The sequence below is a fragment of the Corallococcus sp. AB032C genome (genome assembly GCF_003668935.1).
GTDB lineage: Bacteria > Myxococcota > Myxococcia > Myxococcales > Myxococcaceae > Corallococcus > Corallococcus exiguus.
On sequence record NZ_RAWP01000031.1, the window covers coordinates 1 to 92,009 of the forward strand.

Here is a 92,009-nt window from a genome sequence, read left to right on the forward strand (position 1 = left end):
CGGGACGGGGGGCGGCGGTGGCGTGGATACGGATGGCGGTGTTCATGGGGGGGATGTTCCTCGTGGGGTGCGAGGAAGCCCGAGCCACGGCACCGCGCATCCCGGTGCTCGGTGAGGTGGGTGGACAGGTAGCACCAGAGGGCGTGGAGGCACACGTGTGGTCGCGGACCCTGATGGTTGGGGACCCACAGGCTCCGCACGCGGTGGTGACCTCCAACGGGGACGTCCTGGTGGCGGCGACCTATCAAGAACCCATCGACCTGGGGGCGGGTCCCCTGCCCTTCAATCGCAACGTTGTGGCGCCACACCTGCTGGTGGCGCGGTATTCGCCGGACGGGACGCTGAAGTGGGCGCGGGGCTGGACGCCCGAGCACGAGGCGCGGGCCCGCGTAGGCGGCCTGGCGGTGGACGCCGCCGACAACATCTTCATCACGGGCATGTCCGCGGGCTTCACCCGCGACAGCGCCACGCTGCCGGAGGGGCCGTTCCTGGCCCGGCTGGACGGCGGAGGCGCGCTGGACTGGGTGCGCTCGTTGCCGGGTGAAGGCCCGGTGGCGGTGAACGGCGTCACGTCCGACCACCACGGGGGCGCGGTGCTGGTGGGGGACTTCGCCGGAGCGCGCGACCTGGGAGAGGGCTTGAAGCGCACGCCCCCTGGCCGGCACGCGGGCTTCGCGCTGAGCGTGGGCTCCAAGGGTGAGCAGCGCTGGAGTCGTGTGTGGATGCCCTCCGGCGAAGGCGAGGTCTCCGCGCGAGCAGTAGCGGTGGATGTCTTTGGCGACGTGCACGTGGTGGGCGGCTACGCGGGGGCGGTGTCGTTGGGAGACGCCACGTTCGTCACCGTGCGCCAGCACACGCCCTTCGTGGTGAAGCTCACCCGGGACGGAGACCACGTCTGGAGCCACGACGTGCGCGGCACGGATGGCACGGCGGTGTCCGTGGCGGTGGGGGCGGACCGCGTCTTCGTGGGCGGAGGCTTCAGCGGCCAGCTGTACTTCCAGAAGACCTTCCACCGCGCGGACTCCCGCGACGGCTTCCTCCTGGCCTACGACGCGAACGGCAGCCAGCGGTGGGCGCGAACCTTCCCCACCGGAGCACCGATGGTGGCCACCGACGACGCGGGCCAGCTGACGGTGGCGGGCGGCCATGACGGCGGCCTCGCCCTGGGCGGGGGCAGCCTGCCTCCGGGCCTGTATGTCGCGAAGCTGCTACCGGAAGAGGGCACGTCGCTCTGGGTGCGCGGCTTCGCGAGCCCCGGCACCGTGGCCCAGGCCCGCGCCGTGAGCGTGGACGCGTCCGGGGGCGTGCTGCTCGCCGGAGGCTTCAACCGGTCCATGCCGGAGGACGGACCGTCACGGCCGCTGCAGGACGGCTTCCTGCTCAAGCTCCATCCCTGACTTCAGGCCCCGATGCCCTCGGGGTCCGTGGCCAGCTCTCCGCCCAGGTGCATGCCCGTCTGGCAGCGGTAGTCCGTGATGAGCGACGCGGCCAGCACCTTCACGCCCAGCAGCACGTGCAGCGCCGCCGCCACCGGCGAGCGCTTCGCGTACCCCAGCACGAAGGGCGCCAGCACCGCGCCCAGGCCGTAGGCGTAATCCGCCAGCTCGTGCGCCTCGATGGGGATGAGCTTCGTGAGGCTCAGCCGGTAGTCCGTGAACAGCGACACGCCCACCGCGGCCCCGCCCAGCGCCCAGCCGGCCGCCTTCGCCTTGCTGTCACCGGACGCGCTCCCCACCGCCACCAGCGCCGCCCCGCCCACGTAGTCCAGCACCGAGTGCAGGTCCTGCGACACCCAACGGCGCAGCGGCAGCCGGCCGAACAGCGGACGCGACAGGATGCCCGCCGCCGCGCTGTGGTCCCTCATCCGGCGCCACTCGCGGCGCACGGCGCCCTCCGAGCGCGGAGGAACTGGGGGCAGCAGGGGCTCGGGGCCTCGGACCTCGTACATGACGTGACTCCTCTCCCGGCCTTCGTGGCCTTACCCGGAACGGTAGCCATGCCTCCAAACCCAGGCGCTGGAGCCGCCCCGGCCCCACGCCCGCCTGCCTGTGCCAACAATGGTAGGGAGGCTGACTACCCCACGAACTGTTGACTGCTCAGCAAGGGGGCTTCCACCCACCCCTCCCCGACGGGCAGACTGTTGTGCGCACTCAGGCCCTCACATTTCGAGAGGACCGACCGCTCCCGGGCGGTGGGTGCCGCGCCCCACCAACAAAGAGAAGACGATTCATGGCTACTGGTACGGTGAAGTGGTTCAACGATGCGAAGGGCTTTGGCTTCCTCACTCAGGACGGCGGTGGTGAGGACGTGTTCTGCCACCACAGCGCCATCAACATGGACGGCTTCCGCACGCTTCAGGAAGGTCAGAAGGTGGAGTTCGAGGTGACGCGCGGCCCCAAGGGCCTGCAGGCACAGAACGTCCGCTCAGTGGGTTGATGACAACCCGCTCCGGGTCAACCCCAGAGCACGGAAGCCCGGTCCCGCTCACGTGGGCCGGGCTTCTTCATTTTTACAACCCACCCAGAAGGAATAACACGCAATTCCTTTCAAACCTTACACCGTCCAAGGAATCAAGGGGGGGCTGGTGAAAGTCCGAAAGACGTCTGTTAGGCTTTGATCCTGCGAGGGAGGGCGCACCTATGTTCGAAGTCACCAACGATGTCAGCCGTCGGACCATCACTGCCCGCATGAGCGGTTTCATGCGGCCGAACGAGATGAAGGAGTACGTGGCCGTCTACAAGAAGGCCACGGACAGCTACGGCGGGGGGCGGCACCTGGTTCTGGCCGACATGCGGGGCCTGCGCCCGCTGGAGCCGGAATCCGCGAACCTGTTCTCCGAGGTCATCAACCACGGGCGCAAGAATGGCTGTGCGATGTGCGCGCACGTGTCGGACTCCACCATCGCGCGCCTGCAGACGGCCCGCGTGGCGTCGGAAGCATCCCCCAACGACGACATCACCGTGGATTGTGTGTCGCTGGAGGAAGCGCAGAACCAGCTCGCCAAGGCGCGCGTGCGCCTGCTCAACGGCGAAGGCATGTCGGCTTCGCGCTAGAGCCGCTCCTTCCGGGCAGGACGCCCGCGAACGCCCCGTCTCCGGCAAGGCCCGGAGCCGGTAGCCTCCCGCGGAAGACGCCCACCCGGAACTTGTTTCATCCCCTTTGTTTCAAATGAAAGGCGCGGGTGACGGAACCGTCACCCGCGCCTTTTGTTTCATGCCGTGAGGCCTCAGGCCGCGCGGTCGTGCGCCGCGGACGCGTCCACGGGGTGCGCGGAGTGCGGTCCCTGCGCGCGGGGCTGCTTCTTGCGGAAGGACAGCTTCTCCATCGCCGCGAACACCACCGGCACCACCAGCAGCGTGAGGAAGGTGGAGGTGATGACGCCGCCGATGACGGAGATGGCCATGGGGGCGCGGAACTCGGAGCCGATGCCCGTGCCCACGGCGGTGGGCACCATGCCAATGGCCATGGCCGCGCTCGTCATGAGGATGGGGCGCAGGCGGCGGGGGCCGGCCTTGAGCAGGGCCTCGTCCACGGAGTCGCCCTCGCGCAGGTGATGGAGCGCGCCGTCGATGAGGAGGATGGCGTTCTTCGTCACCAGGCCCATCAGCAGGATGACGCCAATCATCGCGCCCATGCTGACGTGGTAGTTCGTGACGACGAGTCCCAGGAGCGCGCCCACGAGCGCCAGCGGCAGCGACACCATGATGGTGAAGGGGTGCTTGAAGGACTCGAACTGGCTGGCGAGCACCATGTAGATGAAGACGAAGGCCAGACCGAACGCGATGCCGAACGCGTCGTTCTGCTCATCCAGGCTCTTCATCTGGCCGTCGTAGACGATGGCGTAGCCGGGCGGCAGCGGCTTCTGGGCGATGGCGGCCTTGAGCTTCGTGGCCACGTCACCCAGCGCGGCGCCCTTGGCCAACTGGGACACGACGGCCACCTGGCGCTCGCGGTTCTCGTGCTCGATGACGCTGGGGCCGTCCTTGAGCGACACCTCCGCCACGTCCGTCACCTGGTGCAGGCCCTTGGGCGTGGCGATCATCAGCTGGCGCACGCGCTCCGGCGTGGCGCGGTCCTGCTCGCGCAGGCGCACGCGGATGTCCGTCTCATCCGTGCCCTCGCGCAGCTTGGCCGTCACGTCACCGTCGATGGCCAGCCGCAGCTGCGCGGCGAGTGACCCGGCGGACAGGTCCATGTCCGCGGCGCGCGCGCGGTCGATTTGAATCTGGAGCTCCGGCTTGGCCGGGTTGGAGTCCACGCGCACGTCGGAGGTGCCCAGGGTGCGCAGGATGCTGGCGACGCGCTCGGCCTCCTCGTTGACGCGCTTCAGGTCCGGGCCCACCACGCGCACCATGATGGGGAACCAGTCACCCAGGCCTTCGATGGACGGCGGGTCCGACAGGGTGATGGCGGTGGAGACCAGGTTGGGGACCAGCAGGGCGCGGGCCTCCTCCTTGAGGGTGCCGATGCTCTTGGTGCGCTTATCCTTGCCCACCGTGAGCACGCGCATGCGCGCCTTGTAGACGTCTCCGTTGGGACCGACCGTCGTGTAGATGTCCGTGACCTCGGGGATCTTCTTGAGGAGGACCTCCGCTTCCGCGGCGCGCTCCGTGGTCTGCGCCAGGTTGACGGAGTCCGGCAGCTGCAACTCGACGATGAGCTGCGAGCGGTCCTCCGCGCTCATGAACTCCACGCCCAGGCGGCTGGCGGCGCCGAAGGACAGGAACAGCGCCAGCACGGTGAGGCCGGCGGTGGTCCACTTGTGGCGCAGCACCCAGCCCAGGATGCGGGCGTAGGTGGACTCCGTGGCCTCCAGGAAGCGGCGCAGCGCGCGGAAGACGGCGGGCTCGTGCCGCTGCTCCCCCGGCTTGTGCGCCTTGGCGAAGCGCGCGGACAGCATGGGGTCCAGCGTGAAGGAGATGAACAGCGAGATGAGCACCGCCACGGAGATGGTGATGCCGAACTGCTTGAAGAACTGACCCACGATGCCGGGCATGAAGGCCACGGGGATGAACACCGCCACCAGGGCCAGCGTCGTCGCGAGCACCGCCAGACCCACGTCCTTGGTGCCGTTGGACGCGGCGCTCATCGGGTCCTCGCCCTGCTCCAGGCGGTGGGTGATGGCCTCACGGACCACCACCGCGTCGTCGATGAGCAGACCGATGGCCAGCGACAGCGACAGCAGCGTCATCTGGTTGAGCGAGTAGCCCAGCACGTACATCACAAAGAACGTGCCGATGACGGACGTGGGCAGCGCGAGCGCGGAGATGAACGTGCCGCGCGGGTCCAACAGGAACATCAGGATGATGAGGACCGCCATCAGGCCGCCGAAGATGAGGGCGATCCACACCTCGTGGGTGTTGGCGCGGATGAGGTCCGACTGGTCGATGAGGAGCGTGGCCTGGAAGCCCTGCCCCACCACCGGCCCCATCTCCGCGAGCGTCTTCTTCACCGCGTCGCTGACGCTCACGGTGTTGGAGCCCGGCTGCTTCACGAGCTCGAGCACCACGGCGTCGCGGGCGTTGAGGCGTGCGGTGGTGCGGCGCTCGGCGACGCCGTCCGTGACGGTGGCGACTTCCTCCAGGCGCACCTGCGCGCCGGTGCTGCTGCGGGCGATGGGCAGCTTGCGCAGGTCCTCCACGCTGATGAACTCGCCCATGGCGCGCACGGTCAGCTCGTTGGGCCCCAATTGCAGACGGCCCGCGGGCAGGTTGAGGTTCTCCATGGCGATGCGCTGGGACACCTGCGACGGCGCGATGCCCACCGCGCGGGCCTTGTCCAGGTCGATGTCGACCTGGATTTCACGCGTGTCACCGCCGGTGATGCGCACCTCCGCCACGCCGGCCAGCTGCGCGAGCGCGGGCTTGATGCGGTCATCCAGGAGCTTGCGCAGCGCCTGGGACTGCATGTCCGCGGAGATGGCGTAGGTGAGGATGGGCGCGGCGGACAGGTCCACGCGGCTGACGATGGGCGCGTCCGCGTCCGTGGGCAGCTTGTTGACGGCCTGGCCCACCTTGTCGCGCACGTCCTGGACGGCGGTGTCCAGGGCGGTGCCCAGCGTGAAGGACACCACCACGGTGCCTACGTTCTCACGGCTGAAGGAGTGGATTTTATCCACGCCGCTGATGCCGGCGACCGCGTCCTCCAGGGGCTTGATGACCTGGGTCTCGATTTCGCCCGGGCCCGCGCCTTTGTAGAGGGTGTTGACCACCACCACGGGGAAGCTGACGTCCGGGTAGAGGTCGGTGCCCAGGCGCTTGAGGCCCATCACGCCCAGCACGATGAGCAGCAGGGACACCATGGCCGTGAACACCGGCCGTCGAATGGAAACGTCACTGAGAATCATGGAAGAGCTCACGCACGCCGCGCGCGAAGAAAGGCCGCGGCGAAAAGGGGCGGCTTGCGGCTACTTCACGGAGACGCGGGTGCCGGGGGTCAGGGAGGGCGTGGGGAAGTCCACCACCTGCTGGAGGGCGGCCGCGGCGCGCACCACCACCTCGCGCTCGCGGCGCTCCAGCACCTGCACGTCCACGCGCTGGAGCGAGCCGTCACTGACGACCAGGACGTGGTCCCCGTTGGAGGAGGACAGCGCCGTCGTGGGGAGCAGCTGCGCGTCCTGCGTCTCCCCCAGCTTCAGCATGGCGCGCGCCAGGGTGTGGGCCACGAAGCGGCCGTCCGCGTTGGGCACGGAGATCTCCACCGGGATGCGGCGGGTGGTGGGGTCCGCGGAGGGCAGGATGGTGCGCACCACGGCCTCGTCGGTGGACGCGCCGTTGCCCAGCGCCGCCACGCGCACCTTCGTGCCGGGCTTGAGCAGCGCGCGCGCCCCTTCCGCCACGGTGGTGCGGAAGATGAGCGTGTCCAGCTGCTCCAGCGTGAAGAGGGCCGAGCCCGGCCCCACCGTGGCGCCCGTCTGGTCCGGGGATTCAATCAGCGTGCCCGCGAAGGGCGCCTTCAGGTCATGCCGGCGCCGCGCCGCGCGGGCCTGCGCGAGCTGCGCCTTCGCGGCCATCACCTGCGCCTGGGCCTGCGCGGCGGCGGCCACGGCGTTCTTGTGCTGCTGGTCGCTGACGCCACCGCCGGTGCTGAGCTTCTCCGTGCGCTCGGCGGCGTCCTTCGCGATGGAGGCGCCGGCCTCCGCGGCGGCGACGGCGGCCTCCGCGCCAGCCACCTGCGCGTCCACGATTTCGGAGTTGAGCTGGGCGAGCGTGTCGCCCTTCTTCACGGCCTGGCCCTTCTGGGCGCGCACCGACTCCAGGCGGCCGCCCACCTCGAAGCCGACCTGGAGGCCCTGGGCGGGGTACAGCGTGCCCGTCACCTCCTCCGACTGCGAGGCCTGCACGCCGCGCGCGGAGACGACCTTCACGGCCGGCGCCGGCTTGTCCTGGCCGGGGGCCGCGGTGGCGGGCGGCGCGGACGCGGCATCCGCCTTGTCACAACCGGAGAGCGCGAGCGCGGCGGCCATCCCCAGGGCGGTGAAGGCGCGGGAGGCGGAGGGCTTCGTGGATGGTTTCACGGGCGTTTCCTTGGCGGGCGGTGCGGGTGGTCCGCGCGGGCTTGGCGCCGGCGCGTGGAAGGCGGTGAAGAAGGACGGGCGAGGGCGGCGGGCGTCGCGGGCACGGCCTCGCGGGGCAGCGAGCCTTCGTGCATGAGACGTTGGAGGCCCACGGCCCAGGTGGCCAGGTCCGGCTTCTGCGTCAGCCGCCCCATGCGCCGGGCCAGCAGCAGATAGGTGCCCACGATGAAGGAGCCGAAGAGGCTGGGGTCCACGTCCGGGGTGTCCGGATGCTGGCCGCGCAGGTGGTGGAACTCCCCGGCGATGCGCTCCACCTCGCGGTCCACCACGTCCCACATGACGGACTCGAAGGCGGTGCCCTGGCTGCCCACGATGAGCGCCGTGACGAGCTCACGCTGCTCCCACATGAGCTCCAGCATCTCCACGTCGAGCTCGGCCTCCATCCGCAGGAAGTCGCGGTAGCGCTCCGAGCGCGTGGCGACGTCCCCGGGGCCCGGCAGGCCGCTGTGGTCGGCGCGGAAGCGGTCCATGCAGGACATGCGCTTCGTGGCCAGGACCTCCAGCGCCTCCAGGAAGCCCTGCACCAGCGCCGCGAAGAGGGCCTCCTTCGAGGGGAAGTGCAGGTAGAAGGCGCCCTTGGACAGGCCGCTGGCGGCGGTGATGTCGCTGATGCGCGCGCCCTTCACACCCCGCTTCGCGAACTCCGCCCGCGCGGACGCGATGAGCGCGCTGCGGGCTTTGGGGTCAGCGGGGCGGGGCATGGCGGACGCATTCCTAACCCGCTGGTCAGAAATAAAACAGTCGTTGCTGAACGGCGGGTCAGGAATCCGAGGGGCGTGTCGGCGGGGGGCGCATGAGGGCGGAGCAGAGCGGACACGCGGGCGGGGCGTGGGGGGCGTCCCGGCGGTGCAGGTCCAGGATGGCGCGGGACACCTCCGCCAGCTCGCGGCGCACCTCGCGGCGGGCGCCCTTCACGCGCTGGATGCGCATGTCGTCGTAGCCGGTGGTCTGGTGGCGCATCCAGGCGATGACGGCGGCCTCCGCGCGCCTCTCAATGGGGATGCGCTCCGTGCGGGCGACGGTGCCGCTGCCCACGGGGGTGGCGTGGCCGGCGACCATCACGGCCAGACGCTTGGCGTGGGGGAGCCACGCGGGGCTGAAGGCGAGGAAGCGCAGGACGGCGTTGGCGAAGTCGACCTCGTACTCGGCCTGCTCCTTGGCGCGGCGCTCGCGGCCCTGGGCCAGCTTCTTGGCGTAGGCGGGGGTGGCGCGCTCATCGTCCAGGGCGGCGCGGGCGTGGACGATGTGGGCCTCCGGCGCCCACACGCCCCGGGAGAAGAGCTTGCGGCCCACCTTCTCCACCACGGTCCAGGAGGGGCCGGCGGCCTTCACGCGGCGGGTGAGGCCGGCATCGCCGGGGGGGAGGAGGGCCCAGCCGTCAGGAACGGCGAGCAGGCGGCCGTCCTGGGCTTTCACTCGGCGGGGGTCGGCCGTGGGGCCGACCGTCAGGGAATCAGGCATGGGGGAGGGTCCGAAAGGGCCGGCTGCATAGCACGCCCCCTCGCACCCTGGTAAATGCCCCCGGAACGCTCGCGCGCAGGCAGATTCCGCGCGTGCGAGGAGGCCACTCTCGACGTGGGAAGCGCTGGCATGTCCCTACTGAGGCTCACCTTCCTCGGCACCTCCGCCGCACAGCCCACGCTGCATCGCGGCCTCTCCGGTCTGGCGGTGAAGGCGGACGCGGATCTGCTGTTGTTCGACTGCGGCGAGGGCACCCAGCGGCAGATGGTGCGCTTCGGCACGGGCTTCACCGTGGACGCGGCGTTCTTCACGCACTTCCACGCCGACCACTACCTGGGAATCATCGGCTTCCTGCGCACGCTGGGGATGATGGGCCGCACCGAGCCCATGCACCTGTACGGGCCTCCCCCCGCGCGCCGGCTGCTGCACCAGGCCGTGCACCTGGGGCTGGAGTCGCTGGCCTTCCCGGTGGAGATCCACGAACTGAAGGACGGGGACTCGGTGCGCCGCAATGGCTACACCGTGCAAGCGGTGGGCGTGGACCACCGCATCCACGCGCTGGGCTACGTGCTGGCGGAGGACGGCCGTCCGGGGCGCTTCCACCTGGAGAAGGCGCGGGAGCTGGGCGTGCCGGAGGGGCCGTCCTTCGGCAAGCTGCAAAAGGGCGAGTCCATCACGCTGCCGGACGGGCGCGTGGTGAAGCCGGAGGACGTGCTGGGCGAGTCGCGGTCCGGGCGGCGGCTGGTGATTTCCGGAGACACGCGGCCGTGCCCGTCGCTGGTGCAGGCGGCGAAGGACGCGGACCTGCTGGTGCACGAGTCCACCTTCTCCGACGACGAGCAGGCGCGCGCGCTGGAGACGCGGCACTCCACCGCGCGGGAGGCGGCCCAGGTGGCCAAGGACGCGGGGGCGAGGCGGCTCATCCTCACCCACCTGTCCAGCCGCCATGACACCGACCCCGGACGGCTGCTCACGCAGGCGCGTGAGGCGTTCAAGGGGCCGGTGGAGGTGGCCTTCGACGGCCTCACCGTGGAGCTGCCGCTGCGCGACTGACGTCCGGTGTCGCTCGGGCGGCGGGCCTTCCCACGGTGCGGAGGACTACTCGACCTTCTTCGCCTCGGCCTTGAGCGCGGAGGCGGCGTCGGGGTCCACCTTCTGGAGCAGCTCCCACTCCAGCTCGGAGTCGCGCCGCATCTGGGAGTTGCCGGCGCCCACCGAGGACTCACCCGTTTCCTTGGCGCGGCCGTCGGTGCTGTCGGCGGCGCGGGACTCGGAGCGGTCCTGGCGGCGGAACTCCACCGCGGACTGGCCGGGCCCCCGCTCGAAGCCGCGCACCAGGTAGCGCGCGTAGGAGGTGCCCAGCGAGGAGGGAGCGCTGGTCATCAGCCACTCCGTCGTGGTCTCGAAGCCGGTCTGCGTGTTCGTCACGGAGAAGCCCTTCTCCTTGACCAGGGCCAGGGCCGCCGGCCACACCTCCGCGATGGGCTTGCGGTAGACGTGCCCCATGGCCTTGTCCTCCAGGTACGCCTGCTGACGGCGCGCGGCGCAGCCGCTGAAGGCGAGGGCGAGGGCGGACACCACGAGCAGCGCCGAGGCGCGGGACGATTTCGAGGGATTCATTGCTCCGGACTCCATGAAAGAGAAGGCGGTTGCGGAATTTCGCCCGGTGCGGGCCTGGAAGCCAAGTCCAGGCGCGTCCGGAAGAGGGTTACCTCCAGCAGGCAACCTTCATTTGGCTAGAGCCCGGCCGCCTTCCGGTGATGCGTCCGGCGTCGCACATCCGTGCGCACGAAGCCGTCCGGGGGGCTGGTGGCGAGGCCATGCTGGCGGGCGGACATGATTCCCATCAGCGACGACAACCCGACCCTGCGCACCCCGGTGATGACGTACCTGCTGCTCGCGGCCCTGGGGCTCACCTGGGTGTTCTTCCAGGGCGCGGGCTTCAACGTGGTGGCGCTGGCCACCAGCATCTGCGAGCTGGGCATGGTGCCCGGAGAGCTCACCGGCCGCGCGCCGCTGGGTCAGGCGGTGCCGCTGGGGGACGGGCTCGCGTGCGTGGTGGACAACGAGGCCATCAACCGCCTCACGCCGCTCACATCCATGTTCCTGCACGGCGGCTGGGGTCACCTGCTGGGCAACGTGCTGTTCTTCTGGGTCTTCGGAAACAACATCGAGGACAGCATGGGGCGCTTGCGCTTCCTCGTCTTCTACCTGGTGTGCGGGCTGGTGGCGGCGGCCGCGCACGTGGCGGTGGACCCCACTTCGCCGGTGCCCACGGTGGGCGCGTCCGGCGCCATCGCGGGAGTGCTGGGCGCGTACCTGGTGCTCTACCCGCGCGTGCGCGTGAACATGCTGTTCATCATCTTCATCCTCATCCGCGTCTTCCCCATCCCCGCGTGGGCCGTGCTGGTGTGGTGGTTCGTGCTCCAGGTCATCACCGGCCTGCCGCAGTTGATGACGCTGAGGCCGGAGGTATCCGGTGGAGTCGCCGTCTGGGCGCACATCGGCGGGTTCGTGGCGGGCATGGTGCTGATCAAACTCTTCGAGAACCCCCGCTACACCTCACAGCGCACGACGTGGCGGCACCGGATGCACCCGAACCACCCCTAGGGCAAGCGGACGGACAGGCCCCCGTCGGCCCGGGATGCGGATGCGAACGAGCGCCCCGACATTGGGGGTGGGTGTTCTTCGCGCCGTGAGGAGGCGGGCATGGGGGCGGACGGAAAGAAGGAAGGGCTCTGCGTGGACGCGCCGCCGCGCAAGCGGGTGCTCATCCTGGGGGGCGGCTTCGCGGGGATGTACGCGGCGCTGCACCTGGAGCGGCAGTTGGGGAAGCGGGACGACGTGGAGGTGACGCTCGTCAGCCGCGACAACTACTTCCTCTTCACGCCCATGCTCCATGAGGTGGCGGCGAGCGACCTGACCGCGACCGCCATCGTCATTTCGCTGCGCAAGCTGCTGCCGCGCCTGACGTTCGTGGAGGGTGACGTCAGCGGGCTGGACCTGGAGACGAAGCGGGTCACGGTGGCGCACGGCGGGCTGGACGGCCACAGCCACACGCTGGAGTACGACTCCGTGGTGCTGGCCATGGGCTCGGAGACGAACTTCTTCGGCAAGCCGGGCCCGCGCGACTACACGCTGACCATGAAGACACTGGGCGACGCGATGCTCCTGCGCAACTGCCTGGTCGACCGGCTGGAGGAGGCGGACGCGGACTGCATCGCGACGGGCGCGCGCAACGCCATCGTCACCTTCGTGGTGGTGGGCGGCGGCTTCGCGGGCGTGGAGACAGCCGGCGCCATCAACGACTTCATCCACGGCGCCCTGCCCTACTATCCCAACATCCAGCACGCCAACGTGCGCGTGATGCTGGTGCACGGTGGCAAGGAGGTGCTGCCGGAGCTGGGCGAGGACCTGGGCGCGTACACGCGCAAGAAGCTCATCGAGCACGGCATCGAGGTGCGCACCGGCGTCCGGGTGAGGGACGTGACGGCGGCGGGCGTGGAGCTGCCGGACGGCACGGTGGTGCCCACCAAGACGGTGGTGTGGGCCGCGGGTGTCACGCCGCCGTCCCTGCTGTCGACGCTGCCGTGCGAGAAGGAGCGCGGGCGGCTCAAGGTGAACGAGCGCATGGAGGTGCCCGGCTTCCCGGGCGTGTGGGCGCTGGGAGACTGCGCGTCGGTGCCGGACGTCACCAACGGAGGCAAGCCCTGCCCGCCCACCGCGCAGCACGCGCTCCGCCAGGGCGTGACGGTGGCGCGCAACGTGTGCGCGGCGCTGAAGGGCAAGCCGGGGAAGCCGTTCCGCTACCGGATGCTGGGGCAACTGGCCACGATTGGCCAACGCTCGGGCGTGGCGCGCATCCTGGGGCTGAAGTTCTCCGGCACCTTCGCGTGGGTGCTCTGGCGCACCGTCTACCTGTTCAAGCTGCCGAAGCTGGAGACAAAGGTGCGCGTGGCCATGGGTTGGACGCTGGACCTGTTCTTCCGCAAGGACGTGGTGCAGCTCATCGGCCCGCGTGAGTTGGATCAGCTCACGCTGCCGGCGCTGCCGCTCAACAGCCGCCAGCAGGTGCGCCAGGTGCAGGCGCTCCAGCCGCGCTCGCAGCACTGAGTGCTGTCTGGCTCAAGCTCGACGGCGGGAAAGAAGAGCCCCGCTGCGCGAGCGCCCGCCCGGGCCGCCTTCGTGCTCGTCACCGACCCGGCCGAAGTGGACGCGCGAATCGACGTGCAGCGTCCGGCACCACCGAACGAGACCTGCCAACCCACCGCTCACGCTCCGGCGCTGAAGCCGGAAGACCCGGTGGCCAGTGCGTTCGGGTCAAGGCGCTGCGCGTCCGCCGATCTCCGGAAAGCGCTCGTAGGTCCGCTTGAGCGTGTCCAGGTGGGCGGGCTTGTCCAGGTCGAGCGGAGCATCGGTGAGCTGCACGACCCAGCCGCCCGATGCCGTGCGCCGAGCCCGTGAAAGCAGCTCGGCGTCACGGGTCGGATCCGGGAACCCGATGGCCCGCGCGGCAGCGGCAGACCAGTAGTTCAGCCACCCGAGGAACCAGGGAATCTCAGGCGCGGGGAGCTTTTCTGGCAGGTTGATCATGGGCAGCCCACGGGGTGAACACTCTGGTCCATGAGACGATCGGCGAAACTGCGGCGCGACTTCCGAACCGTAACCATACGGCGACGCATGTCCCCAGAACGAGCACGCACCCTCAGCAACGCCCTCAAGCAAAGCCGCCGCTGCCGCGAGCACGGGCTCGTCCAGTGGCAGTTCTGCATGCACTTCAGACAGGGACTGACTGCCTGGGCTGAGGAGTCCAGGTCTTCCCCTCCCGTTAACCGTCACGGGGTAACGCTCGTCCCCGTTGCACAGAAGAGGGAATCTCCCGTCCTGCGTCCTTTCCGCGAGCCACGCGTCGCGCTGCGGCAATGCGATGGGGCGCACTCCGTTGCCTACTTCCCACTCCAGGCGCAGGCCGGGAAGCGCCTTCTCCATCCCACGGACGATGGCGAGCGTGCGGCCGTCCTGGCCTACAAGCGGAGGCGCATAAACAATGAGGGAGAGGGCTTTACGCTTGGTCATCGTTTGCACCCCGTGACGACGACATCCAGTGAGAAGTCCACTTCGATAAGCGCGTCTTTGTGCTCCTGGGTGCTCACCCCAATGACGAAGTCATATCCACATGCCGCGGCAGCAGTTCGCTCCTTTTGTATTTGCTCCAACTCCCTCTCAATCTCCCGCCGCTGGATGAAGCCAGGGTACGTGTCGAATCGATGGGTCTTGATCTCCCACAGCTTGCGCACGCCCACTTGCAGCGCATCGAAGCGCACTCCGCCAACGAGCACGTCCATCCCGGGGTAACGGTTGGGTGGGAACTTGTCGGCACATTCATTATGTGGGTCGTCCTCGCCCGCGTGGGGCACCGGAACAGGTTCGCAACTGGCGCGTCCCGTCCGGTCCACGGGCACAGGCGGCACTGGTGGCTGCCAGTCCTGCCCCGCTGGCTCGGGCTTCAGCTTGGGCTTGCGTTGCGCTTCGGTTTCCCGGGATGCCACCTTCGTTCCTCGTGAGGTTCCTGCCTCTTCGGGGTAGGCGTGGCGGAGCTCATAGGCATCCATCGCTTCCTCGATGGCGACGCCGACCACCACCACACCCAGCACGATGACGGCGCCCACGGCAATCTCAGGAGCCGCCAGCACGCAGAACCCGATTCCAACGGCAGCGGCGTCAGCGGAGGCGACCGTGCATCTTCCCGTGGTGTCGTGGAACTCGATCCGGTCACGGTCGAGGGTCCGATAGCACTTCTCCACCAACACGGGCCAAGGCTGTGCAGCCTCACGGACGACGCACCGTCCACCGTCAGTCCATGTCAGCTCCGCTGCTCGCTGGAGGTTGGCGAGCCTCGGGTTACGCACCGTCAGCTCATTCCGGCTCGGCGCCGACGTGGCACAGGCCGAGAGAAAGAGCAGAAGTGCGGCGCAAGCGCGGAGACGCCTCATGGTCACGACCTTTCAATCAAGCGCAATGCTGGGGGTCCAAGGGTCGCCTGACTCCAGCCACGCTGTCAGACGAGCGGCGGCAGGTGGTGCAGCAGCCGCTCCAGGTCCGGCTGGAGCTCGTCCGGTGTGGCGGTGGCCAGCTCCTCCTGCGCGTGCGTGCCCCAGGTAACGGCATACGTCTTGAGGCCCGCGGCCTGGCCCGCGCGCAGGTCCAGCGTGGTATCGCCCACCATCCACAGGCCACCGGTGCCCAGCGCCTTCAGCGCGTGGTGGATGACGTCCGGCGCGGGCTTGTGTGGGAAGCCGTCCGTGCCCTGCACGTGGTGCAGCAGGCCGCCCAGCCCCATCGCGTCCACGAAGCGCCGCGCCATGTCGCCGCGCTTGGTGGTGGCGACGGCGAGCAGGTAGCCCCGTTCGCGCAGCGTGTGCAGGACGCGCTCTACGCCGGGGAAGGGCTTGGAGCGCCGGTGGAAGTTCAGCGGGTAGTGCTCGCGGTAGGCCACGCAGAGCGTGGTCGCGTGCTCCGGAGCGAAGCGCGTGTACATGGCCTCCAGCGGCTGGCCGATGAGCGCTCGCACCTCCGCGACGGAGGGCGCGGGCAGGCCGTGGTGCGTGAAGCCGTGGAGGAAGCTGTCGATGATGTCCGGCAGCGAATCCACCAGCGTGCCGTCCAGGTCGAAACAGATGCCGCGAGGGGTCACAGTGCTCACGCGCTGTTCCATACGCCCTTTCGCGCGGGGCGTGCACGGATTGTGCGTCGCGGCGCGGCCTGGTCCACGCCCGCCGTGCAGGCATCCCAGGCTGGCCGTCGCGCGGAGCGTGCGTCAGAGTGCCGCGCGCGATGTCCCGGGACCTTCCTGCCCGGGCGAACGAACGGTCATGGCGGGTGCGCGGATGATGCGAGGACGTCTCGGTTGGATGCTGGGGGCGCTGGTCCTGTGTGCGGGCGCGGGTTGCTCGCGGCGCGTGCCGGAGGGAACGCCCGCCGAGCAGGCGGTCGCGGACGCGCCCACGGTGTACGTGGCCAAGCGCATCCGCACGCTGGATGCCGCGAAGCCAGAAGCCCAGGCGCTCGCCGTGCGCGATGGCAAGGTGCTGGCCGTGGGCACGCGCGAGGAGGTGCTCGCCGCGGCGGGCGCCACCGCGCGCGTGGTGGAGCTGGGTGACGCGACGGTGGTCCCGGGCCTCACGGATTCGCACGGACACCTGGCGGGGCTGGGACAGGCGCTCGCGGGCGTGCGGCTGGAGGGCACCGCGTCGCTGGCGGAGGTGCGCCAACGGCTGGAGAAGGCCCCGGCCACCGCGTACCAGGGTGACTGGCTGGTGGGTCAGGGCTGGGACCAGAACGACTGGGACACGCCACGCTTCCCCACCCTCGTCGACATGGGCGAGCACCTGAAGGACACGCCCGTGGTGCTGTGGCGCATCGACGGGCACGCGCTGTGGCTCAACGGCGCGGCGCTCAAGCGCGCGAACATCACCCGCGACACGAAGGATCCGCAGGGCGGCAGCATCCTGCGGCTGCCAGAGGGCGACCCCAGCGGCGTGCTCATCGACAACGCCATGGACCTGGCGCTGAAGGCGCTGCCCCTTCCCACGAAGGAACAGCACGAGGCACGCATGAAGGCCGCGCTGGAGCACTGCGCGCGTGTGGGCCTCACCGGCGTGCACGACGCGGGCATGGACCTGCGCACGTTCCGCCTGTTCCAGGCCTGGGACCAGGCGGGCACCCTGCCCCTGCGCGTCTACGCCATGGCGGATGGCCAGACGGATGACCGCGTGCAGTACCTGAAGGACGGCCCCTTCCAGGGCAAGCTCCTGACGATGCGCGCGGTGAAGCTCACCCTGGACGGCGCGCTGGGCAGCCGGGGCGCGGCGCTGGGCGCGGCCTACAGCGACGAGCCCGGCCACCGCGGCCTGCTGCTGCTGTCCCCGGAGGAGTACGCGTCACGCGTGCACGCCTTCGTGGGCCGAGGCTTCCAGGTGGCGACGCATGCGATTGGCGACCGCGCCAACACGCTGCTCCTGGACACGCTGTCGCGCGAGCTGGCTGCCACGGGGACGAAGGCCGCGCGTCCGCGCGTGGAGCACGCGCAGATCATGACGGCCGAGGACATCACCCGGCTGGGCGCGGACGGCTTCGTGGCGAGCGTGCAGCCCACGCACGCCACCAGCGACATGCCGTGGGCGGAGAAGCGCGTGGGCCCGGAGCGCATCCAGAACGCCTACGCGTGGCAGAAGCTGAAGGCCGCGGGCGCCGTGCTGGCGCTGGGCAGCGACTTCCCGGTGGAGCGGCCGGACGTGCTCGCGGGGCTGTACGCGGCGCGCACGCGGCAGGACCCGAGCGGCCAGCCCCCGGGCGGGTGGCACCCGGACCAGCGCCTGAGCGGTGAAGAGGCGCTGGAGGGCTTCACGGTGGGCGCGGCCTACGCGTCCTTCGCGGAGGGCCAGCGTGGCCGGCTGAAGCCGGGCATGGACGCGGACTTCGTGGCGCTGTCGGTGGACCCCGTGGACGCGCCCCCGGCGGACCTGCTCACCGGGCAGGTCCGGCTGACGGTGGTCGCGGGCCGCGAGGTGTTCCGCGCGGACGCGAAGTAGCTACAGGTCCGCCTCGTAGGAGAGCGACTCGATGCGCTGGTTCACCTCCGCCTGCAGGCGGGTGCGCTCCACCTCGAGTCGCTCCAGCTCGCGGCCGATGCTCTCCAGCCGGTCCTCCTGCGCGTTGAGCTTGGTGACGAAGCGCTCCACCAGCTCGCGCTGGGACGCGCCGCTCTTGAGCGAGTCGATGTTGGAGCGGATCCGCTCCTGGTCCTTGAAGAGCTGGGTGCGCTCCTCGTTGAGGCGCTGGATGTCGCGGGCGACGGCCGACTGCTTCTCGCGCATGGCCACCACGTCGCGCAGGGCCTGGGCGACGCGCGGGTCGATGTAGCGCGAGTCGAGGAAGAACGTGACCTCCTCCAGTCCCAGGTTGCCGAGGTAGTACTGGCGGTGGCCCTTGGTGCGCTCGGTGATGACGAGCGTGTCAGAGGTGCTCGGGGCCAGCTCGCGCTTGAAGCGCCAGAAGCCGTCCGTGGTCTCCGCGGGGGTGGCCGTGTCCTTCAACTCCCAGCCGGTGCGCGGGTGCTCCACGAAGAGCACCTGGGGGCGCTTCGCCTTGTTGCGCGCGAGGACCTTGGTGCGGCGCTGGTGGAAGAACTCCACCACCAGGGTGCCCCGGTTGAGCCGCGCGCGGAACACCGGGCCGTCCTCCTGCTCCTCCTCCACGGACATGGCGCAGGACAGCTCCACGGCGTAGGGGACGAAGCGCACGTCGTCGGGCTTGAGGGTGTTGAGCATCGCCTCGCCCACGTAGGTCTCTTCCTCGGTGATGGTGACGGGGCCGCCCTCCAGCGTGAGGCCGGTGGTGTTCTTGAACTCGATGCAGGACATCGGGTTCTTCTCACGCGTGGAGCGGTTGTAGAGCAGCACGCGGCGGCCCTCGAAGGGGCGGTGCACGATGGGGACGAGCGCGCTCTGGTTGCGGTGCACGGTGACGGGGCGGTCCACGCCGTACTCGAAGAGGTCGCCCACCTCCTTGGTCAGAGTCGTCACCGCGGTGCTCTGCTCCAGCGCCTCGCGCATGCCGCCGCGTCCGCTGCCGCCAATCATCGGGCCGCCCTTGGCGCGCATCCTGCGGGGGGCCGGCGGGGGCGCGGCCATGGCGGGCATGACGGTGGACGCCATGTCCGCGGAGCCGAAGGAGCCGTCGTCCGCGGACTCCATCATGGGCTCGGCGGGGGCGCTCTCGTAGGCCTCTTGGGGGATGACGGGCGCGACGCCGGTCTCCGAGCGCACCTCCACGACGGGGCGGCGCATGTAGCGGGGGTTGTAGAGGTCGTGGACGAAGGACACGGGCAGGCCGGCGATGAGGGACAGCTCCACGTCCACCCAGTCCTCGTCACCGGTGTTGTCCACCATGGCCCAGCCCTGGAGGAGGGGCGGTTGTCCCTCGTCCAGGAGGATGCGGTAGCTGGTCTTCCACACGGGGGACTCCAGCACGTAGCTGACGAACAGCTCGCGCGAGCCCTCTCCGGCGGTGAGGATGGACAGCCGCTTGGAGTCCTTCTTGTACGAGGACATGACGGTGGCCAGGTAGAACTCCAGGTCCTTGCGCACGGCCTCGTCGAGGAACTCCAGCTCGCCCAGCTCCAGCACGTCGAAGGTGCGCAGCGACGCGCCGACGAGCAGCGTGAGGAAGGGGCGCACGACGCTGGTCTCCCCCTGGACGACGGGCAGCGACTCCAGACCGACGATGGCGCCCTCCACCTGCGCGCCGCCGACGCGGGCACGGACGCGGGCGCCCTTCACCTGGCCGAGCAGCGCGGTGAGGCTGCCGTGTTCGGGGATGCGGATGGTGGCTTCGGAGAGGAGCTGCTCCAGGGGCTTGGTGGAGTCGTAGCTCACGGCGGACACGGAGCCACCGTTCAGGTCCAGCACGGTCATGGACTTGAGCACGTCGTTCATGTCGCGCGCCTTGAAGTCCAGGTGCGCGGTCTCGCTGCCGGTCACCTTCCCCCGGCGCTCGAAGTAGCCGACGCCGTGCTTGTAGAGGACGACACGGCGGATGGACAGAGGCGAAGGCATGCGTGGGGCTCCGGGTGCGGTGTGACGGCGGACCATGGTCTAGCAGCGCAAGGGGATGGGGTTCCACTCCGGGTGGGGGTGGTGACCTGGCATGCTCCACGGAGTGTCATTCCGGGGGATGCATGCGCGGACTGTGCTGGCTGCTCATTGGGCTGCTCTGGAGCTGTGCGTCGACGTCATCCGCTCCGGCGTTCTCGCCGGAGGCCTTGTGGGCGGAGGCGGAGACTGGAAGTGAATGCGCGGATGGGGACGAGGACCAGTGCCTCGCGCCCTGGTGCGTGGATGGGACCTGCGCGCTGTTCCGGTGCGAGGACCTGGAGCCGGGTCGCGTGGTGCGCACGCGGAGCGCACTCGCGCCGCCGGTGTTCGTGGCACCCGGGAGTGGGCCACAGCGGACGTGGGGCAGTGCGCAGGGCCTTCCGGGCGATGCGATGCCCGTCATGGTGTTCCACTGGTATCCGCGTGAACAGCTGCCCAGCGAGGTGAAGCGGCAGAAGGCAATGGAGGAGTGGGCGAAACGGCCCAAGGAGCGGCACCACATCTTCCCGCAGGCGTTCAAGAACCACTTCGATGCCAAGCTGATCGACATCCATCAGTACGTCATCGCCATCGATGCGGACTTGCATAGGCGCATCCACCGTGGAGCAGGCGGCGGTCCCTGGAACCAGGACTGGCAAATCTTCATTGACGACCAGGGACAAAGGGGAAGCCGAGAGCAGCACTTCGACTACGCCTCCCTGATGATTCAGAAGTACGGTCTCTTTGGTTTGACCATGACCTATTGGCAGCAGGTGGACCTCGCGCCCATCCCGGTAGGGGACTGACAGATGCGCTACTTCGAAGTGTCCACACCGAGGGACCTCGACTCCTTCCATTGGAGTGGGTCCTACCGCGCCGAGCGCCAATGGTTCCTGCCAAGCGTCCTCTGCCAACGCTGTGAGACCTGGGGAGTCATGACGGCATACCCGTCAGTGGACCTGTCCACCCTGCCCGAAAAGGATGAACTGAAGAGCATCTGGCCGCAGACGCGTGCGGAGTATGAGCGACGCAAGGCCCTGGTCCTCCCCTTCGTTCCCCCGGAGATTCAGCTTGAGCCGGGATGCAGGTTGGGACCGCTCGTGGGAACGGCGATGGGCCGGTTCGGCCCCGTCACCGCGATGCCTTCGTGGCAGGTCCTCGTGCGTGAGGACACGCTCGCAGCGCTTCAAGAGGCAGGGCTGGAAGGCATCATCCCGGTCCGGGCGGAGCTGCGGAACCGCCGCACGAAGGAGCTGCCGCAATACGAACTGGAAGCGCGTCCCCTGGTGAAGCTGCATCCTGCGTGCATCCAGGACCGCGACCGGGTGCCCACCTGCGCTGACTGCGGGAGCCACGGATTCCGACTCCCACCGGAGCGCTGGCTGCTGGGTGAATCCATTCCCGCAGGCCTCGACCTCTTCGGCGTGGAGGACACCACCCGCATCGTCGTCTCCGAGCGCTTCGTCGACACCGTGAACCGGCTGGGCCCCAGTGACGTGGTCTACCGGGAGATCTCCGTGGAGTAGCGCCATTGCTGTCAGGCCCCTGGCGCCGGAAGCCGGTCCGTGCGTCAATGGCAGACAGGGGGTTCCGCCAGATGCAACGACAGTCTTTTCGCCAGGGATTCATCGCGTGGGCCATGGGGGCCCTGGTCCTGCTCATGGGCTGCGGGACATCCAGGCCGCGGGGCGTCAGTACCGTGACGGAGGCTCCTCCGGGGAGCACCTCGGGCCAAGCGCCCACGTCCTGGCAGGACGCGCGCGTGGGCGACCGCGTGGAATATGCCTTCCACGCGGACCGGGTCGGTTCGCGCCGGGGGACCAGCGCTTCGGCGGGCCAGCTCTTCGTGGAGGTCATCGCTGTCCGGTCCCCCTGGGTCTGGCTCTTCATCCGGGTGACCCGGAATGACCGCCAACCCCATCCGCATCCGTTCCTGAGCCACGGCTTCGTGCTGCCCATGCGCATGGGGCAGGCTCCGGCGAATCCCCCCGACCCCATCGAAAGCGGTAGCACCAGCACCACCCGCCTCTGGGCCTTCGCTGCCGGTCAGCACTGGAGCGTCCAACGGATTGCCCGCGACGACTCTCCGGGGGACGGCCCCACGCAGCACCGGCTCTACGCCACGACTCCCGGGCCGCTCTATCTCACCAACGGGTTGCTCGAGGTCTCCTTCTCCTCGATGGGTTACAGCATGTCCGCAGGCCATCAACTCGCGCTCGTGTCGTTCCAGCGAGGCTCGGGCACGGTCCAGGGAACCCCTCCTGTCATGGGCAACCCCTGGGGCCCGGGCACCTGGTACGAGACACTGGAGCGCGCCAGTTGGGGTGACGTCAGGAAGCGTGTCTGTCTTGGCGCGGAACAGGGCTACCTGCTGCGCAAGGTCTGGGAAAAACCGCAGGACGAAGTCCGGTGTGATGACTTCCAGGGCGCGGAGGTCGTTGCGCTGGAGGATGCGTTGATCAGCCTCGTCAACAAGTCCGTCTACATTCCCACCTGGCCGCCTCGTGACTACGGAGCCCCCCTCCCCAGGAAGGTGCGGGTCCAACTGGGACAAGCGTCCGTGGTGGCATACCTCGAAGAAGCCCCTGCTCATCAAAACGGTGGCGCCTCCTGGATGCGGTCCAGGAGCTATCCCACGGACCTGTGGAGTCCCGTGCTCCAGGGGCTTCCCATGGAGGTGCGCTTCGACCGGCTCTCGGAAGGGGTGTACCGACAGTCCGAAGGAGGAGCGCGCGAATACCGTTCCGACAGTCGGCTCATCCGCTGGGGCACATGGCTGGAGGAATCCCAGGTCAAGGCCCCGGAAGGTCGCTGACGGTGAACTCACCCACTGCCCACACCTCGACCAGCTTGTTGGTGAGATCCAGTTGCTGCTGGAGCACGTGGTCCACGACAGGCTCCAGTTGCCTCCATTGCTCCTCGGAACTGAGCCCGGCCACGCGGAAGGCGATGATGCCCGCGTGGAGTTCGCAATCCCGCGCGAGCACGATGAAGTCTCCCACGTTCGTGGTGACGACCACCTCGCTGCGCTCGAATGCCAGACGCCAGAGTTCGGGGTCCGTCAGGCCGGCCTTTCCCAGGTGGACGATATGCGCGGCTTCCAAGCCCTTGGCATGGAGACGCACCGCGAGCCTGGGAGAGAGGTTTTCATCGACCAGCAACTTCATCGAAAAGGCAGACTAGGCGCCCTCTCGACGAGACACGAGTGCTTTGCGCGGGCGCCCCTGCGGGCGGGGAAGTTGCGCGAAGAGCACCGCGAAGGCGAGGTCTTCGTCATCCAGCCGGGGGAAGTCCTCCCTGACCTCGGTTCGCGGCACGCCCTTCAACAGCAGGTCTCCCACGTGCCGGACCGCGATGCGCGTGCCCTTGAAGACAGGCTCGCCGCCCAGGATGTCCGGACGTGACTCGATGCGCCGCTTGCCGTGGATGAACAGGCGCACCTGTTTCACCGATTCAGCGAATGGCTGCCGGGCGTCAAAGCTCGCCTGGACGGAGGTGAACTCCCAGCCCGTGTCGGTCTTGCGCCACGGCGACGCATGCGACTCGCGGTCGTCATGCACGCGGGCAATCGCTTCATGGAGCTCTCGGCGCACACTCGGGCTCAGCGTCAGCGCTGTCTCCAAGTGCCGCACCAGGCGGAAGTAGAAGACGTCCCGAGGCCCGAAGCAGTGCCTGGAACGGCCTTTCGCACGGCCGGGCAGGATGCCCTCCTCCAGTTCCTGCCAGATGCGCCGGCTCGGAACCTCCGCGAGCGCCGCGAGTTCCTCGACGCTCAACCTGCGCCAGGGACGCAGTTCTAGATGCGTGCCAGAAATCATCACCATCTCCTGGTGATAATATCGGCGCAGCGTCTGACAGTGTCAATCCAGCCCGGCCATCCGAAGGGACCGGGCCGTCGGGCGTTCGGTCCTAGGGATGACTTGCTGGGGCGGACCCGACACGGCCGGTCCTGTCGAGAAGGACACGCTCCTCCCACACGCAACCCCACCGCCCGCGCGGCTCCACACGGCGCACCGTGTATCTAGCGACCGCATGCGACGCCCCCTCTTCCGCGCTCCCTTCCTGCTGTGCTCCGCGCTCCTGCTGACCACGGGCTGCGAGAGCATGAAGCCCCGTGCCGTCTCCCCTTCCGACGGCACCACCGCCACCGAACAGCCCGACGCCTCCGCTCCGACCGAGGCCTCCATACTGGACGCCGGAGTTCCCAACACGGACACCACGCCGTCGCCGTGGCAGCGTGCCCGCGTGGGCGACCGCGTGGAGTACGCCTTCTCCGCCCACCGAGGCCGCCCGGGCGCGGACACCGGCGTGGGCGTGGCCGGCCATGTCACGCTGGAGGTCATCGCCGTCCAGGCGCCGTGGGCGTGGCTCACCGTCACCTTCACGGATGATCAGGGCAAGCCCCTGGCCCACCCGCGCCTCTCCCAGTCCCGCGTGCTGCCCATGCGCATGGAGGAGACACAGCCCTGGAAGGAAGAGCACCGCGGCCAGCGCTCCGCCGAACAGACCACCGCCGCCGGACGCACCTGGGATGCCCGCCGCTTCCTGGACGACCGCCGCCCCAGCGATGGCCCCCTCCAGAACCGCCTCTACGCCAATGAGCCCGGCCCGCTGTACCTCACCCATGGCCTGCTCGACGCCAGCACCACGCTCTCCGGCTTCGGCGCCAGCGGCAGCCAGCAGCTCACGCTCGTGTCCTTCCGCCAGGGCTCCGACGCCGCGGGCAACGTGCCCGTGCTCGACCGGCCCTGGGGCCCGGGCACCTGGTACGACGTGCGCCAGGACCTCTCCGGCACGTCCTCCGTGCGCCGCGTCTGCCTGGGCGCCGAGCGCGGCTTCGTCCTTCGCAAGGAGCTGACCGGCCCCACCGGCGACGCCCCCTGCGCCGACTTCCGCGACGCGGAAGCCAATCCCCTGGAAGAGGCCCTGCTCAACGCCGTCAGCGAGGCCATCAGCCAGCCGCAGCAGTGGCCTCCCGTCGCCGCCGGCACCGCGCCGCCGCGCCGCGAGACCTTCACCGTCGCCCAGCACCCCATCCCCGCCTTCGTCGTCGAAGCGCCCGCGGGCGAAGGCGCCGAGCGCCGCGTGCAGGTCACCACCTACGCCGCCGACCCCTGGGGCGCCGCGCTCAACGGACTCGCGGACGAGGCCCGCTTCACCCCGCTCGCCGACGCCGTCTACCGCGCCCCGCCGAAGGGCAAGCGCGTGCCCGAGGACGGCACCGCGCTCGCCGGCTGGGGCAAGTGGATCACCGACGGCGGCAGGTAGCGCGCGTCAGTCACACGTGCGGCGCTCCGGCTTGTCCGCGCGGCACTGCGCCACGGACGGGAGCGCCTCGCGCGCCTCGTCCGCCACCTCCACCAGCTGGCGCGCGCACTCCTTCGCCGCCAGCGTGCCCTGGATGTCGAACAGGGACAGCACCTCCTTGCAGCGCTTCTGCATGGACTCCACGCCCGCCACGAAGAGCGGCTGCATCACCTCCGGCGTGAACGAGTAGCCGCTCGCCGTCGCCAACCCCGACTCCGGCTTGAACATCCACGTGCTGCGCCAGCTGCTCGCCACCTGGTCGAAGCGCGCCGAGCCCATCCACACCGCCTGCCCCGCCCCCGGCCCCACCATCCGCGGCTGGAAACCCGTGCCCTTGCGGCGGCAGAAGTCCTCCGTCGCGCCGCGCAGCGTGCAGACGTTGTACTCGCCCAGCCGGCGCGTCACCGCGAGCAACTCCGCCTGCTGAACCTCGGCCACGCGCGGCTGCGCCACGAACAAATCAATGGTGCGCAACAGCACGCTCACCGCGTTCTTCGGATCCATCGCCGGTGACGGGTTCATCCCTCCCGTCGAAATCACCAGCACGCGCTCCGCCCCACGCTCCACCGCCTGGAGCAGTGGAAGCCCGGAGCGCACCCCGCCGTCGTAGTACGTCCCCGTGCGGTCACCCGCCGCCGACGGCAGCTTGCCCGCCGGGTTCGACAGCACCGGCTCCGCGATGGACGCCACGATGGCGTGAATCATCCCGCCCTTGCGCAGATGGTCCGACGCGCCCGGCTTGAAGTCCGCCGGGTCCTGGTCGCTCACGCTGAACACGTCGCCCGTCTGGAAATCCACCGACACCGACACCAGCTCCGTGCCGTTGTGCAACATCTCCGGCTGGATGAATTGATCCAGCTTCGTATAGATGCCGTCGAACTTCACCAGGCCCCGCGTGTCCTCCGCCAGCTTCCACAGCCACGTGGAGTTCACGCAGTACAGGTCCGACTCCACCGTGCACGTGTAGTTGCCCAGCAAGAGCCGCCGCGCGTTCGCCTCCTGGCCCGGAGTGTGGAACAGGTCCACCAGCGTGCTGATGAGCGCGCCCGTGCTCGTCCCCGCCGCCAGGTCGATTCGCGCGTCTCCGCACCCCTCCGGCGCGGGCTTGCCCCGGCACTGCTCCAGGATGCCCAGCAGCCGCCACATGGCCCCCGCGCTGAACGCCCCGTTGGCCCCGCCGCCGCTCAGCACCACCGCGTTGCTGGGCCGCTGCAGGTCGCGGCGCCACGAGCGCGCCCGCACGTACGCCGCCGCGGACGCAGCGCCCCGCTGGATGCCCTGCGCGAGCACCTCGCGCGTCAGCGGCACCTCCAGCGACTGCTGCAGCGCCGCGAGCGACGGACCAATCCCCATCGCGTTCGCGAGGAAGCGCTCCGCGTCCACCTCCTCCGCCGCCGCTGCTTCCACGGGGAGGGACTGCGCGGGCATCGGCACGCCCCACGCCGACGCCTTCACGGTCCGGTCGACGTAGCCCGTGCGCGCGTCGTTCTCATAGCAGGACGCGGAGTCGTTGCCCGCGTGCTGGACCAGGCACGCCGACATGTCCAGCACGGCCTCCGGAGACGCGCCCAGCGCCTCCATCCACGCGCCCACGCGCGCCGGATCCACATAGGAGTCCGTCAACTGTGCGCGCGTCAGCCCCGCCACGCGCTCCACCGCCGGCACCCGGACCGGCACGTCCTTCGGATTCGACGAGTCCGGGGTGTTGAGCGTGTCCAGCAGGACGTCCGTGCGCAGGAAGCTGCAACCGCTCGCCGTGGCGGCGAGGAACATCAGCAGGGGCGTGAGGTGACGGCGCATGGAAGACGCCTCCTTGACGAGGGAGTGGACGGACCGTCTTCCTCCTTAGCTGAAGCCCCCGACGCCCGGCCATCACCCGAAACGTCTGGCATCCGCAATCTCGCAAAGCACTGCTCGCGACGCGTCGCGGTGCGGTTAGCATGCGCCTCCCGTTCCGGAGGGTATCCCCTACATGGTTGAGTATGACCCGCATCGCTGGTGGAGCTACTTCCACTACCTGCGCGGTTCGATGGTGAAGGAGATCGTCGGCCGAGTGTTGCTGTGCGTTGTCTGGGCCGCGGCCGTGGTGGGCTTCTCGAAGCACGTGCGCGACGTGGGCGTGCCCCCGACAGTGCACACGCTGGCGGGCATCTCGCTGAGCCTCCTGCTCGTGTTCCGAACCAACGCTTCCTATGACCGCTTCTGGGAGGGCCGGAAGCTCTGGGGCGGCATCGTCAACGAGACGCGCAACCTGGTCCGCGCGTCAGAGCCCTTCCTGGGCCGCACGGAGCTGTTCGTCACGCTGGTGCGCTGGACGGCCATGTTCCCCTTCGCCACCGCCGCGTGGCTGCGCGGCCAGCAGCGGCACCTGGGCCCACACACGGACACCCTGCCCTCCGGGGAGGTGGCGGACGCGCTCAAGGCCCAGCACGTGCCCCTCAACGTGGCCCGCCGGATGACCGCCGTGCTGGACGAGGGCCGCCGCCAGGGGCTCTATCCCGAGTACGTCCAGATGCAGCTGGACCAGAACGTCCACCAGCTCATCGACTACCTGGGGGGTTGTGAGCGCATCCACCGTACGCCCATGCCCTTCGCGTACATGGTGCACGTGCGCCGCGCGCTCATCCTCTACTGCTTCACCCTGCCCTTCGCGCTGGTGGACACCTTTGGCTGGGTGACAGTCCTGGCCACGTTCCTCGTCGCGTATGTCTTCTTTGGTATCGAAGAGATTGGCGTCGAGATTGAAGACCCCTTCGGCACGGACGACAACGACCTGCCGCTCGACACCATCTGTCAGAGCATCCAGAACAACCTGCTGGCGCTCCTGCCCACCTCCACCGCGAGCACCCATGCAGACTCCGCCACCTGAGCCCGCGAGCTCCGTCCTCTTCCAGCGCAAATGGAAGGCAGAGCTGCGCGCCAGCGGCGCGATGACGCCTCGGGTGCCGGTGCAGTTCGTCGCCGAGCAAGGCCGGCCACACGCTCAAGAGCCTGGCCAAAGGGCTGCCCATCTTCGAGGCGCGCTTCGACGGCGCGCGTCGTGGAGGCAGGCAAGGTCTAGCCCTGCCTCCGCCAGCCGTGAAGGACTACTCCGCGACGGAGACCTTCACCTCGATGTTGCCGCGCGTGGCGTTGGAGTACGGGCACACCTGGTGGGCCGCCTCCATCAGCTGCTGCGCCTCCTCGCGGGGGACGCCCGGGAGGATGCCCGTGAGCTCCACCGCCAGGCCGAAACCGCCCTCCGGCGTCTTGCCGATGGTGACGGTGGCCTTCACGCCGGCCTTCTCATCCAGCTTCTTGCCGGCCTTGCCCGCGACCAGGCGCAGCGCGCTCTCGAAGCAGGAGGAGAAGCCCGCGGCGAAGAGCTGCTCGGGGTTGGTGGCCGTCTCCTTGCCGGAGCCGCCCAGTTGCTTCGGCATGGCCAGTTCCAGGCCGTCCAGCGGGCTGTTCTCCAGGAGCAGCTTGCCGTTGCGGCCGCCGTGCGTGATGGCGGTGGTGGAGTAGAGCGGCGAGATCTGGACCGGGGCCATGGTGTTGCTCCTTCGTGACGTCGTGGTTGGAAACCGCGTGTGTCTCAAGCGCTGCGTGAGGAAACCTTTTCGAACAGCCGCTGGATGTCCCGGCGCAGCCGCGACAGCTCCTCCAGCGTCAAACCGGTGCGGCAGACGATGGCCTCCGGGATGGACGCGGCCTTGCGGCGCAGGGCCTTTCCCTGCGCGGTGAGCGACACCGTCACCGACCGCGCGTCCTCCGTGGAACGCTCGCGGCGCACGAAGCCCTGCGTCTCCAGCCGCTTGAGCAGCGGCGTGAGCGTCCCCGAGTCCAGGTACAGCTTCTCCCCCAGCTCCTTCACCGTCACCCCGTCCGTCTCCCAGAGCACCAGCATCACCAGGTACTGCGGATAGGTGAGCCCCAGCTTCGCCAGCAGCGGCGTGTAGGCCTGCACCATCGCGCGCGACGCCGCGTAGAGCGGGAAGCACAGCTGCAGGTCCAGCCGGAGGAAGTCGTCCGTCGACATGGGGAATATGTAGTGCACAATTTAATTGCGCGCAACTGAATTGGAGGCGCGCTGGGAAGGTGGGCAGGGGTGTGGTACAGCCGCCACCCCCGGAGTGCCCGGGAACTGTCGAGGACGAGTGATGCTCAGGACGGTCACCGCCACGCGCTACGTGACGCCCTTGCGCGAAGGGGGCTCGCTGCCCGCCATCGTGGAGGCGAACGACGCGGGGCTCTATGTCGTGAAGTTCCGTGGGGCGGGCCAGGGGGCCAAGGCGCTCATCGCGGAGCTGTTGGCGGGAGAGATTGCTCGCGTGCTGGGCCTGCGGGTGCCGGAGCTGGTGTTCGTGGAGCTGGACGTGTCACTGGGGCGCAACGAGCCGGACAGTGAAATCCGCGAGCTGCTCAAGTCGAGCGCGGGGTTGAACCTGGCGCTGGACTACCTGCCGCGCTCGGTGACGTTCGACCCGCTGGCGGTGCCGGTACCGGAGGCGCAGGTGGCGTCCGCCATCGTGGCCTTCGACGCGTTCGTGACGAACGTGGACCGCACGCCGAAGAACCCCAACCTCCTGGTGTGGCACCGCAACCTCTGGCTCATCGACCACGGGGCGGCGATGTACTTCCACCACTCGTGGGACGGATGGGAGGAGCGCAGCCAGACGCGGTTCGCGCCCATCAAGGACCACGTGCTGCTGCCGTGGGCGCACGGGCTGGCGGAGGCCGGGGACCTGCTCCAGGCGCGGGTGACGCGGGAGGTGGTGGAGCGCATCGTGGGGTCCATTCCGGAGGCGTGGCTGGGCCAGGAGCCCGCGTTCGCGTCCACGTCGGAGCACCGCGCGGCGTACGTAACGTGGCTGATGCGCAGGCTGGAAGCGGCGCCGGGGTTCATCGAGGAGGCGACGCGTGCCCACGCCCAGCTCGTTTGATTACGCCATCATCCGGCTGGTGCCTCGCGTGGAGCGCGAGGAGTTCATCAACGTGGGCGTCGTCCTCTTCTGCGTGCAGCACCGCTTCCTGGGCGCGCGCGTGGAGCTGGACGTGGCGCGGCTGAAGGCGCTGTCACCGGACGCGGACGTGGAGCTGCTCGCGGGCCACCTGGAGAGCTTCCGTCGCGTGTGCGTGGGCGGGAAGGACGCGGGGCCCATTGGACGGCTGCCGCAGAAGGAGCGCTGGCACTGGCTGGTGGCGCCGCGGAGCACGATGCTCCAGACGGGACCGGTGCACGCGGGCCTGTGTGACGACCCGGACCGCGCGCTGGAGCACCTGCTGGACACGATGGTGCGGGTGAAGCCCGCCTCGTGAGCAGGCAGGCGGACGGGCCCTGCGTCCGCTTGTGAGCACATCGCGGATGGCGCCTGCACATCCCATCGTGAAGAGAGTGGGGAGCCCTGGACGTTCGTCCCGGGGCTTCCCATTTTTCGCCGCGAGGCATGGGGAGGTGGCGTCCGTACATGGAGCCGTCAGCGCTGCGCATCGTCACGTACAACGTCCGCTACTTCGGCCACATGCTGAGGGGGCTCGCGAGCACCCTGGGCCCCAAGCGCCGGGTGGCGGCCGCCCTGGCCACCCTGGACCCGCTGCCGGACGTCGTCTGCCTCCAGGAGGTGGAGACCTCCTCGCTGCGCAGCAACATCGTCCACCGGCCCACCCGCCCGGGTGAGACGCAGCTGGAAGCCTTCATGGAGCGCGTGGAGGAGACGTTCGCCCTCCAGGGGAGGGAGATGCCCTACGAGGCGTTCTACTTCCGCGCGCACCACTACAAGGTGGGTGAGCTGTCGCTGTACACGACGGGGCTGGCGATGCTCGTCAACACGCGCACGCTCCAGGTGGACCGGCACAACGTGGAGGCGCCGGAGCACATCACGCACCACCACGTGCAGGGCCTGAAGGAGCGCAAGCAGAGCCGCATCTGCGCGCACATGCGCGTCTTGCGCCGCTCGGATCAGCGCGCGTTCCACATCTTCAACACGCACCTGAGCCTGCCCACGCCGTTCGCCCGCGAGTTCTGGGCCACGCGCGACAAGATGGGCTGCGGCGTCAACCAGCTCCACGAGGCGAAGAAGCTCACGGGCTTCATCGGGCTGCACGCGAAGGAGGAGCCGTTCGTGGTGTGCGGGGACTTCAACTCGCCGCCGTCGTCGCCGGTGTTCCGCTATCTCACGGGGGATGCGCACCTGACGTGCGCGCAGGCGTCGGTGGGGCAGATCAACCCGACCCTGTCCCGCGCCTTCCCCACCGCGGGCTTCATGCACATGCGCATGCACCTGGACCACCTGTTCTCCGGTGGCGGCGTGAGCTGGCTGGACACGGCGGAGACGCGGCCCTTCGGAGACCTGACCAGCCGCTTCCACGGCCTGTCAGACCACGTGCCGCTCATCGCGCGCTTCCGGCTGGATGCTCCGGCTCCCGCGCTGGTGACCTGAGAAGCGGGCCGCCGCGTCCCCGCCGGGTGCTCCCCGCGCGCGCCTCGCGTGGGCAGCGTGTCCATTCGGAGGCTCGCGACGATGATTCGACTCCAGCGTGTTTACGACGAGCACGGCCCGGACCCTCGGGCGGAGACCCGCTTCCTGGTGGACCGGCTGTGGCCACGGGGGCGCAAGAAGGCGGACCTTCACCTGGACGGCTGGCCCCGCGAGGTGGGACCCAGCACGGAGCTGCGGCGGTGGTTCGCCCACGACGTGGCGCGCTGGGACGAGTTCCGGCGCCGGTACACCCGCGAGTTGGATGCGCACCACGACGCGTGGGAGCCGCTGCTCGAGGCCGCGCGCCAGGGCCGCGTCACCCTGCTCTACGGTGCTCGCGACACCGAGCACAACAACGCCGTGGTGCTGAAGGACTACCTGGAGGCCCGACTGAAGCGCGCCTCGCGAACGAAGCCGCGCCGCACGGTGCACTAACCCGCGTCGCGCTCCAGCGCCTCCCACGCGTCCAGGATTTCGCGCGTCTTGCGCTCGGCGAGCGCGTGGAACTCCGGCGCCAGGTGGGCCACCTTGTCCGGGTGGTATTGCGCAATGAGCGTGCGGAACGCCTTGCGCGCCTCGTCCCTGGGGGTGCCCCGCTCGATGCCCAGCACCGTCCAGGGGTCCTTCGTCTCGGGCTCGGGCGCGACGGCACGGCTGCCGCGCGGGGGCGTGGGTTCGCCGGATTGCCACTCGCGGGCCCTGCCGGAACCCGGGCGGGCGCCAGTGCTTCCCCGCGAGGACTCATCGTCGCGGGGCTCGGAGGAGGCGTAGCGCGGCGGAGCCCTGGGCGCGGGCTCCGGGCGGCGGTGGCCGGGGCGCTTCTCCGGGTCGGGCGCGGGGATGCTGTGAGACAGGCGGCTCAGGGCCTCCTGGAGGAACCACAGGTCTTCAGCGGGACTGGCGTGCTTGCGCACCACCGCGCGCGGCTTGCCCCCCTCCAGCAGCACGTAGCCCGTGGCCGCCGCGTAGGCGCGCTTCTTGTCCTCCGGGTAGAGCCGGTCGCCCAGGTCCCCCAGCGGATCCCTCCACATGCCTTCCGTGGTGCCTTCGTCCGCCACGATGACCTGAGACAGCACGTGCCCGAACAGATCCTCCAGCGCCGCGAAGGGCTCGCGAGCCTGCGGGGGACGCGTCATCACCGCGCCGTGGCGCACCCCTGCCACGAGCAGCAGCCCCTGCGCCGCGTCCACGAACGAGAAGAGCTTCTCTCGTACCTGCTTGTCGGAAAAGTAGAGAACGGCCTGCACGGTCCCCAGGAGCCTACCTGCTTGCGGCCGTTCTTTGGACAGGGTCGCGTGCCCGGGCGACAACATGGAAACAGTGCTTCTGATGGCTGTCGGCATGCCCCTGCCGCCATGTGCCTTGGAGGAAATCTCTTGAGCACCGTTCCCACCAACTACGCGGAACTGACCCGACGCGCTGTGGCCTCCTATTGGAGCACCTTGCAAGAGCAAGGGACACGGCAACGTGACGGCGATGCGGACCGAGGCAAACGGTCCGCGGTCACGGGTGGCAAGCAGATGAACGGGTTCTGCCACCTTATCAGTGAACTCCTGCGCGCCAACGGATTCACCGACGAGCACATCCACATCGAGCAGAAGCTGGAACTCCCTGGCTATTTCCGGCCCACCAAGCGATGGGACATGGTCGTGGTCTTCGAAGGGAAGCTCGTCGCTGCATTGGAGTTCAAGTCCATGGCGGGTTCCTTCGGGAACAACTTCAACAACCGGGCCGAGGAGGCCATCGGAACCGGTGCCGACATGCGACTCGCGCTCAAGAAGGGCGCTATGGGGAAAGGCGCAAAGCCCTGGATCGGGTGGTTGATGCTGCTGGAAGACAGCGTGGAATCCACCCGTACCGCCTCGGTCAAAGAACCGCACTTTCCTGTCCTGCGGGACTTCCAACAGCAGTCCATCGCAGGCCGGTTCGCCGTGCTCTTCCGCAAGCTGGTAGAGGAGCGCTATTTCGACTCGACGGCGCTACTCATGTGCACTCGGACCACAGGTCAGACCGGGCTTTACACTGAGCCGCATCAGGACCTGGCCATGAAGCCATTCCTGACCTCCCTGGCAAATCACCTTCAGCAGTTCCGCCGCTATTGACGAAAGAGTGCCATGCAACTCCAGATGGATCTACCAACGCATTTCGGTCCGGACGCGTACCAGTATGGGAAGCGCACTTCGGGCGAAACGCATGGGGTCGTGCTGACGAAGCCCCACATCGTAGACCTCATCCTGGATCTCGCCGGCTACACAAGCGACCGCCACCTGCATGAGCTTCGCCTCCTTGACCCAGCGGTCGGAACAGGGGCGTTCCTGGTCCCCGCGGTTCACCGGCTGATGTACGCCGCGAAGCGAGACGGTCTCCGTCCTTCCGAGCTGGGAGCGGCGCTCACGTCCTTTGATATCGACCCGTCGCATGTCGATGCCGCACGTGCCCACGTGCGTGAAGCGCTGAAAGGACATGGCGTCGCCGTGAAGGTCGCAGCGCGGCTCGCGGAGCAGTGGGTTCGTACTGGAGATTTCCTGCTGACCCCACTCACACCTTTCGATGTCGTGGTGGGAAACCCACCGTATGTTCGCATCGAACAACTCTCCCAGCGACTCCAGGCCGAGTACCGGCGCCGCTACGTCTCCCTCTTCGACAGGGCAGACCTCTATGTCGCGTTCATTGAGCGCGGCCTTGACCTGCTCAAGCCCGAAGGCAGGCTGTCGTTCATCTGCGCGGATCGCTGGATCCTGAACCGCTATGGCGCCCCCCTGCGCAGGAAATTGACGGAGCAGTTTCGAGTCCACTCCTATGTGGATCTCCACCGCGCGTCGCCGTTCGAGTCCGAAGTCATCGCGTATCCGTCCATCTTCTCCATCAGCCCGGGACGCTCGGAACGGGTGGCTGTCGCAGCCATGGCACGGGCGACACCGGATGAGTGCGAATCCCTGCGCGACCAGCTTCTCCGTGCGCTTCCCGTCACGCACCCCGGGGTTTCCGTCAGCACCTATGACAGCTGGTTCCAGGGCGACGAACCCTGGGTCCTCAGCACACCCGAGCACCTGGAGGCCCTCCGCGCGCTGGAGGCGCGATTCCAGCCCATTGAAGCAAGCGAGGCGACGCGGGTTCGCATTGGTGTCGCCACGGGGAGCGACAAGGTCTTCATTGTCCCCGCCGATGCGGACATTGAAGCCGACCGCCTGGTACCGCTGGTGAAGCGCGAGGACATCCAGGACGGGCAGATCGCGGACGCGCGACGCTGCGTCATCAACACCTTCACCCAGGAGGGGCGTCTCGTTGACCTGAAGCGCTACCCGCGACTGGCGCGCTACCTCAAGTCGCACGAAGAGGTCCTCCGGCGGCGGCACGTGGCCCAGAACAACAAAGCAGGCTGGTACCGGACCATTGACCGCGTCTATCCGGAGCTGGTCCAGCGTCCCAAGCTGTTGATTCCCGATATCGCCGGTTCGAACGAGGTCGTCTTCGAGGCGGGGCATTATCACCCGCACCACAACCTCTATTTCATCACCTCCGAGGACTGGGACCTGGAGGTCCTCGGTGGGTTGCTGGGTTCGAAGGTGGCTCTGTTCTTCATCTGGGCCTATGCGGTGAAGATGCGCGGAGGGTACCTGCGGTTCCAGGCGCAATACCTCCGCCGCATCCGCCTCCCCTCCCCTACGGCGTTGCCCAGGAAGTTGTCGGATGCGCTCCGGAAGGCATTCCGTCAGAGGGACTTCACCCGGATGGATGAGTTGGCGCTCGTTGCCTACGGGCTGAAGTCCCTGCCCGCCTTTGATTTTGTCGATACCCGACGTTAGGCGCAGGGGGCTCTTCCACAAGGAATTCCGACAAGACACGGTTCAAAGCGGCTCGACCCGGGGGCGGGCTTGCGAAAGAGTCACCCTCCCCTATGCGCTGCTGCCACCGCCACGCCCCCGTCGCCGCCGCCGGGTCCTCCGACCCGCATCCGTTCAGCCTGCCCGGCGCCACCGAGCACTACGCCGCGCCCCGGCCCGTGCGCGCCGAGCACGTGCGCATCGAGCTGGACCTGGACTTCGCCCAGCGCGCCCTGGCCGGCACCTGCACCACCCGCGTGTCCGCCGTCCGCACCGTGTCCACCGTCACCTTCGACGCCGTGGACCTGGACGTCACCGAGGCTCGCGTCGACGGCCGCTCCGTCACCTTCTCCAACTCCGGCGCGCACGTGCGCGTGGATTTGCCTCGCGCGCTCGACGCGGGCCAGGCGTGCGACATCGCGCTCACCTACCGCGCCCGCCCCCGCCGCGGCCTCTACTTCTGGGGCCCCGACGCGGGCTACCCCGACCGTCCACTCCAGGCGTGGACGCAGGGCCAGGACATCGACGCGCGCTGCTGGTTCCCCTGCCTGGACACGCCCGCGCAGAAGGCCACGTCGGAGGTCATCGCCACCTTCCCGGCGCACATGACGTCGCTGTCCAACGGCGTGCTCGTCAGCGACGTCACCACCGGCGAGCGGCGCACCCAGCACCACCGCATGGCGCAGCCGCACGCGCCCTACCTCGTCACGCTGGTGGTGGGCGAGTTCGACGAGGCCACCGACACCGCCGGCACCACGCCGCTGCGCTACCTGTTCCCCAAGGGGCGCCGCGAAGACGCGCTCCGGTGCGTGGCACGCACGCCGAAGATGATTTCCGCGTACGAGTCCATCACCGGTGAGCCATTCCCGTGGAGCGGCTACGCGCAGGTGTTCGTCACGGAGTTCATCCTGGGCGGCATGGAGCACACCACCGCCACCACGCTGGTGGACACCGTGCTGCACGACGCGCGGGCGCATCTGGACTACAACGCCGAGCCGCTCATCTCCCACGAGCTGGCGCACCAGTGGTTCGGCAACCTGCTCACCTGCCGCGACTGGCCCCACGGCTGGCTCAACGAGGGCTTCGCCACCTACTTCGAGGTGCTCTGGAAGGAGCGCGGCGACAACCGGGACGAGGCCGACCATCACCGGGCGCTCGACCTGGAGGCCTACCTCTCCGAGACGCGCGAGCGCTACGCGCGCCCCATCGTCGCCCGGAAGTTCCAGGCGCCCATGGACCTGTTCGACCGCCACCTCTACGAGAAGGGCGGGCTGGTGCTCCACGAGCTGCGCCGCCGCGTGGGGGATGACCTCTTCATGCGCGCCCTGCGCCACTACGTCGCGTCCCACCGCCACGGCGTGGTGGAGACGGTGGACCTGGCGCGCGCCTTCGAGGCGGCCACCGGCCACAACCTGGACCCCGTCTTCGACCAGTACGTCTTCTCCCCCGGCCACCCGGAGCTGAAGGTGGAGGTCCGCTACGAGGCGGACGACGCGCGCCTGCGCATCACCGTGCGCCAGACGCAGCGCACGGAGTCGGGCACGCCTGTCTTCCGCCTCCCGCTGGAGGTGGCCGTCACGGTGAACGGCGAGGACACGCGCCACCGGTTGGAGCTCACGGACGCGGAGCACCGCTTCCACCTGCCCTGCCCCGCCGCGCCCACGCAGGTGCGCGTGGATCCGCGCCGCGACGTGCTGGGCACGCTGGATGTGGACAAGGCCGTGGGGCTGTGGCGCGAGGAGCTGGCCAATGCCCCGGAGGCCCGCGCACGCACGGAGGCCGCGCACGCGCTGGGGAAGGACGGAGGCCTGCGGTCGGTGGAGGCGCTGGGCCGCGCGCTGAAGGACGCGAAGCGGTTCTGGGCCACTCGCGCCGCATGCGCGAAGGCGCTGGGCCGCATCCGCACGCCGGAGGCTCGCGCGCTGCTGCTGGACGCGGTCGCCACCGAGCACCCGCGCGTGCGCCGCGCCGTCGTCGCCGCGCTGGGCGAGTTCCGCCACGACGTGGAGGCGGCCGGGAGCCTGCGCTCGGTGCTGGAGGCCGGTGACGCCAGCTACTTCGTGGAGGCGGAGGCCGCACGGGCACTGGGACGCGTGCGCGCGCCGGATGCGCTGCCCCTGCTGGAGGCCGCCACCGCCAGGCCGTCATTCCAGGACGTCATTGGCGCGAGCGCGATGGACGGGCTCGCGGAGACGCAGGACCCCGCCGCGTTCCCGGTGGCCGTGGCACGCACCGCGTATGGCCAGCCCGCGTTCCTGCGCCGCGCGGCCGTGAGCACCGTGGCGAAGCTGGCGGAGGTGGCGAACCGCAAGCGCGAAGCGGTGGACCTGTTCGCGCAGCTCTTGCGCGACCCGCAGTTCCGCGTGCAACTGGCGGTCTGCGACGCGGCCTCCACGCTGGGCGACCGTCGCCTGCTGCCCGCGCTGGAGGGCACGACCTTCAGCGACCCGCGCACCCGCCGCTACGCCCGCGAGGCCGTGCGCACCCTGCGCGAAGGCGCGCCCCAGGCCCGTGAAGTCGCGTCGCTGCGCGAGGAACTGGACGCGCTCAAGCAGGAGACGCGCACCCTGCGCGAGAAGCTGGAGACGTTCACGCTGAACGCGCAGCCATCCGCCCCCGTGCGGAAGCCTGTGCGCAAGCAAGCGGCGAAGCGCGGCCGCACGCCGCCCCCCAAGCGCCGACGCTAGGCCGCTCGCCCGGCCTCCAGGGGCGCTGTCAGCGTCCTGCCCTCCAGCTTCGCCGGGCCGCTCCGGCCCACAGTGTGTACCTGTAGGCAAAGGGAACGCGCACGGGCGCCAAGACGCGCGCCCGCCAACGCCGGGGAGACCCCACCTCCCGGCAGGGCCGGCCACGCGGAGGAAGAGACGCGTGCCGGGTCCCACCAGGAGCGAGGCATGGCCGGAGGAGCCGCACGGGAGCTGGAAGCCATCTTGGACGCCGCGGTGGACCCCATCCTCGCGTGCGGCCCGGAGGAGCTCATCCTGTACGTCAACGCGGCGACGGAGCGGCTGCTGGGCTGGGACCGCGAGCAACTCGTGGGCAGGCCCATCACCGACCTCTTCCCGCCTCGCCTGCACCACTTCCACGGCCTCAGCCTGCCGCGCTACCTGCTGTCGCGCCGCAAGGCGCTCGGCGGGCGGCCCACGCGCGTCTTCGCCCGGCGTCGCGACGGCGTGGAGTTGCAAGTGGAAGTCACCGTGGGCGCCACCGGCCTGGACGGAGATGAGCGCATCGTCTTCACGCTGCGCCGGATGCACGAGGTCATCGACTCGCTGGAGGAGCCGGTGGAGCACATCCCCGGCGGCCCCGACGCGGCCTCGCATCAGGAGACGGCGGACCGGCTCTACCGGCTCCTCGTGGAGAACGCGCCCCTGGGCATCTTCCACTTCGACCGCGCGCCCGTCGTCACCGCGTGCAACGAGCGCTTCGCGGGCCTCATCGGCACGTCGAAGCGCAACCTGGTGGGCCTGCACCTCCTCACGCTGCACGACGAGCGCATCATGGCCTGCGTGCGCGAGTCACTGGCCGGCCACTCCTGCGACTTCGAAGGCGACTACCGCGCACTCACCACCGGCAAGGTGACGCCCGTGCGCGTGCGCTTCGCCCCCTGCTACTCCGAGGACGGAACCGTGGTGGAGGGCGGCGTCGGCATCGTGGAGGACATCACCGAGCGCCGCCGCGTGGAGGCCGAGCGCGAGGAGAACCTGGCCCAGCTGGACCTGCTCGTGCGCAGCGCGCCAGTGGGCATCGGCTTCCTGGACACGAACCTGCGCTACGTGCGCGTCAACGAAACGCTCGCGCGCATCAACGGCATCCCGGCGGAGGACCACACGGGCCACACGCTGCCGGAGCTGCTCGGAGAGCCGGGCACCATCGCGGAGCAGGGGCCCCGCTCCGTGCTGCGCACCGGCGAGCCCATGGTGGGCCAGGAGTCCGTCTCCGACGAGGACCTGGGCGCCCCCGGCCCCCGGCGCTGCTTCCGGGGCAGCTTCTATCCCGTGCGCACTCCCGACGGCCGCGTGCTGGGCGTGGGCGTCCTCATCGAGGACATCACCGAGCGCAGACGCGCGGAGGAGGAGCGCGCGCACCTGTACCGCGAGGCCCAGGAGGCCGTCCGCGTGCGCGACGACTTCCTCTCCATCGCGAGCCACGAATTGAAGACGCCGCTGACGCCCCTGAGCCTGCGCCTGGCCACGCTGGAGCGACGCCTGGAGCGCGGCGAGAACCTGGACCCCGGCGTGCTGCGCCACGCGCGCCACCAGCTCACGCGCCTCACCGGCCTCATCAACGACCTGCTGGACGCCTCGCGCATCGAGGCAGGCCGGCTGTCCCTGCACCCGGAGTCCACCCGCCTGGACCTGCTGGTGGAGCAGACGCTCGCCGGCATGGAAGGCCAGAAGGGCAACCACACCTTCGACTTCGAGCCCCCCCGGGAGCCCGTCTCCGTCCACGGCGACACGTTCCGGCTGGAGCAGGTCATCTCCAACCTGCTGGAGAACGCGCTCAAGTACAGCCCGGACGGCGGAACCATCCGCGTGCGGCTGTCATTGATGGACGACGTCGCGGTGCTGTCCGTGACGGACCCGGGCATCGGCATCCCGGAGGACCAGCAGCAGCAGTTGTTCGACCGCTACTTCCGCGCGCGCAACGCCTCCACCCGCTCCTACGGAGGGCTGGGCCTGGGCCTCTACATCAGCCGCGACATCGTGGAGCGCCACGGCGGCCGCATCTGGGTGGAGAGCGAACCGGGCCGGGGGTCGACCTTCTACGTCGCGCTGCCGACACTCGCCTCCGTGCGGCCTGCCCTCCCGCAAGTGTGGCCTGATCGCCACCTCCACTGAAGCAGCGGTCGACCTTCACCTGAAAGAACTTCAGCCCTGCCTCTCCGCCCCGGACGAAGGCTGCATGCAAAGGGCTGGAATCCCACGCTCCCCAGCCCTGGCACGCCCCCTGCTCATGTGAGGGCACGGGAGGGAGAAGACCCATGGAAAACATGACGATGAAGAGCGAGTCCCCTATCAGCCAGGACAACGACGGGTGGCTTGTCCGGGTGAAGGTCGGCGGGCGCATCCAGGAGGTGCGCTGCACCTCGGAGAACCAGGCGCGCTACTTCGCGGCCGTGCTGTCCTTCAACAACGCGGTCCCCCCCTCGCGCATGCGCCACTAGCGCGCGAGGAGGAGGCGCCCGGCGTCAGGCATTGCGCCGGGCGATGTCGGTCGACAGCACGTTGGCGAAGGACACCCAGCCCAGGTACGGGGCCATGAACCATGGCGCCTTGCGGTCCACGCGGCTGGCGGCGGCGGTATACGCCGCGATGCTGCCCAGCAAGGCCCAGTTCTCCACCGCCGCGGCCTTGAGCTGGCGCTTGCGGAAGAACAGATGGGACCACGCGGCGTTGAGCCCCAGCTGCACGAACCACAGGCCCAGCGCGCGCGAGCGCTCGGCGCCCGCCGGTGAGCCCCAGATGCGCCAGCCGGACACGGCGATGAGCCCGTAGAGCGCCGTCCACACCGGCCCGAAGGCCTGCCGCGGCGGTTGGTAGGGCGGCTTCTTCAAATGCTTGTACCAGCGCCCCTCCACGGCCTCGCGGGTGCTGCGCGCGTTGAGGAAGACCGCGCCCGCGGTGAGCGCGCTGAAGGCACCCAGCGCCACCAGCGATTCACGGTTGAGCGTGGCGTTGTGTTCCAGGCCCTCGGAGCCTCCCAGCTCGCTGAGCTGCATGTCGTTCCTCCCGGACGTGACGAAGCCGTTGTGCGAGCCCACAAGCTGTGTCCTCGGGCCACTGCCCGCCACGCGCGCCTGCCTGCCCGGCCCGCGAGTATGCGCCGGAACTCCTGCTTCGCGGACTTCTCCGAATCCTCCTGGATGAGAGCGTCTCCCATGAGGGTGCGGGCGTGCTGACGGGGCGAGTCCCGGAGTAGCGTCTCGCCGTCGACCTCGTGGGGAGGGGCCGTGGCGGGTGAGACGTGGAAGATGCTCCAGGAGCGCTGGCACCATCACGGACGCGTGATGCTGTGGATTGCGTTGGTGGCCACACTCGTCGCGTGGGCGTGCGAGTGGGCTGGGGGCCTCGAGAGCACGGAGCACATCGCCTACGACGACGCGCTGGTTCGGTTCACCGGTAGCCCGGAGAAGTCCGGGCAGGTGGTCGTGGTGGCCATCGACCAGGACTCCATCGATGAAATCAGCAAGGACTCGCAGCTCCAGATCAACTTCGGCAACTGGCCGTACACGCGCACGCTGTGGGCGCGCATCGCGCAGGAGCTGAAGGCCGCGGGAGCCAGGGCCGTGCTGTTCGACGCGGTGATGGACGAGCGGACGGCCGACGAGTCCGCCGACCTGGGCTTCGCGCAGGTGCTGCGTGAGACAGGCCTCCCCTTCTACGTGGGCATGTCGAGCAGCGGCTCGGCGGACCCGCTGGCTCGCGCGGACTTCCAGGCCCCCGTGCCGCTGACCGCTCCCGAGAGCGCTCCCGCCACCAGCCCTCCACAGGACGACTCCTTCCCCGAGGAGTTCGAGGACGCGCCGGCCCCCGCCACGCCCGTGCTGGCGGACGAGGCCCTGGCGCGGGCGCTCGCATTCCCCGCGCGTTGGACGAATGGGAAGGCGTTGCCCAAGCTTGGGGACACGCCCTCGAAGCCGTCATCGAGTCGCCGCAACCCGGTGCCTCCGACGCCCGCGCTGGTGGGCGCGGTGAACGGGGTCGGACTGGTGGACATGGAGGCGGACGGGGACGGCTCCATCCGCCGAACGTCCTTCGCGTACACGGACGGCACCAACACCTACGTGACGCTGCCGGTCCGGATGATGGCGGACCTGCTGGGCGCGAAGGAGGTCACGTTCTCCGGTCGCACCCTCCGCCTGGGCGAGCGCACGTGGCGCGTGGACCCGGACGGCAGCGCGGCGCTGGACTACCGCGGTCCATTGGAAGAACGCTTCAAGATGGTGCATATGGTGGACGTGCTGAACGACTGGATCCGTCGCAGTCAGCGCAAGCCCTTGAAGCTGGGCGCGGCCATCTTCCAGGACAAGGTCGTCGTCATCGGCGGCACGGCGGTGGGCCTCAACGACATCAAGGCCACGCCCTTCTCGGCCGCGGAGCCCGGGCTGGTGAAGCAGGCCACGGTGGTGGACACGATGCTGTCGGGAACGTTCATCACCCGCGCGCCCCTGGTCGTGGACCTGGGCCTGACGTTCTTCGTGGCGCTGCTGTCCGCGGTGCTGCTGATGACGGCGCGCTGGACACCGCTGGAGGTGGCCTGGCCGGTGGCGCTGGTGCTGGGTCTGCATGTGCTCACGGGCCTGCTGCTCAAGGCGCACACGCACGCGCTGATGGCGATGCCCGCGCTGGCGGGCGTGGGCGCCAGCGTGGCGGCGCTGGCGTTCAACCACCTGGTGGCCAACCGTGAGACGCAGTTCATCCGGCAGGCGTTCAACCGCTTCATGGAGCCGAAGCTGGTGGAGCAGATGATCCGCTCACGGCAACTGCCGCGCCTGGATGGGGAGAACAAGGAGATCACCGCGTTCTTCAGCGACATCCGCGGCTTCTCCACCTTCAGCGAGCGCTTCAAGGAGGACCCGCGCCAGCTGGTGCGCATCCTCAACACGTACCTCACGACGGTGAGCGGGGCGCTGCTGCGCGAGGGCGGTTGCCTGGACAAGTACATCGGCGACGCGGTGGTGTGCCTCTTCGGCGCGCCCATGGCCCAGGAGGACCACGCCGTGCGCGCGTGCCGGGGCGCCCTGGCGGCGAAGGCCGCCGTGGAGGCGCTGCGCGTGGACTTCCGCGAGAAGGGTTTCCCGGACGTGTACACGCGCATCGGCGTGAACAGCGCGGTGAACTTCGTGGGCAACTTCGGCAGCGACCAGCTCTTCAGCTACACGGCCATTGGCGACGGCATGAACCTGGCCGCGCGCCTGGAGGGCGCGAACAAGGCCTACGGGTCGGTCATCATGATTGGCCCGCGCACGTACGAACTGGCGCACGAGCACATCGAGGTGCGCGAGCTGGACCGGGTGCGGGTGGCGGGCAAGACGGAGGCCGTCACGGTGTACGAGCTGCTCGCGCTCAAGGGCCAGCTGGACGCGTCCACCCGTCACACGGTGGCGCGCTATCACGAGGCCCTGGGGCTGTACCGTGAGGCCCGCTTCGCGGAGGCCGTGAAGGTGCTGGAGGCGGAGGCCGCGCGATCGCCGGAGGACGGGCCCACGGCGAAGCTGCTGGAGCGCTGCCTCGAATACCTGGAGGCGCCCCCGGAGAAGTTCGATGGCGTCGCGAATCTGGAGAAGTGACGGCGTATCAGGTTGGGGAGGATGACGATGAGACGATGGACCTGGGGCGTCGTGCTGCTGGCGCTGGGACTGCCGGCGACGGCCGCGTGGGCAGTGAAGAAGGACGAGAAGCTCTACGTGAAGGCGCGCAACACCCGCGTGCTCAAGAGCGCGGTGCCCACGGCGGACGTGGTGGCGGTGCTCCAGCCCGGGCAGCAGGTGACGTGGAAGGGCGCGGACCCGAAGAACGCGCAGTGGCACCAGGTGACGGAGCCCGGAGGCAAGGCCGGCTACGTGTTCCAGACGAACCTGTCCACGAAGCCGCCCGACATGGAGCTGGTGTCCAAGGACGGCAAGACGCGCGGCATCGACACGGCCTCCTTCGTGTCCAGCGGCGCGGCGGTGAAGGCGCTGAGCCCCGGCGCGGAGAAGTATGGCAAGGAGAAGGGCGGCGACTACGCGGTCGCGGTGTCGCAAATCAAGGCGCTGGAGGCCCTGGCCCTCAAGGTCACGCCCGTGGAGATCGACGCGCACGTGAAGCAGGCCGGGCTGTTCCCGGTCGTGGCGCCCAACACGAAGCTGGGCCCCCAGGCGAAGAAGGCGGTGAAGTGATGCGCGCGCGCATGGGGATGCTGGCGGTGGCGGGCCTGGGGCTGTGCCTCGCGTCCTGTGTCCAGGTGGCGAAGGGCCTGAGGGCCGCGAACCTGGGCGAGGACGCGAACCGGGTGGCGGCCGCGGCGGAGAAGGTGGGGTCCTGCGACAAGCTGAAGGTGGAGCCGGCCATCCAGGAGGAGTACGCGCTGGGCAGCGCGCTGGCCATCCACTGGGCGCAGCAGAGCGGCGGGCTGATGCTGTCAGGCGCGGCGGAGGAGAAGCTGAATGCCTACGTCAACACGGTGGGCCGCAACCTGGCCATGCAGTCCCCCCGGCCGGAGCTGAGCTGGACGTTCGGCGTGCTCAAGGACGCGGAGAACTTCAACGCCCTGTCCGCGCCCGGTGGCTACGTGTTCGTCACGCGCCGGTTGCTCCAGGGCGTGGACAACGAGGCGCAGCTCGCGGGCGTGCTGGCGCATGAGGTCGCCCACATCGTGCTCAAGCACGCGCTGCAGCAGTACGTCTCCGTGAAGGTGAGCACGTGCAAGGGCGCCGCGGTGACGGGCGCCGTGGTGTCGACGGTGGCCTCGAAGGTGGTGGGCGCGAGCCGGGCGGACGGCCGGCTGGACCTGGACTCGGACACGGGCCTGATGGGGAAGATGGTCGAAGGCACCGTGGACGCCTTCGGCAAGGGCAACCGCCGGGACGAGGAGCTGGCGGCGGACGCGCTCGCGGTGGAGCTGCTGCTGTCCGCGGGCTACGACCCGGGGGAGTATTCGCTGTTGCTCGGCAAGACGACCGGGGGCGGCGGACTCCTGGCGAACCACCCCAGCGCGAAGGACCGCAGGGAGCAGATTGCCCAGCTCGTCGCGGCGCGGCGGAACAACGCGGATCCGCTCGCGCGGGTGGACGTCGCGTCGCTCCAGCGGCCGGCCCTGCCCGCGGCCTTCGCCGTCGTGGGGCCCGTGAAGAAGTCCACGGGCGTGGCGAAGGACGCGAAGTAGGCGGAGGCCTTCAGCGCACCGTGGCCTGGCTCAAGGCGCGGTGCACGGACTCCAGGGCCTTGCGCGCCTCCAGCAGCTCGGCGCGCTCGGCGGTGAGGGACGCGACCTGCTGGGCCAGCACGTCGCGCTCGCCCTGGAGCGTCTCCACGGCGCGGCGCAGGGAGGAGGACTCGTCCTTGGCGCCTTCCAGCTCCACGGCGAGGCGCTCCTCTTCCGCCAGGCTGTCGGCCAGGGCCAGCTTGCCCTTGGTGACGACCTGCTCCAGGGACTCGTGCTCCTTCGCGGCGGCCTGGAGGGCCTGACGGGACTCCTGGAGGGACAGGAGCGCTTCGTCGCGCTCGCCTTCCAGGGAGGCCAGTTCGCGCTCCAGGTCGGCGAGCAGCTTCACGCGGCCCTCCATCTCCGCGGACAGGCGGCGGGCCTCGTCCATGCGCAGGCGGGCCTCCTCGGTGGCCTTCTCCGCCTGGCGGCGGGCGACCTCGAGGTCCTGGGTGAGCGTGAGGTTGGCCGCCTTGACCTTGGTGAGCTCCGCCTGGAGGTGGGTGATGCGCTCCACGGCGCGCTGGCCGGCTTCCGCGACGGTGGCGGGCAGCGGCTCCGGGCGCGGGTTCTCGCGCACGGCCTTGAGGCGGGCCTTGAGCTTCTCGCGGCGGGATTCGGAGTCGTCCTCGCGGGGAGGCGCGGGCGTCTGCACCTCGACGGGGGCGGGCGCGGCTTCCTGTCGGGCCACCGTCTCGGTGGTGGTGACGGTGGAGGCCTGGACGGCAACGTACGTCGTCATGGGCTCGGCCTCGGAAGGCATGCGGAGGGCCTGAACGCCCATCCGTCCATCGAACTGTACTCCGGGAGGCGGGCCCGCGAACGTGGCCGGCATTCCCCGGGGGGCTTCCGCCTGCGCCATCGCCGGGGGCGGCGAGGCGAAGGTGACTGGCGCGCCCCGAGTGTCGGCGCGAGGGGCTTCCGCCTGGGGAGGCACCGGCGCGGGGACGGCTTCCGCACGCGGAACAACCGGAGCCGGGTGCTCCACGCGGGCCACGTCAGCGCGCAGCGCTTCGGTGTGCGTCACGGAGTGGGCCAGGGGCGCCACGCGCATCGGGTCCACATGCGTGGCGGCTTCCGGACGCGCCGTCAGCGCATCCCAGCGCGCGGCGGCGGGCGGGGGCGGCTCCACGTGCGTGGGCGTCGGCTCGGCGCCCAGGGGCTCCTGGCCGAAGGCCTCGACCACGGACTCCCGCTGCTGCGCGACGGACACGTTCCACGCGGACGCGGCGACGGCCTCCGCCACTTCGCGGTGCGACACTGGCGGCACGGCTTCCGCGTCCCAGACGGACTCCTCGGGCGCGGTCTCCTGCGCCACGTTCCAGCCGGGCGCGGTCTCCTGCGAGTCCGAGTCCAGCCACGGCGCGGGCGCAGCCTCTTCCTCTTCGCGGTGAGCCTCCGGGGACACCAGCGCGGACAGCGCGTGGGACACCGGCGAGAACGAGGGCGCCGTCACCGCCGGCAGCCCCTGCGCGGCGGCGGGCGGCGCGGTGTGCCTGGGCGGTGCGTTCAGCGCGGCCTCCATCGCCTCGGCGGCGGTGGGACGCGGGCCGGCGCGGCGTTCGATGCGCGAGCGCACCTCGGAGGACAGGTCCGGCGACTCCGCGACGGGCGCGGTCGCTTCCGGCGTGGTGGGCTCCGCGGCGGCGGCGGTCCCCGTGGGGTCGGCCGGGTCGAGGGCACCCGTCAGCGCCCCCAGGCGGAGGCGCGGCTTCGCGCGGGACACGTTCTGTTCGAAGGCTTTCTTCATGGGGAAATCTCAGCCGGCTTTCGTCGCGGTGCCGGCCTTCACCGCCGCGGCGTGCGCGGCCACCAGGCGCGGCAGCACGTTGTCCAGCATGGCCTGGATGTCATTGGCGCCCTTGGACGTGGGGTCCGCCACGAACACCGGGCGGCCCTCGCTGGAGGCCTGCGCGAACTTGGTGCACTGCCGGATGATGGTGGGCAGCAGGTACTCGGGGTAGTGCGTCTGGAGCGCCTCCAGCGCCTCCTTCGCCAGCTTGAAGGTGGCGTTGAAGGAGTTCACCACGATGAACACGTGGTCCAGCACGTGGTTGAGGTCCTCCTCCAGGCTCTGCACCGTTTCGAACAGCAGCTTGAGGCCGTGGAAGGACAGGAAGTCCGCGAGCACCGGCACGAACAGGTCGTTCGCGGCCATCAGCGCGTTCAGGTTGAGCAGGCCGAAGGACGGAGGCGCGTCGAAGACGATGAAGTCGTACTGCGACTCCACGTCCTTGAGCGCGTTGCGCAGCTTGAACTCACGGCCGGCCATGGGCATCAGCGCCAGGTCCACCGTGGACATGCTCAGGTTGGACGGAATGAAATCCAGGTTGGGCAGGGTGGACTTCTGCACCACCTGCGCGAGCGGCGTCTTGCGGACGAGCACGTCCAGCAGCGTCTTCTCGAAGTCCTCGCCCTCGTAGCCCAGGCACTTGGTGGCGTGGCCCTGGCTGTCCAGGTCGATGAGGAGGACGGCGTAGCCCAGCTCCGCCAGGCGCCACGCGTAGGACGTGGACAGGGACGTCTTGCCGGTGCCGCCCTTGAAGTTGAGGAAGAGCTGTCTGCGCAGGCCCGCGGTGGGCGGGAACTTGTTGAGCGTCGTGCGCAGCTCCCACACGTCTTCCGGGCCGTAGGCGTCCTTGCGCAGCTCCGCGGGGATGGACTTCGGAGTCACGCCGAGCATCTCGGCTACCTGCTTCGAGCTGTACGTCGGCGCTTCCATGAACGACCCTTCGGATGACGTGTGAGGCCTGGGCGGGTTGCACCTTGCCTCAAGCGGCGAAGTATTTGTGCCCCCTTCGCACGATGGCCCCTCGGGCCACCAGCAGGGCAACAGCCTCCTGGGCCAGCTCCGCCGGAGCGGACAGCCCGGACGTCAGCTCGGCGAGCGAGCGTCCGCGAACGGCGACCCGCACCTCCTGCAACATCGCCCCACACAGCGCTTCCACGGGAGACGGACCGCGCTTGGGAGGAACCGGCGGCTGGGCGGCAGGCGCCGGAGCCCGGGCCGGAGGAGGCGCGCCCATGGCGACCAGCGCGGCCTGCACGGGCGTCCGCCGCACGGCGGGCTGCGCGGGCGCGGCGGGAGGAACGGGGGCCACCGGGCGCGAAGGCGGCGCGGCAGGGCCCGAAGCAAAGGACACGGGGCCACCGTTCGCGACCCGGGCGGGCGCGGGAGCCGCGGCGTGCATCGCGGCGGGTGCGGAGCGGGCCGCGCCCACGATGGCGACCGCGAGCGCGGGGGCGGCCATCGGCGTGGCGGTCCACTGCGAGGTGTTCGCGGCGACGTCCGCGAGCGACACCGGCACGGCGGCGTGCGCGGGAATCGAAGGGAGGGGCTGCGCCGCCGCGACCGGGGCGCTCACCTGAGGCGCGCCCATCACGGCCACCGGCTGCACCTGCGCCACAGGCTGCGCGGCATTCACCGTGACGGACTGCGCGCTCTGCACCGCCACGGGCTGCGCGACCACCGCCACGGGCCGCGCCACCTCCGCGACCACAGGAGCCGCGCGCACGGGCTTCACTTCCAGCGTCGCGCGCACAGGCTTCACGGGCAGCGTCGCCAGCCGGCGGATCTCCCGGCGCCGGTGCGCATCATCCAGCGCGACCACCGCGGACACGTCGTGCCCCAGGATGCGCGACAGGCTCTGCGCCGCCGCCTTGCGCACGCGCGCCTCGCCGTCGTCCAGCGCGCCCAGCAGCAGCATCCGAGCGTTCTCGCCCCGGCCCGCGCCCAGCGCCAGCGCCGCCAGCGCGCGGACCTCCGGATCCGTGTCGTGGATCGCGTCCTCGCCCAGCCGCCGCGCCGTCTCCCCCTCCAACCCCAGGGCCAACAGCGACGCGCGCCGGCGCACTGACCGGTCCGAATCCTTCATCGCCTGCGCCAGGTGCGGCGCCGCGTCATTCGGGGCAAGCACCAGCAGCGCCTTCAACGCCGCGATGCGCACCTCAGGCACCGGCGACGACAGGAGCGGCGACACCACCGACGCGCCCTCCTCCCGGCACAGCCCCGCGAACGCCTGCACCAGCGCCACCTGCGCCGTCGCGTCCGTCTCCGCGTGCAGCGCCGCCGCCAACGCGGGCGCCGCCGCCGGATGCGCCAGCGCCTTCAGCCGCTCCGCCGCCCGCACCCGCGCCGCCGCGTCCGCCGCCGACAGCTCCCGCACGGAGAACCCGAACAGCGTCTCGTCCGTGGTGCTGCCCGTATGCCCGGACAGCTCCGCCATCTGCTCCGGGCTCACCCGCAGGCGGCCCTCGCTCTGCAGCCGCTGCGCCTCGCGCGCCACCGGCGACAGCCCCGACTCCGCCGCGCCCGACGACACCGTCGAAGCCCGGGGCGGAATGGCCGGCGCGGGGCGCTCCGCCCACGGCACGTTCGGATCGGAGGACTTCAGCGGCACCGCCGGCCCGTTGAAGGGCGCGCGCATCGCCGGCACGTCCCCGCGGAGGATCACCTCGCTGCGCAGCTGGGAGATGAACGACGCCAGGTCGAACCCCAGCTCGTCGTCATCGTCCGAAGCCATGGCGCGTGACTGCCCGGAGGAGTGGATCCGGCTCGCGTCCAGCAGCTTCGCCATCAGCTGGTCGCGCTCCAGCCGCAGCGCGTGGTTGAGCCGGGACAGCTCCTCGCGCTCGGCCTGCGCGCGGGCGCTCTTCACCTCCATCGAGGCCACCTCCCGGCGCAGGTCCAGCTCACGCTGGTGCCTCTCCGACAGGTCCTCCTTGAGGTGCGAAACCTCGTCGCGCGTGGACGCCAGCTCGCCATGCAACTGCTGCGCACGGGCCTCGAAGTAGACGATCTTTTCGAGTGCGCTCTTGAGCAGCGCGTCCGGACGCTCGTCACTCACGACTGGCTCTCGCCTCCCCGCGAAGGCGCTCGGCGGCGCTCCCCGGTTCGCTTCACCGAAGGGACTCCCCGGTTTCCCGGCTCGCCGCCGGGGCAGGCACCTTATGTCAGCCCTACGTGCTACGTAAACCACGGAAACACCAGGGGTTTTCCCCTGCTGGGGCACGCTGAGATTGACAACGCCGCCCAGGCCGATTTTTCGGCCTCGCGCTCGCGCGCACGCATGCTCCAATGCGGCGCATGGCCCCTTCGCGCATCGATACTGCGGTCACCCGGATGTTGGGCATTCGCTATCCCATCATCGCCGCCCCCATGTTCCTGGTGTCCAACGCGGCGCTCCTGGAGGCCGCCGGACGCGCGGGCGCCATCGGAGCCGTGCCGTCGCTCAACTACCGCACCGCGCAGGCGTACCGGGACTTCCTCTACACGTTCCCCAAGGAGGTGCCCTTCGGCGTGAACCTCATCCTCAAGTGGGCCGAGCGCCTGGAGGAGGACGTGGCCGCGACGGTGGAGCGCAAGGTGCCGCTGGTCATCACCAGCCTGGGCGACCCCACGCCCATCGTGGAGCGCGTGCACGCGTACGGCGGCAAGGTGTGGAGCGACGTGATTTCGCTGCGCCACGCGGAGAAGGCCGTGAAGGCCGGCGTGGACGCGCTCGTCGCGGTGGGCAGCGGCGCGGGCGGCCACGCGGGCAACCTGAGCCCCATGGTGCTGGGCCCGTGGCTCAAGGCGGAGTTGGGCGTGCCGGTGGTGCTCGCGGGCGCGCTGTCCACGGGCCGCCACCTGGCCGCCACGCTCGCGCTGGGAATGGATGGCGCGTACGTGGGCACGCGCTTCCTGGCCACGGAGGAGGCCGGCGCCGCGCCCGACTACAAGCAGGCGCTGGTGGACGCAGGGCCCGAGGACCTGGAGTACACGAAGGAAGTCACCGGCGTGCACGGCAACTTCATCAAGAGCGCGCTGGAGCGCTTCCGCTCGGGCCAGGGCAAGGCGTGGAAGGACACCTGGAGCGCGGGCCAGGGCGTGGCCTTCGTGAAGGACGTGCTGCCCGCCGCCACCGTCGTCGAACGCATGGTGCGCGAGTACTCCGAAGCCCGCGCCGCGCTGCCGTCCGAATCCTGAAGCGGTACTGAAGCAACCCGGGTGTCGAGCCCCGCTTCCGGCCCCTTCCGCCGGAAGCGCGCGGTCTCCCCGGACCCGCGACGTCGTCGCGAATCGCACGAAGCTACCTGCCACGTCGGGCGACCTCTCAAGGCCTTCCCGTGACGTCTTGGGAGGGGCGGAAGCGTGCCCGCCTACCACCCCGGTTCGGCGCGCGTGACGCGCAAGAAAAAACACCCGGGAAGCCTTGCCAAACGCGCGCGTGGGAACGGCGGAAACGGCGGATTGTCGAGGGTTTGCGGGCCCCGTCCGAACGCCCGGAGATGTCAGACCCCACTCTTAATCTGTGTCTCACGAGGTCACGCAAGGCAGCGACTTCTCCCCGGTACCTCTCCGTCTGAAAAGCGGGGGGAGAAGCTCCTCTTTCGACAGGTTTTCCACGCCATGGAACAACGACTGGCAACCCTTATTGGAAACGCGGTGCGAGTGGCCCGGCAGCGGCTGGAGCTGACGCAGGCCGATGTCGCCGAGCGCGTTGGCATCGCCACCGAGGTGTACGGGCGGCTGGAGCGCGGGCACATGCTGCCCAGCGTGCGGACGTTGCGGAAGCTGTGCCTCGTGCTGAGCTGCTCGTCGGACGTGCTTCTCGGGTTGAGCGCGACGGCGGCGGTGACCGAGGACGGCGCGCCGCAGGTCGCGGAGGATCCGCCGGAGTACCGCGAGCGTCCGGAAGTGCGCCGCCTGCTGCGCACGGTGCGCAAGCTGGACTCCCCGCGCCTGCGCCTGTTGGGGCAGGTGGCGCACGCGCTGGAGCGATGAAGCGCTGAGGGGGGCTACTCGGCCGCGGGCTCCGCGTTCGCGTCCACGGGCGCCGGCGCTTCGCGGTGGACAGGGGGGGATGCGGTTCCGGCGACGGGCAGCCGGAGGATGAAGCGCGCACCGCCTTCGGCGCGGTTCTCCGCGTCCAGGGTGCCGCCCGCGCGCGCCACGTAGTCGCGGCAGAGCGCCAGGCCCAGGCCGGTGCCCTTGCCGGGCGGCTTCGTGGTGAAGAAGGGCTCGAAGAGGCGTGACAGCGCGGCCTCGGGGATGCCCGGCCCGTTGTCCTCCACCTCCACCCGCACGCGGCCGTCGTCCATGCGCGCGCGCAGCATCACGTGCGCGGGCTTGCTGGAGCGGGCGGACTCCAGCGCGTCCGCGGAGTTGAGCAGCAGGTTCACCAGCACTTGCACCAGGTGGCGGGCCGTGACGCGCGCGGGGGAGAGCTCCTCTGCCACGTCGCGCTCCACCACGCCCAGGCTGCGCAGGCGCACCGAGGCCAGCCGCTGCGCCTCGGCCAGCGCCTGCGCGACGTCGCACGACTCCAGCTCGTCGGGGGCCTCTCGCGAGAACAGGCGCAGGTCGGTGACGATCTGCTGGATGCGCAGCACGCCTTGCTGCGTCTCGTCCAGCACGCGCCGCACGTCCTCCAGGTCCTCGGGCGAGCCGTGCGCCCATTCCTCCTGGAGGTAGTGCAGGTTCGACTTCACGTACGCGAGCGGGTTGTTGACCTCATGGGCCACGCCCGCGGCCAGCTGCCCCACCACCACCAGCCGCTCCACCTCCGCGCGCTGGCGCTCCACGCGCACGCGGCGCGACTCGCTCTCCGCCAGCTGGCGCAGGGCCTCCACGCGCTCCAGGTGCGCGTTGCGCTCGGCCGCGCGCAGCTTGCGGAAGGCCTCCGCGCCGTGCGCGGACACCGCGAACACGAAGAGGAGGCTGATGCACTGGCTGACGAACGCCACCCAGGGCGCGTGCGCCAGCCACATCATCAGCAGCACCGCCACCAACGTGCCGGTCATGGCGGACCACACCGGCAGCCGCTGGCCCGGGACGAAGACGGCGACGAAGAGGGGCACCGTGTAGAACGACGGAAACAGCGGGCTGGACAGGCCCCCGGTGAGCTGGATGCACACGGCGAGCGAGGTCAGGCTGATGACGCCCGCCGTGATGCCGCTGAACGGCGGGCGCAGCCACCCCGCGCCGACCGCGGTCCCCAGCGCGAGGAACGACACGGCCCAACCCAGGTTCACCAGGAGGTAATCCGCGCGGAAGTCGCCCAGGACCAACGGGTGCGCCAGCGAGCCCAGCATGATGATCAGCGCGCACCACCAATACGTGCGACGCCGGACCCGCCGGCGGGCCCGGACATCCGTGTTCGCGTCGTCCCACGCGCTGGAGGATGGAGACGTCACCCCGGCCCGGTCATCCCGAACGCGCTGCGCGGCGCGAAGTACAGCGTCATGTCGAGTCCTCTCGTGGACGTCGCAGCCGGCGGGACTTCCCCAAACGCACCGCGTCCCGTCCCCGTTTCTTCGCCTGAACGCCGCCGGAGGGCAAGATGGGGTCAGGACACACCGCGCGAAGTCGACATCCCCGGCACTCGGCGCCGCTCCACACGGCCTCGAAGAGGGCGGTGGTCCGGTCGATGGTGTCGAAGTCCTCCGTCACGAAGCCCATCTCGAAGTTGCGGACGTCGTCGCCCTTGGCGCCCAGGCCCGCGCCGGTGAGGTTGGCGCTCCCCAGGTAGACCCAGGCCCCGTCCACCACCACCGCCTTGAAGTGGACGCGCGGGCACACCTTCAACTCCAGGCCCCCCTTCACCAGCCGGGAGCGGGCGTCGAACGCGGCCCGGAACGGCCGACTGGGCAGCTCCGCGTGTAACAGCCGCAGCGCCACGCCCCGGGCGGCCAGCCCGTCCAGCACCTCCAGCAGCGGCACGAACGCCCCCTTCGAGCGCTCCACGTACATGGCCTTCACGTTGGCGGTGGCCATCCACACCGACTCGCGCGCGTGGGCCAGCTTGCGCAGCACCACCTCCTGGTACAGCTCGCTCCCCGACAGCAGCTCCGCGTCGATGGGCCTCATCATGTCACCCAGCGTCGCACATGGGATTACACGACACCATCCCCCCCTCCCCTCCCGAACGTCCTGCGGTGGAAGGAGACCCAGGCACCGGCTTGACCGGTGACCGGCGGTCATTTAACTCCGGGTCATGGCGGGAGCACTGGCCGCGAAGCGGGTCGTCCCACTGCGGGCGCGGCGGGACGAGGACAAGGAAGCGCGGCGGCGGGAGCTGCTGGACGCGGCGCGCGCGCTCTTCGATGCCACGTCGTTCGCCGAGGTGAAGATGGCGGACGTCGCGGCGCGCACGGGCCTGGCGAAGGGGACGGTGTTCCTCTACTTCCCGACGAAGGAGGCGCTGTTCCTGGCGCTCCTGGACGACCTGCTCACCGCGTGGTTCGCGAAGCTGAACGGGCGCCTCGCGGAAGACGGCACGTGGACGGGCCACCAGTTGGCGCGCACGGTGGCCGACTCGCTGAAGGGCGAGGAGACCTTCACGCGGCTCCTTGCGCTGGCGCAGACGGTGCTGGAGCAGAACGTGACCGTGGAGCAGGCGCGAGCGTTCAAGGAGCGCGTGCTGGTGGCCATGGCGACGACGTCGGCGCTGCTCCAGGCGCGGCTGCCCTTCCTCACGCTGGAGATGGCGGGCCAGCTCATCCGCTACGTGCACGCGCTGGTGACAGGCCTGCGGCAGATGGCGGACATCGCGCCCGTGGCGCGCGAGGTGCTGACGCTGCCGCACATGGCGCCCCTGCGCGTGGACTTCACCGCTGAATTGACGGCGGCCATCACCACCCTTCTTCGCGGGCTCGAGGCCCGCTGACCCTTTGCGTCTTTCTTGAAACGGAGCCCGTCATGCTGGAAGCCGTCGCGTCCCTCCTCCCCCAGGCCACGGTTGAAGTGGACCGCATCCGCGCGGTGTTCGAGTCGCAGCGCGCGAACCGCTGGAACCTGTCGCGCAGCACTCCCGCGGAGCGCATCGCGAGGCTGCGCAAGTTGCGCGAGGCCATCATCGCGCGGCGCGAGCAGCTGGCGGAGGCCATCCACCAGGACTTCCGCAAGCCTGCGATGGAGGTGGAGCTGACGGAGATCCACCCGACGCTGGAGGAGCTGAACCACACGGTGAAGCACCTGAAGTCGTGGATGAAGCCCAAGCGGGTGGCGACGCCGCTGACGCTCAAGGGCGCGTCCAGCCACGTGCGCTTCGAGGCGAAGGGCGTGGTGGTCATCCTGTCGCCGTGGAACTACCCGTTCCAGTTGCTGGCGGCGCCGCTCATCGCGGCCATCGCCGCGGGCAACGCGGTGATGCTCAAGCCCAGCGAGAAGACGCCGCACACGTCGCGCTTCCTGGCGAAGCTGGTGCGAGACATCTATCCGGAGAACGAGGTGGCGGTGTTCGAGGGCGGCGCGGAGGTGGCGGAAGTGCTGCTCCAGCAGCCGTTCGACCACTTCTTCTTCACGGGCAACCCGAACATCGGCCGCAAGGTGATGGCGGCGGCGACGAAGTTCCTGTCCAGCGTGACGCTGGAATTGGGCGGCAAGTCGCCGGTCATCATCGACGAGTCGGCGAACCTGAAGGCGGCGGCGGAGGCGCTGGCGTGGGGCAAGTTCGTCAACGCGGGCCAGACGTGCGTGGCGCCGGACTACATCTACGTGCCGGCATCGAAGCAGCAGGAGTTCCTGGAGGCGTTCAAGGCGGTGCTGACGCGCTTCTACGGCGCGACGGAGGCCGAGCGTCAGGCAAGCCCGGACTTCGCGCGGGTGGTGGACCCGGCGGCGTGGAGGCGGATCAAGGAAGTGCTCGACCGCACGGTCGCCGCGGGGGCGAAGGTGGAAGCGGGCGGCACGGCGGACGGGCCGTCGCGGTACGTGGCACCCACGGTGTTGTCCGGGGTGACGACGAAGATGCCCATCATGGAGGCGGAGATCTTCGGGCCGGTGTTGCCGGTGCTGACGTACGAGCGGCGCGAGGAGGTCTACGCGCACATCAACGAAGGCGGGAAGCCGCTGGCGCTGTACGTGTTCTCGCAGGACTCGAAGAGGGTGGAGGAGGTGCTCCAGCACACGACGTCCGGCGGAGTGGTGGTGAACAACGTGCTCATCCACGTGGCGAACCCGAACCTGCCGTTTGGCGGGGTGGGGATGAGCGGGTTGGGGAACTACCACGGGCACTACGGCTTCAAGACGTTCAGCCACGAGCGGGCGGTGATGGTTCAGTGGATGAAGTCGCTGGCCGCGGTGTTCTTCCCTCCGTATCGGGGAAAGACCCAGGAATGGGCTTCCAAGGCGACCCGGATGCTGGAGTAGGTCCCGGGGAGGGAGAGAGGAACCGGCATGCGCGTGGTGTCAGTGGAGGAGGCCCTGGTCCCGGGAGACCTGCAGGCGGTGTTCGACCGCCTCCAGGCGCGCCGCTGGGAGCTGGCGAAGACAGGGCCGAAGGAGCGCCTCGCGCGGCTGGAGAAGCTCAAGGCGCTGCTGCTGGAGCGGCGTGAGGCGCTGGCGGACGCGCTGCACGAGGACTTCCGCAAGCCGCCCGCGGAGGTGGAGGCGACGGAAATCCTGCCCGTGCTGCTGGAGCTGGCGCACGTGCAGAAGCACCTGAAGGCGTGGATGAAGCCGCGCAAGGTGGGGGCGCCGCTGCTGCTCGCGGGCACGAAGAGCGAGGTGCATCCGGAGCCCAAGGGCGTGGTGCTCATCCTGGCGCCGTGGAACTACCCGTTCCACCTGCTGGTGTCGCCGCTGGTGGCGGCGGTGGCGGCGGGCAACGCCGTCCTGTGCAAACCGAGTGAGAAGACGCCGGGCACGGCGCGCTTCCTGGCGCAGCTGCTGCGGGACGTGTTTCCGCAGGACGAGGTGGCGCTGGTGGAGGGCGGCGCGGAGGTGGGCGAGGCGCTGTTGCGGCTGCCGTTCGACCACTTCTTCTTCACGGGCGGGCCACGCGTGGGGCGGAGGGTGATGGAGGCGGCGGCGAGGCACCTGGCGGGGGTGACGCTGGAGCTGGGTGGGAAGTCGCCGGTCATCGTGGATGCGTCAGCGGACGTGGACACGGCGGCGGAGCGGATTGTGTGGGGGAAGTTCCTGAACGCGGGGCAGACGTGCATCGCGCCGGACCACGTCTGGGTGCACGCGTCGAAGGAAGAGGCGCTGCTCTCAGGGATGAAGTCCGCGCTGGAGCGCTTCTACGGGAAGACGGAGGAGGCGCGGCGGGCGACGCCGGACTTCTGCCGGATGGTGGATGACGGCGCGTTCAAGCGCGTGTGCCGGTTGCTGGATGAATCCGTGGCGGGAGGGGCGCGGGTGGTGGCGGGAGGCGGCGTGCACGCGGAGACGCGCTACATCGCGCCGACAGTGCTGGCGGATGTGACGCCGGAGTCGGCGGTGATGGACGAGGAGATCTTCGGGCCGCTCCTGCCGGTGCTGCGCTTCGAGTCACTGGATGAAGTGGTGACGCAGGTGCGCGCGGGGGGCAAGCCGCTGGCCATGTATGTCTTCAGCCACGAAGAGGCCACGGTGGAGCGCCTGCTGAAGGAGACGAGCGCGGGCGGCACGGTGGTGAACAACGTGGTGTTGCACAACGTGAACCCGCACCTGCCCTTCGGAGGCGTGGGGCAGAGCGGCCTGGGCGCGTACCACGGCGAAGCAGGCTTCAAGGCCTTCAGCCACGAGCGCGCGGTGGTGCGGCAGGGCCGCACGGCCTTCACGAACCTCTTCTTCCCGCCCTACCGGGGCAAGGCCCAGCGCCTGGCCCGGCTCGCGAGCAAGTTGTTCGAATAGCTCCGCTAGCTGCGCAGCCCCGGGGCTTCCTGGCCCGTGCGCGCGGCGTACTCCGTGTAGCCGCCGCCGTACTTGTGGATGCCGTCCGGCGTCAACTCCAGCACGCGGTTGGACAGCGCGCCCAGGAAGTGCCGGCCGTGGGGCACAACAATGTTGTGCACTCGTAGCATGACAGCGCCTGATGCGACTCGCGGGCAGGCCAAGTAGTCCCGTAAGGACAAACAACCCATCCCAGCCCCTCGTTGACCTGCCTGACTGACGACCGACAGGCTATTGGCCGACTCTGTCTTTCGGGGGAACGGATGCAAGAGCAAACCCGGCCCAGGCTGGTCCTATGGCCTTGGCATGGCTTCCTGCTGTTGTTGGCAGGGGGGCTGTGGGGATGCCCCGGACAGGATGCTCCCTCTCCCCCTGACGAGGTCTGCATTTCCGCCACGTGTGGCGGAGTGGACGCAGGCATGGATGGAGGCGGGGTGCAGGCTCCCTCGGCCATCGACCGCACCATCCCCACCGACTTCGGCGCCTCCATCGAGTTTCTCTACAAAGGCCCGAACCCGGTGCAGGTGGGCGTGGCCGAAGGTGCCTTGGATACGCGCAGGATTGGCGTCATTCGCGGGAAGGTGATGGGCAGGAATGGACAGCCCATCGTGGATGCTCGCATGGGTGTCCTTGCCCACCCCGAACTGGGTCATACGCTCACGAATGCCCAAGGTGAGTACTCGCTCGCAGTGAATGGCGGTGGGGCACTCACGCTCGAAGTGGAGAAGCCAGGGTTCCTCCCCGTCCAGCGACAGGTGGATGTCCCGTGGCGCGAATTCGTTCCCCTTCCAGCGGTGGTGTTGACCGCCTTGGACTCCAGCGTCACGGCCATCACACCGGGAGCCACGGAGTTCCAGGTCGCGCGGGGCAGCGTGGTGGAGGACAGCGCCGGCAGCCGCCAGGCCACCCTGCTGTTCGCGCCCGGAACCCAGGCGGAGATGTTCCTGCGCGACGGGACCCGAGTTCCCCTGACGGGACCGTTTCACGTGCGCGCGACCGAGTACACCGTCGGGAGCGAGGGCCCCGCGGCCATGCCCGGCAGGCTGCCAGCCACCAGCGGCTACACCTACGCCGTGGAGCTGAGCGTGGACGAAGCGCTGGAGGCAGGCGCCACCGAGGTGCGCTTCAGCCCGCCGGTCCAGGGATACGTGGACAACTTCCTCGCGTTTCCAGCGGGTCTCGTCGTGCCCTCCGGCTACTACGACCGGCAACAGGGCCACTGGCGCACCTCGGACAATGGGCGGGTCATCGCGCTCGTGGGGGAACGCGACGGGCTCGCTCAAGTGGATGCGGATGGAGATGGCGCGCCTGACGACCGCGAGCAATTGACCGCCTTGGGCTTCACCGATGCGGAGCGTGCATGCCTGGCCGCCTTGTATGCCGTGGGCAAGAGCCTGTGGCGGGTGCCCATCACGCACTTCACGCCGTATGACTACAACTGGCCTTTTGGGCCTCCACCGGATGCGCAAGAGCCCCAGCAACCCGAGCCACGGGCTGAGACACCGGAGGCCCAGCCCGACTGTGAAAGCGGCAGCATCATCGAATGCCAGAACCAGACGTTGGGAGAGGTCCTGTCCATCCCCGGGACGCCCTTCCAACTTCACTACCGCAGTGACCGGGCCGCCGCCCGCACCGCGAACCGGGCCCTCCGGATCCCGCTGAGCGGAGGCCACGTCCCCGCGAGCCTGAAGAACATCGTCCTCATCGTGAACGTCGCGGGACAGGACTTCGCCCGAACCTTCCCTCCGCGTCCGCACCAGAGCTATCGCTTCGTCTGGGATGGCCTGGATGCTTTCGGCCGGCAGGTGTGGGGAGAACAGACCGTCCACATCCGGATCGGCTACGTCTACGGGTTGAGCTACTACGCGAGCCCGGATGATCAGTACCAGGCCTGGGCCCGGTATGGAGATCGAAGTACTCAGTTCGAGGGCCCTGACGGCCGGGGCACGACGCTGTGGCAGTTCCACACCGCCACGGTGGTGTCCCTGCCGGACTTCAGCCAACTGGGAGGCTGGAGCCTCGACACGCATCATGTCTACGACCCGTGGCGGAGCACCCTCTACCTGGGCCAGGGAGGAACCCTTCCCGGGCGGGAGCCCCTGGGACGGACGCCCAGGGTGCTGACCACCGCGACGCCGACCTTCAGTGGAGACCATGGCCCGGCGAAGCAGGCGCGTCTCGCCGCGCCCCAGGGCGTTGCCGTCGCGGCGGATGGAACGGTCTACATCGCGGACACGGGTAACCACCGCATCCGGCAGGTGAAGCCCAATGGGGTCATCTCCACGGTGGCGGGCAACGGGGTGAAGGGCGCGGCGGGAGATGGCGGCAGGGCGCTCCTCGCCAGCCTGGATTCTCCCGAGGCGGTGGCCGTGGGGCCGGAGGGAATCCTCTACATCGCGGACACGGGCAACCACCGCATCCGCCAGGTCACTCCAGACGGACGCATCTCCACTGTGGTGGGCACGGGGCTCGCGGCGGACGGTGGAGACGGAGGTCCCGCGCCCCTGGCGAACCTGAATGCTCCCGCGGGCGTCGCGGTGGGACCGGACGGCAGCCTCTACCTCGCGGATACCGGCAACCACCGCATCCGTCGCGCCACACCAGACGGCATCATCTCCACGGTGGCGGGCACGGGTACCCGTGGGGCATCGAGGGAAGGCGGGCTCGCGATCACGGCGGACCTGGACACACCGCGTGCACTGGTCGTGAGCCATGAAGGCGTCATCTCCTTCGTGGACTCGGGCAACCGCCGTCTGCGACAGGTGGATACGGAGGGCAGACTGTTCACGCTGCTCTCCTCACTGGACGAGGAGGAGCTGCGCATCGGCAGCAGGTCCCGCGGGCAGAAGCTGTACGAGGAGTCCCCGCGAGGCTCACTCTGGGGCCTTGCCCTCGGCCCTGACGGCAGCCTCTACACGTCGTCTTCTCACCGATGCCTTCTGCACCGCCTCCTCCCGGATGGCAGCGCGTGGGCCATCAACAACGGCGGATGCGGAGGAGATCCTTCCAAGGAAGGACCCCTCGCCAGTCTGACAGCGCCCAAGGGGCTCGCCGTGGCCCTCGATGGCAGCCTCCTTGTGGGGGACGCGTCCCAGTTCGTCGTCCGCAGGGTCTCCTTGGACGGCAACCTCTTTGTCTTCGCCGGAGGGGGGCCAGCGGCACCGGTCGTCACCGGGCCCGCGCCGCCCCAGTATCCGGCAGGGACTCTGGAGACACCCTGTGGCCAGGTCGATGACCTCGTGCCCTCCCCCGACGGCAGCGAGCTGTATGGCTTTGGCTGGCAGGGGCGGCACCTCTGCACCCTGGAGGCCTGGACGCTCGCGGTCCGCCATCGCTTCTCCTACGACGAGAACGCACGGCTGGTGTCCATCATGGACGGCCATGGTCGCATCACCCGGATTGAACGGGACGCGGCAGGGACACCCACCGCCATCCTGGCGCCCCACGGCCAGCGCACCGTGTTGAAGGTAGGGCCCGATGGATTGCTCACCTCCCTCGCCCGGCCAGGCAGGGAGAGCGTGACCCTGACCTACCAGGAGGGCGGACTGCTCTCATCCCTGCGAGACGAACGCGGCGGGATGCACCTGTTCGAATACAGCCCGGAAGGCTGGCTGACGAAGGACTCCAACCCCTCGGGAGGATTCAAGGCCCTCACACGGGCGCAGGGGGATACCGGCTACACGGTGACGCTCTCCACCGCGACGGGGCGCACCCGGAAGTACCAGTTGGAAGACCTGGAGTCAGGCGTCCAGCGGCGCATCACCACCGCGGCGGATGGGACGGCGTGGACGACACTGCGTTTACCGAATGGCACCACGGTCTCCACCGCACCGGATGGCACGGTCACCACGGTGGTGGAGACGCCGGAGCCCCGCCTGGGCATGCAGTCGCCGCTCGTGGCGTCGCGCACCGTGAAGCTGCCGAGCGGGTTGAGCTCCACATCCAGTCACCAGCGAGAGGTGACGCTCCTGCCCCAGGGCACGCTGCTGGACGTGGGGACGCAGACGGACACGGTGACGGTGAATGGCCGGACCACCACCGCCCGCTATGAGCCGTCTGGCCGACGGCTCCTTTCCACCAGCCCCATGGGCAGGGTGTCGGTCCTCACGATGGACGCGCAGGGGCGCCTCCACAAGGCCGAGGCGCCGGGCCTGCTTCCGGTGGAGTTCACCTACGACGAGGAGGGCCGTCCCGGTTCCATCGTCCAGGGGAGCCGGCGGAGGACCTTCGCGTATGGAGCGGACGGCGCCTTGCGCTCCGTGACGGATGGGCTGGACCGCGCCACCGTCTTCACGCGGGACGAGGCCGGTCGCCTCACCTCCAGCACCCTTCCTGGAAACCGTGTCACGGGATTCACCTATGAGACGGGGGACTCGCCCGCCTCGGTGACGCCACCCGGACGGCCCTCACACGCGTTCCAGTACACGGCCACGGAGGCACTGGCGTCATATGCGCCTCCTGGAGGGAGCGCCTTCGCGTCTGGCTACACCTACGACCTGGATGATGCGCTCACCGAGTTCCGACAGCCGGGCGGCGCCGTGTCATTCGCCTACGACGCCGCGGGGCGACTCGTCACCCTGGACATCCCGGGCACGCGCGTCACGACTGGCTATGACGGAGCAGGGCGTCTCCGCTCGCTCGCGAGCACCTCAGGAGTGGGGCTCGAATTCAGCCACGACGGCCCGCTGGTGACCGGAGTCTCCTGGAAGGGGGCCGTCGAGGGTTCGCTCCAATACGGCCACGACGCGGACTTCCGGGTCTCGACGTCCGCCGTCAATGGCGAGTCGCCCGTGGCGTATGCCTATGACCTGGACGGATTGCTCGTCTCGGCGGGAGCGCTGAGGCTGTCCCGGCGCGATGACAACGGCTTGCTGGCGGGAACACGTCTCGGCGCGGTCTCCACCGCCGAAACACCCAACGCCTACGGAGAGCTGGAGTCCTGGTCCGCCACTTCCGGGAACGTCCCGCTGTTGTACTACCAGTTGGAGCGCGACGTGCTGGGCCGCATCGTCCGGCGGACCGAAGCCGAGGGGACCACCGTCCATACGGACGTCTTCACCCATGACGAGGCCGGAAGGCTGGCGTCCGTCACCCGCGACGGAGTCCTGCTGGAGGCGAACACCTACGACGCCAATGGCAACCGCACCTCCGTCCTCCGGGGCGAGTTGCAGACGGCCACCCATGACGCCCAGGACCGGCTCCTGTCCTTCGGGAACAGGACCTACAGCTACGGCCCTGGTGGGGACCTCCAGACGCGCACGGAGGGAGCGCGCACCACCCAGTACGCGTATGACGCGCTGGGCGCACTGGTGCATGTCGAGATCCCGGACGGCACGCAGCTCGAGTACGTGCTCGACGCCGCGTCGAGGCGGGTCGGCAAGAAGGTGGATGGCACGCTCATCCAGGGCTTTCTCTACGAAGGACGGCGGGTCATCGCGGAGATCGATGGCGCGGGGAACGTCGTCAGCCGCTTCGTTCATGCCACGCGGGGCCACGCGCCCGACTTCATGATCAAGGGAGACATCCCCTATCGAATCCTCACGGATCCGCTGGGAAGCCCACGGCTCGTGGTCGACACCCGGAACGGGACGGTGGTGCAGCGCATGGAGTACGACGTCTGGGGAAAGGTCGTCGCGGATTCGAACCCCGGCTTCCAGCCCTTCGGCTTCGCGGGGGGCCTCTATGACCGGGACACGAAGCTGACCCGCTTCGGGGCTCGGGACTACGACGCCGAAACGGGGCGGTGGACGGCCAAGGACCCCATCCGATTCGCGGGCGGGGACTCCAACCTCTACGCCTACGTGGGCAACGATCCGGTCAACCTGATTGATCCAAGCGGTCGTTTCGCGGGCCCCACGCCCGTCGTGACGGCCGCGGCAGGAGTTTCCCTCAACTGGGTCGCGGGAGCAGGACTCGCCTTCTCAGGCGGATGGCTCGCGGGCACCTGGCTGAATGAGAACTTCCTGGAGGCTCCCATCCAGGCGTTCCTCTGGAACCACTTTGGCGACGGCGGACTGGATGGAGGCATGTGCCATGTCGCCATCAAGCCACATGGAAACTCTGCCGGCAGTCCACGCACGACGTTTCTCTATCGACTCGCGGATCGAGACACGGGAGAACACTTGAAGTGGGGCGTCAGCCAGAATCCTGAAGGCCGCTACCCTTCGAAGTTCATGAAAGACAAGACTCTCTTCGTCGAAGACCAAGGACCGCGCCGACTGATGCTCGACATCGAACGTGACATGGTGGAACTTGATCCCGGACCACTCAACCATGAGCCCTGGGCAGGCAAGGGGCTCCCATGATGTACATTGGCGCCGTCTTTGGCGGTCCTGAACTCGCCGACGCCCCCATTGAAAAGGCGATCCGTCTGATCGGGAAGGCGCGAGGCCCGATAGAAAAGAGCGATTCCGGAGCATTGGACATCGTCTTCCATGTGCCCGGCTCTCTCCTCAAGCCAGAGTTCACGGGAGTCCGCACGGCAAAATTCTCGCGCAAGGAACGAATGCTCATGCTTCAGATTGCCGTTCCAGAGGAACAAGTCCATACACCTGATGTCCGTTGGTTACTGGACGCGATACGCGAGGCCGTTCGACTTGCGCGCCCCAAGTTTGAGCGTGCCGGAATCGGTTACCCGGAACAGGAGCATCTCGCCATCGTGGACAGGATCCAAATGGAACTCCTGAAGTAACTCTGCCTCTGGCCCACGGCATCACAAGGTCCCAGGCTGCCTCGGACATTCACCACGAAACCTGGCTTTCTCAATCGGAAGCAGGAATTCAAACTGTAACGACTGCCTTCCTCAAAGAGGTTATCGATGCCAGCCCAGAGAACGTCCTGCCTCCTGCTGACTGGCGCTTCAGTCGCGCTACTGGCCCCGCAATGGCTGAGTTCGAGAACCCCAGCACATTTCCCATTTGCGCAACTCCGCCATGGCATGACACGAGCCGAAGCGGAAGCGCTCGGACAAAACGTCACACTGGGCGGATACCCGGCGAAGGTGACCTACGGGTTTTCCTCGGACGAAAAGCTTGAGAACGTTGGGGCCTCGGTCTTTCGCCGGGAAGCGCGCTGCGCAACGGCGTTCAAGGCCCTCCACGATGAGGCCGTTTCCGTTCTTGGCGCTCCCACCTCCTCCAACCGAATGGGGGAAGGCAAGCAGTGTGAAGACTGGACCCTCGGTGACTCAGCGCTTCGCATCTGCTGCAGACAAGCAAGCCCAGTGGACGGAGGAACAGGCTGGATGCTCCTGATGGCGCTCAAGTCCTTCAATCCCCATGAGAAGTTCGACATCTGGAACGGGTTCCATTGAGGTTCATGATGGAGCGCGCGCCCAGACTCGATACCTTCAGGATCATCAAGTTCGCGAGCGGCAAGCCATGAGCGTCTTGGACGAGGCAGATCGAAAGCTGACCGACAACGAGTGCGCAGGCGCTCGGGACGACTACCGCGCGGCCATGCAACAGCAGGAGCCGTCGAGCGCGGCTCTCGCGAACCTTGACGTGGCGGAGGAGTGCGAGGCCCTCCAGTTCCGGCTCAAACTGGGCCGGCTGTACCCCGGGTCCTTCTCCGTCAAGCTCAACCTCGCCCACGCCCTCGTGAAGGCACGCGGGGCACGCCGAGCACTGGGGCACTGTGATGAACTGCTCGCGGATGCATCCCGGAGTCCCACGGAGCGGTTCGGTGTGCGCCGAGTCCGCATGAAGGCGGCTCTCGCCTCCGCCGAGTACATGATCGCCGCAGAGGACTTCGCGTACCTGATCGAAGCCGTGCGTGACCAGACTGGCCACCGACGGTTTGCCGTCAGCTTCGCGGCGGTGATCGCGGGGCTTGAAGACTGGCGAGCGGAGGCGTTCGTAGAGTTGCTGCAGAGGAACCTGCCGAAGCCGAACGACTTCGACGCCCTTCTTGCGGCCAAGGCGGCGGAACTCAAGGCGCTCCGACAGTTCGAGGCTGACTCATGAGGCTCACTGCAACCATCACTTCACCAACAAAGAAATCCATGGGCGAAACCGTTGCTTCGCTTGAAATCGCAATCGAAGAAGGCGCCCTCTATCTGTTCCGCCAGGGAGTCAACGGGGAACCACTCGGTGACACATGGCACCAAAGCATCGAGGAGGCCATGCGTCAGGCGAAGTTTGAGTTTCAGTAGGCCCTGCCGACTGGACGCAAGTCGAAGATTGAGCCCAACGGCAGCGTCGCCCAGAGCGCTCCCACGCTCTGGGCGACTGATACGTCAGCTGCGCAGGCCCGGGGCTTCCTGACCGGTGCGCGCGACGTACTCCGTGTAGCCGCCGCCGTACTTGTGGATGCCGTCCGGCGTCAGCTCCAGCACGCGGTTGGACAGCGCTCCCAGGAAGTGCCGGTCGTGGGACACGAACAACATCGTGCCCTCGTAGCGCGACAACGCCGTGATCAGCATCTCCTTCGTGCCCATGTCCAGGTGGTTCGTGGGCTCGTCCAGCACCAGGAAGTTCGGCGGGTCGTAGAGCATCTGCGCCATCACCAGACGCGCCTTCTCTCCACCCGACAACACCCGGCACTTCTTCTCCACCTCGTCGCCGCTGAACCCGAAGCAGCCCGCCAGCGCCCTCAACGAGCCCTGCCCCGCCCTGGGGAACGAATCCGCCAGCTGGTCGAAGACCGTCTTCTCTCCGTCCAACAGGTCCATCGCGTGCTGCGCGAAGTAACCCATCTTCACGCTGCCACCCAGCGCCACCGTGCCGTCATCCGGCTGCGTCGAGCCCGTCACCAGCTTCAGCAACGTGGACTTGCCCGCGCCGTTCACTCCCATCACGCACCAGCGCTCCGCGCGGCGCACCAGGAAGTCCAGACCGTCGTAGATGGTCCGCTTGCCGTAGCCCTTGCTCACGTTCTTCAGGTTCACCACGTCGTCACCCGAACGCGGCGGCGGCTGGAACTCGAAGAGCACCGTGGAGCGGCGCTTCGGCGGCTCCACCTTCTCAATCTTCTCCAGCTTCTTCACCCGGCTCTGCACCTGCGCCGCGTGCGACGCGCGGGCCTTGAACCGCTCGATGAACTTGATCTCCTTCGCGAGCATCGCCTGCTGACGCTCGTACTGCGCCTGCTGCTGCGCCTCGTTCTGCGCGCGCTGGCCTTCGTAGAAGTCGTAGTTGCCCGAGTACGTCGTCAGCGAACCGCCGTCGATCTCCACCACCTTCGTCACGATGCGGTTCATGAACTCGCGATCGTGCGACGTCATCAGCAGGCCGCCCTCGTACCCCTTGAGGAAGCCCTCCAGCCAGATGAGCGATTCCAGGTCCAGGTGGTTGGAAGGCTCGTCCAGGAACATCGCGTCCGGCCGCATCAGCAGGATGCGGGAGAGCGCCACGCGCATCTTCCAGCCGCCCGACAGCTTGCCCACGTCGCCGTCCATCATCTCTTCGCTGAAGCCCAGGCCCGCGAGGATTTCCCGCGCGCGGCCCTCCAGCGCGTACCCGCCCAGCTCCTCGAACCGGCCCTGCACGACGCCGTAGCGCTCGACGAGCTTCTCCATGTTGTCCGCCTGGTCCGGATCCCCCATGGCGGCTTCCAGGTGCTTCATCTCCGCCGCGACGGTGCTCACCGGGCCCGCGCCGTCCATGACCTCGGACACCGCGCTGCGGCCGTTCATCTCACCGACGTCCTGGCTGAAGTAGCCAATGGTGACGCCGCGGTCGATGGAGACCTGTCCTTCGTCCGGGTACTCCTGGCCGGTCATCATCCGGAACAGCGTCGTCTTGCCCGCGCCGTTCGGGCCCACCAGGCCCACCTTTTCGCCCTTGTGGAGGGCGGCCGACGCCTCGATGAAGAGGATCTGCTGACCGTGTTGCTTGCCGATGTTGTCGAGACGGATCATGTGCGTACCGAAAAGGCCCGGGGAATCAGGCGGCGCGCCCTTATGCCACGAGCCGCCCACCGGAGGGATGGTTCCGAACCCCCAACCGCCCCAGGTCCATCCACGCAGCCGGGCAGGCAGGCCCCCGCCCGTGCGATTCCGCCCGGCTTGGAACCTGGAACGCGGGCCTCAGTTGTCCCGGTGCACCGTGCCCGGGGAGAACGCCGGGGTGCAGATGGCCACGTACTCCGCGCCGTCCTCCTCGGGGGTGCTGTAGCGGACCCACTCGCCGGGTTCGCACACCACCGTCTGGCCGGCGTGGACGTCCATCACCCCGCCCTTGTGCTCCACCCGCAGCGTGCCCGCGAGCACCAGGGTGATTTCACGGAACTCGGGCGTCTGGCCCGGCTCCTCCCACCCACCGGGGCTGCGCATGTGGGCCACGCTGATGTTGGACGTCTTGGAGTTCACCCGGCCCACGTACTCGTCGATGAGCTTCGGCTTGTTGCCCACGGCCGTCACGCGGATGGGCTTCGGGATGAGCGTGGGCATGCGGATGCTCCAGGGAAGGACGAAGGGAACAGCAGCCATCCCTACCCTACCAGCGCGTGGCGTAGAGTGCCGCCGTGCTGACCGTCGACAACCATCCCCTCCTCGACCTCATCGCCTTCACCTCCTCTTTTCCCGCCCCCCTGGGGGACCTGCCCGCGCCCGACTGGCTGCAGGCCCTGCTGAAGCCCGGCGCCACCGCCCCCGTCCAGAGTGACGACGCCGTCCGGGGCGCCGTGCGCGACCTGCTCCGCCATGGCGGCTACAAGCCCACGGGCCGGGGCAAGCCCGCCTCCGAGTACCTGGTGCGAGCCTCCGGCGACGGCACCCTGGGCACCATCAACGCCGCGGTGGACGCCTGCAACGCCGTGTCCCTGCACAGCGGCCTGCCCATCAGCGTCGTGGACCTGGACAAAGCCCAGGCCCCGTTCCGCGTCTCCACCGCCATTCAGGGCGACCGCTACGTCTTCAACGCGTCCGGGCAGGCCATCGACCTGGAGGGCCTCTTGTGCCTCTTCGACGCGCAGGGCCCGTGCGCCAACGCGGTGAAGGACGCCCAGCGCACGAAGACGGACGCCACCACGCGCCGCACGCTCACGCTGCTGTGGGGCACGAAGGAGCTGAAGGGCCACACCGAGCGCGCCTTCACCTGGTACCGCGAGTTGCTGGAGCGCCTGGGCGCCACCGTCGAGCCCGTGCGCTGAGAAAGCCCTACGCCCCGGGCTTCAACGCCAGCCCCGCCACGATGCGGTCGACGATGCCTTCGGGCGGGGGCGTCACATCCACGGTGAACGCGTCGTCGGGGACCTCCAGGGTCTCCAGCTGGCTGTCGAGCAGCGACGCCGGCATGAAGTGGCCCAGGCGCTTCTGGAGCCGCTCGCGGATGAGGGACGCGGACGCGTGCAGGTACACCCAGCGCTCTCGCGCGGGGTCCACGGTGAGCCTGGCGCGGTAGAGGGCCTTGAGGCCGGAGAACGCCAGCACCAGGTCTTCGTCCGCCTCCAGCGCCTTCTCCATCCTCGCGCGCAGGAGCTCCAGCCACGGCTGCCGGTCCACGTCCGTCAGCGGCGTGCCCGCGGCCATCTTCCGGCGGTTCTCCACCGAGTGCAGGTCGTCCGCGTCCACGAACGTCCACCCCAGCCGGTCCGCGAGCGCCCGGCCCACCGTGGACTTCCCGGTGCCTGAAACGCCCATGACGATGACCACCATGCCGTTGCTGCCTCCCTCGGGTGTCGCGCGCTCCCTCATGCTGCGGCCTTCCCGCTCCAGGTGCCATGCGAGAAGCACGGCCGGTGACACACCGGACGTGAGCGTCCGCTGCCCAACGCCACCGGGCCCGCCCCCGCCATGCCTTCCACGTCGCGACGGGGAACCGCTACCCTCCGCGCCATCATGACTTCCGTGGGAGCAACCCCCGGCCGGACGTTCATCCGGCTCCTCCTGTGCAGCGGCCTGCTCGCGCTGGTGTCCCTGACCGCCTGCCGCGACCCCGCCGCCGCTTCCGGCACCGCGCTCTTCGTCACCGCCCAGTTCGAGCCCGCCCTGAACCTCACCCGGCTGCGCATCTCCGCCACCGCGGACGGCGCCTCCGTGCCCACCTCGCTGCTGCCCGAGGACTCCAGCCGCGCGCTCGTGAACGGTGAGACGTTCCGCGTCCTCCTGGACGGCGCGGCCAACGGCACCCAGGCCACCGTCCGCGTGGACGGCCTGCGCGACGACGCCACGGTCGCCACCGGCGAGGCCGCCGCCACCGTGCGCGACGGCTACGAGGTGGAGGTCACCGTGCGGCTGACCGCCTCCAACAGCGGCACCTTCTGCGTGGACTGTCCGGACGGCTGCTGCCGCGAAGGCGTGTGCACGTCCCGCACCTTCCGCACCTGCGGCGTGGGCGGCGTCGCCTGTGAAATCTGCGACTCGGACCGCGCCGACACCTGCACCAACCGTGGCACCTGCGGCTGCGGCGATGGCCCGGCCTGTGACCTCAACGCCAACAGTTGCAGAAGCGGCAAGTGCTTCTGCGGCCTCCTCAACGCATGCGGCCCGGGCCTGGCGTGCATCAACAACGTCTGCAAGTGCGACCCGTCCACCTGCGCCGGCTGCTGCGACGGCAACAGCTGCATCCCCGCGCCCAACAAGAACCAGTGCGGCAGGGGCGGCGAGGCCTGCAAGAAGTGCGACAAGCGCTGCAACCCGGACGGCTCCTGCGACTGACGGCTCACCTTGCCTTCGCGGCCAGCTCCCGGGCTGTCTCGACGAAGAGGCGCAGCGGCCCGGAGCGCCGCGCACGGCTGGGGTAGTAGAGGAAGAAGCCGGGGACGGTGGGCGCGTAGGCCTCCAGCACCCGCACGAGCGTCCCGCTGCGCAGCTGCTCCCGCACCTCCGGCTCGAAGGCGTAGGTGAGCCCGGCGCCTGACTCGGCCAGGTACTTCATCACCGAGCCGTCGTTGGTGACGACGCCTCCGCGCACCGGAACGCGCCAACTCCTGCGGCCCCGCTCCAGCTCCCAGGCGTAGAGCGTCCCGGTCGTGTGCGAGCGGAAGGTGATGCACTCGTGGCGCAGCAGGTCCTCGGGCTTCCGGGGCGTCCCGTGGCGTTCGAGGTAGCGGGGCGCGCCCACCACCACGAAGCGGAAGGCGTCGGTGAGCCGCAACTGCACCATGTCACGCTCGATGGCCTCGCTCAGCCGTACACCCGCGTCGTAGCCCTCCGCCACGAGGTCCACGAAGCGCTGCTCGATGACCATCTCCACCTCCACCCGAGGGTGACGCTCGCGGAAGGTGGACAGCAACGGGCCCACGACGAAGGGCACCGCCATCGGCGGGGCTGACAGGCGCAGGCTGCCCACCGCCTCGCCGGGCTGGGCGGCCACATGGGCGAGGGCCTCCACGGCCTGCCCGAGTCCAGGGCCTGCCTCCTCCACGAGGCGCCGCCCGGCTTCGGTCAGCGCCACGCTGCGCGTCGTCCGATTGAGCAGCACCACGCGGAGCTGCTCCTCGAGCACACGCACCGCCTTGCTGACCGCGGGCGTGGAGACCCCCAGTTCGCGCGCCGCCCCGCTGAAGCTGCGCAGGCGCGCCACGGTGAGCAACACATGCAACTGCGGAAGGAGAGCCGTCTTCATGGCGCGAGTCCTCTGCGAAGCCAGGCGGAAGCCCCGCTCCGCGTTCTTAACCCTTGGTTAAGAGCCTCTTGGCTTTCTTGCGTCTAGTCCGGAGCGGGACCGGGGCGTATTTCTTTCGCATCGGTTCGAAGCATTCGCCTTCCGCGCGGCACCCCGCCGCCGAGGGCCACCGGAGGATCCTCATGAGCAAGGTCTGGTTTGTCACCGGCGCCAGCAGTGGCATCGGTGCGGGAGTCGTCAGGGCCGCCCTGGACGCGGGGGACCGCGTCATCGCCACGGCGCGCAACGTGGAGAAGCTGCGGTCCGCCATCGGCGAGCAGGCGGGTGACCGGCTCGCGTTCGTGCCGCTGGACGTCACGAAGGAAGAGCAGGCACGACAGGCCGTCGCCGCCGCGGTCGAGAAGTTCGGGCGCATCGACGTGCTGGTCAACAACGCCGGGTACAGCCTCATCGGCAACCTGGAGTCGTTGACCCCGGCGCAGATCGAGCAGCAGTTCGCGACCAACTTCTACGGCGTGCTGCACGTGCTGCGCGCGGTGCTCCCCGTCATGCGGCGGCAGCGCTCCGGGCGCGTCTTCAACGTGTCCTCGATGGCCGGCGTCATCGGCTATGCGACGGTGGGCGCCTATGCGGCGACGAAGTTCGCTGTCGAGGGGCTCTCGCTGTCGGTCGCCCAGGAGGTGGAGCGCTTCGGCATCACGGTGACGGTGGTCGAGCCCGGCTTCTTCCGCACCGACCTGCTCGCCCCACAGTCCGTCGTGTTCGGCGAGCTCGCCGTCGAGGGCTATGACGCACCGGCGGCCGTCAAGGAGCAGTGGCAGGGCTACCACCACAACCAGTCCGGTGACCCCGCGAAGCTCGGCAAGGCGCTCGTGCGGCTGGCCGGCATGGAGACGCCGCCGAAGCAGTTCTTCGCGGGGAGCGACGCGGTCAGCGGCATCACCGCGGACCTGGAGGCGCGGCTCGCCGAGGCGCGGGCGCACAAGGACCTGTCGGTTTCGACGGACGGCAACTTCCAGCTCCCATCCACCAAGAGCCAAGGGAGTCCCCCATGAAGAAGAACGAGCAGACACCTGAAGCGGGCACGAAGGACCGGCGGGGTCTCAGCCGCCGTGACCTCCTGGCCAGCACGGCCCTCCTCGGAGCAGGGGCGGCGGCTGGGACCTGGGCATGCGCCACGCCGTCCGGGCAGTCCAGGGCTCCAGTCATCGGAGGCGCCACGATGAAGACGCGGAAGCTGGGAAGCCTGGTGGTCTCGGAGCTGGGGCACGGATGCATGAGCATCAGCGCCAACTACGGTCCCCCAGCGGACCGGAACCAGGGCATCCAGGTCCTCCGGACAGCCCATGAGAAAGGAGTCACCTTCTTCGACACGGCCGAGGTCTACGGTCCCTACACGAACGAGGAGCTCGTCGGAGAAGCGCTCGCGCCCATCCGCGATCAGGTCGTCATCGCGACCAAGTTCGGCTTCAACCTCGAGGGCCCTCCGGGGCTGAACAGCCGGCCCGAGCACATCCAGAAGGTGGTCGAGGGTTCGCTGAAGCGCCTCAAGACGGACCGCATCGACCTCTACTACCAGCACCGCGTCGACCCCCACGTGCCCATCGAGGACGTGGCGGGCGCGGTGAAGGACCTGATTGCCCAGGGCAAGGTCCTGCACTTCGGCCTCTCCGAGGCCAGTGCGCGGACCATTCGCCGGGCGCATGCCGTTCAACCGGTCACGGCCGTCCAGACCGAGTACTCGTTCATGGAGCGGGACGCGGAGAAGAACGGCGTCCTCGCGGTGTGCGAGGAGCTGGGAATCGGCTTCGTTCCATGGGGACCGGTGGGGATGGGGTTCCTGACCGGGACGCTCGACGCCAGCACGAGGCTCGACCCGAAGACCGATCTCCGCTCCGGCTTCACACGCTTCACCCCGGAGAACCTGGCCGCGAACACGCCCATCGTCGAGGCGCTGCGGAGCGTTGCCGCGAAGAAGGGCGCAACGCCCGCGCAGCTTGCGCTCGCATGGCTGCTGTCGCGGAAGCCGTGGATCGTTCCAATCCCGGGGACGCGCAACCCGGTGCACCTCGAGGAGAACCTGGGGGCCCGCTACATCCAGCTGACGGCCGCGGAGCTTCGCGAGCTCGAGACGGCCTTCTCCAGGCTCACGGTGCACGGCGGCCGGATGAACGAGATGCAGATGGACGCGGTCGACTCGATGAAGTGACCGGTCGTCCGGAGGCTCAGCGCACGGTGAACGGGCGCGAGCTTCCCGCGTACGGGTGGATGCGCCCGTCCCAGCCGGACTTCCAGTTCCCCTCGTGCACCAGCCGGTACGTGCCCGGCTGCGTGTCCCGGGGAATGGGCCACGTGATTCGCACCTTCGAGCACGCGAGCGTGGGCACGCAGAACTCGCGCTGCCAGTGGTACAGCGCGACTCCGTCCCCGTCGTTCGCCACGTCGCGCCACGTGCCATCCGGCTCCCGCCGCTGCACGCGCAGGAAGGTGCCGCCCAGCTTCAAGTCATTGCGCGGATGGCCGCCCCAGAAGGTGACGCTCGCCGTGTCGCCGCGCGCGTAGGAAGCCTTCGCCTCCTCCGAGACGGCGCCGAAGTCCACCCAGAGCAGCTTGTCGTCGAACACCACGCCGGGCTGCAGCCCCACCACCACCTTGCGCAGGTCGCGCGGCGTGGGACCGGGCGGCACGGACGCCCCTTCGCGCAACGCGCTCGCGAGCCCCGTGAAGGACTGTTGCAGCGCCCCCAGCGTCCACGGGCCGAAGTGCGTGGACGCGCCCTCGTAGTCCTGACGCGCGTACTCCTCGCGCGTGGCCACGTAGCCCGAATAGGCATTGGCCGGTCCCGCGATGACCACGTCCGTCACGCCCGTGCCCTGGAGCTGCGCGCGCACCGTGTCGCGCAGCCTGCGTCCCGCCATGGTGGTCAGCTCGAAGGGCACCGCCACCAACGCCAGCGGTCCCACCGTCACCACCTGCAGGGGCAGCACCTCCGGGGACCACGGGTAGGGCTTCATGGTGCCCATCTCCAGGACGATGGGCTTCTCTGCCTGGCAGGGCGTGGTGACGGCGGCGCAGGTGAACTGGCTCCACACGTCGTGCACGTTCTCGCACGTGGCCCCTTCCGAACCGAAGCCGGGCCCGTCCTCCGCTCCCGCCAGCATGGACAGGCCGATGGCCGCGGGGCAGGTGCGGTGCGTTCTGCCGTCCGTGAACGCGGGCGCGACGTCCACCGCGTCCATCTTCACGTAGGCGTGCCGGTAGTCCACGCCGCCCATCACCGGCATCCCGGCGGTGGACCACAGGTGCTCGGCGAAGTCGTATTGCTTCTTCGCGGACAGGGCCGCGTCCTCGAAGTCGTTCGCGCCGCCGCCGTTCGTGCCGCCCAGGATGTTGGGCGTGACGTCGCCTTCATTCGAGTTCGCGAACGCCGCGACGAAGGTGTCCGGGCCTCCGGGCGTCCGTCCTCCCTTCTCCACCTCGAACGTGTGCGCCGCGAGCCCCTTGTTGTCGCCGCTGATGTACGTGTTCGTGTTGCCGATGGACGTGGCGTGCACGGCGAACCAGTTGACGAGCCCCAGCTCGCGCCCGTCCGCTGCCGTCATCCGGAGCAGCGTCATGCGGTCGTCCACGTTGTCGGAATAGCGGGCGCGCTCGGACTCCGGGTTGCGCAGGTAGGCTTCCGGTGAGCGGTTGATGCTGGCGCCATGCAGGTCGCCCGAGGACAGCCGCAGCGAGCCATCGGCCAGGCGTGCGTTGGCGCGGAGGATGGAGTCCGTGATGCCGGAGACGATGGCCTCGAAGTTCTGGGGCACGAAGCCGAAGGTGGTCAGATTGTAGAACGTGTAGTGGCTGAAGCCGCCCGGCCCGGAGTGCGTGTGCGTGGCGCTGAGCAACACGTTGTCGTCGGAGAACGTGTCGCCCAGCTTCGAGCGCAGCCGCTCCACCACCTGCTGCTTCACCGCCTGGAACACCATGCCCAGGTCCGCGCTGACGAAGGCCACGCGGCGGCCGTTGCACGGCGAGGCGATGACGAACGCCCGCGAGTACAGCCGCAGGTGGATGCCCTCCGTCTTCTGGGACACCTGCCCGTAGCCCATCATCCCCACCTCCGCCGCGGGGCCGGTGATGTCCGAGCGCGCCGCGCCGAGGAGGAAGTTCGCCGATCCCTCGCACGCGTTGGCCGGAGCTTGCGCCGGAGCCGGAGCCTGCGGCGTGCCCGCCTGCGCGCTCGCCGTGGACAGCCGGAACCCAGCGCCCGGCCCCAGCGACAGCACGCAGCCCAGCAGCAGCCCGAGCACGGGAGCGAGGCGGGCGTTCAGCGTGCGCATGACATCCTCCACGGCCTTCCGGAAGGGAAGGCCCCCGGCGGCGGCGGGTCCCAGCGTGTCGCTGTCGTCCCCTGGAGGGGAGCGCACGCGAGGGCAAGCCGTCCGACGCTCCACACTCGAACACGGGAGCGCGGCGGATTCAGTCCATTTCGCGGCAGCGGACGGGGCGGCCCGCTCCGCCGCATGGACGCGGAATGCGGGCCGGTCAGGCCCCGGGGGTGGGCCGCGCGGCGACGTGCAGGGTGACGCGGAAGGTGGCGCCGTGGCCCTGCGTGGACTCCGCGGCGATGGTGCCGCCCAGCGCGCGCACGATGGTGTCGCAGATGGACAGGCCCAGGCCGGTGCCCTGGCCCGGCGCCTTGGTGGTGAAGAAGGGGTCGAAGATGCGGCGCAGCAGCTCCGGCGCGATGCCCCGGCCCGTGTCGCGCACCTCCACCACCACCCGGCCGTCGTCATCCACGCGGCTGATGAGCCGGATCTCGTGCTCGTCCGTGAAGCCTTCCGGAATCGCGTGCGCGGCGTTGATGACCAGGTTGAGGAACACCTGGAACAGCTTGCCCTCGTTGGCGCGCACCGTCGGCACGACGCCGTACTGCTTCACCAGCCGGGCGCGCGGCCGGATTTCACTGGCCGCCATCTGCGCGACGGAGTCCAGCACGCGGTGCAGGTCCACCGACTCCTCGTGCGCGTCGTCCACGCGGGAGAAGACCTTGAGCTGGCGGACAATCTGGCGCATCCGCTCGGAGCCCTCGCGCGCGTCGTCCAGCACCTGCTGGTATTCCAGCAGCTCCTCGGCGCCCAGGGGCCGGGGCATGGGGCCCAGCGCGCGGTGCAGGAACTCCAGGTTGGAGAGCACGTAGGACAGCGGGTTGTTCAGCTCGTGCGCGATGCCCGCGGCCAGCATGCCCATGGAGGCCAGCCGGTCCCCCAGCATGAGCTGCGCCTGCATGTGCTTGCGCTCGGTGAAGTCGCGCGCCACCGTCACGCGCGCGGGCACGCCGTCGAAGAGCACGCCCAGCGTCACCAGGTCCGCGCTCACCACCCGCCCGTCCCGGCGCACCAGCGGCACCTCGTGCGAGCGGGCGGCCAGCGCCCCGTCCTGCGCCTCCTCCAGGTGGCGGCGCGCGACCTCCTGGTCCTCGCGCCGCACCAGGCCCAGCAGGTGCCGGCCCAACAGCTGCGCGGGGTCCTGGTAGCCCAGGTAGTTGGCCATGGCCGGGTTCACCGACAGGAGCATGCCGTCCGTCGTGTGCACCACTACGGGATCCGGGAACCCTTCGATGAGCAGGTGGAAGCCGGCCTCCGTGCGGCGCAGCGCCGTCTCCGTGCGCACGCGCAGCGCGTCCGTGGTGTGCTGCTCCAGCGCCAGTGACAGCGCGCCGGCCGCGCCGGACAACAGCTTCACCTCCACGTGCGACCAAGGCCGCGCGTCGTCGCAGTTGTCGAAGCCGATGAAGCCGAACGACTCGCCGTGCACCACCAGGGGCAGCACCAGCAGCGAACGGATGCCCTGCGCCAGGAGCACCGGCGCGTTGTCCGCGCCGAAGTCCTCCGGCGAGCCCTGCACGGCCTCGCCCCGGTGGAGCTGCTCCAGTTGGGGCAGCGTGAAGGCCTGGTCGATGGGCCACGCCTGCGTGTCCGGGTTGTCCAGTTCGCGCGAGATGCCGGGCGCGCACCACTCCGCGCGCTGGGACTGGAGCATCCGTCCGGAGGCGTCGCGGTGGAACTCGAAGACGTAGGCGCGGCTGGCGCCCGCGACGCGGCCCAGCGGCTCCAGGACGGAGTTGTAGAAATCCCCGGAGCCCTCTGGAGCGAGCAGCTGACGCTGCACCTCCACCATCGCGCCCAGGTAGCGCTCGCGCGTGGCGGCGGCCTCCTCCGCCAGACGGCGCGGGGTGACGTCCACCAGCGTGCCCAGCACGCCGCCCAGGTGCTCCGGGTCGCCCGTCACGGACAACTCCACCCAGCGCGGCTGCGTGCCGCCCGACAGCCGCAGCTCCAGCCGCGAGGGCACGTCCGTGCGCGACAGCGCCGTGCGCAGCAGCACCCGCGCCTGGTCACGGTCCTCCGGGTGGAACAGCTCCACGAGTACGCGGCCCAGCCACGCGTGCACGGGAGCTCCGACCAGGCGCTCCCAGGCGGGGGTCGCCAGGACGAGGCGGCCCGCCGCGTCCAGTTCGAAGAGCGCCTCGCGCAGGAGCGACCCGGCGCGCTGGAAGCGACGCGTGTCCACGAGGTCGCTCGCCACGGATGACTGCCCCAGAGCAGCGGCGCTCCCCGTTTCGCGTTGCTCCTGCGCCACCGCGGCCTCCTTCAGCACGGATGAAACGGAATGAAACCTGGATTGGAGGGAAACCCACCCGGTGCGTCCGGGCCCGACCCCTCTCGCCGTCTCACCGCGGCCCGAAGCATAGGGCGCTCGAATGTTTCAAAGTCAATGGACCCACCCTGGACTCAGGGGTTTCCCTCGGAGTCTGGAGGCTCCCAGCCCCCGGGAATTCCGGAACGGGGGCGTTGACGACGATCCCCGAGCAGGCGTGCAGGCACGCCACCGACGATGGCCCATGGGGGCACGTCGCGGGTGACGACGGCGCCCATTCCAATCACCGCGTGGTCGCCCACGGTGACACCGTCGGTGATACCCGCGTTGGCGCCCACCCAGACGTCCTGGCCAATCACGATGCCCTTCGAGGTGACGGGCTGCTCGCGCACGGGGCGATCCGGCGCGAGGCCGTGGTCGAAGGCATAGAGCGTGGCGCCGGTGGCGATGCGACTGCCCTCGCCAATGCGGACGCCGCAAGTGCCGCCGTCCAGGCTGACGCGCGCGTTGAGGCTGACGCGCGATTCCAGCACCACGGGCCCGTGCACGAAGACTTCCGCGCCGATGCTGCACCCCGGCCCGATGCGCACGGTGCGGCCGGGCTCCGCGAAGATGCGCGCCTCCGGGGCAATGAAACATCCTTCGGCGATATCAACTGTCTCCAGCTCGCGAAGGCGGTCCTGCACCTCGCGCTGCCAGGCCTCCGCCCACTCGCGGTGGCGCGGCTTGAGACTGAAGTAGAGCCACGGCATCCACGACAGCCGCAGCTTGTGTTGTTCACGGCGTTGCGCGTTCAGGTCCACGTGTCCTGACCTACCACGGGCCCCGCTTCAACCGGACGCGGGCACCACGGTGAAGTGGCAGCGCTCGCGCTCCTTCGCCACGGCCTCCGCGTCCAGGGACACGGGGGACAGGTGGCAGAGCATGTCGTCCGGCTCCCACGGGTACGGCTGGCCGTCCAGGCGCACGCGCCCTTCGGCCACGGCGCGCGTGGCCTCCACGAGCGACAGCGAGGACAGGTCGCGCATCAGCGCTTCGAAGCGGCCCTGGCGCTCCGGGGTGGAGAAGTGGAAGCGGCCGCGCGCGACGACGGCCAGGTGGTACCACATGGGCCGGAAGGCCACGCCGGCCAGGCCCAGGCGCTGGGCCATGGCGAGCAGCACCTCCGTCGTCTCGCGAGACAGGCCCAGGCCGGGCACCTCCTGGCCGGGCAGCTGCGGACGCTTGTCGCTGAAGCGCGCGCGGGGATGGCGCAGGGACAGCCAGTTGGCGAAGAGGAAGGTCTCGCCCTGGATTTCCTTCTTCTCCACCACCGAGTCCGACAGCAGGTGCTCGCGGCCGCCCGCGTGGCCCAGCACCATGATGCGGTCGCCGGTGCCGCCAGTGGAGGTCACCTGCACGCGCAGGCGGCTGTAGCCCAGGCGCTCCACGTACGACAGCAGGCCGTAGCGGAAGAGCGCGTACTCGATGCCCTGCGCGGTGTAGTGGCCCAGGACGCGCGGCTGCACCTCCGGCCCCAGCCGCAGCGGGCCCTCCAGGTCCTCCAGCGAGAAGGGCTCCCAGTGCGGCGCCTTCCCGGCGGTGTTGGCCTTCTCCGGATCCAACAGGTGCGCGATGCGCTGGAAGCGCGCGCTCAACGGGTCATAGCGCGCGGTGATGCGCTGGTGGCCCAGGCCCGCGAGCACCAGCACCGTGCCCGCGAACAGCTTCCAGGACTCCGCGTGGTAGCCGCCACCGGGCAGCCACACGCTGGCCTGTCCTCGCAGCGCGGCGGCGATGGCCACGTCGCGTTTTCGCGCACCCTGGAGCGTGATGCCCACGCGCCCGAAGCGGTCCCCGGACAGCACGTCCCCGCCGGCGATGACGAAGGTGATGTCCGAGCGGGGCATGCGCGCGAGCAGGTCCTTCACCTTCTGCACGTAGGTGACGTCGTCGCAGCCGTCCGGCACGCGTGTTTCATCCACGCCGGGGGGCAGCACGCCCCAGTCGCTGCCGGACACGGAGCCGATCCACGCCTTGGGTTGTCCGGCGAGGCACGCGGCGGTGCCGTCCGGCGGGTGCGCGTCCAGGTCCAGCACGGCCACGGAGCCGTCGAAGCCGGAGGCGCGCAGGTCCGCCACGGCCACGGCGATGTCGTTGACGGTGCAGAAGCCGCCGCCCTTGTCCGGGCGCGCGTGGTGGAAGCCGCCTGCCATGTTGACCACGGGCCCCTGCCGCGCGAGCGCCAGCCGGGCCGCGCCCAGCGTCCCGCCGCACACGAGCCGCACGCTGTCCAGGAGCGCGTCCACGGGGACCTCGGACGGGTCGGTGGCGTAGATGCGCGCGAGCGTCGCGGGGTCGGAGAGGGACTCCAGGTAGCGGGCGTCGTGCACGCGCGCGAGCTGCGCGTAGGACACGGGCACGGGGTGGCGCACGTCCGCGGCGCGCACCACGCCGGCCTCCAGCAGGTACCAGGTGGTGAAGTCGGTGCCGCGCGGCTCGATGCCCACGGAGGACTCGATGCCGGTGAGGGGCAGTCGGTAGGCCTCGTCGTAGAAGACGTGCACCCGGCCGCGTCCCAGGCCCAGCTTCCACAGCCACGCTTGAATCATCCGCGCCTCGCGGGCGGCAGGGGATGGCGGGTGTTCACGGGGACGAGGGACACGGGGAGCGGGTCGAAAAGAGTGGTGGCCCCTTCATCACGCGAGGGGGCCGTGGGCGCAAGGCTCATTCCACGGGGCGATGGGCCTCTTGTTGAAGGGCGGGGCTGCGGCGGCGCACGGTGCGGGCGGCGACGGTGACGACCAGGGCCCACGCGAGCCCGGCCACCCAGCCGCCGAGCACGTCGGTGGGGTAGTGCACGCCCAGGTACACCCGGGTGCAGCCCACGAGGGCGGAGAGGAGCAGGGCCACGGTGAGGAGATAGACCTTCACGCGGCGGTGTTCGGAGAACTGGGCCAGCAGCGCGCCCAGCGTGAGGTAGGTGATGGCGGACAGCATGGCGTGTCCGCTGGGGAAGCTGGTGGACATCGTCTCGGTGAGGTGGGGCACCACCGAGGGGCGCGGGCGGTTGAAGAGGCCCTTGAGCAGCGCGTTGAGGATCCACCCGCCGACGATGGCGGACAGCACGAACAGGCTGATGCGGTAGCGGCGAGCCACCGCCAGGAAGCCGCACACGGCCACGGTGAGGAGTGACAGCACGGGGAAGCCGCCCAGGGACGTCACGTCGCGAGCGGTCTCCGCGAGCCACCACGGGCCACGGGGGAGCGCGGGGTCTTCGGGTCGGCGAAGGGAGCGCACGATGCGCTCGTCGATGTCCTGCGTTTCACCTTCGGTGACTTCGTCGGACAGATAGACGAAGCCCAGGACGCACGCGACCACGAGCAGCAGCAGCCCCAGGGGCCGCGTCACCATCACGTCCCAACCCGACACCCACCGCCATGGCCCTCGTGACATGACCGTGACTTAGGACAGCGGGTGCGGGCTGGCCACGGGCTTTTCGCGGCGAGTGTCGGGCAGGCTCCAGGTGCTCAGGGATGTTCGACGGACAGGCCCAGGGCTTCGGCGCCAGCGGCCTTCGCGCCGTCGAGGGCGCTGATGAGCCGCGTGTAGGGGGCCCGCGCGTCCGGCTGGAAGAACAGGGCGCGCTGGCCCTTGGGGCGGGCCTCCAGGAAGGCGCGCAGGCGTGGCACGAAGTCGGCTTCGCTCACGGGCTCGCCTTCCAGGAGCAGCGTGCCGTCCGCGGTGAGGCGCACGAGGCCGGGGGCCAGCTCCTTCGACGTCGGGGGCTCTTCGGTCGGGGTGGTCTGCGCGGATGGGAGCTGGAGCTGGAACTCTCCGCGCATGAGCGGGGTCACGACCATGAAGATGATCAACAGCACGAGGACCACGTCCACGAGCGGCGTGACGTTGATGTCCGACTGGATACCGGACTGGGGTTTCACCACGACGGGGCGTCTTGCGTGCATGGCGGTTCTCCTCAGTTCTTCCTCATGGAGACACCCAGGGACACTTTCAGCGCACCCGCGTCCCGCGACTGTTGCAGCACACCGAGCACGTCGCCGCAGGTGAGCGTCTCATCGGCCTTGAGGAGCAGCTTGCGGTCGGGACGGGCGCGCAGCTCCTGCTGGACGCGTTCCTGGAAGCGCGCGGCGTCCGGGAAGGACTCGTTGCCGACGTACAGCATCTTGTCGGCGGTGAGGGAGAAGACCAGCGGCTCGGGCTTCTCGCGCGGCTCGCCCTGCGCGGCGGTGGGCAGGGTGACCTCCTTGTCCTGCTGGGACAGCGGGGTCACGACCATGAAGATGATCAGCAGCACCAGCACCACGTCGACCAAAGGGGTGACGTTGATGTCGGCCTTCACTCCGCCCCTGCCTCCCACGGCCATTCCCATACACAGCCTCCGCGCGAGCTACTGCGAGTCGGAAGCCATGGGACCACGGGGCCGGGATGCCGTTGGCCGTGGGCAGTCGGTGATTCGGTCATGATTCGGTCACGGGTGATGTTCGTATTCTCCCATCGAGGCATATGGTTCATCGCATGCGGACGACCGAAGGCGGCCCACCGCTGAGCGACACGGATCTCGACTCGTTCGAGCAGCGGTATGGGCTCAAGCTCCTGCCGCCTCTTCGTGAATTCCTGCTGGCCACCAACGGAGGCCGGCCGGAGCGCGACCTCTTCAAGCTCCAGGGCCTTCCTGGGAATCCCATCGGCCGGATCCACTTCTTCTTCGGGCTCAACGACCCCGTCGAGTCCTGCAACCTCGATTGGAACCTGGAGGTCTTCCAGGATCGCCTGCCACCAGGTCTGCTCCCCATCGCGACGACAGAAGGCGCGGACAAGGTCTGCCTGTCCGTGACCGGCGCCACAGCGGGCCAGGTGTTCTACTGGGACGCGCATGCCCGGCCGGGCACGACCAGCGTCCACTTCCTGGCGGAAAACCTCGACACCTTCATCTCGGCGCTCCAGTCGGACGCGCTATCGCCCACCGTGCTGGAGTCCTGAGTCACGGTCTCGCGGCGTACGCCCCTGGACGCTCGGACTCCGGAGGCATTGTCACGGGAGTGGGGCCTGTTATCACCCGGTGACGTTCTCACCGGGAGGCACCCGCACATGGCCATCGCCACCATCAGCCCCACCACCGGCAAGACGCTGCGCACGTTCGACGTGCTCTCGTCCGAGGAACTGGAGCGCAAGCTGCAACGGGCCGCGGATACGTTCCGCTCCTACCGCGAGACGTCCTTCGCTGACCGCGCCCGCTGGATGCGCCGCGCCGCTGAAATCCTCGAAGTCGAGGCCGGCCGCTTCGGCCGCATGATGACGGAGGAGATGGGCAAGCCCCTGGAGGCCGCCAAGGCCGAGTCCATCAAGAGCGCCACCGCGTGCCGCTACTACGTCACCCGCGCGGAGAAGCTCCTGCGCGACACGCCCATCGACGTGGATGGCGACACCGCCTTCGTGCGCTACCAGCCCCTGGGCCCCGTCCTCGCCATCATGCCGTGGAACTTCCCCTTCTGGCAGGTCGTGCGCTTCGCCGCCCCCGCCCTCATGGCCGGCAACGTGGGCCTCCTCAAACACGCCAGCAACGTGCCCCAGTGCGCCATCGCCCTGGAAGAAATCTTCCGCACCGCCGGCTTCCCTGAAGGCGCCTTCCAATCCCTGTTCATCGAAACGTCGGAGGTGAACCGCGTCATCGAAGACCCTCGCGTGAAGGCCGTCACCCTCACCGGCAGCGAGGGCGCCGGCCGCGCTGTCGGCGCCGCCGCGGGCCGTGCCATCAAGAAGGTCGTCCTGGAGCTGGGCGGCAGCGACCCGTTCATCGTCATGCCCAGCGCGGACCTGGACAAGGCCGTGCACACCGCCGTGTCCGCGCGCCTCATCAACAACGGCCAGTCCTGCATCGCCGCCAAGCGCTTCATCGTCGCCGAGCCCATCGCCCAGGAGTTCGAACGCCGCTTCGTCGAACGCATGCAGACCATGGTGGTCGGCGACCCCATGGACCCGAAGACCGACGTCGGTCCGCTCGCCACGCCCGGCATCCTCGAAGGGCTGCACGCCCAGGTGCAGGAGAGCGTGAAGGCCGGCACCCGGCTGCTGCTGGGCGGCAAGCCCCAGGGTGGCCCCGGCAACTTCTACCCGCCCACCGTCCTGGCGGATCCGCCGCCCAAGGCCCCCGCCTTCCATGACGAGCTCTTCGGCCCCGTGGCCACCCTGCTGCGCGCCCGCGACCTGGAGCACGCCATCGAGCTGGCCAACGCGACGCCCTTCGGCCTGGGCGCCAGCGTGTGGACCCAGGACGCGAACGAGCAGCGCCGGCTCATCGACGGCATCGAGGCCGGCATGGTGTTCGTCAACGCGCTCGTCGCGTCCGACGCGCGCCTGCCCTTCGGCGGCGTGAAGCACTCCGGCCACGGCCGCGAGCTGTCCGACCTGGGCATCCGCGAGTTCGTCAACGCCAAGACCGTCCGCATCACCGGCGCGGCCGGCGCACCTCCGCCGTCGAAGCACGCGGGCGAATAGCCCCGCCCCCGTCCATCAGCGCGTGCGCACCCGGCCGTCCACCGGCGCGCCGTGCACCTCTTCCAGCGCGGACGTCACCGCGTCCACCTCCGCGCCCAGCTGCTCCACGCTGTGGCGCAGGCCCGCGCCGGCCACGTCCGCGTCCGCCGCGTCCGCCGAGCGCACCCGCAGCACCTGGGCGTAGAGGTTCTCCAGCGTGTAGGCGAGCCGCGTGAACTCGGCCTCCAGCCGGTCCGCCGCCTTCGTCAGCTCCGCGCGCTGACGCACCTGTTCATCCAGCACCAGCAACGCCGCGCGCAGCCGGTCGCGCACCACCACGTCCTCCTCCGCGGCCTGGCGCGTCTCCAGCTTCTTGCGCTCGTCCGCCAGCCGCTGCACGTCCTCGGGCGGCGCCACCGTGCGCAGCTCTCGTTCGCGGCGGACGAGCTCGTGGCAGCTCTTGCGCAGGTCCTGCACGGTGCGCTCCGGCGAGCGCACCATCTCCTGCAACACGCCCTTCCCCGCGCGCAGCTCCGCGAGCAGCTTCTCGCAGACGGCGTCCACGCGCGTCAGGCGCGGATCCGCCGGCACCTTCGCCTGGGGCAGCACCGGCGCGGGCGACTCCTCCACGCGCGTCAACAGGGGGTTGTTGCGCGCGCGCAGGTGCTTCGCGGCCCCCTTGAAGAAGCCGAACGCCACGAACAGCAGCCACCAGTACTGATGCGGAAAACGCACCACAGTGGCCACGCACGCCAGCGCGACGACGAGCTGCCCCACGCCCACCACCGGGTTGCGCGAGGCCTCCTCCCGCGCCGCCTTCTCCGCGCGCTTCGCATCGCGGTGCGCCTGCTGCTGCGCGATGTACGCGTCGCGTTTGGAATGCCGCTCCGCGCGGCGCAGGGCGTCCTTCGACTCGCGCTCCCACTGCTTCTCCCACCGCTGGCGCTCCCGCTCCGCGCCGCGCTCCCACTCTCGTTCCCAGCGGTCGCGCTCCTTCTCGGTGGGCAGGCGGCCCATCCGGCGCACCCACGCCTCCAGGGCCGCGTCCTTGCGCGCGCGCCCCTCCTCGATGGCCGCTTCCAGCCGGCGCAGACGCTCGGCCGCGTCGTGAGGGGGCGAGGAGGCAGGGGGCGCTTCGCGGTCTCGGGGCACGAGGTGACGCTAACAACTTCCCCCGGGGTTGGGGACTGTCGTGGGTGGCCCCATAAGCGCAGGTGTTGAGCCATTGGCGCGCGGCGGCCAGGCGGACACGGTCACGCGGTGGTTCGCTGTAAACGGATGCGGTACTGGGAGGGCACGATGACCCTTCCCACCGCCGCGACCCGCCGCTTCCAGTGGTTCAGCATGGGCGTGCTCCTCTACAGCCTGGGCGTCATCCTTTGGGGCGCGTTCGTGCGCGCCACCGGCTCCGGCGCGGGCTGCGGCGACCACTGGCCCGTCTGCAACGGCGAGGTGCTGCCGCGCGCCCCCACCCTCCAGACCCTCATCGAGTACACCCACCGTGTCACCAGCGGACTGGCCACGGTGCTCGCCGTCGTCCTCTACGTCTGGGGCCGCCGCGAGTTCCCCAAGGGCCACCCGGGCCGCAAAGCGGCGTTCTGGGCGCTGGTGTTCATGCTCACGGAGGGCCTGGTGGGCGCGGGCATCGTGCTGCTCAAGTACGTGGCGCAGGACGCGCGCCTGGGCCGCGCGGTGTGGATGGGCGTGCACCTGACCAACACCTTCCTCCTGGTGGGCGCGCAGACGATGGTGGTGTGGGCGTCCAAGGGCCGCGCGCGCATGGTGTTCCAGCGCCAGGGCGTGGTGGGCGCGCTGCTGGGCGGGAGCATCGTCGGCATGCTGGTGCTGGGCGTCAGCGGCGCGGTGGCCGCGCTGGGCGACACGCTCTTCCCCGCCACCAGCCTCACGCACGGCTTCGAGCAGGACCTGTCGGAGACGGCGCACGTGCTCTTGCGCCTGCGCATGTTCCACCCGGCCATCGCGGTGGCCATGGGCGCGCTGCTGGTGTTCGGCGGCCGTCAGGTGGCGCGGCTGCGGCCCTCGCCGGACGTGCGGCGCGCTTCCGCGTGGCTCACCGGCATGTACGTCGCGCAGCTGTGCGCGGGCATCATCAACCTGGTGCTGCTGGCGCCGGTGACGATGCAACTGGTGCACCTGCTGCTCGCGGACTGCGTGTGGATGTGCGTGGTGCGGCTGTGCGCGGCGGGGCTCGCGGAGGACGCGCCGCGACTGGAGCCCGCCTCCGAGCCCGCCTCCCGCGTGGAGCCGGTGTAGCGCTCAGCCGCGCAGTCCTCGGGGCACGAGCACGCGCGCCACCGCTTCGAAGAGGCCGCTGACCGCGAGCGCGAGCACCGCCGCGGGCACCGCGCCCTCCAGGATGAGCCCCACGTCGTCCAGGCGGATGCCGGTGAGGATGGGCTGGCCGTAGCCGCCCGCGCCCACCAGCGCGCCCAGCGTGGCGGTGCCCACGTTGATGACCGCCGCCGTCTGGATGCCCGCGAGGATGGACGCCGCCGCCATGGGCAGCTCGATGCGCCACAGCCTCGCGCCGGACGGCAGGCCCAGCGCCTCCGCGGATTCGCGCACCTCCCACGGGATGCCCTGCAGCCCCGCCGCCGTGTTCCGCACGATGGGCAGCAGGCTGTAGAGGAACAGCGCCGCGATGGCCGGCTTCGAGCCGATGCCCAGCAGCGGAATCATGAACACCAGCAGCGCCAGCGACGGCACCGTCTGGATGACGCTCGACAGGCCGAGCACGCCCTGCCCCAGGCGTGGACGGCGCGCGGCCACCACGCCCAGCGGGATGGCCAGCGCGATGGCCGCCATCAGCGACAGCCCCACGAGGAACAGGTGCTCGCGCGTGCGCTGCCAGACTCGCGCGCCGCGCCCGTCCGTGCGCACCTCCGTCTTCAGGCCCAGTGAAGCCTGGAGGAAGTCCGCCGCCACCTGGGCCTCCGGCACGTGCTCCAGCCGCGCGCGGGCGTTGAGCTGGACCATCGCCGCTTCCGTCAGCGAGCCCTCCAGCCGGCGCAGCGCCTGGACCACCCGAGGCGCTCGCGTCTCCAGGTCCGCGCGATAGAGGAGCACGGCGTCGTACGCGGGGAAGTGGCGCCGGTCGTCCTCCAGCACGCGCAGCCCGTAGGCGGCGATCTCCGCGTCCGTGGAGTACAGGTCCGTGAGCTGGATGGCGCCGCTCTCCATGCCCCGGTACGCCAGGTCGTGGTCCAGGCCACGCACGTCGCGCTGGGGCAGGCCGTACGCGTCGCGCAGCGCGGGCCAACCGTCGCCCCGTTGCATGAACTCGTTGCTGAAGCCCACGCGCAGCTCCGGGTGCGCCTTCAAATCGGAGATGCGGCGGATGCCCAGCCGCTCGGCCTCCGCCTCCTTCATGCCCAGCGCGTACGTGTTGTTGAAGCCCAGCGACGCGCTCATCCGCAGGCCTTCGTCCGCGAGCGCCTTCCTCAGCGCGTCGTCGTCTGGCAGCGCGCGGCCCACGAGCAACTCCTGCCGCAGCGTGCCGGTGTACTCGGGATAGACGTCCAGCTCGCCCCGGCGCAGCGCCTCCCACAGCACCGTGGTGCCGCCCAGCTCGCGGCGATGCGACGCCCGTGCACCCGCATGCTCCGCCACCTGCGTCACCATGTCCCCGAGGATGACGGACTCGGTGAACTTCTTGGACCCCACGCGCACCTGGGGCCCGCCACCTTCGGTGCTCGTGCACGCGACGGTGAGCAGCAGCAGCCACGCCAGCGTCAGCGCGCGCATCATCCCGGCCTCCGCAGGGGCAGTGGGCGCTGCGCCTGGATGAAGCGCGTGACGAACGGATCCGCGGGCCGCGCCTCCAGGTCGTCCAGCGTGCCCTGCTGCACCACCTGGCCCTCGCGCATCAGCACGATGCCGTCTCCCAGGAAGGCGGCCTCCGCCAGGTCGTGGGTGACGAGCACCACCGTCTTGCCCAGCCGCTCGAAGATGCCGCGCAGGTCCGTCTGGAGGTCGTGGCGCACCAGCGGGTCCAACGCGCCCAGGGGTTCGTCCAGCAGCAGCACGTCCGGATCCAACATCAGCGCGCGCATCAACGCCACGCGCTGCCGCTGGCCTCCGGAGAGTTCGCCCGGGAAGCGCTCCAGCGCATCCTCCGGGAAGCGTGTCAGGTCCATCAGCTGCGCCAATCGCTCGCGGATCCGCGCCTCCGGCCAGCGCAGGTGCCGCGCCATCAGCGTGACGTTCCTCTCGCCGGTGAGGTGCGGGAACAGGCCTCCGCCCTGGAGCGCGTAGCCCACGCGTTGGCGCACGGCGAGCAGCGCGTCCGCGTCCTCCGGCAGGGGTTGTCCGTCGAAGAGCACGCGCCCCGTGTCGGGCCGGAGCAGGCCGTTGAGCAGCCGCAGCAGCGTGGACTTCCCACAGCCGCTGGGGCCGATGAGCACCGTGGTGGCGCCCTTGGGCAGACTCAAGTCCAGCGGGTGCAGTGCCTGCGCGGCACCGAAGCGCTTGGACACTCCTTCCAGGAGGAACACGAACGCCACGTCCCTTCAGCGCGGAGCGAACACGCCGTTGCAGGCGGTCGGAAAGGGGAAGGGCGCGCTCGCTGGGAGGCTGCACGCCGCGAACAGGCCCCAGCCCTTGTAGTTCACGCCGCCGGTCCAGACCTGGACTTCACCGCCACCCTCCTGCGCGGGCGCGGTGAAGCGGACGCAGCGCGTGGCCTGGCCCTCCACGTAGCAGTCGCGCACCTCCACGGGACCCGCTCCCGGGAGCGCGTCGCGCAACTCCTCCGCGCTCCGGTCGCGCCAGCGCTCCACCTGGCCCGCGCCCGGCGCCACCGGCCAGAAGATGCTCCAGGAGAAGGTGGACGCGGCACAGCGGATCCTCCCCGCGCGCGTCGTCGAGTCCGCGACCTCGCAGCCCTCCGGCAGGTACAGCACCCGCCACGGAAACCGGGGTGGCATGACGAGCGCCGATGGAGACAGCGTGTCGCCCTCCGGGTTGCCCCGCGTGGCCAGGTACGCGAACAACTCCAGACACCGGCCCAGCCCCGCGCGGACGTCGTCGCGCACCACGCAACCCAGCTGCCGCACGTGGCCCGCGGAGGGCGTCACCGCCGTGACGTAGCCACCCACCGTGCAGGTGTTCCCGCCGGAGCACTGCTCGAATCGGAGGGAGGGGTGCGGCTGTCCCGCGAGCGGCAGCTCGCCGCGGGCTTCCGTGAGGCCGGAGCCCAGCCTCGCCTGGACGCGGGCTCGGCCGGAGTCCACGGCTTGCGCCTCGCTCAGTCCGGGCTGTTCGTGCAGCCACACGGAGAGCGCGCCGCAGCGGTACGTGCGCGACGTGGCTGTGTCCGGGATGGGGACGCAGCCGTCGAAGAGGGGGCGCGCGTCGTCGACGAAGGGGCCCGAGGGCGTCACGCCCTTGGAGGGGACCGCGGGGGCCACTGGCGCCGACGCAAGACACGCGCTCAGCAGTCCCCCGAGTGTCACCCCCATCGCCGCGAGTGCCGTGCGCATCCGCGAGGGGATAGGCGCCGGACCCGGCCGAGTCAACCGGCCCGTCGGCCCGACGCCCACCGCGCTACACACGCGGGCACGACTACTTCACGTGCTTCAGCTGCTTCTCGATCTCTTTCGCCTTCGTCTCGTTGCCGCGGACGACGCGCTCTTCATTGCCCAGGAGCGCCAGGAAGCTGGCGTCGTTCTTGTACTCCTTGTGGCCTTCCTCGAGGAGGGACATGCCCTTCTTCTGGTCCTCCGCGATGCGCGACATGAAGGCCTTGTCGAACTCGGGGCCCTGCTTCGCCTGGAGCGTGGTGATCTCCTCGTTCGTCTTGTCGAAGGCCTTGCCCAGCTTCTCGCCGGAGCCCTTCATCTTCTCCTGGTAGCCCGCCTTCGCGCCGGAGCCGCCCGTGCCCATCTGGTCCTCGGAGGTGATGTTGCTGTCGGTGAGCGCGCTGACCTCCAGCTTCTTCTGCTCGGCCCAGTCGCGCAGGCGGGTCTGGCTCTGCTCGTGGTCCTCGCGCAGCTTGGTGGCGAACTGCTTCACCTGCGGATCCGACGCCTGCTGCTCCGCGAGCCGCGCCAGCTTGATCTGGCGGTTGTTGAAGACGGCCAGCGCGCCCACGTACTGCACGCGCTTGGCGGCCGCCTCGCCCACGGCCTTGCCCCGCTCCATCTCCTGCTTTTCCTGCTTGGACGAGTCTTGGGCGTGGGCCGCGAACCCCATCAGCCCCGTCATGACCGCCGCCGTCACCGCCCGCGTCTTCCAATTCGCCTTGCTCATGGGCCCTGCCTCCCCCGCCTTCGCGGATGAACGTTTGACGGGGGCAAGGTGTGGACGCGGAAGCCGGGTGCCAGGGCCGCCTGGCTGAGCGCCCTCCCCCCGGGTACGAGGCCCGAGGGATGAAACCGCGTCACTCCACCGGCAACAGGCCGCGCACCACCGCGCCGCGCCCCTGCGCCGCGGCCTGGGCCCAGCCGCGCAGGAGCGCCAGCACCTCCGAGGAGAAGCCAGGCGTGTCGAGCAGCGTGACGGTGGTGGCCATCCCGCCCGTCTGTGCCTGCTCGAAGCGCGCGGTGAGCCAGCAGGCCCCGGCGCCCACGCCCTCGGGCACCGTGCGCGACACCTCCAGCTCCAGCAGCGAGGACGGGGACAGCCACCCTTCCGCCCAGCGCAGCCGCCGCGCCAGCAGCGCGCTCAGGGATTCGCTCGCGGCCGTGGCCTGCAGCGGCAGGGGCTCGCCGTCGCCGGAGGGCAGGTACACCTCGCGCAAGAAGGGCGGCTCGCGGGTCAGCGCGTGCGCCGTCGCGCGCAGCCACAGGCGGCAGTCGCGCAGCACGTCCGCCGAGGCCGCCTCGAACGGGGGCAGCGGGTGGCGTGTCGGGGAGCGGCGGCTGCCCTTTCGGTCCGCCTCCACCTCCACGAAGGGGGACACGCGCGCGCAGCCCTCCACCGTGCCGTCCACCTCCAGCCCCAGCCGCTCCAGCCGCGGGCCCCGGCCCAGGCCGCGCCACAGGTCCACGAAGGCCGCCGCCAGCGGTGCCGCGTTCGCGACCGAGTACGGCCGCCACTCCACGCGCTGACACACCACGCGCGCCGACGGCACTCGCGCCCCGGGAGGCCCCAGCCCCAGCGTCAGGTCCTCGCCGCCCACCGCCACGCGAGAGGCCAGCACGTGCCGCACGGGGCCTTCCAGCAGCCACACCTGCAAGGCGCCTCGCGGCACCGCGCCCTCCACGTAGCGCGCGCCCAGCAGCCACAGCTCGCCCTGGATGAGCACGTCCTCGCCCCGGGGCGCGTGCAGGTTCGGCCTCGAGTCCTGACAGCCCAGCACCCAGGCCCCACGACCCTCCTGGACCCAGCGCACCCGAAGGCCCTCCGGCAACGCCTCCAACGCGCGCCGCGTGGCCTCCGCCTCGCTCATTCCCTCCGCCATTGGGCCCCTCTAACCAAACAGCGCTACGGTATTCTTACGTAATAGCTGTGATTCACCGCCCGTGTCAGCACGTTTTTCGTGGTTTCCCGAGTGGGTGGCAGGAAACCCGGTGGGTCTGGGTGGGGGTCCGGCGGGGGAACTAAG

The 92,009-nt window shown here is 69.7% G+C and carries 81 protein-coding genes and 1 pseudogene; 42 read left to right on the top strand and 40 right to left on the bottom strand.

Features of this window, described 5'->3' with window-relative positions; translation table 11 throughout:
* A partial coding sequence (locus D7X99_RS15915) for a hypothetical protein (RefSeq protein ID WP_368667766.1) occupies positions 1–1,397 on the top strand: 1,397 nt, incomplete at its 5' end.
* Between the two features lie 2 nt (positions 1,398–1,399).
* Here D7X99_RS15915 and D7X99_RS15920 read toward each other — a convergent pair.
* The gene (locus D7X99_RS15920) at positions 1,400–1,948 is read right to left on the bottom strand and encodes a hypothetical protein (protein ID WP_120599907.1); all 549 of its coding nucleotides are present in this window, start codon (positions 1,946–1,948) and stop codon (positions 1,400–1,402) included.
* 281 nt (positions 1,949–2,229) lie between these two features.
* Here D7X99_RS15920 and D7X99_RS15925 point away from each other — a divergent pair, with 281 nt between their 5' ends.
* Together D7X99_RS15925 and D7X99_RS15930 are read left to right on the top strand one after the other, a co-directional pair.
* A complete protein-coding gene (locus tag D7X99_RS15925) occupies positions 2,230–2,436 on the top strand; it encodes a cold-shock protein (RefSeq protein WP_120562412.1) in 207 nt (68 codons plus the stop codon).
* Positions 2,437–2,699: 263 nt separating this feature from the next.
* On the top strand, positions 2,700–3,053 hold the full coding sequence (locus tag D7X99_RS15930) for a hypothetical protein (protein WP_233597529.1): 354 nt from the start codon (positions 2,700–2,702) through the stop codon (positions 3,051–3,053).
* 173 nt (positions 3,054–3,226) lie between these two features.
* On the opposite strand, the gene D7X99_RS15935 is transcribed toward D7X99_RS15930, so the two are convergent.
* Genes D7X99_RS15935 through D7X99_RS15950 form a run of 4 tightly spaced genes read right to left on the bottom strand, consistent with a single transcriptional unit; the run spans position 3,227 to position 9,037 of the window.
* On the bottom strand, positions 3,227–6,346 hold the full coding sequence (locus D7X99_RS15935; protein ID WP_121778562.1) for an efflux RND transporter permease subunit: 3,120 nt from the start codon (positions 6,344–6,346) through the stop codon (positions 3,227–3,229).
* A 60-nt stretch (positions 6,347–6,406) separates the two neighbouring features.
* Positions 6,407–7,516: an efflux RND transporter periplasmic adaptor subunit gene (locus D7X99_RS15940; protein ID WP_121778563.1), complete on the bottom strand. Its 1,110-nt coding sequence runs from the start codon at positions 7,514–7,516 to the stop codon at positions 6,407–6,409.
* Positions 7,513–8,277 carry a TetR/AcrR family transcriptional regulator gene (locus D7X99_RS15945; protein WP_121778564.1) on the bottom strand — a complete coding sequence of 255 codons (765 nt, stop codon included), beginning with the start codon at positions 8,275–8,277 and terminating at the stop codon, positions 7,513–7,515. The genes D7X99_RS15940 and D7X99_RS15945 overlap by 4 nt, the downstream gene beginning before the upstream one ends.
* A gap of 58 nt (positions 8,278–8,335) precedes the next feature.
* Positions 8,336–9,037 carry a DUF2293 domain-containing protein gene (locus D7X99_RS15950; RefSeq protein WP_121778565.1) on the bottom strand — a complete coding sequence of 234 codons (702 nt, stop codon included), beginning with the start codon at positions 9,035–9,037 and terminating at the stop codon, positions 8,336–8,338.
* A 129-nt stretch (positions 9,038–9,166) separates the two neighbouring features.
* Between D7X99_RS15950 and rnz the strand changes: the two genes are divergently transcribed.
* Positions 9,167–10,090, top strand: a complete 924-nt coding sequence (gene rnz, locus D7X99_RS15955; protein WP_120593714.1) for a ribonuclease Z — start codon at positions 9,167–9,169, stop codon at positions 10,088–10,090.
* A gap of 45 nt (positions 10,091–10,135) precedes the next feature.
* Here rnz and D7X99_RS15960 read toward each other — a convergent pair whose 3' ends face one another.
* Positions 10,136–10,657 (bottom strand): hypothetical protein, encoded by a 522-nt coding sequence (locus D7X99_RS15960; protein WP_121778566.1) that lies wholly within the window; start codon positions 10,655–10,657, stop codon positions 10,136–10,138.
* A 216-nt stretch (positions 10,658–10,873) separates the two neighbouring features.
* On the opposite strand from D7X99_RS15960, the gene D7X99_RS15965 reads away from it, so the two are divergent.
* From D7X99_RS15965 to D7X99_RS44275, 3 genes and pseudogenes are all read left to right on the top strand, one after another.
* A complete protein-coding gene (locus tag D7X99_RS15965; protein ID WP_120593716.1) occupies positions 10,874–11,647 on the top strand; it encodes a rhomboid family intramembrane serine protease in 774 nt (257 codons plus the stop codon).
* 99 nt (positions 11,648–11,746) lie between these two features.
* Entirely contained in the window at positions 11,747–13,150 is a 1,404-nt protein-coding gene (locus D7X99_RS15970) for an NAD(P)/FAD-dependent oxidoreductase (protein WP_121778567.1), read from the top strand.
* A gap of 48 nt (positions 13,151–13,198) precedes the next feature.
* Positions 13,199–13,342, top strand: a pseudogene (locus tag D7X99_RS44275) (DUF2381 family protein); the annotation flags it as partial.
* 15 nt (positions 13,343–13,357) lie between these two features.
* Here D7X99_RS44275 and D7X99_RS15980 read toward each other — a convergent pair.
* From D7X99_RS15980 to D7X99_RS15990, 3 genes are all read right to left on the bottom strand, one after another.
* The gene (locus D7X99_RS15980; RefSeq protein WP_121778568.1) at positions 13,358–14,113 is read right to left on the bottom strand and encodes a DUF5953 family protein; all 756 of its coding nucleotides are present in this window, start codon (positions 14,111–14,113) and stop codon (positions 13,358–13,360) included.
* On the bottom strand, positions 14,110–15,030 hold the full coding sequence (locus D7X99_RS15985) for a DUF6310 domain-containing protein (protein WP_121778569.1): 921 nt from the start codon (positions 15,028–15,030) through the stop codon (positions 14,110–14,112). Before D7X99_RS15985 ends, D7X99_RS15980 begins: the two co-directional genes overlap by 4 nt.
* Before the next feature lie 65 nt (positions 15,031–15,095).
* On the bottom strand, positions 15,096–15,740 hold the full coding sequence (locus tag D7X99_RS15990; RefSeq protein ID WP_121778615.1) for an HAD family hydrolase: 645 nt from the start codon (positions 15,738–15,740) through the stop codon (positions 15,096–15,098).
* A gap of 187 nt (positions 15,741–15,927) precedes the next feature.
* On the opposite strand from D7X99_RS15990, the gene D7X99_RS15995 reads away from it, so the two are divergent.
* The gene (locus D7X99_RS15995; protein ID WP_233613447.1) at positions 15,928–17,628 is read left to right on the top strand and encodes an amidohydrolase; all 1,701 of its coding nucleotides are present in this window, start codon (positions 15,928–15,930) and stop codon (positions 17,626–17,628) included.
* On the opposite strand, the gene D7X99_RS16000 is transcribed toward D7X99_RS15995, so the two are convergent.
* Positions 17,629–19,653 carry a hypothetical protein gene (locus D7X99_RS16000; RefSeq protein ID WP_121778571.1) on the bottom strand — a complete coding sequence of 675 codons (2,025 nt, stop codon included), beginning with the start codon at positions 19,651–19,653 and terminating at the stop codon, positions 17,629–17,631.
* Between the two features lie 122 nt (positions 19,654–19,775).
* Here D7X99_RS16000 and D7X99_RS16005 point away from each other — a divergent pair, with 122 nt between their 5' ends.
* The 3 genes from D7X99_RS16005 to D7X99_RS16015 all read left to right on the top strand — a co-directional run bounded on the left by D7X99_RS16005 (position 19,776) and on the right by D7X99_RS16015 (position 22,486).
* Positions 19,776–20,477: a TIGR02269 family lipoprotein gene (locus tag D7X99_RS16005; RefSeq protein ID WP_121778572.1), complete on the top strand. Its 702-nt coding sequence runs from the start codon at positions 19,776–19,778 to the stop codon at positions 20,475–20,477.
* A 3-nt stretch (positions 20,478–20,480) separates the two neighbouring features.
* Positions 20,481–21,197 (top strand): double-CXXCG motif protein, encoded by a 717-nt coding sequence (locus tag D7X99_RS16010; RefSeq protein WP_121778573.1) that lies wholly within the window; start codon positions 20,481–20,483, stop codon positions 21,195–21,197.
* 71 nt (positions 21,198–21,268) lie between these two features.
* Positions 21,269–22,486: a DUF6068 family protein gene (locus D7X99_RS16015; protein WP_255429389.1), complete on the top strand. Its 1,218-nt coding sequence runs from the start codon at positions 21,269–21,271 to the stop codon at positions 22,484–22,486.
* Here the strand turns inward: D7X99_RS16015 and D7X99_RS16020 are convergent.
* Together D7X99_RS16020 and D7X99_RS16025 are read right to left on the bottom strand one after the other, a co-directional pair.
* Positions 22,464–22,838, bottom strand: coding sequence for a DUF5615 family PIN-like protein (locus D7X99_RS16020; RefSeq protein ID WP_121778575.1), 375 nt, complete (start codon positions 22,836–22,838; stop codon positions 22,464–22,466). The two genes, D7X99_RS16015 and D7X99_RS16020, sit on opposite strands and share 23 nt — an antisense overlap.
* 12 nt (positions 22,839–22,850) lie before the next feature.
* Positions 22,851–23,489 (bottom strand): DUF433 domain-containing protein, encoded by a 639-nt coding sequence (locus D7X99_RS16025; protein WP_158627020.1) that lies wholly within the window; start codon positions 23,487–23,489, stop codon positions 22,851–22,853.
* 214 nt (positions 23,490–23,703) lie between these two features.
* Between D7X99_RS16025 and D7X99_RS16030 the strand changes: the two genes are divergently transcribed.
* Complete coding sequence (locus D7X99_RS16030; RefSeq protein WP_121778577.1) at positions 23,704–24,939, top strand: DUF6068 family protein; 1,236 nt, start codon at positions 23,704–23,706, stop codon at positions 24,937–24,939.
* Between the two features lie 6 nt (positions 24,940–24,945).
* Here D7X99_RS16030 and D7X99_RS16035 read toward each other — a convergent pair whose 3' ends face one another.
* Complete coding sequence (locus D7X99_RS16035) at positions 24,946–26,778, bottom strand: patatin-like phospholipase family protein (protein WP_121778578.1); 1,833 nt, start codon at positions 26,776–26,778, stop codon at positions 24,946–24,948.
* 172 nt (positions 26,779–26,950) lie between these two features.
* Between D7X99_RS16035 and D7X99_RS16040 the strand changes: the two genes are divergently transcribed.
* Positions 26,951–27,847, top strand: coding sequence for a bestrophin family protein (locus D7X99_RS16040; protein WP_121778579.1), 897 nt, complete (start codon positions 26,951–26,953; stop codon positions 27,845–27,847).
* Positions 27,848–28,064: 217 nt separating this feature from the next.
* On the opposite strand, the gene D7X99_RS16045 is transcribed toward D7X99_RS16040, so the two are convergent.
* Both D7X99_RS16045 and D7X99_RS16050 read right to left on the bottom strand, forming a co-directional pair.
* Positions 28,065–28,508 (bottom strand): organic hydroperoxide resistance protein, encoded by a 444-nt coding sequence (locus tag D7X99_RS16045; protein WP_121778580.1) that lies wholly within the window; start codon positions 28,506–28,508, stop codon positions 28,065–28,067.
* A 44-nt stretch (positions 28,509–28,552) separates the two neighbouring features.
* Positions 28,553–28,996 carry a MarR family winged helix-turn-helix transcriptional regulator gene (locus D7X99_RS16050; protein WP_120574685.1) on the bottom strand — a complete coding sequence of 148 codons (444 nt, stop codon included), beginning with the start codon at positions 28,994–28,996 and terminating at the stop codon, positions 28,553–28,555.
* A gap of 121 nt (positions 28,997–29,117) precedes the next feature.
* Here D7X99_RS16050 and D7X99_RS16055 point away from each other — a divergent pair, with 121 nt between their 5' ends.
* From D7X99_RS16055 to D7X99_RS16070, 4 genes are all read left to right on the top strand, one after another.
* The gene (locus D7X99_RS16055) at positions 29,118–29,900 is read left to right on the top strand and encodes a HipA family kinase (RefSeq protein WP_121758188.1); all 783 of its coding nucleotides are present in this window, start codon (positions 29,118–29,120) and stop codon (positions 29,898–29,900) included.
* Positions 29,878–30,276 (top strand): DUF3037 domain-containing protein, encoded by a 399-nt coding sequence (locus D7X99_RS16060; RefSeq protein WP_121778581.1) that lies wholly within the window; start codon positions 29,878–29,880, stop codon positions 30,274–30,276. Before D7X99_RS16055 ends, D7X99_RS16060 begins: the two co-directional genes overlap by 23 nt.
* Before the next feature lie 149 nt (positions 30,277–30,425).
* Positions 30,426–31,397: an endonuclease/exonuclease/phosphatase family protein gene (locus tag D7X99_RS16065; RefSeq protein WP_121778582.1), complete on the top strand. Its 972-nt coding sequence runs from the start codon at positions 30,426–30,428 to the stop codon at positions 31,395–31,397.
* An 81-nt stretch (positions 31,398–31,478) separates the two neighbouring features.
* Positions 31,479–31,871, top strand: coding sequence for a DUF488 domain-containing protein (locus tag D7X99_RS16070; protein ID WP_121778583.1), 393 nt, complete (start codon positions 31,479–31,481; stop codon positions 31,869–31,871).
* On the opposite strand, the gene D7X99_RS16075 is transcribed toward D7X99_RS16070, so the two are convergent.
* Positions 31,868–32,683 carry a J domain-containing protein gene (locus D7X99_RS16075; RefSeq protein WP_121778584.1) on the bottom strand — a complete coding sequence of 272 codons (816 nt, stop codon included), beginning with the start codon at positions 32,681–32,683 and terminating at the stop codon, positions 31,868–31,870. The genes D7X99_RS16070 and D7X99_RS16075 overlap by 4 nt on opposite strands.
* A gap of 129 nt (positions 32,684–32,812) precedes the next feature.
* On the opposite strand from D7X99_RS16075, the gene D7X99_RS16080 reads away from it, so the two are divergent.
* The 5 genes from D7X99_RS16080 to D7X99_RS16100 all read left to right on the top strand — a co-directional run bounded on the left by D7X99_RS16080 (position 32,813) and on the right by D7X99_RS16100 (position 40,427).
* Positions 32,813–33,538: a PaeR7I family type II restriction endonuclease gene (locus D7X99_RS16080; RefSeq protein WP_233613428.1), complete on the top strand. Its 726-nt coding sequence runs from the start codon at positions 32,813–32,815 to the stop codon at positions 33,536–33,538.
* Between the two features lie 12 nt (positions 33,539–33,550).
* Positions 33,551–35,242, top strand: a complete 1,692-nt coding sequence (locus tag D7X99_RS16085) for an Eco57I restriction-modification methylase domain-containing protein (protein ID WP_171805233.1) — start codon at positions 33,551–33,553, stop codon at positions 35,240–35,242.
* 92 nt (positions 35,243–35,334) lie between these two features.
* Positions 35,335–37,947, top strand: coding sequence for a M1 family aminopeptidase (locus D7X99_RS16090; RefSeq protein WP_121778586.1), 2,613 nt, complete (start codon positions 35,335–35,337; stop codon positions 37,945–37,947).
* Between the two features lie 207 nt (positions 37,948–38,154).
* A complete protein-coding gene (locus D7X99_RS16095) occupies positions 38,155–40,101 on the top strand; it encodes a PAS domain S-box protein (protein ID WP_121778587.1) in 1,947 nt (648 codons plus the stop codon).
* A 143-nt stretch (positions 40,102–40,244) separates the two neighbouring features.
* Positions 40,245–40,427, top strand: coding sequence for a hypothetical protein (locus D7X99_RS16100; protein WP_120574693.1), 183 nt, complete (start codon positions 40,245–40,247; stop codon positions 40,425–40,427).
* Between the two features lie 24 nt (positions 40,428–40,451).
* Here D7X99_RS16100 and D7X99_RS16105 read toward each other — a convergent pair whose 3' ends face one another.
* Positions 40,452–40,982: a TspO/MBR family protein gene (locus tag D7X99_RS16105; protein ID WP_120574724.1), complete on the bottom strand. Its 531-nt coding sequence runs from the start codon at positions 40,980–40,982 to the stop codon at positions 40,452–40,454.
* Positions 40,983–41,213: 231 nt separating this feature from the next.
* On the opposite strand from D7X99_RS16105, the gene D7X99_RS16110 reads away from it, so the two are divergent.
* Genes D7X99_RS16110 through D7X99_RS16120 form a run of 3 tightly spaced genes read left to right on the top strand, consistent with a single transcriptional unit; the run spans position 41,214 to position 45,130 of the window.
* Entirely contained in the window at positions 41,214–43,553 is a 2,340-nt protein-coding gene (locus tag D7X99_RS16110; protein WP_121778588.1) for a CHASE2 domain-containing protein, read from the top strand.
* Positions 43,554–43,580: 27 nt separating this feature from the next.
* Positions 43,581–44,144 carry an SH3 domain-containing protein gene (locus D7X99_RS16115; protein ID WP_120574725.1) on the top strand — a complete coding sequence of 188 codons (564 nt, stop codon included), beginning with the start codon at positions 43,581–43,583 and terminating at the stop codon, positions 44,142–44,144.
* Positions 44,144–45,130, top strand: a complete 987-nt coding sequence (locus D7X99_RS16120) for a M48 family metalloprotease (RefSeq protein ID WP_233613434.1) — start codon at positions 44,144–44,146, stop codon at positions 45,128–45,130. Before D7X99_RS16115 ends, D7X99_RS16120 begins: the two co-directional genes overlap by 1 nt.
* Before the next feature lie 10 nt (positions 45,131–45,140).
* Here D7X99_RS16120 and D7X99_RS43720 read toward each other — a convergent pair whose 3' ends face one another.
* Genes D7X99_RS43720 through D7X99_RS16140 form a run of 3 tightly spaced genes read right to left on the bottom strand, consistent with a single transcriptional unit; the run spans position 45,141 to position 50,016 of the window.
* On the bottom strand, positions 45,141–46,919 hold the full coding sequence (locus D7X99_RS43720) for a hypothetical protein (protein ID WP_233613435.1): 1,779 nt from the start codon (positions 46,917–46,919) through the stop codon (positions 45,141–45,143).
* 9 nt (positions 46,920–46,928) lie between these two features.
* A complete protein-coding gene (locus tag D7X99_RS16135; protein WP_120593744.1) occupies positions 46,929–47,891 on the bottom strand; it encodes a ParA family protein in 963 nt (320 codons plus the stop codon).
* Positions 47,892–47,940: 49 nt separating this feature from the next.
* Complete coding sequence (locus tag D7X99_RS16140) at positions 47,941–50,016, bottom strand: HEAT repeat domain-containing protein (protein WP_121778589.1); 2,076 nt, start codon at positions 50,014–50,016, stop codon at positions 47,941–47,943.
* 275 nt (positions 50,017–50,291) lie between these two features.
* Between D7X99_RS16140 and D7X99_RS16145 the strand changes: the two genes are divergently transcribed.
* Positions 50,292–51,137 (top strand): nitronate monooxygenase family protein, encoded by an 846-nt coding sequence (locus tag D7X99_RS16145; RefSeq protein ID WP_233613436.1) that lies wholly within the window; start codon positions 50,292–50,294, stop codon positions 51,135–51,137.
* A 423-nt stretch (positions 51,138–51,560) separates the two neighbouring features.
* On the top strand, positions 51,561–51,935 hold the full coding sequence (locus D7X99_RS16150; protein WP_120574700.1) for a helix-turn-helix transcriptional regulator: 375 nt from the start codon (positions 51,561–51,563) through the stop codon (positions 51,933–51,935).
* Positions 51,936–51,949: 14 nt separating this feature from the next.
* On the opposite strand, the gene D7X99_RS16155 is transcribed toward D7X99_RS16150, so the two are convergent.
* Together D7X99_RS16155 and D7X99_RS16160 are read right to left on the bottom strand one after the other, a co-directional pair.
* On the bottom strand, positions 51,950–53,347 hold the full coding sequence (locus tag D7X99_RS16155; protein WP_233613437.1) for a sensor histidine kinase: 1,398 nt from the start codon (positions 53,345–53,347) through the stop codon (positions 51,950–51,952).
* 46 nt (positions 53,348–53,393) lie between these two features.
* On the bottom strand, positions 53,394–54,020 hold the full coding sequence (locus tag D7X99_RS16160; RefSeq protein WP_121778619.1) for a phospholipase D-like domain-containing protein: 627 nt from the start codon (positions 54,018–54,020) through the stop codon (positions 53,394–53,396).
* A 127-nt stretch (positions 54,021–54,147) separates the two neighbouring features.
* Here D7X99_RS16160 and D7X99_RS16165 point away from each other — a divergent pair, with 127 nt between their 5' ends.
* From D7X99_RS16165 to D7X99_RS16175, 3 genes are read left to right on the top strand one after another with little or no spacing between them, the layout of a single operon-like run.
* Positions 54,148–54,819 carry a TetR/AcrR family transcriptional regulator gene (locus D7X99_RS16165; protein ID WP_121778591.1) on the top strand — a complete coding sequence of 224 codons (672 nt, stop codon included), beginning with the start codon at positions 54,148–54,150 and terminating at the stop codon, positions 54,817–54,819.
* Between the two features lie 32 nt (positions 54,820–54,851).
* Positions 54,852–56,303 carry an aldehyde dehydrogenase family protein gene (locus D7X99_RS16170; RefSeq protein WP_120574703.1) on the top strand — a complete coding sequence of 484 codons (1,452 nt, stop codon included), beginning with the start codon at positions 54,852–54,854 and terminating at the stop codon, positions 56,301–56,303.
* Between the two features lie 27 nt (positions 56,304–56,330).
* A complete protein-coding gene (locus D7X99_RS16175; protein WP_121778592.1) occupies positions 56,331–57,770 on the top strand; it encodes an aldehyde dehydrogenase family protein in 1,440 nt (479 codons plus the stop codon).
* Between the two features lie 5 nt (positions 57,771–57,775).
* Here D7X99_RS16175 and D7X99_RS42825 read toward each other — a convergent pair whose 3' ends face one another.
* Positions 57,776–57,931, bottom strand: coding sequence for a hypothetical protein (locus D7X99_RS42825; protein ID WP_158624285.1), 156 nt, complete (start codon positions 57,929–57,931; stop codon positions 57,776–57,778).
* Positions 57,932–58,228: 297 nt separating this feature from the next.
* On the opposite strand from D7X99_RS42825, the gene D7X99_RS16180 reads away from it, so the two are divergent.
* The 5 genes from D7X99_RS16180 (at position 58,229) to D7X99_RS42325 (ending at position 65,961) form a co-directional block, all read left to right on the top strand.
* Entirely contained in the window at positions 58,229–64,114 is a 5,886-nt protein-coding gene (locus D7X99_RS16180; protein ID WP_121778593.1) for an RHS repeat-associated core domain-containing protein, read from the top strand.
* Positions 64,111–64,500 (top strand): hypothetical protein, encoded by a 390-nt coding sequence (locus D7X99_RS16185; RefSeq protein WP_121778594.1) that lies wholly within the window; start codon positions 64,111–64,113, stop codon positions 64,498–64,500. The genes D7X99_RS16180 and D7X99_RS16185 overlap by 4 nt, the downstream gene beginning before the upstream one ends.
* Positions 64,501–64,746: 246 nt before the next feature.
* Positions 64,747–65,121, top strand: coding sequence for a hypothetical protein (locus D7X99_RS42320; RefSeq protein WP_147476164.1), 375 nt, complete (start codon positions 64,747–64,749; stop codon positions 65,119–65,121).
* A gap of 67 nt (positions 65,122–65,188) precedes the next feature.
* Positions 65,189–65,773, top strand: coding sequence for a hypothetical protein (locus tag D7X99_RS16190; protein ID WP_121778595.1), 585 nt, complete (start codon positions 65,189–65,191; stop codon positions 65,771–65,773).
* The gene (locus tag D7X99_RS42325) at positions 65,770–65,961 is read left to right on the top strand and encodes a hypothetical protein (RefSeq protein ID WP_147476165.1); all 192 of its coding nucleotides are present in this window, start codon (positions 65,770–65,772) and stop codon (positions 65,959–65,961) included. The genes D7X99_RS16190 and D7X99_RS42325 overlap by 4 nt, the downstream gene beginning before the upstream one ends.
* Positions 65,962–66,045: 84 nt before the next feature.
* On the opposite strand, the gene D7X99_RS16195 is transcribed toward D7X99_RS42325, so the two are convergent.
* Positions 66,046–67,668 (bottom strand): ABC-F family ATP-binding cassette domain-containing protein, encoded by a 1,623-nt coding sequence (locus D7X99_RS16195; protein WP_121778596.1) that lies wholly within the window; start codon positions 67,666–67,668, stop codon positions 66,046–66,048.
* 168 nt (positions 67,669–67,836) lie between these two features.
* Positions 67,837–68,199 carry a cupin domain-containing protein gene (locus D7X99_RS16200; RefSeq protein ID WP_121758173.1) on the bottom strand — a complete coding sequence of 121 codons (363 nt, stop codon included), beginning with the start codon at positions 68,197–68,199 and terminating at the stop codon, positions 67,837–67,839.
* A 74-nt stretch (positions 68,200–68,273) separates the two neighbouring features.
* On the opposite strand from D7X99_RS16200, the gene D7X99_RS16205 reads away from it, so the two are divergent.
* Complete coding sequence (locus D7X99_RS16205) at positions 68,274–68,900, top strand: phenylalanine--tRNA ligase beta subunit-related protein (RefSeq protein ID WP_121778597.1); 627 nt, start codon at positions 68,274–68,276, stop codon at positions 68,898–68,900.
* 7 nt (positions 68,901–68,907) lie between these two features.
* Here the strand turns inward: D7X99_RS16205 and D7X99_RS16210 are convergent, their stop codons facing one another.
* Positions 68,908–69,405: a gluconokinase gene (locus D7X99_RS16210; RefSeq protein ID WP_121778620.1), complete on the bottom strand. Its 498-nt coding sequence runs from the start codon at positions 69,403–69,405 to the stop codon at positions 68,908–68,910.
* Positions 69,406–69,597: 192 nt separating this feature from the next.
* On the opposite strand from D7X99_RS16210, the gene D7X99_RS16215 reads away from it, so the two are divergent.
* Entirely contained in the window at positions 69,598–70,407 is an 810-nt protein-coding gene (locus tag D7X99_RS16215; protein ID WP_233613439.1) for a hypothetical protein, read from the top strand.
* Between the two features lie 4 nt (positions 70,408–70,411).
* Here the strand turns inward: D7X99_RS16215 and D7X99_RS16220 are convergent, their stop codons facing one another.
* The gene (locus D7X99_RS16220) at positions 70,412–71,317 is read right to left on the bottom strand and encodes a LysR family transcriptional regulator (RefSeq protein ID WP_121778599.1); all 906 of its coding nucleotides are present in this window, start codon (positions 71,315–71,317) and stop codon (positions 70,412–70,414) included.
* A 182-nt stretch (positions 71,318–71,499) separates the two neighbouring features.
* Here D7X99_RS16220 and D7X99_RS16225 point away from each other — a divergent pair, with 182 nt between their 5' ends.
* Together D7X99_RS16225 and D7X99_RS16230 are read left to right on the top strand one after the other, a co-directional pair.
* Positions 71,500–72,372 carry an SDR family NAD(P)-dependent oxidoreductase gene (locus D7X99_RS16225; RefSeq protein WP_121778600.1) on the top strand — a complete coding sequence of 291 codons (873 nt, stop codon included), beginning with the start codon at positions 71,500–71,502 and terminating at the stop codon, positions 72,370–72,372.
* A gap of 167 nt (positions 72,373–72,539) precedes the next feature.
* Complete coding sequence (locus D7X99_RS16230) at positions 72,540–73,526, top strand: aldo/keto reductase (RefSeq protein WP_121778601.1); 987 nt, start codon at positions 72,540–72,542, stop codon at positions 73,524–73,526.
* A 16-nt stretch (positions 73,527–73,542) separates the two neighbouring features.
* Here the strand turns inward: D7X99_RS16230 and D7X99_RS16235 are convergent, their stop codons facing one another.
* The 7 genes from D7X99_RS16235 to D7X99_RS16265 all read right to left on the bottom strand — a co-directional run bounded on the left by D7X99_RS16235 (position 73,543) and on the right by D7X99_RS16265 (position 82,337).
* Positions 73,543–75,645 carry a neutral/alkaline ceramidase gene (locus D7X99_RS16235; protein WP_121778621.1) on the bottom strand — a complete coding sequence of 701 codons (2,103 nt, stop codon included), beginning with the start codon at positions 75,643–75,645 and terminating at the stop codon, positions 73,543–73,545.
* 205 nt (positions 75,646–75,850) lie between these two features.
* The gene (locus D7X99_RS16240) at positions 75,851–77,893 is read right to left on the bottom strand and encodes an ATP-binding protein (protein ID WP_233613441.1); all 2,043 of its coding nucleotides are present in this window, start codon (positions 77,891–77,893) and stop codon (positions 75,851–75,853) included.
* Between the two features lie 206 nt (positions 77,894–78,099).
* Complete coding sequence (locus D7X99_RS16245) at positions 78,100–78,768, bottom strand: DapH/DapD/GlmU-related protein (protein WP_121778603.1); 669 nt, start codon at positions 78,766–78,768, stop codon at positions 78,100–78,102.
* 27 nt (positions 78,769–78,795) lie between these two features.
* Complete coding sequence (locus D7X99_RS16250) at positions 78,796–80,556, bottom strand: histone deacetylase (RefSeq protein WP_121778604.1); 1,761 nt, start codon at positions 80,554–80,556, stop codon at positions 78,796–78,798.
* A gap of 115 nt (positions 80,557–80,671) precedes the next feature.
* Entirely contained in the window at positions 80,672–81,400 is a 729-nt protein-coding gene (locus D7X99_RS16255) for a phosphatase PAP2 family protein (protein WP_121778605.1), read from the bottom strand.
* 74 nt (positions 81,401–81,474) lie between these two features.
* A complete protein-coding gene (locus tag D7X99_RS16260) occupies positions 81,475–81,912 on the bottom strand; it encodes a biopolymer transporter ExbD (RefSeq protein WP_121778606.1) in 438 nt (145 codons plus the stop codon).
* 11 nt (positions 81,913–81,923) lie between these two features.
* Positions 81,924–82,337, bottom strand: coding sequence for a biopolymer transporter ExbD (locus tag D7X99_RS16265; RefSeq protein WP_121778607.1), 414 nt, complete (start codon positions 82,335–82,337; stop codon positions 81,924–81,926).
* 146 nt (positions 82,338–82,483) lie between these two features.
* Between D7X99_RS16265 and D7X99_RS16270 the strand changes: the two genes are divergently transcribed.
* Both D7X99_RS16270 and D7X99_RS16275 read left to right on the top strand, forming a co-directional pair.
* Complete coding sequence (locus D7X99_RS16270) at positions 82,484–82,948, top strand: SMI1/KNR4 family protein (RefSeq protein ID WP_233613443.1); 465 nt, start codon at positions 82,484–82,486, stop codon at positions 82,946–82,948.
* 108 nt (positions 82,949–83,056) lie between these two features.
* Entirely contained in the window at positions 83,057–84,463 is a 1,407-nt protein-coding gene (locus tag D7X99_RS16275; protein ID WP_121778609.1) for an NAD-dependent succinate-semialdehyde dehydrogenase, read from the top strand.
* 15 nt (positions 84,464–84,478) lie between these two features.
* On the opposite strand, the gene D7X99_RS16280 is transcribed toward D7X99_RS16275, so the two are convergent.
* On the bottom strand, positions 84,479–85,594 hold the full coding sequence (locus D7X99_RS16280) for a hypothetical protein (protein ID WP_121778610.1): 1,116 nt from the start codon (positions 85,592–85,594) through the stop codon (positions 84,479–84,481).
* Positions 85,595–85,741: 147 nt separating this feature from the next.
* On the opposite strand from D7X99_RS16280, the gene D7X99_RS16285 reads away from it, so the two are divergent.
* A complete protein-coding gene (locus D7X99_RS16285; RefSeq protein ID WP_121778622.1) occupies positions 85,742–86,716 on the top strand; it encodes a COX15/CtaA family protein in 975 nt (324 codons plus the stop codon).
* Positions 86,717–86,719: 3 nt separating this feature from the next.
* Here D7X99_RS16285 and D7X99_RS16290 read toward each other — a convergent pair whose 3' ends face one another.
* The 5 genes from D7X99_RS16290 to D7X99_RS16310 all read right to left on the bottom strand — a co-directional run bounded on the left by D7X99_RS16290 (position 86,720) and on the right by D7X99_RS16310 (position 91,865).
* Positions 86,720–88,207 (bottom strand): glycine betaine ABC transporter substrate-binding protein, encoded by a 1,488-nt coding sequence (locus D7X99_RS16290; protein WP_121778611.1) that lies wholly within the window; start codon positions 88,205–88,207, stop codon positions 86,720–86,722.
* The gene (locus D7X99_RS16295; RefSeq protein WP_121778623.1) at positions 88,207–88,956 is read right to left on the bottom strand and encodes an ATP-binding cassette domain-containing protein; all 750 of its coding nucleotides are present in this window, start codon (positions 88,954–88,956) and stop codon (positions 88,207–88,209) included. The genes D7X99_RS16290 and D7X99_RS16295 overlap by 1 nt, the downstream gene beginning before the upstream one ends.
* Positions 88,957–88,971: 15 nt before the next feature.
* Positions 88,972–89,943, bottom strand: coding sequence for a hypothetical protein (locus D7X99_RS16300; protein WP_147476166.1), 972 nt, complete (start codon positions 89,941–89,943; stop codon positions 88,972–88,974).
* A gap of 82 nt (positions 89,944–90,025) precedes the next feature.
* Positions 90,026–90,712, bottom strand: coding sequence for a DUF4142 domain-containing protein (locus D7X99_RS16305; protein WP_121778613.1), 687 nt, complete (start codon positions 90,710–90,712; stop codon positions 90,026–90,028).
* A 130-nt stretch (positions 90,713–90,842) separates the two neighbouring features.
* Positions 90,843–91,865, bottom strand: a complete 1,023-nt coding sequence (locus D7X99_RS16310; protein WP_121778614.1) for a hypothetical protein — start codon at positions 91,863–91,865, stop codon at positions 90,843–90,845.
* Between the last annotated feature and the right edge of the window lie 144 nt (positions 91,866–92,009).

Coding starts and splice junctions, on each gene's coding strand:
- D7X99_RS16285 (WP_121778622.1), top strand. CDS start 85,742: ATGACCCTTCCCACCGCCGCGACCCGCCGCTTCCAGTGGTTCAGCATG.
- D7X99_RS42325 (WP_147476165.1), top strand. CDS start 65,770: ATGAGGCTCACTGCAACCATCACTTCACCAACAAAGAAATCCATGGGC.
- D7X99_RS16150 (WP_120574700.1), top strand. CDS start 51,561: ATGGAACAACGACTGGCAACCCTTATTGGAAACGCGGTGCGAGTGGCC.
- D7X99_RS16035 (WP_121778578.1), bottom strand. CDS start 26,778: ATGCGCCGTCACCTCACGCCCCTGCTGATGTTCCTCGCCGCCACGGCG.
- D7X99_RS16210 (WP_121778620.1), bottom strand. CDS start 69,405: ATGGTGGTCATCGTCATGGGCGTTTCAGGCACCGGGAAGTCCACGGTG.
- D7X99_RS16275 (WP_121778609.1), top strand. CDS start 83,057: ATGGCCATCGCCACCATCAGCCCCACCACCGGCAAGACGCTGCGCACG.
- D7X99_RS16055 (WP_121758188.1), top strand. CDS start 29,118: ATGCTCAGGACGGTCACCGCCACGCGCTACGTGACGCCCTTGCGCGAA.
- D7X99_RS16065 (WP_121778582.1), top strand. CDS start 30,426: ATGGAGCCGTCAGCGCTGCGCATCGTCACGTACAACGTCCGCTACTTC.
- D7X99_RS16165 (WP_121778591.1), top strand. CDS start 54,148: ATGGCGGGAGCACTGGCCGCGAAGCGGGTCGTCCCACTGCGGGCGCGG.
- D7X99_RS16020 (WP_121778575.1), bottom strand. CDS start 22,838: ATGAAGTTGCTGGTCGATGAAAACCTCTCTCCCAGGCTCGCGGTGCGT.
- D7X99_RS16145 (WP_233613436.1), top strand. CDS start 50,292: ATGTTGGGCATTCGCTATCCCATCATCGCCGCCCCCATGTTCCTGGTG.
- D7X99_RS16225 (WP_121778600.1), top strand. CDS start 71,500: ATGAGCAAGGTCTGGTTTGTCACCGGCGCCAGCAGTGGCATCGGTGCG.
- D7X99_RS16220 (WP_121778599.1), bottom strand. CDS start 71,317: ATGAAGACGGCTCTCCTTCCGCAGTTGCATGTGTTGCTCACCGTGGCG.
- D7X99_RS16085 (WP_171805233.1), top strand. CDS start 33,551: ATGCAACTCCAGATGGATCTACCAACGCATTTCGGTCCGGACGCGTAC.
- D7X99_RS16255 (WP_121778605.1), bottom strand. CDS start 81,400: ATGTCACGAGGGCCATGGCGGTGGGTGTCGGGTTGGGACGTGATGGTG.
- D7X99_RS16025 (WP_158627020.1), bottom strand. CDS start 23,489: ATGATTTCTGGCACGCATCTAGAACTGCGTCCCTGGCGCAGGTTGAGC.
- D7X99_RS16000 (WP_121778571.1), bottom strand. CDS start 19,653: ATGCCTTCGCCTCTGTCCATCCGCCGTGTCGTCCTCTACAAGCACGGC.
- D7X99_RS16300 (WP_147476166.1), bottom strand. CDS start 89,943: ATGCGCACGGCACTCGCGGCGATGGGGGTGACACTCGGGGGACTGCTG.
- D7X99_RS16310 (WP_121778614.1), bottom strand. CDS start 91,865: ATGGCGGAGGGAATGAGCGAGGCGGAGGCCACGCGGCGCGCGTTGGAG.
- D7X99_RS16015 (WP_255429389.1), top strand. CDS start 21,269: ATGCAACGACAGTCTTTTCGCCAGGGATTCATCGCGTGGGCCATGGGG.
- D7X99_RS16115 (WP_120574725.1), top strand. CDS start 43,581: ATGAGACGATGGACCTGGGGCGTCGTGCTGCTGGCGCTGGGACTGCCG.
- D7X99_RS16175 (WP_121778592.1), top strand. CDS start 56,331: ATGCGCGTGGTGTCAGTGGAGGAGGCCCTGGTCCCGGGAGACCTGCAG.
- D7X99_RS16290 (WP_121778611.1), bottom strand. CDS start 88,207: ATGCGCGCGCTGACGCTGGCGTGGCTGCTGCTGCTCACCGTCGCGTGC.
- D7X99_RS15935 (WP_121778562.1), bottom strand. CDS start 6,346: ATGATTCTCAGTGACGTTTCCATTCGACGGCCGGTGTTCACGGCCATG.
- D7X99_RS16095 (WP_121778587.1), top strand. CDS start 38,155: ATGGCCGGAGGAGCCGCACGGGAGCTGGAAGCCATCTTGGACGCCGCG.
- rnz (WP_120593714.1), top strand. CDS start 9,167: ATGTCCCTACTGAGGCTCACCTTCCTCGGCACCTCCGCCGCACAGCCC.
- D7X99_RS16305 (WP_121778613.1), bottom strand. CDS start 90,712: ATGAGCAAGGCGAATTGGAAGACGCGGGCGGTGACGGCGGCGGTCATG.
- D7X99_RS16105 (WP_120574724.1), bottom strand. CDS start 40,982: ATGCAGCTCAGCGAGCTGGGAGGCTCCGAGGGCCTGGAACACAACGCC.
- D7X99_RS15920 (WP_120599907.1), bottom strand. CDS start 1,948: ATGTACGAGGTCCGAGGCCCCGAGCCCCTGCTGCCCCCAGTTCCTCCG.
- D7X99_RS16120 (WP_233613434.1), top strand. CDS start 44,144: ATGCGCGCGCGCATGGGGATGCTGGCGGTGGCGGGCCTGGGGCTGTGC.
- D7X99_RS16270 (WP_233613443.1), top strand. CDS start 82,484: ATGCGGACGACCGAAGGCGGCCCACCGCTGAGCGACACGGATCTCGAC.
- D7X99_RS16250 (WP_121778604.1), bottom strand. CDS start 80,556: ATGATTCAAGCGTGGCTGTGGAAGCTGGGCCTGGGACGCGGCCGGGTG.
- D7X99_RS16045 (WP_121778580.1), bottom strand. CDS start 28,508: ATGGCCCCGGTCCAGATCTCGCCGCTCTACTCCACCACCGCCATCACG.
- D7X99_RS16260 (WP_121778606.1), bottom strand. CDS start 81,912: ATGCACGCAAGACGCCCCGTCGTGGTGAAACCCCAGTCCGGTATCCAG.
- D7X99_RS16230 (WP_121778601.1), top strand. CDS start 72,540: ATGAAGACGCGGAAGCTGGGAAGCCTGGTGGTCTCGGAGCTGGGGCAC.
- D7X99_RS16190 (WP_121778595.1), top strand. CDS start 65,189: ATGAGCGTCTTGGACGAGGCAGATCGAAAGCTGACCGACAACGAGTGC.
- D7X99_RS16050 (WP_120574685.1), bottom strand. CDS start 28,996: ATGTCGACGGACGACTTCCTCCGGCTGGACCTGCAGCTGTGCTTCCCG.
- D7X99_RS15925 (WP_120562412.1), top strand. CDS start 2,230: ATGGCTACTGGTACGGTGAAGTGGTTCAACGATGCGAAGGGCTTTGGC.
- D7X99_RS16005 (WP_121778572.1), top strand. CDS start 19,776: ATGCGCGGACTGTGCTGGCTGCTCATTGGGCTGCTCTGGAGCTGTGCG.
- D7X99_RS16180 (WP_121778593.1), top strand. CDS start 58,229: ATGGATGGAGGCGGGGTGCAGGCTCCCTCGGCCATCGACCGCACCATC.
- D7X99_RS16195 (WP_121778596.1), bottom strand. CDS start 67,668: ATGATCCGTCTCGACAACATCGGCAAGCAACACGGTCAGCAGATCCTC.
- D7X99_RS42320 (WP_147476164.1), top strand. CDS start 64,747: ATGACACGAGCCGAAGCGGAAGCGCTCGGACAAAACGTCACACTGGGC.
- D7X99_RS16160 (WP_121778619.1), bottom strand. CDS start 54,020: ATGAGGCCCATCGACGCGGAGCTGCTGTCGGGGAGCGAGCTGTACCAG.
- D7X99_RS15985 (WP_121778569.1), bottom strand. CDS start 15,030: ATGAGGCGTCTCCGCGCTTGCGCCGCACTTCTGCTCTTTCTCTCGGCC.
- D7X99_RS15945 (WP_121778564.1), bottom strand. CDS start 8,277: ATGCCCCGCCCCGCTGACCCCAAAGCCCGCAGCGCGCTCATCGCGTCC.
- D7X99_RS16235 (WP_121778621.1), bottom strand. CDS start 75,645: ATGCGCACGCTGAACGCCCGCCTCGCTCCCGTGCTCGGGCTGCTGCTG.
- D7X99_RS16135 (WP_120593744.1), bottom strand. CDS start 47,891: ATGGAAGCGCCGACGTACAGCTCGAAGCAGGTAGCCGAGATGCTCGGC.
- D7X99_RS16010 (WP_121778573.1), top strand. CDS start 20,481: ATGCGCTACTTCGAAGTGTCCACACCGAGGGACCTCGACTCCTTCCAT.
- D7X99_RS16200 (WP_121758173.1), bottom strand. CDS start 68,199: ATGCCCACGCTCATCCCGAAGCCCATCCGCGTGACGGCCGTGGGCAAC.
- D7X99_RS16030 (WP_121778577.1), top strand. CDS start 23,704: ATGCGACGCCCCCTCTTCCGCGCTCCCTTCCTGCTGTGCTCCGCGCTC.
- D7X99_RS16040 (WP_121778579.1), top strand. CDS start 26,951: ATGGTTGAGTATGACCCGCATCGCTGGTGGAGCTACTTCCACTACCTG.
- D7X99_RS15965 (WP_120593716.1), top strand. CDS start 10,874: ATGATTCCCATCAGCGACGACAACCCGACCCTGCGCACCCCGGTGATG.
- D7X99_RS15950 (WP_121778565.1), bottom strand. CDS start 9,037: ATGCCTGATTCCCTGACGGTCGGCCCCACGGCCGACCCCCGCCGAGTG.
- D7X99_RS16090 (WP_121778586.1), top strand. CDS start 35,335: ATGCGCTGCTGCCACCGCCACGCCCCCGTCGCCGCCGCCGGGTCCTCC.
- D7X99_RS15980 (WP_121778568.1), bottom strand. CDS start 14,113: ATGACCAAGCGTAAAGCCCTCTCCCTCATTGTTTATGCGCCTCCGCTT.
- D7X99_RS16070 (WP_121778583.1), top strand. CDS start 31,479: ATGATTCGACTCCAGCGTGTTTACGACGAGCACGGCCCGGACCCTCGG.
- D7X99_RS16170 (WP_120574703.1), top strand. CDS start 54,852: ATGCTGGAAGCCGTCGCGTCCCTCCTCCCCCAGGCCACGGTTGAAGTG.
- D7X99_RS16265 (WP_121778607.1), bottom strand. CDS start 82,337: ATGGGAATGGCCGTGGGAGGCAGGGGCGGAGTGAAGGCCGACATCAAC.
- D7X99_RS43720 (WP_233613435.1), bottom strand. CDS start 46,919: ATGAAGAAAGCCTTCGAACAGAACGTGTCCCGCGCGAAGCCGCGCCTC.
- D7X99_RS16100 (WP_120574693.1), top strand. CDS start 40,245: ATGGAAAACATGACGATGAAGAGCGAGTCCCCTATCAGCCAGGACAAC.
- D7X99_RS15995 (WP_233613447.1), top strand. CDS start 15,928: ATGCGAGGACGTCTCGGTTGGATGCTGGGGGCGCTGGTCCTGTGTGCG.
- D7X99_RS16185 (WP_121778594.1), top strand. CDS start 64,111: ATGATGTACATTGGCGCCGTCTTTGGCGGTCCTGAACTCGCCGACGCC.
- D7X99_RS15960 (WP_121778566.1), bottom strand. CDS start 10,657: ATGAATCCCTCGAAATCGTCCCGCGCCTCGGCGCTGCTCGTGGTGTCC.
- D7X99_RS15930 (WP_233597529.1), top strand. CDS start 2,700: ATGCGGCCGAACGAGATGAAGGAGTACGTGGCCGTCTACAAGAAGGCC.
- D7X99_RS15970 (WP_121778567.1), top strand. CDS start 11,747: ATGGGGGCGGACGGAAAGAAGGAAGGGCTCTGCGTGGACGCGCCGCCG.